The sequence below is a fragment of the Vibrio lamellibrachiae genome (genome assembly GCF_050337265.1).
Taxonomy (GTDB): Bacteria; Pseudomonadota; Gammaproteobacteria; order Enterobacterales; family Vibrionaceae; genus Vibrio; species Vibrio kyushuensis.
Genome location: NZ_JAKJSU010000004.1, coordinates 692,056 through 807,398, shown reverse-complemented (window position 1 = coordinate 807,398; position 115,343 = coordinate 692,056). Strand labels below are relative to the sequence as shown.

General features: G+C 40.5%; 101 protein-coding genes, 1 pseudogene and 1 riboswitch (2 of these 103 only partly in view). Of the genes and pseudogenes, 64 read left to right on the top strand and 38 right to left on the bottom strand.

Features of this window, described 5'->3' with window-relative positions; all coding sequences use genetic code 11:
* From L4C54_RS03845 to L4C54_RS03825, 5 genes are all read left to right on the top strand, one after another.
* Positions 1 to 582: the 3' portion of a hypothetical protein gene (locus L4C54_RS03845; protein WP_428807146.1), read on the top strand. It extends 165 nt beyond the left edge of the window; only the last 582 of its 747 coding nucleotides appear in the window; its start codon lies off the left edge, out of view; it ends in the stop codon at positions 580 to 582.
* Between the two features lie 2 nt (positions 583 to 584).
* Positions 585 to 2,585, top strand: coding sequence for a DEAD/DEAH box helicase family protein (locus tag L4C54_RS03840; protein ID WP_428807145.1), 2,001 nt, complete (start codon positions 585 to 587; stop codon positions 2,583 to 2,585).
* A gap of 175 nt (positions 2,586 to 2,760) precedes the next feature.
* The gene (locus L4C54_RS03835) at positions 2,761 to 4,797 is read left to right on the top strand and encodes an AAA family ATPase (protein WP_428807144.1); all 2,037 of its coding nucleotides are present in this window, start codon (positions 2,761 to 2,763) and stop codon (positions 4,795 to 4,797) included.
* The gene (locus L4C54_RS03830) at positions 4,797 to 5,234 is read left to right on the top strand and encodes a DNA phosphorothioation-associated protein 4 (RefSeq protein WP_428807143.1); all 438 of its coding nucleotides are present in this window, start codon (positions 4,797 to 4,799) and stop codon (positions 5,232 to 5,234) included. Before L4C54_RS03835 ends, L4C54_RS03830 begins: the two co-directional genes overlap by 1 nt.
* 93 nt (positions 5,235 to 5,327) lie before the next feature.
* Positions 5,328 to 7,112, top strand: a complete 1,785-nt coding sequence (locus L4C54_RS03825; protein ID WP_428807142.1) for an ATP-binding protein — start codon at positions 5,328 to 5,330, stop codon at positions 7,110 to 7,112.
* Positions 7,113 to 7,190: 78 nt separating this feature from the next.
* On the opposite strand, the gene L4C54_RS03820 is transcribed toward L4C54_RS03825, so the two are convergent.
* The 10 genes from L4C54_RS03820 to L4C54_RS03775 all read right to left on the bottom strand — a co-directional run bounded on the left by L4C54_RS03820 (position 7,191) and on the right by L4C54_RS03775 (position 19,603).
* Positions 7,191 to 8,099: a RelA/SpoT domain-containing protein gene (locus L4C54_RS03820; RefSeq protein ID WP_428807141.1), complete on the bottom strand. Its 909-nt coding sequence runs from the start codon at positions 8,097 to 8,099 to the stop codon at positions 7,191 to 7,193.
* 5 nt (positions 8,100 to 8,104) lie between these two features.
* Positions 8,105 to 9,772, bottom strand: coding sequence for a DNA sulfur modification protein DndB (locus tag L4C54_RS03815; protein ID WP_428807140.1), 1,668 nt, complete (start codon positions 9,770 to 9,772; stop codon positions 8,105 to 8,107).
* A complete protein-coding gene (locus L4C54_RS03810) occupies positions 9,756 to 10,112 on the bottom strand; it encodes a GIY-YIG nuclease family protein (RefSeq protein WP_428807139.1) in 357 nt (118 codons plus the stop codon). The genes L4C54_RS03815 and L4C54_RS03810 overlap by 17 nt, the downstream gene beginning before the upstream one ends.
* 294 nt (positions 10,113 to 10,406) lie before the next feature.
* The gene (gene dndE, locus L4C54_RS03805; RefSeq protein WP_428807138.1) at positions 10,407 to 10,754 is read right to left on the bottom strand and encodes a DNA sulfur modification protein DndE; all 348 of its coding nucleotides are present in this window, start codon (positions 10,752 to 10,754) and stop codon (positions 10,407 to 10,409) included.
* Entirely contained in the window at positions 10,754 to 12,772 is a 2,019-nt protein-coding gene (dndD, locus tag L4C54_RS03800) for a DNA sulfur modification protein DndD (RefSeq protein WP_428807137.1), read from the bottom strand. Before dndD ends, dndE begins: the two co-directional genes overlap by 1 nt.
* A gap of 7 nt (positions 12,773 to 12,779) precedes the next feature.
* Entirely contained in the window at positions 12,780 to 14,585 is a 1,806-nt protein-coding gene (locus L4C54_RS03795; RefSeq protein WP_428807136.1) for a DNA phosphorothioation system sulfurtransferase DndC, read from the bottom strand.
* Entirely contained in the window at positions 14,582 to 15,661 is a 1,080-nt protein-coding gene (gene dndB, locus L4C54_RS03790) for a DNA sulfur modification protein DndB (protein ID WP_428807135.1), read from the bottom strand. Before dndB ends, L4C54_RS03795 begins: the two co-directional genes overlap by 4 nt.
* Before the next feature lie 210 nt (positions 15,662 to 15,871).
* Positions 15,872 to 16,750 (bottom strand): HNH endonuclease domain-containing protein, encoded by an 879-nt coding sequence (locus L4C54_RS03785; protein WP_428807134.1) that lies wholly within the window; start codon positions 16,748 to 16,750, stop codon positions 15,872 to 15,874.
* Positions 16,751 to 17,026: 276 nt separating this feature from the next.
* Entirely contained in the window at positions 17,027 to 19,048 is a 2,022-nt protein-coding gene (locus tag L4C54_RS03780) for a DNA phosphorothioation-associated putative methyltransferase (protein WP_428807133.1), read from the bottom strand.
* A 27-nt stretch (positions 19,049 to 19,075) separates the two neighbouring features.
* Entirely contained in the window at positions 19,076 to 19,603 is a 528-nt protein-coding gene (locus tag L4C54_RS03775) for a hypothetical protein (protein WP_428807132.1), read from the bottom strand.
* Between the two features lie 189 nt (positions 19,604 to 19,792).
* On the opposite strand from L4C54_RS03775, the gene L4C54_RS03770 reads away from it, so the two are divergent.
* Both L4C54_RS03770 and L4C54_RS03765 read left to right on the top strand, forming a co-directional pair.
* Complete coding sequence (locus L4C54_RS03770; RefSeq protein ID WP_428807396.1) at positions 19,793 to 20,599, top strand: YeeE/YedE thiosulfate transporter family protein; 807 nt, start codon at positions 19,793 to 19,795, stop codon at positions 20,597 to 20,599.
* 1,019 nt (positions 20,600 to 21,618) lie between these two features.
* Entirely contained in the window at positions 21,619 to 22,917 is a 1,299-nt protein-coding gene (locus tag L4C54_RS03765; RefSeq protein ID WP_428807131.1) for a hypothetical protein, read from the top strand.
* Positions 22,918 to 23,309: 392 nt separating this feature from the next.
* Here L4C54_RS03765 and L4C54_RS03760 read toward each other — a convergent pair whose 3' ends face one another.
* From L4C54_RS03760 to L4C54_RS03750, 3 genes are all read right to left on the bottom strand, one after another.
* Positions 23,310 to 24,059 (bottom strand): hypothetical protein, encoded by a 750-nt coding sequence (locus L4C54_RS03760; protein WP_428807130.1) that lies wholly within the window; start codon positions 24,057 to 24,059, stop codon positions 23,310 to 23,312.
* Between the two features lie 640 nt (positions 24,060 to 24,699).
* Positions 24,700 to 24,966 carry a hypothetical protein gene (locus tag L4C54_RS03755; protein WP_428807129.1) on the bottom strand — a complete coding sequence of 89 codons (267 nt, stop codon included), beginning with the start codon at positions 24,964 to 24,966 and terminating at the stop codon, positions 24,700 to 24,702.
* Positions 24,967 to 25,225: 259 nt separating this feature from the next.
* Entirely contained in the window at positions 25,226 to 25,558 is a 333-nt protein-coding gene (locus L4C54_RS03750) for a hypothetical protein (RefSeq protein ID WP_428807128.1), read from the bottom strand.
* A gap of 177 nt (positions 25,559 to 25,735) precedes the next feature.
* Between L4C54_RS03750 and L4C54_RS03745 the strand changes: the two genes are divergently transcribed.
* The 8 genes from L4C54_RS03745 (at position 25,736) to L4C54_RS03710 (ending at position 33,285) form a co-directional block, all read left to right on the top strand.
* Entirely contained in the window at positions 25,736 to 26,242 is a 507-nt protein-coding gene (locus L4C54_RS03745) for a hypothetical protein (RefSeq protein ID WP_428807127.1), read from the top strand.
* Positions 26,243 to 26,581: 339 nt separating this feature from the next.
* Positions 26,582 to 26,980, top strand: coding sequence for a hypothetical protein (locus tag L4C54_RS03740; protein WP_428807126.1), 399 nt, complete (start codon positions 26,582 to 26,584; stop codon positions 26,978 to 26,980).
* A 40-nt stretch (positions 26,981 to 27,020) separates the two neighbouring features.
* Entirely contained in the window at positions 27,021 to 27,611 is a 591-nt protein-coding gene (locus tag L4C54_RS03735; protein ID WP_428807125.1) for a hypothetical protein, read from the top strand.
* A 461-nt stretch (positions 27,612 to 28,072) separates the two neighbouring features.
* Positions 28,073 to 28,687, top strand: coding sequence for a hypothetical protein (locus tag L4C54_RS03730; RefSeq protein WP_428807124.1), 615 nt, complete (start codon positions 28,073 to 28,075; stop codon positions 28,685 to 28,687).
* Positions 28,688 to 28,876: 189 nt separating this feature from the next.
* A complete protein-coding gene (locus L4C54_RS03725) occupies positions 28,877 to 29,509 on the top strand; it encodes a hypothetical protein (protein ID WP_428807123.1) in 633 nt (210 codons plus the stop codon).
* Positions 29,510 to 29,789: 280 nt separating this feature from the next.
* Positions 29,790 to 30,113, top strand: a complete 324-nt coding sequence (locus tag L4C54_RS03720; protein WP_428807122.1) for a hypothetical protein — start codon at positions 29,790 to 29,792, stop codon at positions 30,111 to 30,113.
* 199 nt (positions 30,114 to 30,312) lie between these two features.
* On the top strand, positions 30,313 to 30,441 hold the full coding sequence (locus tag L4C54_RS03715; protein ID WP_428807395.1) for a recombinase family protein: 129 nt from the start codon (positions 30,313 to 30,315) through the stop codon (positions 30,439 to 30,441).
* A 153-nt stretch (positions 30,442 to 30,594) separates the two neighbouring features.
* Positions 30,595 to 33,285, top strand: coding sequence for an ATP-binding domain-containing protein (locus L4C54_RS03710; protein WP_428807121.1), 2,691 nt, complete (start codon positions 30,595 to 30,597; stop codon positions 33,283 to 33,285).
* A 300-nt stretch (positions 33,286 to 33,585) separates the two neighbouring features.
* Here the strand turns inward: L4C54_RS03710 and L4C54_RS03705 are convergent, their stop codons facing one another.
* The gene (locus L4C54_RS03705; RefSeq protein WP_428801432.1) at positions 33,586 to 33,885 is read right to left on the bottom strand and encodes a hypothetical protein; all 300 of its coding nucleotides are present in this window, start codon (positions 33,883 to 33,885) and stop codon (positions 33,586 to 33,588) included.
* Positions 33,886 to 34,097: 212 nt separating this feature from the next.
* Between L4C54_RS03705 and L4C54_RS03700 the strand changes: the two genes are divergently transcribed.
* A complete protein-coding gene (locus L4C54_RS03700; protein ID WP_428801733.1) occupies positions 34,098 to 34,313 on the top strand; it encodes a helix-turn-helix domain-containing protein in 216 nt (71 codons plus the stop codon).
* 61 nt (positions 34,314 to 34,374) lie between these two features.
* Here the strand turns inward: L4C54_RS03700 and L4C54_RS03695 are convergent, their stop codons facing one another.
* On the bottom strand, positions 34,375 to 35,661 hold the full coding sequence (locus L4C54_RS03695; RefSeq protein WP_428801433.1) for a tyrosine-type recombinase/integrase: 1,287 nt from the start codon (positions 35,659 to 35,661) through the stop codon (positions 34,375 to 34,377).
* 557 nt (positions 35,662 to 36,218) lie between these two features.
* Between L4C54_RS03695 and L4C54_RS03690 the strand changes: the two genes are divergently transcribed.
* From L4C54_RS03690 to L4C54_RS03665, 6 genes and pseudogenes are all read left to right on the top strand, one after another.
* The gene (locus L4C54_RS03690; protein WP_428807120.1) at positions 36,219 to 37,052 is read left to right on the top strand and encodes a phosphate/phosphite/phosphonate ABC transporter substrate-binding protein; all 834 of its coding nucleotides are present in this window, start codon (positions 36,219 to 36,221) and stop codon (positions 37,050 to 37,052) included.
* Positions 37,049 to 38,731, top strand: a complete 1,683-nt coding sequence (locus L4C54_RS03685; protein ID WP_428807119.1) for an ATP-binding protein — start codon at positions 37,049 to 37,051, stop codon at positions 38,729 to 38,731. Before L4C54_RS03690 ends, L4C54_RS03685 begins: the two co-directional genes overlap by 4 nt.
* Before the next feature lie 350 nt (positions 38,732 to 39,081).
* A complete protein-coding gene (locus L4C54_RS03680; RefSeq protein WP_428807118.1) occupies positions 39,082 to 39,552 on the top strand; it encodes a hypothetical protein in 471 nt (156 codons plus the stop codon).
* Between the two features lie 287 nt (positions 39,553 to 39,839).
* Positions 39,840 to 40,096, top strand: a pseudogene (locus L4C54_RS03675) (PTS sugar transporter subunit IIB).
* Positions 40,097 to 40,106: 10 nt separating this feature from the next.
* On the top strand, positions 40,107 to 41,363 hold the full coding sequence (ulaA, locus tag L4C54_RS03670; RefSeq protein ID WP_428807117.1) for a PTS ascorbate transporter subunit IIC: 1,257 nt from the start codon (positions 40,107 to 40,109) through the stop codon (positions 41,361 to 41,363).
* Complete coding sequence (locus L4C54_RS03665) at positions 41,360 to 41,809, top strand: PTS sugar transporter subunit IIA (RefSeq protein WP_428807116.1); 450 nt, start codon at positions 41,360 to 41,362, stop codon at positions 41,807 to 41,809. Before ulaA ends, L4C54_RS03665 begins: the two co-directional genes overlap by 4 nt.
* 91 nt (positions 41,810 to 41,900) lie before the next feature.
* Here the strand turns inward: L4C54_RS03665 and L4C54_RS03660 are convergent, their stop codons facing one another.
* The 4 genes from L4C54_RS03660 to L4C54_RS03645 form a co-directional block, all read right to left on the bottom strand.
* Positions 41,901 to 42,638 carry a hypothetical protein gene (locus tag L4C54_RS03660; RefSeq protein ID WP_428807115.1) on the bottom strand — a complete coding sequence of 246 codons (738 nt, stop codon included), beginning with the start codon at positions 42,636 to 42,638 and terminating at the stop codon, positions 41,901 to 41,903.
* Positions 42,631 to 43,722: a plasmid segregation protein ParM domain-containing protein gene (gene parM, locus L4C54_RS03655; protein ID WP_428807114.1), complete on the bottom strand. Its 1,092-nt coding sequence runs from the start codon at positions 43,720 to 43,722 to the stop codon at positions 42,631 to 42,633. The genes L4C54_RS03660 and parM overlap by 8 nt, the downstream gene beginning before the upstream one ends.
* Positions 43,723 to 44,237: 515 nt before the next feature.
* Complete coding sequence (locus L4C54_RS03650) at positions 44,238 to 47,432, bottom strand: response regulator (RefSeq protein WP_428807113.1); 3,195 nt, start codon at positions 47,430 to 47,432, stop codon at positions 44,238 to 44,240.
* A gap of 3 nt (positions 47,433 to 47,435) precedes the next feature.
* Positions 47,436 to 48,368: an ABC transporter substrate-binding protein gene (locus tag L4C54_RS03645; RefSeq protein ID WP_428807112.1), complete on the bottom strand. Its 933-nt coding sequence runs from the start codon at positions 48,366 to 48,368 to the stop codon at positions 47,436 to 47,438.
* 306 nt (positions 48,369 to 48,674) lie between these two features.
* Here L4C54_RS03645 and L4C54_RS03640 point away from each other — a divergent pair, with 306 nt between their 5' ends.
* The 9 genes from L4C54_RS03640 to L4C54_RS03600 all read left to right on the top strand — a co-directional run bounded on the left by L4C54_RS03640 (position 48,675) and on the right by L4C54_RS03600 (position 59,584).
* Positions 48,675 to 49,400: a response regulator gene (locus L4C54_RS03640; RefSeq protein ID WP_428807111.1), complete on the top strand. Its 726-nt coding sequence runs from the start codon at positions 48,675 to 48,677 to the stop codon at positions 49,398 to 49,400.
* Positions 49,401 to 49,514: 114 nt separating this feature from the next.
* Positions 49,515 to 50,960: an ATP-binding protein gene (locus L4C54_RS03635; RefSeq protein ID WP_428807110.1), complete on the top strand. Its 1,446-nt coding sequence runs from the start codon at positions 49,515 to 49,517 to the stop codon at positions 50,958 to 50,960.
* 174 nt (positions 50,961 to 51,134) lie between these two features.
* Positions 51,135 to 52,382 (top strand): ABC transporter substrate-binding protein, encoded by a 1,248-nt coding sequence (locus L4C54_RS03630; protein ID WP_428807109.1) that lies wholly within the window; start codon positions 51,135 to 51,137, stop codon positions 52,380 to 52,382.
* Positions 52,383 to 52,548: 166 nt separating this feature from the next.
* The gene (locus L4C54_RS03625; protein ID WP_428801446.1) at positions 52,549 to 53,472 is read left to right on the top strand and encodes a carbohydrate ABC transporter permease; all 924 of its coding nucleotides are present in this window, start codon (positions 52,549 to 52,551) and stop codon (positions 53,470 to 53,472) included.
* Positions 53,469 to 54,326 carry a carbohydrate ABC transporter permease gene (locus L4C54_RS03620; protein WP_428801447.1) on the top strand — a complete coding sequence of 286 codons (858 nt, stop codon included), beginning with the start codon at positions 53,469 to 53,471 and terminating at the stop codon, positions 54,324 to 54,326. The genes L4C54_RS03625 and L4C54_RS03620 overlap by 4 nt, the downstream gene beginning before the upstream one ends.
* Before the next feature lie 5 nt (positions 54,327 to 54,331).
* Positions 54,332 to 55,444, top strand: coding sequence for an ABC transporter ATP-binding protein (locus L4C54_RS03615; protein WP_428807108.1), 1,113 nt, complete (start codon positions 54,332 to 54,334; stop codon positions 55,442 to 55,444).
* Between the two features lie 977 nt (positions 55,445 to 56,421).
* Positions 56,422 to 57,417 carry a DctP family TRAP transporter solute-binding subunit gene (locus L4C54_RS03610; protein ID WP_428807107.1) on the top strand — a complete coding sequence of 332 codons (996 nt, stop codon included), beginning with the start codon at positions 56,422 to 56,424 and terminating at the stop codon, positions 57,415 to 57,417.
* A 94-nt stretch (positions 57,418 to 57,511) separates the two neighbouring features.
* On the top strand, positions 57,512 to 58,219 hold the full coding sequence (locus L4C54_RS03605) for a TRAP transporter small permease (RefSeq protein WP_428807106.1): 708 nt from the start codon (positions 57,512 to 57,514) through the stop codon (positions 58,217 to 58,219).
* A gap of 3 nt (positions 58,220 to 58,222) precedes the next feature.
* On the top strand, positions 58,223 to 59,584 hold the full coding sequence (locus tag L4C54_RS03600) for a TRAP transporter large permease (RefSeq protein ID WP_428807105.1): 1,362 nt from the start codon (positions 58,223 to 58,225) through the stop codon (positions 59,582 to 59,584).
* Positions 59,585 to 59,647: 63 nt separating this feature from the next.
* Here L4C54_RS03600 and L4C54_RS03595 read toward each other — a convergent pair whose 3' ends face one another.
* Positions 59,648 to 60,091, bottom strand: coding sequence for a hypothetical protein (locus L4C54_RS03595; protein WP_428801452.1), 444 nt, complete (start codon positions 60,089 to 60,091; stop codon positions 59,648 to 59,650).
* 282 nt (positions 60,092 to 60,373) lie between these two features.
* Between L4C54_RS03595 and L4C54_RS03590 the strand changes: the two genes are divergently transcribed.
* Positions 60,374 to 60,607 (top strand): DUF2789 family protein, encoded by a 234-nt coding sequence (locus tag L4C54_RS03590; protein WP_428801453.1) that lies wholly within the window; start codon positions 60,374 to 60,376, stop codon positions 60,605 to 60,607.
* Between the two features lie 79 nt (positions 60,608 to 60,686).
* On the opposite strand, the gene L4C54_RS03585 is transcribed toward L4C54_RS03590, so the two are convergent.
* Together L4C54_RS03585 and L4C54_RS03580 are read right to left on the bottom strand one after the other, a co-directional pair.
* Entirely contained in the window at positions 60,687 to 62,030 is a 1,344-nt protein-coding gene (locus tag L4C54_RS03585) for a sigma-54-dependent transcriptional regulator (protein WP_428807104.1), read from the bottom strand.
* Between the two features lie 25 nt (positions 62,031 to 62,055).
* A complete protein-coding gene (locus tag L4C54_RS03580; protein WP_428807103.1) occupies positions 62,056 to 63,840 on the bottom strand; it encodes a sensor histidine kinase in 1,785 nt (594 codons plus the stop codon).
* Between the two features lie 544 nt (positions 63,841 to 64,384).
* Here L4C54_RS03580 and tig point away from each other — a divergent pair.
* The 13 genes from tig (at position 64,385) to pyrF (ending at position 78,628) form a co-directional block, all read left to right on the top strand.
* Positions 64,385 to 65,692, top strand: coding sequence for a trigger factor (tig, locus tag L4C54_RS03575; protein WP_428801456.1), 1,308 nt, complete (start codon positions 64,385 to 64,387; stop codon positions 65,690 to 65,692).
* A 102-nt stretch (positions 65,693 to 65,794) separates the two neighbouring features.
* Entirely contained in the window at positions 65,795 to 66,421 is a 627-nt protein-coding gene (gene clpP / locus L4C54_RS03570) for an ATP-dependent Clp endopeptidase proteolytic subunit ClpP (RefSeq protein ID WP_428801457.1), read from the top strand.
* Positions 66,422 to 66,502: 81 nt separating this feature from the next.
* Entirely contained in the window at positions 66,503 to 67,783 is a 1,281-nt protein-coding gene (gene clpX / locus L4C54_RS03565) for an ATP-dependent protease ATP-binding subunit ClpX (protein ID WP_428801458.1), read from the top strand.
* 140 nt (positions 67,784 to 67,923) lie between these two features.
* Positions 67,924 to 70,269, top strand: a complete 2,346-nt coding sequence (gene lon / locus L4C54_RS03560) for an endopeptidase La (protein ID WP_428801459.1) — start codon at positions 67,924 to 67,926, stop codon at positions 70,267 to 70,269.
* A 195-nt stretch (positions 70,270 to 70,464) separates the two neighbouring features.
* Positions 70,465 to 70,737 (top strand): HU family DNA-binding protein, encoded by a 273-nt coding sequence (locus L4C54_RS03555; protein WP_102404411.1) that lies wholly within the window; start codon positions 70,465 to 70,467, stop codon positions 70,735 to 70,737.
* A gap of 170 nt (positions 70,738 to 70,907) precedes the next feature.
* The gene (gene ppiD / locus L4C54_RS03550; protein ID WP_428807102.1) at positions 70,908 to 72,764 is read left to right on the top strand and encodes a peptidylprolyl isomerase; all 1,857 of its coding nucleotides are present in this window, start codon (positions 70,908 to 70,910) and stop codon (positions 72,762 to 72,764) included.
* A 196-nt stretch (positions 72,765 to 72,960) separates the two neighbouring features.
* Positions 72,961 to 73,221, top strand: coding sequence for a ComEA family DNA-binding protein (locus L4C54_RS03545; RefSeq protein WP_428801735.1), 261 nt, complete (start codon positions 72,961 to 72,963; stop codon positions 73,219 to 73,221).
* A 170-nt stretch (positions 73,222 to 73,391) separates the two neighbouring features.
* Positions 73,392 to 74,072 carry a (d)CMP kinase gene (gene cmk / locus L4C54_RS03540; protein ID WP_428801461.1) on the top strand — a complete coding sequence of 227 codons (681 nt, stop codon included), beginning with the start codon at positions 73,392 to 73,394 and terminating at the stop codon, positions 74,070 to 74,072.
* A 109-nt stretch (positions 74,073 to 74,181) separates the two neighbouring features.
* Entirely contained in the window at positions 74,182 to 75,852 is a 1,671-nt protein-coding gene (gene rpsA, locus L4C54_RS03535) for a 30S ribosomal protein S1 (RefSeq protein WP_428801462.1), read from the top strand.
* Between the two features lie 122 nt (positions 75,853 to 75,974).
* Entirely contained in the window at positions 75,975 to 76,256 is a 282-nt protein-coding gene (ihfB, locus tag L4C54_RS03530) for an integration host factor subunit beta (protein ID WP_428801463.1), read from the top strand.
* Between the two features lie 142 nt (positions 76,257 to 76,398).
* Positions 76,399 to 76,674: a LapA family protein gene (locus L4C54_RS03525; RefSeq protein ID WP_428801464.1), complete on the top strand. Its 276-nt coding sequence runs from the start codon at positions 76,399 to 76,401 to the stop codon at positions 76,672 to 76,674.
* Positions 76,675 to 76,693: 19 nt separating this feature from the next.
* A complete protein-coding gene (gene lapB, locus L4C54_RS03520) occupies positions 76,694 to 77,863 on the top strand; it encodes a lipopolysaccharide assembly protein LapB (RefSeq protein WP_428801465.1) in 1,170 nt (389 codons plus the stop codon).
* Positions 77,864 to 77,932: 69 nt separating this feature from the next.
* On the top strand, positions 77,933 to 78,628 hold the full coding sequence (gene pyrF / locus L4C54_RS03515) for an orotidine-5'-phosphate decarboxylase (protein ID WP_428807101.1): 696 nt from the start codon (positions 77,933 to 77,935) through the stop codon (positions 78,626 to 78,628).
* A gap of 91 nt (positions 78,629 to 78,719) precedes the next feature.
* Here pyrF and miaE read toward each other — a convergent pair whose 3' ends face one another.
* Positions 78,720 to 79,478 (bottom strand): tRNA isopentenyl-2-thiomethyl-A-37 hydroxylase MiaE, encoded by a 759-nt coding sequence (miaE, locus tag L4C54_RS03510; protein WP_428807100.1) that lies wholly within the window; start codon positions 79,476 to 79,478, stop codon positions 78,720 to 78,722.
* 72 nt (positions 79,479 to 79,550) lie between these two features.
* On the bottom strand, positions 79,551 to 80,315 hold the full coding sequence (locus L4C54_RS03505) for a DNA repair protein (RefSeq protein WP_428807099.1): 765 nt from the start codon (positions 80,313 to 80,315) through the stop codon (positions 79,551 to 79,553).
* 303 nt (positions 80,316 to 80,618) lie between these two features.
* On the opposite strand from L4C54_RS03505, the gene cysB reads away from it, so the two are divergent.
* The 6 genes from cysB (at position 80,619) to L4C54_RS03475 (ending at position 87,364) form a co-directional block, all read left to right on the top strand.
* The gene (gene cysB / locus L4C54_RS03500; RefSeq protein WP_428801469.1) at positions 80,619 to 81,593 is read left to right on the top strand and encodes an HTH-type transcriptional regulator CysB; all 975 of its coding nucleotides are present in this window, start codon (positions 80,619 to 80,621) and stop codon (positions 81,591 to 81,593) included.
* 52 nt (positions 81,594 to 81,645) lie between these two features.
* Positions 81,646 to 82,839, top strand: a complete 1,194-nt coding sequence (locus L4C54_RS03495; RefSeq protein WP_428807098.1) for a methyltransferase — start codon at positions 81,646 to 81,648, stop codon at positions 82,837 to 82,839.
* A 159-nt stretch (positions 82,840 to 82,998) separates the two neighbouring features.
* A complete protein-coding gene (locus tag L4C54_RS03490) occupies positions 82,999 to 83,964 on the top strand; it encodes an ABC transporter substrate-binding protein (protein WP_428801471.1) in 966 nt (321 codons plus the stop codon).
* Between the two features lie 55 nt (positions 83,965 to 84,019).
* On the top strand, positions 84,020 to 84,976 hold the full coding sequence (locus L4C54_RS03485) for an ABC transporter permease (RefSeq protein WP_428801472.1): 957 nt from the start codon (positions 84,020 to 84,022) through the stop codon (positions 84,974 to 84,976).
* Positions 84,973 to 85,767 carry an ABC transporter ATP-binding protein gene (locus tag L4C54_RS03480; RefSeq protein WP_428807097.1) on the top strand — a complete coding sequence of 265 codons (795 nt, stop codon included), beginning with the start codon at positions 84,973 to 84,975 and terminating at the stop codon, positions 85,765 to 85,767. The genes L4C54_RS03485 and L4C54_RS03480 overlap by 4 nt, the downstream gene beginning before the upstream one ends.
* 136 nt (positions 85,768 to 85,903) lie before the next feature.
* The gene (locus L4C54_RS03475) at positions 85,904 to 87,364 is read left to right on the top strand and encodes a sensor domain-containing diguanylate cyclase (protein ID WP_428807096.1); all 1,461 of its coding nucleotides are present in this window, start codon (positions 85,904 to 85,906) and stop codon (positions 87,362 to 87,364) included.
* 1 nt (position 87,365) lies between these two features.
* Here the strand turns inward: L4C54_RS03475 and dusC are convergent, their stop codons facing one another.
* Entirely contained in the window at positions 87,366 to 88,325 is a 960-nt protein-coding gene (gene dusC, locus L4C54_RS03470) for a tRNA dihydrouridine(16) synthase DusC (RefSeq protein ID WP_428807095.1), read from the bottom strand.
* Between the two features lie 129 nt (positions 88,326 to 88,454).
* Here dusC and L4C54_RS03465 point away from each other — a divergent pair, with 129 nt between their 5' ends.
* The 4 genes from L4C54_RS03465 to serS all read left to right on the top strand — a co-directional run bounded on the left by L4C54_RS03465 (position 88,455) and on the right by serS (position 92,554).
* Positions 88,455 to 89,069 carry an SEC-C metal-binding domain-containing protein gene (locus L4C54_RS03465; RefSeq protein ID WP_428807094.1) on the top strand — a complete coding sequence of 205 codons (615 nt, stop codon included), beginning with the start codon at positions 88,455 to 88,457 and terminating at the stop codon, positions 89,067 to 89,069.
* Positions 89,070 to 89,178: 109 nt separating this feature from the next.
* Entirely contained in the window at positions 89,179 to 89,793 is a 615-nt protein-coding gene (lolA, locus tag L4C54_RS03460) for an outer membrane lipoprotein periplasmic chaperone LolA (RefSeq protein ID WP_428807093.1), read from the top strand.
* A 2-nt stretch (positions 89,794 to 89,795) separates the two neighbouring features.
* Positions 89,796 to 91,142 carry a replication-associated recombination protein A gene (locus L4C54_RS03455; RefSeq protein WP_428807092.1) on the top strand — a complete coding sequence of 449 codons (1,347 nt, stop codon included), beginning with the start codon at positions 89,796 to 89,798 and terminating at the stop codon, positions 91,140 to 91,142.
* 104 nt (positions 91,143 to 91,246) lie between these two features.
* A complete protein-coding gene (serS, locus tag L4C54_RS03450; protein WP_428807091.1) occupies positions 91,247 to 92,554 on the top strand; it encodes a serine--tRNA ligase in 1,308 nt (435 codons plus the stop codon).
* A 106-nt stretch (positions 92,555 to 92,660) separates the two neighbouring features.
* Here serS and L4C54_RS03445 read toward each other — a convergent pair whose 3' ends face one another.
* The 4 genes from L4C54_RS03445 to L4C54_RS03430 all read right to left on the bottom strand — a co-directional run bounded on the left by L4C54_RS03445 (position 92,661) and on the right by L4C54_RS03430 (position 95,814).
* Positions 92,661 to 93,137 carry a YchJ family metal-binding protein gene (locus tag L4C54_RS03445; RefSeq protein ID WP_428807090.1) on the bottom strand — a complete coding sequence of 159 codons (477 nt, stop codon included), beginning with the start codon at positions 93,135 to 93,137 and terminating at the stop codon, positions 92,661 to 92,663.
* A gap of 118 nt (positions 93,138 to 93,255) precedes the next feature.
* Positions 93,256 to 94,467 carry an EAL and HDOD domain-containing protein gene (locus L4C54_RS03440; RefSeq protein ID WP_428801481.1) on the bottom strand — a complete coding sequence of 404 codons (1,212 nt, stop codon included), beginning with the start codon at positions 94,465 to 94,467 and terminating at the stop codon, positions 93,256 to 93,258.
* An 86-nt stretch (positions 94,468 to 94,553) separates the two neighbouring features.
* Positions 94,554 to 95,279: a UDP-2,3-diacylglucosamine diphosphatase gene (lpxH, locus tag L4C54_RS03435; protein ID WP_428807089.1), complete on the bottom strand. Its 726-nt coding sequence runs from the start codon at positions 95,277 to 95,279 to the stop codon at positions 94,554 to 94,556.
* A 40-nt stretch (positions 95,280 to 95,319) separates the two neighbouring features.
* The gene (locus tag L4C54_RS03430; RefSeq protein ID WP_428801483.1) at positions 95,320 to 95,814 is read right to left on the bottom strand and encodes a peptidylprolyl isomerase; all 495 of its coding nucleotides are present in this window, start codon (positions 95,812 to 95,814) and stop codon (positions 95,320 to 95,322) included.
* 200 nt (positions 95,815 to 96,014) lie between these two features.
* Between L4C54_RS03430 and cysS the strand changes: the two genes are divergently transcribed.
* A complete protein-coding gene (cysS, locus tag L4C54_RS03425; protein WP_428801484.1) occupies positions 96,015 to 97,403 on the top strand; it encodes a cysteine--tRNA ligase in 1,389 nt (462 codons plus the stop codon).
* A gap of 88 nt (positions 97,404 to 97,491) precedes the next feature.
* Entirely contained in the window at positions 97,492 to 98,070 is a 579-nt protein-coding gene (locus L4C54_RS03420; RefSeq protein WP_428801485.1) for a thymidine kinase, read from the top strand.
* Positions 98,071 to 98,166: 96 nt separating this feature from the next.
* Here L4C54_RS03420 and infA read toward each other — a convergent pair whose 3' ends face one another.
* The 3 genes from infA to aat form a co-directional block, all read right to left on the bottom strand.
* Entirely contained in the window at positions 98,167 to 98,385 is a 219-nt protein-coding gene (infA, locus tag L4C54_RS03415; protein ID WP_001040192.1) for a translation initiation factor IF-1, read from the bottom strand.
* Between the two features lie 81 nt (positions 98,386 to 98,466).
* Positions 98,467 to 99,165, bottom strand: a complete 699-nt coding sequence (locus tag L4C54_RS03410; RefSeq protein WP_428807088.1) for an arginyltransferase — start codon at positions 99,163 to 99,165, stop codon at positions 98,467 to 98,469.
* Positions 99,162 to 99,884, bottom strand: a complete 723-nt coding sequence (gene aat / locus L4C54_RS03405) for a leucyl/phenylalanyl-tRNA--protein transferase (protein ID WP_428807087.1) — start codon at positions 99,882 to 99,884, stop codon at positions 99,162 to 99,164. The genes L4C54_RS03410 and aat overlap by 4 nt, the downstream gene beginning before the upstream one ends.
* Positions 99,885 to 100,153: 269 nt before the next feature.
* On the opposite strand from aat, the gene aroA reads away from it, so the two are divergent.
* Entirely contained in the window at positions 100,154 to 101,446 is a 1,293-nt protein-coding gene (gene aroA / locus L4C54_RS03400; protein ID WP_428807086.1) for a 3-phosphoshikimate 1-carboxyvinyltransferase, read from the top strand.
* Between the two features lie 46 nt (positions 101,447 to 101,492).
* Here aroA and L4C54_RS03395 read toward each other — a convergent pair whose 3' ends face one another.
* On the bottom strand, positions 101,493 to 101,741 hold the full coding sequence (locus L4C54_RS03395; protein ID WP_428807085.1) for a YciN family protein: 249 nt from the start codon (positions 101,739 to 101,741) through the stop codon (positions 101,493 to 101,495).
* A gap of 350 nt (positions 101,742 to 102,091) precedes the next feature.
* On the opposite strand from L4C54_RS03395, the gene topA reads away from it, so the two are divergent.
* From topA to L4C54_RS03375, 4 genes are all read left to right on the top strand, one after another.
* Positions 102,092 to 104,734 carry a type I DNA topoisomerase gene (gene topA / locus L4C54_RS03390; protein ID WP_428807084.1) on the top strand — a complete coding sequence of 881 codons (2,643 nt, stop codon included), beginning with the start codon at positions 102,092 to 102,094 and terminating at the stop codon, positions 104,732 to 104,734.
* A gap of 627 nt (positions 104,735 to 105,361) precedes the next feature.
* On the top strand, positions 105,362 to 106,579 hold the full coding sequence (gene glgC / locus L4C54_RS03385; RefSeq protein ID WP_428801490.1) for a glucose-1-phosphate adenylyltransferase: 1,218 nt from the start codon (positions 105,362 to 105,364) through the stop codon (positions 106,577 to 106,579).
* Positions 106,569 to 108,023, top strand: a complete 1,455-nt coding sequence (gene glgA / locus L4C54_RS03380) for a glycogen synthase GlgA (protein WP_428807083.1) — start codon at positions 106,569 to 106,571, stop codon at positions 108,021 to 108,023. Before glgC ends, glgA begins: the two co-directional genes overlap by 11 nt.
* 249 nt (positions 108,024 to 108,272) lie before the next feature.
* The gene (locus L4C54_RS03375; protein WP_428801492.1) at positions 108,273 to 109,070 is read left to right on the top strand and encodes an alpha/beta fold hydrolase; all 798 of its coding nucleotides are present in this window, start codon (positions 108,273 to 108,275) and stop codon (positions 109,068 to 109,070) included.
* A gap of 114 nt (positions 109,071 to 109,184) precedes the next feature.
* On the opposite strand, the gene L4C54_RS03370 is transcribed toward L4C54_RS03375, so the two are convergent.
* The 4 genes from L4C54_RS03370 to torD all read right to left on the bottom strand — a co-directional run bounded on the left by L4C54_RS03370 (position 109,185) and on the right by torD (position 112,926).
* The gene (locus L4C54_RS03370; protein WP_428807082.1) at positions 109,185 to 109,877 is read right to left on the bottom strand and encodes a TVP38/TMEM64 family protein; all 693 of its coding nucleotides are present in this window, start codon (positions 109,875 to 109,877) and stop codon (positions 109,185 to 109,187) included.
* 161 nt (positions 109,878 to 110,038) lie between these two features.
* Positions 110,039 to 110,629 (bottom strand): TfoX/Sxy family DNA transformation protein, encoded by a 591-nt coding sequence (locus L4C54_RS03365; RefSeq protein ID WP_428801738.1) that lies wholly within the window; start codon positions 110,627 to 110,629, stop codon positions 110,039 to 110,041.
* A gap of 112 nt (positions 110,630 to 110,741) precedes the next feature.
* Positions 110,742 to 110,845, bottom strand: a riboswitch (cyclic di-GMP riboswitch).
* Positions 110,846 to 110,983: 138 nt separating this feature from the next.
* Positions 110,984 to 111,991 (bottom strand): HTH-type transcriptional repressor PurR, encoded by a 1,008-nt coding sequence (purR, locus tag L4C54_RS03360; RefSeq protein ID WP_428807081.1) that lies wholly within the window; start codon positions 111,989 to 111,991, stop codon positions 110,984 to 110,986.
* Between the two features lie 287 nt (positions 111,992 to 112,278).
* Positions 112,279 to 112,926, bottom strand: coding sequence for a molecular chaperone TorD (gene torD, locus L4C54_RS03355; RefSeq protein WP_428801495.1), 648 nt, complete (start codon positions 112,924 to 112,926; stop codon positions 112,279 to 112,281).
* A 239-nt stretch (positions 112,927 to 113,165) separates the two neighbouring features.
* Here torD and torR point away from each other — a divergent pair, with 239 nt between their 5' ends.
* On the top strand, positions 113,166 to 113,879 hold the full coding sequence (gene torR / locus L4C54_RS03350; RefSeq protein WP_428801496.1) for a two-component system response regulator TorR: 714 nt from the start codon (positions 113,166 to 113,168) through the stop codon (positions 113,877 to 113,879).
* A gap of 131 nt (positions 113,880 to 114,010) precedes the next feature.
* Here torR and elyC read toward each other — a convergent pair whose 3' ends face one another.
* The gene (gene elyC, locus L4C54_RS03345; protein WP_428807080.1) at positions 114,011 to 114,814 is read right to left on the bottom strand and encodes an envelope biogenesis factor ElyC; all 804 of its coding nucleotides are present in this window, start codon (positions 114,812 to 114,814) and stop codon (positions 114,011 to 114,013) included.
* Between the two features lie 381 nt (positions 114,815 to 115,195).
* Between elyC and mukF the strand changes: the two genes are divergently transcribed.
* Positions 115,196 to 115,343, top strand: the 5' end (the start) of a protein-coding gene (gene mukF, locus L4C54_RS03340) for a chromosome partition protein MukF (protein ID WP_428801498.1). 1,190 nt of this gene lie beyond the right edge of the window; the window shows 148 of its 1,338 coding nt (coding positions 1–148); its start codon is at positions 115,196 to 115,198; the stop codon falls past the right edge of the window.

The following is a 115,343-nucleotide window of genomic DNA, read 5'->3' as shown; positions in this document are numbered from 1 at the left end:
GTTAATGGTTCAGTAGCTAATCTTGAACGCAGTATTTTGGGTATACCAATAGTTTTTTATCACAGAAGACCTGCTATTGATAGGCATACATCACGCGTCAGGTATGCTTTGTTGGTTGGGCGGATATCTGCAGTGCTAGCTAAAGTTGATGGAGAAGTTGACCCGCTAGAAGTTACTAAAATAAAATCAAAAATATACGACTTCAGTTTTCTAACAGAAAGTGAAAAATACGACGTCTTTGTTCGCAGTATCTATTCTTTATATCTGAATTCCTCTAAAGACCGATTATTGCATGAATTCGCGAAACTAAACGAGAGCGAAAAGCTTCAGGTGATATCTATAATAAAGTCAATAATTATAGCTGATAAGCAAGTTCACCGAAGTGAAAGGTTGATTCTAGCTGAGTTTTATAGGCTTACCGGAATTCCTACAAATACAGTAGCAAAAGATCTACGAGAATTTGCTAAAGAGCGAAAGATAGAGTTGGCTAATAACAATACTATTGTAACTCAAGATGAGGATGTTGTTATTAATTGCGATAATACTCTTGATGAAATGCTAAGCGAATTTGAGGTTTTTTGATTATGTTTAGTGAATTAACTATTCCGTTAAGCCTGACAACAGGTTACCAGGACCCAAATGATGACTTTTTCTCGCCAGTGTTGTCCTGCGCCAAAACATTCGATGTTGCTGTAGGCTATTTTTCCTCAGCATGGATTGAAGATGTAAAAAGTGGGATTCATAATTTTGCAATGAATGGCGGGAGGAGCCGTTGGATAGTTTCACCTAACTTAAATGAATCTGATGCAAAAGCTATTAATGATGGCATTGAACTAAAGTCCAGCGAGCAAGAACATTCAAAAATTGAAAGCTTAATACTGGATGAGCTAGCATTAATGGATATTGACAGTCGCACTCTGTTAAGCAACCTAATCGTTGCAGGAGTTTTAGACTTTAAAATATCTTACCCAAGAAAAATTGGAAATAACCTATTTCATGCAAAGATCGGAGTTGCTCAAGATAGTAAAGATCGTCTACTCGCGTTTAATGGCTCGTTTAATTTAACAGGAAATGCCAAAGGTAACTGGGAACACATTGATGTGTTCACTGATGAAACGCTTAGAGAAAAACAAAGAATTAGTTCAATACAAGATCGATTTGAAACACTCTGGGCAGGGCAAGATGTATATTACGAAGTATTTACTCCTTCGAAAAAACTATTAGTAGGTATCGAAGGGTTTTCCAATGAAAATAAAAATAGATATCCAAAACAAACCGTTACTGAACATATAAACCTACGCCCATATCAGCAAGAAGCTATTAAAAATTGGGGAGCTAACAAAGGGCATGGAATGTATGTTATGGCTACAGGGTCAGGGAAAACGATAACAGCATTAGCCACTGTTAAAAAACTAATAAGTAGGCTAGACGAGCAAAAAAAGCCTTTATTCATAATTTTTGTTTTACCTTTAAAACACTTACTTGATCAATGGTACGAAGAAGCCGCTGAATTTGGTTTTGATGCAGTAAAATGTTATGAAAACAGTCTAGATTGGCGTGAGCCACTCGCTGAAAAGCTATCACTGCAAGCAATTCAAAATCAGGGTGTGGTAAAAGCGATGATTACGAATGCTTCGCTTGCCAGCGAAAACTTCCAGAGAATTGTACGAAGTGTGACTGTGCCAATTATGGTTGTTGCTGACGAAGCACATAACCTGGGCTCTCCAACATACTTAAATGCGCTACCTAAAAATGCAACCTATAGATTGGGACTAACAGCGACCCCATTAAGGCATAATGATGAAGAAGGTACAGAAGCTTTATTTGATTACTTTGGTGATGCGGTATTCGAGTTCTCTTTAGATGATGCAATTAAGGCGGGGTATTTGACTAAGTATCAATACCTTCCTTTTGTCTGTGAATTCAATTATGACGAATATCAGGATTACAAAGCGATAACAGCAAAATTACAAAATGAAGAGCAAAGTAAATTTGATGCTGATAATGAGCTGGAAGAGCTATTAGGTGGAGCCTCTAATAAGCTCATAATTTTAAGAAAGGAACTCCAAAAGTTAAAGGATAATAATAAGCTACAACATACTTTAGTTTATTGTGGTTCTCATACTGATGATGAAGGCAGTAGGCAGATAGAGAAAGTACTGGGTATGCTAGGGCATGAGCTTAAGGTAAAAACACGAAAATTCACAGCAACGGAAAGTTTAGAGGAAAGAAGAAAGATACTTGATGAGTTTGCTAGCTGTGAACTTGATGCAATTGTGGCTATAAAATGCTTAGATGAAGGAGTAGACGTCCCTGCTACAAAACAAGCCTTTGTTATATCATCAACTTCAAATCCTCGCGAATTTATTCAACGCAGAGGGCGCGTCCTGAGGCGTTCTCCTGGGAAAGAGATGGCTATAATTTATGATTTTATAGTTGTTCCACCCGCTGGTGAAGAAGTTAACCCTGCACTTATTGAAAAGGAAGTAAAGCGTGGGCTGGAGTATAATTCTCTAGCGGAAAATAAAGAAGAAAATGAGTCTATCCTATTAAACCTAGCTGAACTTCACGGAGTGGATTTATAATGAAAACACATAAAGAAATAATGGAATCCTTGTCAAAAGAAGAAGCCATAATATTACAGAATATAATGACGTTGGAACAGAGTAACCTATATATAAATGATCTGGAAAAAAATAAATCCAAAGAGAAAGAAACTGTCAATAGTGTTGTCAGTTTAATTAAAAAGGCGGTGATTAAATGAAAATTAGTAAAATCACCATTACAAATTTTAGACAATTTTGGAAAACAGAGTCGATTAAATTTTCAACATCAAATGAAAAAAATGTTACCGTTATTCATGGCTCTAACGGTAGTGGTAAAACCTCATTATTAAATGCATTCAAATGGTGTTTTTATGGGGAAACTGATTTTGATACTGGCACAGAAAATATATTAAATGAAGCGGCAATTCAACACGCTACCACAGGTCAAACAATTGAGCTGAATATAACAGTTATGTTTGAGCAAGATGGTTGTTTCTATGATGTGGTGCGGAAGGCAAAGTACAGGAAATTGCCAGACAATAAAGTCGAAGATTTGAAAGCCATTGAATTTAAAATTCAAAAAACAACGAGTAAAGGTGAAACTAAAACTAGTGATACGCCAAAATCAGACATCAATAAAGTATTACCAGAAAGTTTACACCCCTACTTTTTCTTTAATGGTGAGCGAATTGAAAAGTTAGCTGGTGTTAATGAAAGTGGACAGATCAAAGAAGCTATCAAACGTCTAATGGGGTTAAAACAAATAGAGCGTGCTGAGAGGCACCTTAAGAAAGCATCAGCTATTTTTCGGAAAGAGAATGCACAATCTTCAGATCAACATTACCAAACTTTATCGGAAAGTGTTGCAGATCTAAATGAAGAGCTTGAACAGTCTAAAAAAAATCTCGAGCAACTAAAATTGGAACATGAAACCAATAGGAAAAGAAAAGAAGATGTTGAAAAAAAATTAGCGACATTTAACGAATCGAAATTACTACAAGAGCAACGCAACTTATTAAACGACATGAATGAAAAGTTGGAGTTTGCTATTAGTGATAATGAGCGAAAACGTAAAGCACTAATTGATAAAAATAGGGCAGTTGTTTTATCTCAAAGTTTAATAAAAAAATGTGAAAAGTTGGTTGATTTAAATAGGAAAAAAGGACTTTTACCATATAGGGTGCGAGCTCCATTTATAGATGATCTAATTGAGCAAGATATGTGTATATGTGGTCGTAGCATCCATAGTAATGAAGAAGCGTTATCATCATTAACTCAAGCAAAAAAAACAGCCGGAAATGATGAGCTAGACGAAGTTTATTCTGGTGTTTCGTTCTTTTTAAAAAATCAAAGTGAGAGCTATCAGGAATATAGTTTGTCACTGCAAGAACTAAGTGATGAACAGAAAAATAATAGACAAGAAATGGAGTCCAACAAGGGACAAATATCCGAGATTAGCTTAAAAATAGGCTCAATAAAAAATAGTGAAGTCGCTACACTTGAAGAGCGAAGAGATCGCCTAGAAGGTGAATTAGGTGAGTCGAGCTTTAACATTCGTAAGCTTGAATGTGATATTCCAGAAGTGGCAGCCAAACTAAAAAAAGAAAGCAAAGAACTTGAAAAGCTTGAGAAGAAACAAAAAGAGCACTCTCTTATTGTTAACCGAATTACAGCTACTAATAATGTAGCTAGAGCATTCAACGAATTGAATGAGTGTTTTACTGATCAAGTAAGAAACAGCCTGTCTTCGAAAGTAAATGATACATTTGGGAGTATTATTAGAAAAAATGCAAGAGCATATATAGATGATGACTTTAAATTAATAGTTGAAAAACAGTCAAAGCATGGGGAAATCGAAGCCAAAGAGCAATCAACTGGAGAAAAACAAGTTACCAGCCTATCATTTATTTCAAGTATAATTTCGCTAGCAAAAGAGAAGCATGAACAAAATGGCAAGTTCTTTAAAGGGGGGTTATACCCTCTTGTCATGGACTCTCCTTTTGGTGCGCTAGATGATGACTATCGTTTTAAAGTGGCCGAAAGTGTTGCTAACCTTGCAGATCAAGTCATTATTTTTGTTTCAAACTCCCAATGGAACGGTAATGTGAAAAAGGCATGTGAAGAGCGGGTAGGAAACTCTTACCGCTTAATTCATCATTCAACAACAGATTTAGCAAAGAATATTGAAAATAATGAGTACCTAAGATATTCAAATGAAGGTGTCGAGTTTTCGACTCTGGAGGAAGCCTAGTGAGCACGGAAAATAAAAGATTGGACGATATAAGAATACGTCGCCCCAAGGAACATGACGATTTACTAGAACTTTTAAAAAAAGAAAAGATTTTTTCATCGAATAAAAATGCACTAGTCTTTGCTGCTTCCTTGGGTTTTAAAAAGCAACAACGACGGTCATTTGATGAGACTAGTGAGCCAATCATGTTGCGTATATTTGATGATAATACAGATATACCTTTCATTTACGCACTAGCATTGGCGGAGACGGATGACATCTCAATGATGACTAAAGCAAAATTCAAAGAAGCTGTGAAAATTTTCGAAGAGTACGCAAATGGCGGTCTTTCATATATAAAGTCAGTGGTGGACCCTGAAACGGCACTTGTATCAATCGAAGCTATTATCGCCGAGTCAGAACAGAGCGAAGCTGAGGATATATTTGAAGGTTGGTAGTCATACTTACGACTAGATTCTTCATATCTACTTGGGAAGTAGAGTTACAGACATTGATGTTAATAATACTAATGAATAAAACTTGGAAATATAATGTCACATAACATCATACCCGCATCACTAGCGATAAAATCTATGCGTGATAACGGTTATAAAACAGCCGCTCACGCTATTGCGGAGCTAATTGATAACAGTATTCAAGCTAAAGCGAAAAAAGTACAACTTATCTGTATAGATGGCTATACCGTGAATACAAAGAGAAAACTTCAGCAATTGGAAGAGATCGCTATCTTAGATGATGGCATTGGTATGAGCCCTAAAATTTTACAAGAAGCATTACAGTTTGGTGGCTCAAGTCATCGTGATGATCCTAATGGTATAGGTAAATTTGGAATGGGTTTACCTAATGCATCGATTTCTCAATGTAGACGTGTGGATGTGTGGAGTTGGAAAAATGGGAAAACATACAAAACATTTTTAGATGTTGATTTGATTGAGTCAAAAGGGCAAGAATTTGTGCCCGAGCCTGTTGAGGAAGCTTTACCAGAGAGATGGTTGGACGCTAGTAAAGCTCCACAGTCTGAATCTGGAACATTAATCGTTTGGTCTAAATTAGACCGTGTAAATTGGAAGACCAGTAAATCAATTTATACACACTCAGAGCGATTAGTCGGCCGAATGTATAGACACTTTATACAAGAAAATAAGTGTGAAATATTGTTCAAATCTTATGTAGAAAAGGTTGCATTAGCTATAACGCTAGACAAGACGTTCAAGGCTAATGATCCACTTTACTTATTGCAAAATACGTCGTTAAAAAAACTACCTAGCCCGTATGAAGGTCATTCCTTTTTCAAACCGATGTCTAATAAACCACAAGAGATCGAAGTGGATTTAGGAGAAGGAAAATCATCAGTTGTGAGCATCACCTACTCATATGTAGATAAAGAGTGTCATGGAAGTATTCGAGAGCTCGATGATATAAATACAGAAGTAGGTGGAACTGAATGGGGCAAACACTGTGCTGACAACATTGGTATTTCGATAGTACGTGCAAAGAGAGAGTTGGAGCTGACTAAGATATTAACAAATGGTAAGCCCCAAGAGCGGTGGTGGGGCGTTGAAGTCGCTTTTGACCCTGCGTTAGATGAATTTTTTGGTGTAACGAATAATAAACAAGCAGCTGTAAATTTCGAAGATATTGATCTTAAAAAAGAAGCAATATTAAACGGGTATGAAGATAAAGAGGTTGAGTTTATAAAGGTTTTTAAACAAGAAGATCCTTATCGTTGGTTTATGCATAAGATAGTTTCAGAAATAAAGACAAATATTAAACACTTACGTAAAGAAACACCAAACGACAAACGCATAGCCAGTAGTAAAAATGGAAATAAAGAGTTGTCTTATGCTGAAAAAATATCCGACACTGTTATTAAGTCTCGTGTAAATGAAGGGTATAAAACAAAATCAGAAAAAGAAGTTACGAAAATTAGCAAGATAGATCAGATCAGTGAACTTGCTAAAGAGTTTGAGTTTACAACTAGTATTTCAAAAAAAGAAGCAGAAACAAAGGCATTGGAAACTATTGATAATGGTCAAAAGTTAAAGTTTTTAGAGGCTAGGTTAGATAGTAGAGCTTTTTTCGATGTAGTCGTAAAAGCCGGGATAACTTTAGTAACGATTAATGAAGATCACGAATTTTACGAATTTTATGACAAATTACCAGAATCAGATAGGGAATTATTAAAATTATTACTTTCTTCATGGGCTCGCTGTGAAAGTGAAGCGATGGATCGTGTAAGAAGAGATATGCAAGATATTCGTGGTAACTGGGGAAGAATGCTATCTGAGTTTTTCTTTGACTTGAAACCTTCATAAATCTAGTTAGTTTCATTATAAGAAGTAATAGACAACATCAAAAATTGATATTGTCTATTACTTAATGTTAATTATATTCTATCTAATCAGGCCTTTAGGGAAGTATCTCGAATGAGTTACATAAAGAGCATCATCTGATTTAGAGTTGAATAATAAAATATCATACCGGTTTTCATCTAATACTTTTGTAATTCTTTTATATTCTTTTACTGACTCCTGACGTTGATCGCTCCAGAATTTATCTTTATCGATTAAAGATGCAGTTTTAGTATCATATGTAATCAAGTAGCTATAATCTGAAATAGATTTCAACGAGTTCTTTAAAGCGTGATCATAGGCCGTTAATAAATAAGGATAAATTAATTTTATAGGTTTTCTTGAGTTAAATAACTCATGCTTTAAGGCCTTAATGGGCTCATCATTGTCGATACTTTTACAGACTGTCGAAAGTTCAGATAGGTACAACTTAATATTTTGGGTACCATTTCCTTCTTTTGTTTTTTCACCAAAGCTTTCTGATTCTTCAGCCCAAAGATGTTGAGCACAAGTTCTTATTTGCAGCTCTACTAATTTATTATTTTCCTCTAAGACTACGTGTATTGCTCTATATGGTTTTTCACCTTCTCTATAGTCGGTGATTTTTTTTACATAAGATAACTGTCTGATTAAATCGAGCGCTTTTTCTTGTAGCTTTAGATCGCGAACTATAAGCCTTAGCCCCACAATATCATCAACTCTAGATAGATCCATCCCCTTATTATTAGGTCTGCATAGCTTTCTAATTAGTGACTTACTTCGTTTAGACCTGCCAGATAATATTATTCGTGTGTCGTTATCTGAAAAGTGCCTAAATAAAATAGAATTAAGGCTAAATAACACCTCATCAAAGCTCGCTTTATAATTGGCGAGCATTGACATATCATCCTCTGAACGGCTGCCTTTTCTAATTCGCTTTCCTAAGTTCTTTAATTGATTATTTGAGTACATTATTACTACTTAACTGGACTAGGTAATTCGATCTCAGAAAATTTTATTGTCTTAATGTGACCATCGAAGTCAATCCAACTTTCATCTTCACGCACTCTGAGAGTAACTATTTTATCAATCAATTTCTTTCTTTCATCACTATCCCCTCCTACTAACATATATTTTAGTAAATAGGGTGCTAGGCTCTCTTGATGAGTCATAATCATTTTCTTTTTGGTAGGGTCATATGTAACTTCATACCAAATACTATTTGGATTAATTACCTCAAAACCACCTGAGTGATCTAATTTTGAAACTAGTTCAAAGATATCTTCCAGCTGGTACCCATCAGAAAGTAGCATAGCGACAGTTCTAGTTAAGATAACTTGCCCTATAGGTCGTAACAGTAAGTGTCCTTTACCTTCTACTGTTTCTTTTCCTAATTTGTATGAAAACTCTCTAACTCTCTCAATATCTTTATCTTTTGAATTATTTAGCCCTTGGAATACTGGTAAAGTGGCTACAGCATTGAAAAAATCGGACAGCTCTTCAGTTGCATCTATTATCTCTGATTCATCAGGTCTAACGGGAGCTGAACCTTTAATAATGGGGTCCCATTTTTTACTTCTAGCGCCCCCTTGGCTCATATCGAGTGCGCGAAGGTAAATTTTTGACATTTGAAATAACTGCTGCAAGGTTGTATAAACTGTAGACCTCTTTGAAATAGATGTATTTTTCCAGTTTATCCGATCTCCTGCTTGTTCCCTTTTGAAAAAACCATTTTTTAGTCCAACTTTTCTAGCAACAATAGCGTAACCATCAGATTCATTGAGCAATATTTGTTCACCTTTATCAGGGGTTTTAGCATATTTATTAATACTGTAGAAAATATCCCTTATTCTTCTTGATGCTTCCTCTCGTGTTTCCCCAATAATGACCGACGGAATATATTCAACCGTTAACTTTTCAGCTAACACTTTAGATACAAAATTTAAATCTAGATCATAATTTTCAGCGATATGATCAGATGTTAATGAGAAACCTTTTGTTGGTTCGCCATTTTTGCCTTTTAAAAATAATGGCCCATCACTTAATGCTTGCAAGCCTCTGATTCCCATGACTCGATGCTGGCCATCGAGTGCGAATACTGTATGGCCATTCAGGTTAAGCATTCCGATATTTCCTGATGTATCCAATGCGTGATACTCAAATGCGTTGCGAAGCGCTCTACCATCAATCCCCCAGTTGTCATGGGATGGGTCATCGACCCAGTTTGGAGATATAACAGCTAATATGGAGCCAAATTTCCTATTTTTATCCGTAGATAAATAGATGGTTAAGGGAACTTGCCTACTAAAGTCTGGAGCCCTCTGCTTTATTTCTTCAGCATTTGCTTCATCAATAATCAGTCTACCAGTTGCAGGGTCGAGACTATTTTTCATTAGAGGCATCTCTGACCCCATCTTTATGTGTCGGCCTATCCAGTCTAAATCATGGACAACCGAATAGGAGGACGCGCTAATTACTTTCCCCATATTCGTGTTGATTTCGCCCATCTCTCCCTTTAAAGAAATGAAAGTATTTCTTTCCTGCTGTAAATCATCAAGCACTGATTTCAATATGCGTTTTTTGCTACGTTCTGCTTTTTCAATCTCAGCCTGAATTTCTTCCATGTTCTCAATCTGATCTGTCACGATTATATTCCTTGTATTTAATTTTGTTCATTGGTGTATTGAAGTCATGAATAAATAGCCTTTCAACTCGGTCTAGATCGTGAGATGAAACTTTAGTGTACCAAAACTCGACTTGATTGTTCATTATGCGCTCGCCAACTAACTCATTATGTACTTTTTGGGGATTAGAATAATCATTAAATCTTCTTCTTAGATTTTCGGTTTTTCCCACATATAGAGCTCTATTGTTTAGAGGCAATCCATTTACTATTTGGTTTTCTATAAGCACATATACACCAGGCTCCGTTGGAATGTTGAACCTAGCAGATTGGTTTAATCTATATTGGTGCCATCTAAACATGACAGTTCCCTTTTTGTTTTTCAAACATTAGCTATATTTCTGCACTCTTACAATTGGTTTTAAAAAACAATAGCTGTGTTTTTTAATTTTTAGTACTTTCGTCACATGGAAAAAGCATTTGTTGCATTGAGCAAGTGTATTTATGAGCATTAGCTGAACAGATAAAAGGGATGAAGATAATTAATTAGGAGGGTTGATATTAAAGTCAGATGAGTAAAGAGGCTTGCTGAGGTTATTAGTATCGATGTTTTATTTGACCAGTGCGGTCTGTTAACCGCACCTATCAGAAAAGTATTACAGTTTTTGAGCTAAGCTAAGACAGCTTTTATGGTTTCTCAGTGAAGCAATCCCATCTTCTATATGCGCGGCCCAGGCTTGCTGATACCCTTTTGTATCTAGCTCTGGGTAGTGCATTTTCAATACTAATTCAGTGACATCACTGGTTTCTCCAAGCCAAGTGTATTTGTCTAATACAAGAGAGCCATCTAATTTAGCTTCTTGACCTTGATAACGAAAATCACTTTCTATAGACCGAAAGAAGGCAATACGAGCGGAGACGTTAGGTGTTATACCCGTGTAACCTTTTAACTTCTTAAGCTGTTCTTCGGTAGAGCGGGTCAGGTTCATGCGGTTAGGCAGCATTATACAGCCTCCTTAGTAGGCTCTTTCCAGAAGTAACCTTGTTTCAGTGATGAAGACTTGGTTGCGCCATCAAAGCAGATTTCATAAGTACGAGCGATATCATCTTGAATCATGCTTGTGTAGTTCTTATCAATCTCGGTATCCGTCGACAATATAACCACTTGGTGACTTGCGGTAGGGAAGTAGTTTTCTACTAGCTTATCTCTGTGGTGTGAATCCAAACGTCCAAGCGGCGTATCAATAATAATTGGTAATTTGCGGCCTGATGTTTTACCGAGTGCTTCGAGGATTGATATAGCGTAAATTTGCTTTTCACCTGCAGACATCGCTTTTCGGTTTATTTTAATACTATGCTCATCGATTAACTCAACATCAAATGTTGCAGGGTTAATGGATGCAGAAATTTTTAAGTCTTCTTTACGAGCAAGTTTTTTATACGAAGCAACAAACTCAGATTCTAGTTGCTTTACGCGAGCTTTAGTTAACTGTTCCGCAAATTTGTCTAGAAGTAGCATTGCATTTTGGGCATTGGCGACGCTGCTGTCTTTACTTGTCTGATCTTTGTTTTTGTCATGAAGCTTTTGAATCTGCCTTGCTGTTTCAAGCGCTAAACGAAGTTCACGTTTTGCTTTTTCTAATAAGTCATGATACTTAATAATCAGTTTTTCTTTCTTCTTATCTAGCTCACGCACATTAGAAAACAGGCCTTGAACTTGTTCTTGTTCTGGCGCACGTGCAATGTTGTTAGACGCATTATCGATTTCATCTTCAACTACTTTTAAGCGAGTTCTAGCTTCGTCAAACCGGCTGAATGAGAGCGAAGACTGCTGGTTCACTTGGTAGTCTATGGTAGCCGCTTGACGGTCGGATATATCAAGTAACAAATTTTGCTGTGAAACATCACCTAAGTGATCTGTGAGGCTATCTGTTATTGCATCCATTGCAGCTGGAGCCGAGCTACTCAGGTTGAATGATAGTTTAGCTCGTAGCGTCTCAAGAAATGAGTCTAATTCTTGACCAAAGTTTTGCTTTTGCTTAATGCTCTGCTCTTGTTTGATTTTTTCAAGCAGTACAAGCATCGTATTTGATGCAAGAGAAAACGGTAAACTGGTTTCCATTTCCATACGGATTTGTTTTTCTAATTCGACTTTCTCTTTTAATAACTCATCAACTTTTAACGTTTCAGCCTCACGGGTTTTTGCCCATGCCCCGCCACTTTGCGAAAGCTTGTTTTCTAGAGTTAGAATATCAGTCGATGTGAGCTTTATTTGAGTAATTACGATATCCGCTTCGCCACGTAGTTTCTCTGAATTTCGTTCATGCTCAATACGCTTTGCATCAAGTGAATCCATTTCTTCGCGGATAGATTGAATAAGCGTTGATGAGCCTTGTTTTTTTAGATAAATACCCAAATCACTTTTTAGCTTACCGATTACATCTAACCCAAGCAGGCGACGTACAGCTGTCTTCAGTACTGTTCCAGATTCATCCTCGGCTAGGTCTGCTATTTTCTCACCATCAAAAAAGAAAAGATCTGCGATACCTGTGGGAATTAATTCATTCAAAAAGCCTTGGCATTGTTCGTAGTTAAGCTCTGGTATTTGACGGCCATCTTTTTCTAGGCAGAGGTTATCTTTCTTGTCTTTCTTCCATCCTCGGATGATCTTGTAAGTGCTTTCTTCTCCGTTTTGGCTGTACTTGAATTCTAACTCAATTGAGGCATTATCTTGAACACCACCGTGGCCAATGCCTTTATGAATGAGCTCATTGAGAGCTTCAACATACTCACCATTAGAGAGGATTTGCCCAAAAGACTGGCGTCCAAACAGAGCTAAACGTACAGCGGTAAGGATAGAGGTTTTACCGGCACCATTTAGCCCACCAAAGAGAATGATTGGGCGCTCTGTCCCTTCAATAGGGCCTAATTTACTTAGTCTTGCTGGAGCTGGACGCAAATCAATCTCATGCACTCCACGGAAAACACGAAAATTATTCAATGTTAATTTTGTAATCAGCATAATTTACTTAAAACTCTTTCTGTAGCTGCTTGTCGATATCGGTCAGTTGTTGGTTGTATCGTTCAATTTCTTGTTGATGAATATCAAACTCGGCTTTGTTTTGAAGCAATTCGTGCTTTTGTTTGATTTCTTCTAGGCTTCCCCAGTCTCTTTTAAGAAGTGAAGCAATTTTATTGCTAATACCACTACGACGGCTTAGGCCTTCCATAGAAATTTCGAGCTCTATAAGCTTCATGATCATCTCAGGCGTGACGTCAAAATCTTCACTTAACTCTGTGATTAGCTGTGCATCACCCTTGCCGAAACTTGCATTATCATCATATACCCAATCGAGGTCATAGCCGTAAACATCTCTGAAAATAGTAGGTAATGAGTCGTCCCAGTCAGGCTCGTTTGGATCGTGAATCCATTCTTGGCGAATAGCATGGAGTTCAGGCACTGTGATCAGCTCAATTTCACGACCTTCAGCTTTATATTTTTTATCAAGCTCAAGTAATTCACGTAACCATTGGCGACGATATTTTAGCCAATATGGGCCAGGAATAAATCGGATTAAATGCCAAGCAATTTCGGTTGGATTAGGGTGAGCAGCGGTACTCTTGACTAGCTGATATGAATAATGTTCAAGTAAGTGACCATCTTGATACAGCTGAACTTGGGTTTCATCATCAGAAACGTCAAGGTGTTGCCCTTCATCTAGAGTAATACTGTTTTTTACGTCTTCTAGAGTTTTTAGCTTTCCACCTTTATAGGACGCTTGGTTTGCAACTCTCCCTGTTCGACGCTTAAAGTTCCTGTATTCATCTTTATTTTCTGGAATACCAGTTTTAGCAAGCTCATCTCTGAACGTTAACAAGGGTAACATCCAGTCTTCACCATTTTGGATAAGGCTTTCCATTGCTCTATCTTTGGTTACTACCGTACAAGTCCAGCAGCCAAAGCGAGAGTTACCGCATGAAGGTGTTGTTTCGTCGATGACTAAAGGACACTCGCCTTGTCCTGAAGAATCTTTATATAGATTCCAAAGAATTAAGTTCTTGCCACCCCAAGGGTTTTCCCATTCTAAATCGTATTCGTTTTTCCAAATGTTTTTAATGCCAAGGGCTGTTTTTTTTGTTTCTAAACGGCAAAGACGTAAAATTTTCCAAACGTCATCAACACCCCATGTATCAATAGGTGTAAAGATAAACGCGTTTGAAAGCGTTGTATGACGGGCCAAACGTGACCCCTCTATTTTATGCTTTGCAATAACCTGAGCACGGGAGGCACTTTCGTCACTACGTGAGCCTAATACCACGATCACTTCGTCAAATTGAGAAACTTTAGATTTGATGAAATCACTCACAGGGTTAATTTTCATTCTCTCAGTGCACCAGCGGAAAGAACGTGTTGGTGCAGGGTAACCTTTCCCCAATAGGCTAGACCAAAATGTTTGATCTGATTCAGGTACTACTTTGTGGCAAGTAATCGGGAGATTATCGCGCTTGGCGCCTTTGCTAATGGCATCTAAAGAATTGTTTATATGGTTAACAACAACTGGAGTTTCCACTAATGTATCAGAGGTCACGACAAAGACAGGTTTAATGCGATCTTTCTCTTCAAGTCCCAGGAGCGCCATATAGACAAGGCTCATGATTGCTGAGGAGTCTTTACCCCCGCTGTAACCTATAACCCATGGCCTTTTGTCTGCACAATAGACGCGCTGAACATCTGCGACGTAATGGCTCAATTTGTTGTTTGCGAAATCTTCAGAATTAATGAATTCTTGATATTCATCGGCGAGATCTTCCGCCATTTGTAGCTCGTGTATCATGATAGTTGCTTCTCTAGAGCTTTTTCTTCTGGGGTTAATGGTAACCCGAGTTCAATTTTTAAAGCGTTGGCGGTTAACTGAATATTCATAGTAGATTTACTCAATTTTCCGAGGTTCATGCTACGCTTTATCCATTCCGGATTGGTTTTTAGCCAGTTTACTTCTGATAACTTTTCCAGCTTCCCTTTCCAGTTATTAGGTTCTTGGCATAGCAGGTGTTTGCCTAATACACCTATTGCATGCAAACCTACACCGTGTGCATGTATGTATTCTTGGCGCAGTTGAGCGGGTGACACTTCTTTGCTTATTACCAACTGCCAGTCCTTGATGTAGCGTGTAACTTCTTCCCAAAATTCAGCTGCTAGCTTTTTCTCTTCTTCCGTAAAACCTTCTTTTGGCCCTTTACTTAAAAGGGCTCGAGTTGATTGTTTAATACTACTAAGCGTGAAGAGTTTATTGGACTTAGGACTGATATTAGATTTTTCCATTTCAGTTAAGCCAATAAATGGTTTAACGCTTTTCGCCAACTCACGTGCTAATTCTGAACTTTCATCACGGTGATCGTATAAAGTGCCTAATGATGGACTCGGTTTGACCGCATATTTGTTTAGGTCAGCGAACATTTGCTGGCTGCGACCTAAGCCTTCATCGATGAAGAAAAGAACTGGAATATTGTCTTGTCCTAAGTCTGGATTCTCTCGTAGAGCTTCTTCTATTGCCTTACGTCGATGCTGACCGTCATTAATCAAGATTTGAGCATCCATAGGAATTTTGAGAGTTCCTAAATTGGGAGCACCTTCATAATCATCAAATGATATATCAACGCCGACAGATGCGGTTAACGCTGAAAATACGTATTCTTTGGGGTTATCTAATAAGTATTTAACCATCTCAGGAATACGAGTTTTGTTGAGAGTCCTTTGCGCTCGTAATTCTGGCGGAACATCATCTTCGTTATAGCTGAAAATCTTAGGGATGATACGCAATGGACAAGTCGCAATGTAAAAAGGGCGTCCCGCTTGAATCCCTCTTACTGCAGGAAATGAATAGCAGTATCCCGAATCTTGGTTTTGCATAACATACCTTATTAGTTTGTTAAGATGATATGACATAATTTTAGTTGGTATGTCATTTTTGTAAAGTCTGGTATGCCATAAATGACAAACTATTCAATTTGGTATGTTATGTAGTGGCTGGAGATTACAGAAAACCATATGGGTATGCCAAATTAATCTGGCTATTTTACACAAAGCTATCAGTAATATCTATCGTTAGCTAATCAAAAATCAGTGTGGTTTCCAGTCGCTATCAAACCCTTGTATTTCTGCCATGTCGATAAGTGATTCAATTGTTTTTAGGAAGCGAGTTTCTAATTGATGAGAGTATTTTTTTAGCTCAACTTCTGTACATTTTAAGCCAATTAAGTGGTCTTCAATGACTGATTTTTTGTTGTTTGTTATCGCATATTGGATAGCGTTTTTTTGTATTTCTACAAACTTGTTTAGATATTGCTTAGAAGGCAGGTTATTACTCTTAGCTAGATTGGTTGAAGGTATAATTGGTATGAGGTTCCAATGTTGGTCGTGACCGACATAGCTCCAAGGTATAAAGTGGTCTAGTTGGAAGTTATCCGGTGTGATGGGGGTATCAGTGAAAATACAATTCAAACCATTATGCAGTATGTAGTCGTTCCAAAACTTCCTCTGTTTAGTTAGAGTTTCTCGATTTAGCGGCGGGGATATTTTACTTGTTATTGCTGGTGTGTTGGGGTTTCTACGTTGTAAGAACTGAATCCAATTTAACTCAGCCCAGCTTTCTACTATTTTGTAGTTCTCCTTAAAGTATCCTATCCATAATGGGTGAACTTCTAATTCTACGTTTTTAGATGTGCTTTCAGTGAAACGATAAATAGGTATATTTAGGTCAAAGTTTTGGTTAGCAAGCTCAATGGTAAGCTGATTTTTTTTGTTATCGGCTTTACCTTTTAGGCCTTGTGAAAAGAAAGGTTGTAGGAGACGGTATGGTACATACTTCTTTAACTCGATGGCACTAGAGTTTTTAAAGTTTTGCTTAATCAGCTGTTTAGCCTTGGAGAGTACTTTGTCGTTGACTAAAGATGTGTCCAAGTCTTCTAAACCAACTGATTGAAGATGTTGCGACATCATATCTTGTGGTCCGAAACTTAACTTAAAGTAATGGTTAGGATACAGAGATAAAAACAGCATCCGTTCACACAATGATTCTACAGTTATAGTTTGTCTGGGTTTGAACTCTGTTTCTTTGAGTGTTTCTATTAGAGCTCTAAAAAATAACAACTTATATGAATTAGTTGTTGTGTCAAAAAGTCTTGCTAATGCGGTTATATTTAACTGTGGGTTTATTGGTAGCATAGTTAATAATTACTTATAGCTCAATGGGTTGGTGTACTACTTTAACGCAGTTCAGTTAACACTGACAATCTTATAGCCTTTTACTCTCTTCTCCTCTTTTCCTAGCAATACATGATATTCCATCGCTGTAAGTAAACTCTCTTTATCAAAGTTATGTTCGAGCAGTTTGGCTAATCGCTTATCAAAGCTCTGTTGTTTTTTATAGCTTTCGTGCTTGATTGGCATGTAAAGGTGCTTATTGAGTAGTGGGGGTCTACGAGCTTCATTTACATAATCGAAGAAGTCTATGTCCTGATCGGCCATCTTGATTTTGATTCGCTCAACTAAAAAGGGTACAGACTTTTCAAAATCATCATAAGCGGTCAAGGTGAGTTTTCCTGATGTGATGTGTATTTTGATTAAATCTATCTCTTCATCTAGCTCACCATACATTTGCAAGCCAGAACCAACATAAACTCTGAGTAACAGTGGCAAGTCATCGATGTAGTCTTTATGGAAAACTAAGGAGTGACCTTCGTTCATTAAGCTAGCATCTAGTTGTTGATTAGCTTTCTGGCATTGCTGAAGGATGAGCTCTGTGTCGGCTATAGCAAATAATAAATCTGTAGCGAGGTTCAATGCTGTGTTGTACTCACCAAATAGTGCTTTGATATCTCTTTTGAGTGCTTCAGGTTGTTGTGTGTAAGGCTTGCGCTTTTCAAATAGGCCCATCGTGAAATACAGTAATAGATCTTCCTTACGGTTTTTCTCAGCCTGCTCAAACTCTTGGGTACTGTACATTTCTTGTAGCAAGCTAAACACTTTTTTATGTGAACCAATCAGTTCACGTACCACTTCCGAATGATCAAATTCTTCATTAGCAGGAATACGCCCAAGCTCAAGGGTCTTACTCCAAAAGTCATTGAAGAGATCCTGATGCTTAGTGATGAGTAACTTCGCTTTGTCTTTTGCCTCTATTGGTTCAGGAGAGGTGAGCTGATTCCACTTATGATAACGCTTGTATTTTTTTTGTAGGTATTGCTGTTCTTCGAGTTTATCTTTGAAAATGTAAAAGATACCCGGAGCAACAGTAATCGCGTCTTCTTGCAGGCTTCTTTCTATGTACGCTTTTATCTCTGATTGAGCATAGTATTTTTGGAAGGTGTTACGCGAGGTGATCACTCCATCTTTATAAGATTTGAATTGTGCAATGTAGCTCTCGTTCGCAAGCATTACAGATACGACTAATAATTTGTCTGCTAGCTCCCAAGCGCCAAGCAGGGCATCAAGGCGTTCGTCTTGCTCTTCTATGACATTAAGCACAAAACCAATATTAACGATGTCGGATTTTACTTTGTCGTTATCGGGTTGAAAGTTTGGGTCCCATCCCAACGCATCGAGGCCATGAGCTTCGAGTTCTCTTAGATCATCTCCACGCCCACACCCATAATCGAAAATAGAATGTTCGCCTTCAAGGTAGCCATATTTCACAAGAGCTTTCATCGGCGCCGATAGTTCATGTCTCACAATTGCTGTCTTGTGCCTGTCGATACCATTTTCTTCTTTACAAATAACAGCAGAGCTGCGAAATAAGCGTCCATCCACCAGCTCATACCCATGGTGACCAATTAAGTTCTCCCATGATCGCTTAAACCCAATCAGGCGGCTGTTCTCATAAAGCCCGGCACTTTCTCCTTCTTGTGTTAGTGAGATAAAGTGTTCGTAATATTCACTACTCGGTAAAATCATGGTTTCTTTTCTATGTAGAATCGGTGGGTTTTCAGATTCTCCGTAGTCTGTGACTTTATGACTGAGTTTAGAAAGGTCGACGTTTAAACTCTGCTTTAAAGCAGGGTAAGAGTCGGTGTAGAAATCAGGGTAGTTCAGTAGGGATAGACGGAAATCTTTTTTGAATAGCTTTACGAGGTTCCAGTTGCTGTCATTTAAACTAACGGCTTTTGCGACAGCAGGGATGAATTGAGCGAGGACGTCTGGAAGAGCACTAAAGGCATCTCTATGAAGGTAAACTGCATCAGGCAGTTGTTTCCCCACTGTAATTTGTGCAACTAACTCTGCAAACAGTTCGTCGTTCATTCCTTGTCCTCTCTGATGTTTTTTCGATTATATGTCATCGAAGAAGGTCTGTGTGGCGTTCCCTTTTGCACTTTTTGTATTGATGCGAACTCCATCGCTTCGAGTTTTTCGAATCAGTGCATATTTTGAATTATCAGATCCGATACTGATATGGATAGGTTTATCCTTGGCATAGAAATACAGACGGTCGAACTCTAAGTTTTTACAGATAAATTGTGCCACTTCATCCATACGTTGCTCATAACCTTCAACATAAAAATCACACGCTGCACCATTACGTTTGCAAATACGATTACCACGTGAGTTGAGTTCCATTGATGCATGTTGGTCAATGTTGGGCGCCATATCACCTGGGCTATTTTTTAAAATCCACGTTAACAGAGAGTGGCTTGTATACCCGTAGGTTACCTGTATTTCTCCAAAGAATTGAGCGACAGGTTGCAACACTCGAGTAGCTAAAGATTGCAGTTCAATCTCAGAATGTACGTTAACTGCATTCGTTCCCGAATAAGAAGGGTGTCGAAATTGATACCAATCAACCACTTTTCCTTTCATATTTCCGCCCTTAAAGTTTTTCTTATTACTATATTTAACGAACGATAACCGCAAAATCAACTTTGATATTGGAGTTAATTTATAGTGTTCATTCTAGCCTTAATCTGCATTTTTATATTGGGGTACCTTGCTCAAACTAGCGGTCTCTGCATGGTTAGAGGGGTAAAAGAAGCAGAGAAAGGATCGCCAATGTTTATTGTCGCGATTGTTTTCAGCGGTTCGCTAGTTTGGGTTTCCATGACAATCGGATGGATAGTTGAGGGCCGAACTATAGTTGCTGCTTTTTGGCCTAGTTTATTTTCACTTGTCGGAGGCTTTTTATTTGGCCTAGGGGCGGCGATTAATAGTGGATGTGGAGTCTCAACAGTAAGTCGTTTGGCTCGAGGTGAGTTGGTTATGCTCGCAACGGTAATAGGGTGGTTTGTTGCATGGCTGTTTTTTGCGCCAGCTTTGCCTAACGAGCTTAAAGGTGGTGAGTTGGTAATATCCGACTTTTCAAGATATGTGTTCCTCAGTTTTCTAACTATCATCATTGTGGTCAGTTGTTGTTTTATGAGTGCGACTAATCGAAGACTATGGATTTCAATGTTAGGTATAGGGTTGATGGCTGGTTTTGTTTTTTTGTATGAGCCACATTGGACACCAAGTGGATTATTAAAATCAATGGGGGGCTCATTATGGCAAGGACAACCAGAAGAGTGGCCCAGAATCGAGCGTTTTATATTAGTAGCCTTACTTACGTTGGGAATGGTCAGTGCAGCTCTTGTTACTAAATCATTTGTGCTTAGGACTAGCTCTTTGACACGGATATGGAAGCACTTAATCGCAGGTGTACTTATGGGCTTAGGGGCAGTAATGGCTGGTGGAGGAAATGATACTCAGCTGCTAGTCGCGATGCCGGTTCTCTCACTGGCCGGGCTATCAACGGTGGTATGTATAATCCTAGGCATTTACGTAGGAATTCTTCTCTTACGATCTAAGAATGCAAAGTCATAATAACTCCTTTTTCAAATGTTTGATTAATACCGTTATGCATGGGTAGTGTGAACAATACGATGAATTCTGTGCTGCTTTAACTGATTGATATTTGGAACTGTTCCATCGCATATTGAGCTAGGCGCTGAGGTCATTTAGACCTTCATTAAGGGAAAGTTAAGCACTACATCTGGAAATCATCCAATAACCGAGGCATATCGTGAAGGCAGTATGTCTATAAGCATGACGTTCTGTTACAGCATACACACGCTGATACAATTCCAGTTCGGAAGTAGAAATACCAACGCATATTAAGCTAGGCGCTGAGGTCTTCTAGACATTCTTTAGGTGACAGATAAGCTTTACTCCTGCAGCCATCCAATAACCCAAGTCATATCGTGAAGCAGACGATTACGTTCTGCGTAAGCATATGCAGCACTCTGAGATCAGTTCTAGTCCAGAAGTAGAAATACCAGAGAATATTAAGCTAGGCGCTGAAGTATTAAAGACGTTCTTTAGCTGACATATAAGCTTTACTCCAGCAACCATCCAATAACCTAAACCATATCGTGAAGCACACGATGACGTTCTGCGTAAGCATATGCAACACGCTTATACAGCTCTAGTTCGAAAGTAGAAATATCAAAGCATATTGAGCTAGGCGCTGAGGTCTTCTAGACACTCTTTAGGGGAAAGATAAGCTTTACTCCTGCACCATTCAATAACCCAAGTCATATCGAGAAGCACACGATGACGTTTTGCGTAAGCATATGCAGCACTCAGAGATCAGTTCTAGTCCGGAAGTAGAAATACCAGAGCATATTAAGCTAGGCGTTGGCTTTAAAAATGTCGTAACAATAGGTCCTGAGTAAGAAGTTAGGGTGTTAATTTGATGAATCCCCATGTGTTAGTAAAATTAATTATCAATGAAATAGAACATCCTGAAACACCATGGTACAGCATGAATTAAACTTCACAAGCGGTTGATTTAGAATTGATTTTTCAGGGTTTACAATGTGCGAATTCATTTGGTATCGTAAATGAAAGAGCAGGATTTCATCATGAAACGTTATGTATCAAGCACAATGAAGGGTTTTAAAAAAAGTCAGCGTTCAATTCTGAGAAAGCACAATACAAGAGAGATAACAGATGATAAAAATGTCTACCCAATTTTCAGTTCTGGGAATATATACACTTCAAAAGAGCTGACTTTTTTTAATTGTGAAGTGGCAATGAAGAAAGCAAAACTAGGTGCAGGTAAGCGGGCTTGCAATATTAACTTTTCTAAGAATGCCGATGTGATCGTGGATAACGTTGTCGTACTTTCACGAGATCAAGTTATGGTTGTGCAGTCGGAATATTCATCTAACTGGAAAGACAAAATCATCGAATGCTGTGAGGAACTCGCAAGCAGTATTAATAAACATTTCGGGTTACTTTTGATGTCAATTGATTTTCATACTGATGAAGGCTATTTCAGAGGTAAGGAATTTATTGAAAACTTTCATTTGCATATGACTTTTTTCAATTTTGATTTTGAAAAATTGGTGCATCCATTTCGTATGATGGGAAAGGAAAAAATGCAAAAGCTTCAAGATATTACAGGGGAAGCTTTTGCTGCACTAGGTTTTGAACGTGGAATATCCAAGGAAATTACTGGCAGGGAGCATAAGCAGAAAGCCGAGTTCTTAGCTACTCGTGTAGAAGAATTAGAGGCTGAATGTAAACGAAAGCAGATGGAAATGGAATTTCTTAACATTTCTTATAATGAAGCGTTGGAGCGGTTCAATACGTTGAGAGATAAAGTGAGCAAGATTGAAAGCAAGGTTATCCAAGTAGAAGAGGAGCTAGGAGAGAAATTTACTAAGAACTTAATGTTAGAGCTTGATTTGGAAAAAAAGAATAAAGAATTGAAGGTCAAAGAATCGAACTCGAAACAAGAGACTGAAAAAGTAAATCTACTTAGACTGCAATTAACGAAACTTAAAGGTGAGTTGAGCCAGGTACTAACCGATAGTGAGCAAGAGATCCGGGTATTAAATAACACTAAATCAGAGTTAATCGTTACCAATGAAAAACTAGTGCGTTGCGGTAATGAATTAACAATAGTTGAAGGTGATCTGTCAAAGTTGAGCGGTAAATTAGATGATGCAAGGCAATGTGCTAACCCTAGAGAGATAGCTTTAATGATTGAAATTGAACGTATGGATGAGGAAATTAGCGATTTGCATAATAAATTGTTCCGCTATGAGTGCTCGGTTAATTCTAAGCTAAACGAAGAGCCGCGGCTGGTGGAGCGCAACAAGGTTAAACCAAAAGAACCAGACGGTAATAAATAATACATTATTCAGTCATTAATGTATTTTACTAGCTCTAGAATCAAGGACCTTGGTCTTGTGACTGAATAGTTTTAGTCGGCTTTATTTAGCTCGATAATGCCCCGAAAGGATTAATACCTTATACGAGACTAAAAATGGGGTATTACAAAAATTTAGCCATAAACCTGCTGGCAACTAAGAATGAATTCTGATCGGTTGCCTAAACCACTTTTGCTCCATAGTGTGCCAGAGCTAATTGAGCTTGTACTTGGTTGGTTTGTCACATGACTTAGTTCGACTAATACGTGTAGCGTAGCTATCCCAAGGTAACCTCAAGTTTCTATGGGATAATGAGAGAAGGCAGTCAGGAAACCCCCGTATTGTTTTCTCTGACATTTGTTTCTGAATCAGTCTTATAAATATTGGCCTTCGCAGAACTCAATAACTTCGCCAAGAGGGCAACCAGCATGTGCATCTGGTACGTACCAGTTTGCGAGTAGTTTTAGCATCTCAGACCTTGTAATCCCTTCCACCATCAGCTCTGCTAATATCTCGGGGTAATTATTGAGTAGATCGCCAGCGAAAAAATATTCATGACATTCTTCTTGAGCAACGACCTCAAAGGCAGAGACAATGATGTATAGCTGAGAATCCTCGTCAATTTGGGGGGCATCGATAAGTGCCGTGTTTGCAGCAGTGACAAAGTTGCTCCACGCCTCGCGGCTGAGCATACCTGCAGGAGCAATTTCTATAAATCGACTACCAGGGAAATATTGCCCCTGACCAAAATCTACATGTGGAGTGCCGTCTACCCAGCACCCATCTGAGCCTAAGTTAGATATCTCAACCTGCAGAGTGCCACCAGAATTAATGACGAGGTATGGCTGGTCCGCAAAAAGTTCATTGTGAATGCCTCTCTGAATGCTACCTTCATAAGGGAATTTGTTAGCTATTGATTTTCTGAGATATTCTAATTCGACGATGATATTGTCATTGAGTTTCAGAGTTTGGTAGGAACTAAAACCCAGGGATTTAGCTAATTGCTGTTGCAACTGAGATAGCGAGAACGAGCTAGAAATAATGTCAAATCTGTTCCGTAAGTTACGGCATACCTTTTTGAATTGTGCAGGTGTTATAATAATTGCGTCATCAGATAATTCCATGAGTAAACCCTCGAAACACAATGCAGCGCGAATAACTATCGGTGCTATTTATAATGAGTGGCGAGATTGTGCTCGTTGTTTAAGCAGTCTATTCACAATTAGAAAATTTTTACGTTGCACCGAAAATGTTGGTATTCTAAACCACTGAAAACAATAGCTTATAATAGCCCCGAATTCAATGCCGAACCACGACATTTTCAATATTCAACCAACAGGCATCATTTCTTTTAAAATGAGAGTAGTCTGCTTGAATCCTAAACACTTTCTCGGACTGTAGTTGATCTGTTGTTTTGTACTTTCTATATCCTCGTCACTGACCGTTCCGAGGTCTGTCCCATTTTTTTTCGTATAGTATTAATAAGCCATTGGCACTTTCAAACGAGTTTTACCCTCTAAAATAGTGATAATGGCACCAATACCATGCTTCCCTAAAACGGTATCATTCCCCAAGCTAATCCGACTCTATATCTTTGTCTGTAAAACCAAACTCAAAAATGTCCAGAAGTGTGTAGAACCAGAGACGTGGTCGCTTTGGGACAAAAGCGCCTTAGAATACACCCTCTAAAACTACTACTGATAAACAAGTATCCCCATATCAAAAATCTGATTTTCTTGGAGACCATGGACGTTTGCTAGGTGGTTAGTCAACTTGAATGTTCAGATCTTGGATCATTTGATCAAGCGTGATGCCCTGACTCTTCAATTTACTTAGTGTCGCTATGTCCTCACAGTAGGGAAGCACCGCATCGTTTAACTGGTGATACTTGTTGTGGTATTCCTCTCTTTGGGCAGCTATCACTTGCGTGCTCTCAACTGCATCGGTCAGAGTCTCTGCCATATCTAGAGCGGTGATCGCAGTGTTACGCCACTCTTGGATTGTGCGGCCATCTAGTTTCTTGTTAAACATGCTCTGCATTCCTCTTTGGCCAGTTTTGTGTAACTGGGGGTTAGGGTGGGGTGTTTGATGTGTGCATTATAAGGGCTTTGGGAGAAAGTAATTACCATTACGCGCCACTAGCGATTGTGAAATGTTTAGATAACGAAGATTAGCTGGACAGTGGAAATCGAGAGGTGGTTTAGTTTTATGCTACGTATGCCTGCGTGAGGCCTTTTGGGAATAGTTCTGGGACAAAGCGAGCGGGTTGTGAACTGCAACGTTACTTAAGCTACTGAGAACGTTTCAACTTTGTGTTCTTTTTACGTTTTTTGGAGTCAACTCCCCATGGCTGCCAATGTTGCTTACCAATAGCTTGTGCACTGTATCCATGGGTAACCTTTAGACCTAGGGCCGTATTAATTGCCCATAACTGGAAGTTAGTTGAACCATCGCTTTTAGGAGATACCATCATTCTAGTAAATGATTGTTTTACAACGCCCAATTTTTTCTCAGCATGCTCCTCTGGGGAATCGAAAGCACTTAATACACTGCCGCGCCATACATCCATTAGGTGGTGTTTTTCAATCGCTTCGTAAAGTGGGGCTAAATCTATATTCTTCATAGTTGTTTTTACTCAGAGAATGATTTTGGGACAAAAGAGCCTTAGTTTCCCATTGAGAATCTAACATCAAGTTCTTAAATGAATTATAAACTCTATTTGGTGGCGTAAAATGGTAAGTAATTAGAAAAGTAGATATGTACACTATTTGGAAATTACCTGCCTCATTAGGAGCTGTTTGTGAAGTTTAAACTGTTGAGTGTTTGGGGGATATCAACAGGAGCCTCCATATTAGATATTTCGGAAGAATACAGGAAATTAGCCTTAGCAGAGGCAAAATCCCTTGGGCACTATAAATGCCCCGATAACTTATGGGAGCGGCTTCATACTGAGTTTCCAATATTAACTTACGCTGAATGTAAAAAGAAAAAACACTATAAAGATAAATTTTTCAATCAGTTAAAGAATGATATTGAGGAGGAAATATCCCGTTTATCCAAGTTGTATGGCTCTGAAGTTAAAGCGCAGCAAAGAAAAAAGAACGAACTTAAGCCGGGATCGAAAGGTATTGCGAGAGCCGTAAGTCATAGACCTCGTATCGGGCTTGGTTTGGAGCCTCAAGTAGTCATTCCAAAGGTAAGAGCTAAGGACGTTGTAGTAGATAAACATACAAACGCTGAAATGGCAAAAGATAAGCATATTTTGTATGCCGCTGGTTGGAGTTTAGAGGGCGCATTTACTAAGTAAAGCTTCGGTTTGTAGTCAATTCGAAATCGAATCTATATGGGGCAAGGCAAGTTGAAGCATTACTGCTACATCAGGCGTGTAATAATTCAGACAAAAGTTGAACATGTTATTTTTTTCACTCTGATACACCTCAGAAAACGGCATGAGTTTCACAACAACGAGAGCCGTCATTCGGCACTCGACACGAAAACGCCAACTGAAATGTGTGAGTTAGTGGCTTAAGTTATTTAAATTCGGCTGAGTCATTATAAACCTACTTTGACGAGGTTACAAAACCCCTCAACTAGCTTGAAATCAATAATTAGGTACTATATTAAACTATGTGGTTGGAATATAACGATGAGCATTGAGCTGCCGAAAGTATTTTTTGACAACGCTATTTCTAAGTTTAGCGATGCGACTAAAGGGTATGTAGAGTTAAAGACATCTCAAATTGAGTTTAAAAATGAGTTCATTGTTAAATGCAAGCTGAAGAGTGACTTGGTTGCAGGATATGAATTAGATGTTGTTGAGTTTAAGTATGGAATTTCGATGTATCCTGTTACCGTATGTATCTTTGATAATGCCATAGCCCAAGAGGTTGGAGTACAAAATTTTGAGAGTGTATTTCACTCTAGGTTAACATGTGGAAGTAAAGATGAATTCTTCAATTTAATAGAGTCACTGTTTTTGTGTGACACATTCATAAAAACAGTAAGTCAACTTGTCAATTTAGCTCAAATTAAGAGAGCAAGATAATCTGCATTCAAACTTTTGTGTTACAGCGATAGCGATTGGAATGAAACATAAAATTAAGTGGCCCGATCTATTCGAATTACTTTGCAACCAATCACACCTTGCTGCTGATGAGGGTATTTATGTGATCAATTGGCCAATTTTTGTAGACCCAGCCACTTTAATTAGTAGCAGTCATTCTCTCGGTAGAGACCACCATGTAATCGTGTGGCCTGACTTTTTTAAGGTTGCACCTGACATCATAAAGTGTCAAGGCTACATAATTGATTGGCCTTATTTCTTCAAGATAATAGAAGAAGATGATGCAACTAATTATTCATCAGAAGAATACAGATATTGCATTGAGTGGCAAAGTTTAGATTCACTAGTTTCATATGAACCAAAGAATAGTGTCCAGTATGCGTCTAGTGAAAGACCAAAAGAAAAAAACACTCTTGTGACTAAAAAATTAACCTTGGTCAAAGACTTTCCTTTTGAAGAATCGGTCAAATATAAAGGCTTTGATGAGCAAGAATGCTCTTACTACGATAACAGCGATAATCTTACCGGATTACAGTATGTGTCTGGCCATTATCGTCGACTAAAAAATGGCACCTTAGTTTATGTCAGGCCTCATAAGAGAATTAGATATTAATTCAAACCTGAAGCAAGCTTATTATGTAATGACATCGCTATTCGGGACAGAAGCGCCTTAGCATAATTGCCCTAAAACGTTTGTGTCACAATGTGTGCTAGTGAGGGATTGAATTTGATTTCAACTTCCGAAATTAGACTTACTTTTCCTTATATCTTGAACTCGAACTATGTGACCCAATTCACTATGCCACTACACTAACTGGAATAAGCAATATTCCATAACTAAGAGTGAACTTATTTAAAATTGCCTGATATTAGATATTTTCCTGACCTTGGATAAACATGAAGTCATTAACCATCGTTTCACTAGTACTACTTACAGCATTTGGTGGTGCTGATTCAACAGACGGAGCAACAGGTGGTGACTGAACTGAGAACCCTGAATAGTGTGAGTCTGAGTGTTATGAAACCACTAACTAATGCCGACACCCTAGAATAATAGCCCCCGGAGTTTCAGTTATGAGCAAACTGACCAGTCAGTTAATTGATACCATAGTGTTCTACAAAGAATACGTGTTCGTCAATGACGTTGCGAAATCCATTATTTATGGCGACATAAGCAGAGTAAGTGCATATCTAAATGTCGACTATGAATGCGTAAGTAAATATATCGATTTTATACCAATAAAGAAGCAAAAAAGAGAGTGTGGACTTGAGCTGTGGGTATATGATAGAGATAAATCACAAAAGATAATGGAAGATTATCAACTTAACTACCAAAGCAGGGAATCTCTAGAAAAAACCATCAAAATATTAATTAAAACCAATCAAGAAATAGACCCCAAAATGGTAACTATTGTCAAAGATATTATTCAGCCATATTTAGATACAGAGTCACCGTATTGCCACTTGAGCTTAGGTAAGTGCCGCTGCGCGGCCATCGAAAGAGATAGTACACGGAGTGGCGTTCTTGAGGTGCTAAAGCAAGATATTATCACAGACAGTGATATCAAAGACTATGTGACGAAGAACCCGGAAACACCAGAAAAGAAGCCATTTGGAGAGCCACAATCCAAGTTCCGCAATGGTACTTATGGCCTTCACGGTATGGAAATCAATAGCTGGCATCGATAGTAGTTATTGGCTCAGCTTGGGGGCAAAAGCGCCTTAGATTAAATATATCTACAACGCCCAAACCTTGCTAGGTTATTATTTTAGAAAAATAACGAGCGGCTTATCATGGTCAGTAAATCCCGTTCAGTGTCGACATATTGCAATTGTATACTGTTGACTTAGTTGATCGTTAAGTTCTTAGGGGGAACATTGGCTCATATCATAGATACAATTCGCAACCAGACAATTTATGGCGCAGTAGAACAGCTATTGGAAGCTCACTGTGATCTGCTATCAGCAATAAATAACTCTGATACTTTTACAAATTCTACTTTGCATTGGGGGATACAAACTAAAAGATTATCAGTTGATCTCACCAGTGTATCTAGCCCGCTAATTAAAAAAGAGTCTGAAAAATTTGTTGAGTTGATCAATATTCTCGCAACTGTCGAACGAACTATAGATGCTTTAAATTGGTGTGCAAGAAGTTATCCCGTTTTACAGGTTGATCAATGCCACCCGGCAACCAGTGACGATCCTGAGGGGAATGATATAGTTCTAGTTGATAATGATGGAGCTACCAAAGTACGTATAGAAGTTTGTGATGTAGCATCTAGCCGAGCGGGTCAAAATGGAAAGGAAAAAAGTGATTTAAGTAATCTAGGTTGTAGCGTCTCTGTTCCCAACGATGGGGTAGAACGTTTCATAGCAACTTCAGAGGAGTTTGCTTCTGCTTTGAACTCAGTCAAACGCAAGTGGAAGAATTTACATTACCGTTATGAGTTCTACTCCGTAGCAGATACGACAACAATAATGCTTCAGGTTCAAGTTAACAACATTTAGTAAGCAGTTAGTTTTCAGGTTCGTTCTTTGCTTTTCCTCAGCCTTTATGACTTGGTTAGGTGATTAGGTAGAATACAGTAGAGGCTCATTGGGATAAAAGTGCCTTAGTGTACGTAGTCTATACAGTCATCTATAGATACGCGGAAATGCAACATGATTTGAATTAATGGAGTACATTAGTCACTTCTGAACATTGTCTCTGGTGAGCGTTGTGAGCTTCCCAGCTTGTTCCCTAGCTCAATGGTAGTTGAGCAGCATTGTAATTATTTGATGGTTAATTATGGTCACAGCAAATACAAGTCTAGCGAAGCGCAGGCATAATGAAAAAAAATCGTCTTTTGCATCATTCGAATCGCAGAATAAAAAAATGTCAAAACAGACATTACGAAATAACCGTCTTGCTGAGTTTATCGTTGCTTTGATGAAGGGAGGCTGGAGCAGGGTAGACGCATTGAAAGCTACTGCAACTAAATTTGAATTATCCGGCAATCAAGTCCGCAGTGGACTGCATGAGTATATAAATCGTGCAGGTACGCTCCATGGGAACGCCACAAATCCAAATGAGGTTGAGGCTCTTATAGGCAATATGGAAAAAACAAGTTGAACAAGCATGTATAGTTATAGACAAATAATCCTCTGTTAGTTCAATCGAGAGTGCTGTGGGACAAGAGTGCCTTAGTGCTAATACTCTAAATGGCTTTTCTCCAAAACGTGCCAGAGAAAGATTTGACTTGGTTTTAGCTCCTTCGATGAAAATTGGATATGCACGAGTTAGCCTAGAAGATCAGAAATAAGATTAACAAATCAATTCTTTAGAGTCTGCAGGTTGTGAACGAATCTATATCGAGAAATGTAGCGGTAAGTCAAAGCAACGTCCTGAATTAGAACGTATGATTGATGCCCTACGGGAAGGTGATATTGTCGTTGTATAGCGCTTAGATAGGCTAGGACGAAGCCCTTGATGGATTTAAAGTACAAGCGATGCTACTCGATGTATCAGTGACCAAAACGGAAGCTGCTAAGCACTTTAGTGTAAGCCATCCGACTCTCAACAAAGTACTAGCTAATTATATAGAGAATAAATAATGGATAATGCACAACAAATAAAGCTAATTGCTAGTGAGGTTGTCGATGTACTGGAAAATGTGTCCAATACTGCTGAGGAGTTTGCAAACAGATCAAAAACTTCTAATGGGCAGCCTCAACTAGCAAGTATCAACACGTTCACTGACACGCACGCTGTTAATAAGATGCGTAAGATTTCTAGCTCTAATCAGGCGGGGTATAGTGCTCTTCAGAATGAGCCAGCTATTGCAAGAGTCCTGTATCATGATGGGGTTGACTCTAAAATACTCTACATCGCGCGTAAGAGTGCTCTCAAATTAGGTGGAGACATAGCACTAGCTAGTTATGATTCCCCACTCGGTCATTTAGCTTCACTACAAGTTGGTGATGAGGAAAGATTAAATATTGGTGGTAAATCAGTATTATTAGAAGTGTTAGAAACTTTGACACTTAAACCTCAAAAAAGCACTAATGGTTGGGATTCTTCATTTTCTATTTTTACATCAGAAGATGAGGAATGTAGAACGTATGAGCCTTCTTTACGTCGATTATTCGAAGAAGAAAAAGATCTATCCGATACGTCTTTTTTAGATTCGCTGCTTAGTGGTGGTGATTCTTCAACTGATTTTACGATGGGTGTTAAGCACCAAGTTCGTACAGCAATGAGCCTTAGAGACCAACCAGTCTTAGATAAATTTCAGTCAGAAATTTTTCGCTTACCTTTAGACAGTCAATTAATCATTCTAGGACCGCCTGGAACGGGTAAAACGACCACACTAATTAAGCGCCTAGGTCAAAAACTCAATGTTGAATATTTAGCACCTGACGAACAAACCAAAATCAAGAACTCAACTGGTGGAGAAGCTCAACATAAAACTAGTTGGATCATGTTCACACCGACAGATCTATTAAAACACTACTTGAAAGAAGCTTTTGCTAAAGAGCAAGTACCTGCATCGTCTGAACAAATCAAAACTTGGGGAACTTACAGTAACTATCTAGGGCGAAATGTTCTTTCCATTTTACAATCGACAGGTAGTGGTGGTTTCGTCAAAAAGGATGATAGTTACCTCAACTCTAAAGCATGTTCTAATCTGCCTCAGTTTTATGAAGATTTTATTGATTTCCATAAAACAGCCGTCACGAAAGAGTTATTAGCTAGCGTCGAGCTTCTTAACAAGCTTGAAAGTGCAGATCTAAGGAGCATACAGTCCGCAATAGAATCGGTAGTAAAGTATTTGGAACAGGGCAAGCTAATTGCTTTCTATGAAAGTCTTGATAAGTTTCAAGATGATATTCAAGTACTCTTAAAAAAACAGAAAGATAGTTCTGAATCATTACTACGAGGGGCTTTAGCCTATCAAGTAAATACAGATAAAGGCTTTATTTCTGATTTGATTGATGTGATTAATGATTGGAAAAAGAACAAACTGTCTGAGTTAATCATCGATGATGAAGATGATGAAGATGATGAAGATGAGCAAATTTCCACTCCGCAACAACAAGCTTTTAGCGAATATAAGAAAGCTATTAATGCATTAGCGCGAGCTAAATACCTAAAACGAAGCCTTCCAAAAAGTGGGCTACCTAACACGATCATACAGTGGCTAGGTTCTCGACTACCTGAGACCAATAAACTTCAAAATCTTGGCTCATTAGCCATTCAAATGCGTGAGTTAAGGAAGTTCAAAAGTGCTGAGTTGAAGTATTTAAAAAATACATCAAAACACTATAAAGCCTTTAGGAAATCTGAAGAAGTTTCTCAAATTTGGTTTGATAATCCACCTGTAAAACCTAATCATATCGAGCAAGCAGAGTTGGATGTGATTATTTTAAGTAAGCTAAAAATCGCAAGAGAACTGCTTAATGAAAACTTCGTTCGCCAAAGAGTTGAGTCAAGTTCTTACAGTCAACTTCAATTGATTAACGAAACATTTAGAAACCAAGTATTAGTTGATGAAGCGACTGATTTTTCACCTATTCAATTAGCATGTATGGAATCGCTAACAACGCTTTCTATAGGTTCTTTCTTTGCGTGTGGCGATTTTAACCAAAGAATAACTCAGTTGGGAACTAAGTCCTCGGAACAGCTCAGTTGGGTATCGTCAAAACTAAGAACTGAACCGATCAACATTGTTTACCGCCAAAGCAAATGCCTAAACGAGTTCGCCAAGACGCTTCTTCAGGAAATGGGCGGCAATGTTGAATATAGCGGGAATTTACCAGATAAATCGAACCATCAAGGTGTTAGCCCTGTCTTGTTGGAGAATGAGCGTGATATTTATAAGCTTGTGCGCTGGTTAAAAGATAGAATATCTGAAGTTGAACAGACAGCAGATACGCTACCTAGTATTGCAATTTTGGTGAACCATGAAAATGAAGTTAAACCATTAGCAGAAGCTTTAACTGAAGAATTAGAAGACTTAAATATTAGAGCGGTAGCTTGTAGTGATGGGCAGTCCTTAGGGGAAGGTAATGACGTTCGAGTTTTTGATGTTCAGCACATTAAAGGGCTTGAGTTTGAAGCTGTATTCTTTGTAGGTGCGGATGTATTAGCTGAAAGTCAGCCTGAACTCTTTGATAAATACCTTTACGTTGGTGCAACTCGTGCAGCAACTTTTTTTGGGATTACTTGTGAAGGTTCGACCCCAGTATTAATAGATAAATTACGTTCTTCTTTCCAAGAAAATTGGGGTTACTCGGTAGTGTGATAGATAAGGGAATTTGGCCTGCCATATTTAGGCTGGTCGCATGATTACGATACTAGAAGTCATCCGGAAAATCAGTGTGCTCTATAGTTCGCAACTCGCCTTTGTCCAGAACCGTCATAGACTGAATTTTTACACGTTGTGATTTAACTTGATGTTAGTTCTCTCTATTCGCTTTAAAGTACCTAATCCCTAGCACTTTAACTAAATGGCCGAACTTACCAACTCACTACAATGGTATGAACTAGACTGTTGTTGTCGGTAGAAAAAAGCCACCAGCAACACTGGTGGCTTTAAAGCAAATCAATGAAGATAAGTTTGCTTTTTCTTTGATGATATTTGTTCAATAATCCACCCTGCGTCGAGCAGGGGGGCGCCCCGTCGGAAATGCAATAGAATATCAATCGCACGTTCAGATAAGTGATTAACATACCCTTCCGTTAAATGGCAATTGAGATGTGTCTCATGCTCCCAAATCTTGCTTCGGATTGATGGTAGGTATTCTCGGACCTCTTCCTCGGTTAATCGGTCGAAGCTTTCAAATGCAGTAATATCTAGGCAAATACTGGCGGTTTGAATCTCTATAGGTGTCACGTTCATCATATTCTCCAATAGCTAATTGAGTATATGTGGATCTTTCCACACTCGAGACTAGGATCACGGTTAACTAATGAAGAGCAATTTATACTCAAAGAAATGCAATCTAGTCTGGAAGTAAAAAATATACCTTCCTATAGATTAATATTAGTAGGTAGCTGTATATTCGCAAATTAATTTAACCTATAGGAGATTATAATTTGATTTTTAGGACTAAAGTGATTTGCCACTTATCTAGGATTATGGGTGAGAAGCGCTTAAAGATATCAATAGTCTCTAGGGACACTGGAATTAACCGAGGAACGATTACTAGACTTTATTACGATGAAGCTGAAAGAGTAGAGTTGGATGTGATCGGTAAGCTGTGTACCTATTTAGATGTCCCCATTGAGGAGCTCCTAGAAGTACAGACTTCTGATGAGGGTAATATTTAACTAGTCTACAAATTAGGCTTTATTGGGTATGACTGAGCTTTTGTTCTAGCCATTTATTTGGTTACAGTCGCTGCTGTCGATGTTCTTCAAGCCTATTATTCAAGACTTGCTCCCACAGTTTGAGCCCGTCCCGTTTCTCGTCTAAATACTCATAGCGGTCGTAGTGCTTACCGGATACATCGCTGATAGCGTGACCTTGAATTCTGTCACGAATCTCCTTGCTGATTTTGAATTGACCACCCAGTGTTTTAAATGTGCGTCTGAAGTCTCGACCGATGAAGTTCTCTATCTCTGTATTCCGTTTATAGGTCAATATAGCTTGAGCTAACGTATTACTGGGCATAGCTTCGGTTGGTTTGGTTTTTTTATGGAAAACGAAAGGACTATTAAATGCATTGTCTGCTTGGCATTCCTGAAGTATCCCCATCGCCGTTTCCGTGAGAGGAATTACGTGTGGCTGGTTTGTTTTAAAGACTTCAGCTCGAATCGTTAAGGTTCTATCTCTAAAGTTAATATCGCTCCATTTAGTATTCGCTAACTCGTAGGGGCGCTGTCCACCCAAGTAAAAGCAAAGTCTGATAAAACGTCGAGTAGAAGGCGCGAGTTTTAAGTCGTGGTAGCGGTTGTTCATGTCATAGAGAAGCTGAATAAGCTCTTCTATGCTGAGAAAACGATCTCCGGCTTTGTCTGCATAAGTTTGCTTAGGAATAGCAGAGATAGGATTGTACTTAAGAGAAAATTTCACATTTGAATTATTGCTGGCGGGATCGTTGTCGTTCTTTAATCCAAATTCAAAGGCGGCGTGCAAATAGGAACGAAGCTTATTACTTTTAGGGGCATAGCCTTCTTGGATAGGAATGCTGAGTGCTTCCATGAAATCACTGGGCTCAAACTCCTTCGCCCTACGTGTCTTATCTACATATGGGTAGATATTGCTGATGATTTTCTGCTTATCATCTTCATAGTTTCTTTTGCCACGTTTGCACTTGTCTAGTGTATACAGCTCGATTAATTGCTCGAATGAACCTGAACGCTGTAATTCTTGCGCTAAGTACTCTTGTTCTGACTCTTTTTCTTTCAAGTAATCAAGAGGGTTTATACCTTGTGATAGTAATTCGCTATATGACTCAGCCGTTTTTCTAGCTCTAGCTAAAGTGACCCCTGGAAATCGCCCGATAGGAATAAAAACAGCTTTTGAATCTTTGAAGTAGCGAAATTTGAAGGACTTTGCTCCGGTCGGTGCTACTTGAATACCTAAACGACCTTTTCCACGCTCAGCTGTTTTATCCCAGACGTAGTAGGGATTTTTCTTTGCTGGTAGGGCATTGATCTCTACAACTGTCAGCATCACTTATCTCCGGTATTGGTGGTTGAGTGAGAATTGCATGGTCACTTAATAATCGAATATTGGCGGTTTATAGTCAAGTAACTAGTCAAGTAAGGATGGAATAATATGGAATAGGGTGAAACATCATGAATCTTGACTTATGTCATGATGCTATCTATCTTGTTGTAATTGTGGTGTAAATTCGAGTTTTAATAGTTCGTGATGTTTCACTGTGTTCGCGACAATCATCTCTTCTAAGGATGTGGTCAGAGGTTCGAATCCTCTAGGGCGTGCCATATTCTAAAGGCCAGATAATTCAATGAATTATCTGGCCTTTTTCGTTTCTGAGGCCAAAGACAAAGTAGTCAGTTGATTACTACTAAATCAATTGAGTTTGACTGACATAGTAAGTAAATCTACCTCGCCTATACCTACAACGGCAAACTGCTTCCCCAGCATAACTCCAGCGTTTTCTCGACTATACTAAAGTCATCATAAATTGATGTGTTGGTGTACTCGTGAAAAGGTGCCTTGTCTTTATCAGCTTTCTGATGATTAGCGCTTGTAGCCCGGAGCCTGTGAGTTATAACCCGACCTATTCGAAAACATCGGTACGTACCGATACTGTCTATATTGTCGGCGTTCATCCTCTGCATAACCCGCAGCGCTTGCATGAGGTATTTTCTCCCCTTATGAAGTACCTCAACGACAATAGTGATGGTGTTACGTTCAGATTAGAGGCTTCGAGAAACTATGCTTCATTTGATAAAAAGCTAGCGGATAAAAAATTCCATTTCTCTTTACCTAATCCGTTTCAGACCATCAATGCAATCGACGATGGATACCGTGTTTTTGCCAAAATGGGAGATGATCAAAACTTTCGTGGCATTATTCTTATCCGCAAGGATAGCGATATAAATACCCCCGCCGACTTAATAGGCAAGCCCGTTAGTTATCCTGCACCCACCGCGTTGGCCGCCACGATGATGCCTCAGCTTTACCTTCAACAAAATGGTGTCGAGGTGATGGAAGAGCTCGATAATCATTACGTTGGCTCACAAGAATCCTCCATTATGAATGTTTATCTAGGGACAACGGTCGCTGCTTCTACTTGGCCGCCACCGTGGAGAGCCCTTAGTAAGGAACGCCCTGAACTCGCAGAAGAATTAATAGTGAAATGGAAAACAGAACCCTTGATTAATAATAGCTTTGTAGTCAGAAAGGATATTCCTAAAGCAATGGTCGAGCAAGTTGCTGAGTTATTGATTGGTTTGCACGAGGACAGTGAAGGACAAAAAATCTTACAGCGCATTGAGCTGTCAAAATTTGAGTTGGCGACGGACGAAACTTATCAAGTGATTCGCGATTTTATAAAGACGTACGATAAGCAGGTTAAAAAGATAGAGCAATGAACATAGCGCTGAATGACGGCAATAGGCTTACTTGGTGGCAAACGGTATTTACCAAGACAGTATCTCGCCAGCTTTTCTGGGGGGTAGCGTTAACTCATGCCATTTTGATGACTATCTTTGTGATTGATTTAGTCGATAAGCAGCAGCAGTTTTTATACGAGCAAAGTAAAGAGCAATCTATTGCCTTAGTAAAAACGTTGGCGGCAAATGGGACATCATGGATCTTGGCAGACGATTACATTGGAATGGAGGAGGTGATCAACTCCCAGTCGCTTTTTCCAAACTTAAACTTTGCTCTATTTACAGATAACGACAACAAGGTGTTAGCCCATAGTCAAAGAGAGCATGTTGGTCTTTTCCTATCCGATGAGACAAGTGTAAGAATGTTAGAGGGTTCACTCAGTACGCTCATTCTATTTGAGAGTAATAATCAGATAGATATTGCGACTGCTGTTTTTGTTAATGGAGAAAAAATCGGTTGGGCGAGAGTGAGTTTAAACCGAGAACATATCGTTGATAACCTGCAAGTCATTAATAGGAATGGCTACTTTTATATGCTTCTAGCGGTAGCGGTAGGGAGCCTTTTTGCAATATTGCTGGCACGTGGTCTAACTAAAGCAATACGTGTCATGACTGTTGCGGCAAATGAGGTTCGAGAAGGGGGTAGAGAGGTTGATTTTGATGTTCAACGCATCGATGAGCTTGGGGAGCTGGGTCAAGGATTTAACGACACAGTCAAAGCTTTGGCTCAAAATGAAGCTGCGTTAAAGCGTTACCAAGAAGGGTTAGAAGAGACTGTTCGTGAGCGTACTTTAGAGCTAGAAGAGAGCAATTGTGAATTATCTAACGCCAATGAACTTATTCTGGAAAACAACGAGCAAATCAAAACCTCGTACAAAAAACTGAAAGAGATGCAGAAGCAGCTTGTTGAAACAGAAAAAATGTCTGCACTTGCTTACCTTGTCCGGGGGATTGCACATGAAATGAATACGCCTTTGGGTATCGCTTATACGGCGAATACATGTGTGGGAGATAAGATTGCCGAAATAGAAAGCTACTTATCCCACGATGAGGTATCAAAAGATCAATTATTGGAGTACTTAGAAGAAGCAACGGAAGCGGTTCAATTTATAACTAAGAACATTGAACGTTCTACTTTACTCGTTGGGCGATTCAAGGAGTTAGATTCCCAGCAATATGATACCCAGCCTGAGCGATTAAACATAAAAGAGTATGTCGAAGCAGCTCAAATAAACCTCCACGTTGAAGAGCTAGAACCAGCTATAAATGTAAATGTCGATATTGCTAGTGAGCTCTTTGTAATGGGAAATGGAAAGCAACTTGAGCAGCTTTTTTATCATCTTTTTGAAAATTCAATTACTCATGCCTTCGATCAGGTAGACGACAGGAAGATCAATATCAGTGTTCATCACAAGGGAAGTAAAGTTGAGTTATTGTATCGGGACAATGGAAATGGAATGGCAGCAGAGCAGGTGGAGCAGGTATTTAATCCGTTTTATACCAGTAAGCTGGGTAAGGGCAGTAGTGGCTTAGGTATGAGTGTTGTCTATAACATAGTTAAATATGGCTTTAATGGTGAGATTACTTGCCACTCAAAACTTGGTACAGGTGTAGAGATTAAAGTAGTGTTTGATGTAAACAGCGATACTGACCAATGAACATAGTAAATTGTGTAGGGTGTTTGTCCTAATTATGGGTAGGTCAATCTATTGATTATCGTAAAGGCACCTCACTAATGTTTGAGGAGTACAATAGTCAAAAGCGTGAATATAAGCATATGAAATGGTTTTTTACGTTTTGGTAACGATCTAAGTCATGGATTATTTATCGATAGGATATTAACGAAAACTAAGTCTGTTTTCTGTCAATCATTACGTTTTATCGATTCATCTTGGGCTTGTATGGGTATATAATTTACTCGATCTAATAATTATATCATCACGAAGATAAAAATATAGCTACTGAGATATTAAGTTAAAGTGATTAAGAGAGTATGTACGTGAAGAAAATGGAAGCTCCACATGATATGAAAATAGGGGCTAGATTCAAAACAAATAGGCATGGCTATGTGACAGTGGTTGAGTATTATAACACGCATACTGTTATCGTAACGTTTGATAATACCGGGAATATACGCTCAATCAGCGCTGCTAAATTACGAATAGGGCAACTTACCGATCGCGATGTTGCACCAGAATCTATTATGATTGGCGAACAGGTTGAATCAGTAAAGCATGGGCTGTTAACGATTACGCAAGTGGAATCAGACAATATTGTTGTCCTTGTTAATCGTGAAAATGTAGAAATTCGCATGCTACTTCCTGCGGTGCAGAAAATGAAAGATAAAGTTGAAGATGAAGTCAGCGAATCAGTTATCACTCCGTTACCGACCTCTTTAAGCCAATTAACTAAAAGAAATAAAAAGACGAAGGATGTTAATAGCATGCTTAAAAAGATGCTTACAGATTACGGAAAGTAATAATCGTTAACCTTCTATTCGCTATTCATAAAACTCTCTCCGTTTAGATAGCTCCCCAAGGCGGTCTAATTCCCATTGTGAACAAAGTTTCATATTTTTGTTAAAAACCTAAGTTTGATCAAGATCTCAATCTGAAATTTACTCACTAGATTTGGTGATCTTCATCACAATCCCATCCTGGGTTTGTGATTGAAGTCGCGCTTGGTGGGTGGTGTTTCGCTTATTATGCTCTCACACAATAAGAGAATGAAATTTCTCAAACATTAAATCCAATTGAGACAAATATTATGAAAAAGATTCTTGTAGTTTGCGGTAACGGCCTTGGTACTTCACTAATGATGGAAATGGCAGTTAAAGAGGTGGCTAAAAAAATTGGCTTCGAAGCTGAGATTGATCATCAGCAGCATCAAGTACTGCGGATATTTGGGTAGCCGCAACAGACGTGGCTAACCAGTTAAAAGAATCAGGAAAAGAGAATATTATTAGCCTTAAGAATATCTTTGACAAGGCATCGATTGAAGAACAACTGAAATCTTTCATGTAGGGTTATAATTATGCAAAACTTTTTCGAGTTCATGCTTGGTTTATTAAAAGAGCCAGCAATTATGGTCGGCTTAATTGCGTTTATTGGATTGATTGCGCAGAAAGCAGATGTATCTACAATATTGAAAGGCACAATTAAAACCGTAATGGGTTTCCTAATATTAGGGTTTGGTGCGGGTGCTCTAGTTGGAGCACTAAATAACTTTTCAATTGTATTTTCTGAGGCGTTTGGAGTAAGTGGTGTTATTCCTAATAATGAGGCAATTGTCGCACTTGCCCAAGAAGCATTCGGCTATGAAATGGCCTTAATTATGTTCTTCGCGTTTATCGTTAATATTATTTGGGCTCGTTTGACGCCACTAAAATATATTTTCTTAACTGGTCACCACACCATGTTTATGTCTATGCTGGTAGCCGTTATTTTATCTACATCAGGCATTACAGGCACCGCTCTCGTCGCCATTGGCTCTATCTTAGTTGGTACGCTAATGGTTGTGATGCCAGCTCTAGGCCAAAAATACACTGAGAAAGTGATGGGTACCGACCAGCTTGCTATCGGGCACTTCTCAACTCTTTCTTACATAGTTTCAGGTTTCGTTGGTAGTAAATTTGGCGACACGTCGAAAACAACGGAAGATATTCAAGTACCAAAGAGCTTAATGTTCTTGCGTGATACGCCAGTCGCTGTTGCAACTACGATGTCTATTTTCTTTATGCTTGCGTCTGTGATCGCGGGTGGCGAATTTGTAGAAACAGTTTCAAGTGGCCAGAACTGGGTCGTATTTACAGTCATGCAGTCACTTATCTTTGCTGGTGGCGTTTATATCGTACTGCAAGGTGTAAATATGTTGATTGCTGAAATTGTTCCTGCGTTTAAGGGAATATCGGACAAACTGGTTCCTGGTGCTAAACCGGCGCTCGATTGCCCTATGGTATTCCCAGTTGCACCAAACGCGGTTCTAATCGGTTTCCTATGTTCTTTTGCCGCAGGTTTACTCGCAATGGCTGTTCAAGGCGCTCTTGGCTGGACCATCATTGTCGCAGGCGTTGTACCTCACTTCTTCGTAGGTGGAGCAGCAGGGGTTTACGGTAACGCTACTGGCGGCCTACGTGGCGCGGTGCTAGGTTCGTTTGCTCAAGGTCTGTGTATCTCTTTCTTACCAATGTTGCTACTTCCTGTACTTGGTGGTTTAGGGCTTGAAGCAACAACGTTTGCTGATTTTGACTTTGGTGTAGTTGGCTTAATTCTAGGGTGGATTGTTTCATGAGCCTATTTGATTTGATTGGTAACGAAGGTGTAGTGATCAACTCTGAGAAGGACTTAACGGTTGATGCCGCACTGGAAGTGACATGCTCTTCACTGCTTGCAAACAATAAGATTCAATCTAGTTACCTAGATGCAATCAAACAGAAGCACAAAGATATTGGCGCTTACTATGTTCTAGCACCAAAGATTGCCATGCCTCATGCTCGCCCTGAAGATGGTGTAAATGAAGCTGCTCTGCAAGTAACGGTATTTAAAGAAGGGGTCGATTTAGAGTCGGAAGACAACGGTGATGTCTACCTCTCTATTACACTTGCTGCAATGGACTCTGACAGTCACATTAATACAATTATGGCGTTATCAGAATTGTTCCAAAACGATGACGATATTGACGCCATCATCGCAGCAGATAACAAACAAGATATCGTTGATATTCTCAAAAAATATTAGTCCCCCAATATTTTGTTCACCTTTCTCCTGAATAAGGCGATAGCTTAGGCTATCGCCTTTCTTGTTATCAAAAATAAGAGAATCTGTAGGCTTAAAATAATCCCTTCTTTTTGACTCTCTGAACATGCGCCAATCGTTCATTGAGATCAATCACGGGAAAGCTCTCTTCTTCTACTGTCTTTTTAAGGCTTTGAGTCTGGTCTGAGCCTATTGATTTTGTTAATGAACGAATCAGTTGGTGTTGGTCTGATGCCATTTTTTTTAACTCAGTTAACTCTTTTGCCTGCGCGTTAACCATATCAATCAAATGATCATTTTGGCCTTTAGTCGCCATAATAATGTCTGAATCAATATTGCTGATGTTATCTACATTGCCCTTTGTAGATGATTCAGGGATGGAGGCGACGTGCTCACGGGTTAAGGCTGCTTCTTTCGCTACGCGATTACAGATCGTCGTCGCTAAAGTTTCAAATCGCTCCGCATTTAATGCGTCATGACTTTCTAGATCTTGATTTGAAAGATTATACCCGAGACCTTGTAACGTTTTTTCCAAAGTAAACCCTGTGATTTGCTGCTCTGTCAGTTGAGCACTTAAACGTTGAGACAACTCAGGGTTGAGCAAATGTAAAAACAAGCCACTTAAATATATGTTTTTATGAATGTTTTTAGCTTCGTGTAGGGCTAGTCCACTATCTTCAATTGAATCAGAACATAGCTTTTTCTGTTTATCCGCAAGCTGATGGAGAACCTTACTTGCGTACAGATCGGCGGGGTTATTTAGCGGGTCGAGGTGTATTGAATAGCTTATTCGCTTTAGTCGATCAGACATTAACGACCTCTTTAACTGGCACGTCATGAGCTGGGAATTCTTGCTCTGTTAGTTCGTTTGTTGACAGTTCGTTAGTTGATAGTGAAACGGCTTCTCCATCTGCATGGTAAAGGCACAGCTCGCGCGCAAGTGCTTCTTGTGGGTTATCGACTAAGATGACTTTATCACCTAAGGTGCCATACGCATCTTTGATTGCAGGGTAGATTAAGCTTGCGCCACCACCTACAAGATAAACCCGATTAGGGTTTTTAGAGAACTTATTCGCTTCATGAGCCACCTGTTTACCAAGCTCTTCAATTTTGGTTTCAATTTTACTAATGATAAGAGATATTTGGCTTTCATCGTTGACGACTTCACGCACAAAATCAAGATTATCTCTTTGTTTGATTAGCTCATTGGCTACCAGATAGCTTGAATCACTGTCAGCGGCGGCAAGGTATTTACGAGCAACATCGGTGACCATTGATACACCGATTTCATTGTTACCATAAATGGCCGACACATCATCAAATTCACCGACAATCACTCCCATATCAAGTGTAGTTCCGCCAATATCAATAACCAGTGAGCGGTTAAACTGACTGACAGATTGCATCAACAAAGTGGATAGAACTGCAGGTAGACTTTCTGGCATCACTTCGACATCGACAATATCAAAAAGCTGGCCCTTATTGAGCTCAATTTCACGCATAAGGTTGTCACGTTTACGAGCAATCTTATCTTCATTTTTTTGGCAATCTTCAGCGTCGTAATATTCTGTGATAGGTAGGGTGACAACCAGTTTTACAGGGCCGGGTTTAATGCCAGTTTGAAGTAGCGCATGATGAACAGAAAGAAGGTTCAAATCGTCATATTGATAGTCAACATGGGTAGTTTCTAGTGCTTTGTCAGACGTCATGTCGTAAGTGTATTTGGTGGCGTTTATCGTGTAGTTGAATACTTTTTTGTCTTTTCTTAATGCCGCACTTTTCCAACTTTTACGGAACGAGTTTGGTGAGATAACTGTGCGAATTTCACCATTTTCAATCCAGCTAATTTTTACATTGGTTGAGCCGTCATCAACAGCAAACTTTAAAGGGGTCATGAGGTTCCTACTTCTATTTTCAATAAGGATTTTTCAGCTTTCAAGGAGTAGATAAAAATCTTAAGGCAATGGCAAATCTATCAAGCAGCATTTGAAGAAGAACGACATAACATGCAAGTTTTCAATTTAATTTTTAAGTTACTAAGATAGCTGGTCGTAACGGCCTGCGGAAGAAGTGAGAGGAAGATTATAAATAGTAGAACTAATTTAGGCACTGTAATAAAAAGTTAATCTTAATGTGGTTGAGAAAGTTTCGGAAATTCATCATATTGTAATGACACTGTCACAGAAACTCGGAGCGTATATGGAACAACATCAAGAAATGATTCAACCTTCAAATTTCGGCGTCGTTAGCCGCACTTGCTTATTTTCACTTTTTTCAGTACTCACTATTCTTTTTGCTATTGGTTAGCAAGATAACACCGTCTAGAAAGCAGATAAGGAGAAGCCTATTATGAATGCATTGTCATTATAGGTATCTTCTCTCTAAACCTAATTAATAAACGTATTTCCCTTTAGTTTTCAGATCTCATAGATGCCATTTGCGACGTTTGAGCTTGTTCGCGCTGCTTAGTCCATTCGTATATTTTCTGTTTAACGAGTAACTTATTAACCGGCTTCGTTAGAAAATCATCCATACCAGCCGCTAAACATTTTTGCTTATCACTGACCATGGCATTTGCTGTCATCGCAAGTATGGCTATATCTTTATGATTCTCACCAGCGTCACCATCTCGAATGTGTTTTGTTGCCGCGTATCCATCCATTTCTGGCATCTGACAATCCATTAGAACTAGATCAATATCAGGACGTTCTAATAAAATCTCTATCGCTTCTTTTCCGTGTTCAGCGATAGTCGCTTCGAGGTTAAATTGATGAAGTATTCCTTTGATGACGATTTGATTGACTCGGTTGTCTTCAACAATAAGTATTTGAAGATTCGGGTTAATCGGTAGGCTCTCTTCTTCTGCGGTCTCTAAACTAGAGAGGTAGTTGTGTGTAACTAGCGCATGATTTCGATCGAAGTTATCGGTCGCGATGACATTGAGTGCGTTGAACAGATCTGAAGTGGTCGCGGGTTTAGTAAAGTAGCCGGTAAAACCGCGTTCTCTATATTCATTTTGGTCGGCAACAGCATCCATTGAGGTCATCATGATCAACTTGATGGATTGATAATCGGGATGTGCTTTTAAAGCCTGACAAAGCTCGAGTCCATCTTTACCCGGCATTTGCATATCAAGAAACGCGATGTCAAACATGTTCCTATTAGAACGTTTTGCTCCATGGCATCGGTCTAGTGCTTGATCGTAACCATCTGCTTCTAAAACATGTGCTCCCCAATGTTGAAGCTGCTTTTTCAACACTTCACGGTTGATGGCGTTGTCGTCCACGACTAATATTGATAGCTGGCTTATATCCGCTTTTGGTAGCACCTGAGCTGAGCGTGAAGATTTACCGATAACAAGGTTAAAATCAAACCTGCTCCCTTTACCTATTTCACTGTGGGCGCACACGTTGCCCTCCATCAGAGTACATAATTTGCTCACAATCGCTAATCCAAGCCCAGTGCCGCCGTATTTTCGAGTCGTCGAAGCGTCTACTTGACTAAACTTATCAAATAGACTGGAAATTTGATCTTGAGGAATACCGATACCAGTATCCGAGATTGAACCATATAGACGCCATGTTGAGTCAGACTCTTCAACCAATTTTGCCTCAACAACAATCTCTCCTTCTTCTGTAAATTTGATGGCGTTGCCGAGCAGGTTAGCAAATACCTGCCTAACTCTTGTACTGTCGCCCATGACTAAACTTTCATTGACTTCAATGGTGTTTAAAATAATTTCAATACGGGGTTTATTTGCGTTAGCGGCCATTGATTCGCAAAAATCACCCAATAGGCGTCGTAAGTCAAAATGGTGTTCGTCAAGTTCAAGTTTGTCCGCTTCGATTTTGGAAAAATCTAGAATATCGTTGATGAGGTGAAGAAGAGAAACTGCGCTTGTGTGAGCCAAATAGGCTTGATGGTGTTGCGTTGTACTGAGATCGTTATCAAGTAATAAATCCAGCATCCCGATAACTCCATTCATTGGTGTTCGGATCTCGTGACTCATCACAGCTAGGAATTCACTCTTGAGTTTTGCAGCTTGTTCAGCTTCATTTTTTGCTTTGATTAACGCGATTTCAGATCGTTTAAACTCGGTGATATCTTTAATAATACCTGAGAAAATAGTGCCTTTCTCAGTCTCAACTCTTGCGACAGATAAGGTTATTGGAAAAAGGTCACCGTTTTTTCTTTTTGCAATGAGCTCTCTTCCTGACATTCCTTTTTTATTTTTATAGTCAATAATTTTAGATTCACCCGTATGCATGTAGTGATTCATATAACTTTGATGCTTCATTGCATGATCATCATCCATCAGCATATTAACGGGATGGTTTAACACGTCGCTCTCTTCGTAGCCAAACATGGCTTTAGCCGATTGATTGAATGTAAGCATTTGTCCTTGTCGATCGATGGTTATAATGCCGTCAGCAGCAGTATCGAGTATCGATGTCAATCGAGTACTCGTTTCCACTTCCTTTGCCATTATTTTTTCTTTTTCAGCTATCTCTTCATCAAGGCGGGACATTGATGTGGTGGTATTATCAAGTTGCTGAGCTAAATCATTGATTGATTTTGCAATTAGGGATATTTCCGTACTACCTGAATTGGGTATTTTGTAACCTAGTCCTTCCCGAGTTAGCTTTTCTATGTGAGAGATCAAACGGGTAATCGGGTGGATGACGAGATAACGAATAGAGGCAAACATGGTCAATGCTAGGAAGCAAGCACCTATCACCAGTATATAACTCATTCCGTCACGTATTGTTGTCATCTCCCTTAAGGCTTCTTTTCTATCAAATGAAATACTCAGAATGTAGGGGCTGTCATCCAGTGTGAGAATCTTTTCTGCTTCAAATATGTCAACCTCTTCAACCTCTTCTCCTACGACTAACGTATGGGTGTTAATTGTTCCACTTGTTAGTGAGATAGAGAGAATAGGGTAGTAAGCACTTTGAAGCCGCTCGATTGAGTTATTGAGTAAGTCGCGATAGCTGCTGTTCCAGTTAGTAGAGATGATAACCCAGCCGACTAAGACATTATGCTGTCTAATTGGGCTAGCGACCCATTGAGATATTTTCGGAGTGGGCTTAGTTGATTGTGATGTATCTTGTTGTTGAAGTGAGCCAAGAAATGGATCAGGGCCAGGCAAACTTATATACGAACGATCTTTCAGCAAGCTTTGAAAAACTTCATGTTGTTCGACATTTTCAAGCAGTAAGTCTTCGCCAAAAAATTTTTCTTTGGCACTTGTTGAAGTAGAAGATGAAAACACGTAGCCATCATAATCGACGACTAACAGGTAGTTGATGTTGCTATAGGATTTAGCCGTATCATTTAGAGTTTGAGCAACGCCTCGGTTGATCCCTAAATCGAGCGCTTTTTTAATGTTTCTATTACGTGCTGTGATTTCTACGATAGATTGTAAGTTCTTATTATTCTTTTCAATGACATTGGTGACGAGTTCTAATGTTCCATTTAACTGGTTAAATGTATTCTTTTCCATTGCATTTTGAGATATTGAAAATGCGGTAAAGCCCATCCCCAGCATGACACAAAGTGTCAGGCCAACAACAATGATTGTGAGCTTTTGTATTAAATTCATGTGTTACTCGTTTTCATACCACTGGTATTTATCGGAACTGTTTTTATCTATTTCTAGCCCTAATAATGAAGCGCTCTGGCTATTGATTAAAAACGTTGGTTGTTCTTGTAGATCCGATTCGATGTGACTTGGTCTTGTTCCATTGAGTAGTATTTCAGCGGCTTTATGCCCGGACATTTTGCCTAAAACATAGAGGTCGGCTACAGGGCCAAAAGTCGAACCACTAAGAATACCTGCTTTGTTTGAACTGAGAATAGGCACTTTGTTCTCCAGTGAAATTTTGATGAGTGCTGTTTCTCCACCATTTTGCAGTAGGGTATCTGTCGTGGTTATAAAAAGGTCAACTTGGCCGGCAACCTGATTAGCTTGCTCTGTGAGGTCGTTGATGTCTACCGCTTCAATATTCAGAGCCATAATGTTTTTTCGCTTGAGTAGGCGAATAAGGTTAGTGGTTTGGATATTAGAATTCGGTTCACCTTTTCTATGAAAAATTGCGACGGATTTGGTATTGGGTGCGAGTTCCGAAATTAACGCCACATAATGTTGAAGCGGAACGTAGTTACTGGTCCCTACCAAGTTGTTGGCTGAGTATTCAAACGATTCAATTAACCCTGAATCAGCGGGATAGGTAACAATGGAAAATACGATAGGTGTACTTTCTGGAAGAGTTTCTTTGATGATAACTGTACCAGGCGTTGTGAGTGAATAAACCAGATCGACGTTGCTCTCTTTGATCTTTTCGGCAGCTCGTTTTTGAATTGCTTTATCACTAGAAATAACCCCTTCTACGAATTCGACTTGGTTATCTATGTCTATGCCTTTTTCAGCAAGCCCATCTTTAAATCCTCGTACGTTTTCAGGATAGCCTGTCCAAAGCGCCATGCCGATTTTATAGCGAGGTGAGTCGGCATTTACTGAGAGAGAAATAGTGCTCATGATGAGAGCTAAAAGGGCAAATTTCAGGGTTATAAACTTGTGGCACAGAGAAGAGCGCAAAAAATCCATTTTTCGATTGAAAAACATGGCCTAGCCTTATTATTTCTTAGTATTAATAGAGTGTAGACTCATTCATTTGAGTTGCCACTCTGTTCACCTATTTAACAGTAGCTTGGAGGCTAGTGTAGGTTTAACGAGATGTGATCGGGGTCTGTGACGCAATCAAATTTTATAAAAATATCAATAAGTGGCATCTTGTCTAATCTATACACTATGTAAGATATTTGTTGAATTTAGGTAACAAAGATGAAGACCAAAACACATATTCTAGTGGTTGACGATGATTTGGAGATTCGAGAATTACTTGATGAGTATCTGAATAAGTCAGGATTCAGTGTTTCCACGGTTGAAGATGGTGAAAGCTTACATACCTATATCGATCAAAAGGGCTTCCCTGATTTGATTTTATTGGATGTCATGCTGCCGGGAGATGATGGTTTTAGTTTGTGCCAACAGCTACGTAAAACCTCGACGGTTCCGATTATTATGCTGACAGCGGTATCTGATGAAACAGATCAAATTATTGGATTAGAAATCGGCGCAGATGACTACATAGCCAAGCCGTTTAATCCAAGGCAGTTGATTGCTCGAATTAAGGCGGTTCTCAGAAGAGTTCACATTAACGAACCTGTTCAAGAAGGGGTGTCTAAAGCGATAGTGTTTGGTGATTGGGTATTGGATACCTTGGCTCACCGCATTGAAAACGGTGAAACCAATCAATCTCACGACTTATCGGGCAGTGACTTTTCATTATTGATGCTTTTTCTCAGTAGACCGAATGAAGTTTTGGACCGAGATACGATTTCAATTGCTACGAAAGGAAGGGAATCACTGCCTTTTGAGAGGGGAATCGATGTTCAATTAAGCCGCTTGAGAAATCGATTAGGTGACAGTGCAAAGTTTCCACACTATATAAAAACCATGCGTGGCAATGGGTACATATTGGCTGTGCCCGTTACTTATGAGAACTAACAGTCATGAGAGCTGATTAGTCATTAGAACTAATTAGTCATGAATGCTAACGACTCATAAGATCGAGTAATAACATCCCACCAAAGTAAATACTAAACAAAACGAGAGTGAATTATGGGCTTAGAGCTACGTTTAAAACCAAACTCTTTGGTGGCGCGAACGTTATTGCTGACTCTACTTGCAGTGGTTATTGCGCAAGGGATTGCTACGTCAATTTGGTATGTGGAGTCGAAACAAAAAGAAATAGAGGGGATACATTCCGCCTCTTCGAGCATGGCTACTATGTTTGCTTCGACGGTGACCTTTTTCCAGTCTCTTCCTGTCAATTATCGGCACATCGTCCTTGATCAAATTCGCAATATGGGCGGGACACGTTTTTTTGTTTCGTTCAACAAAGAGAAACTGTTGGTTGAGCCAATTCCTGATACTCGATTGAAAGTTACCTCCGTCAATGCGGTTACTGAAGTGCTAGAGCAGAAGCTTAATAAGGTGTCATCGGTCTCGGTTGATTTTTCTAAGCCTGAGCATTTAAGGCTTTTGAAAAATGATATTTACTTGAGTGATCTTCCTAAGTCGTGGGCACACCATACCTTAACGTTAGGCAATATTGCCCCACCGATTTTGGTTGTTCAGATAGAGTTAGCCACTAACGAATGGCTTTATATCGCAGCACTTCTTCCTGCCCCATATGTCACCTTAGATGACACTATTTTAGGTCGAGAACAGGTCATTTTCTTAGTGCTCTCGACCATGCTGTTACTTTTGTTGACTTATCTGTTAGTGAAGAGACAGGTGAAACCTTTAAAGCGCCTCGCGAAAGCTGCGAATGAGATGAGCATGGATATCGACCAACCGCCACTTAGAGAAGAGGGCGCGAGTGAATTAGTGACGGCAACACGTGCTTTTAACCGCATGCAGAGTCGAATTCGGCATTATGTTTCAGATCGAGAGCATCTATTTTCTTCGATTTCACACGACTTGAAAACACCAATTACTCGGTTACGTTTACGAGCAGAGCTATTAGAGAGTGATGTAAAAAGAGGTAAGTTTAATAAAGACTTGGATGAATTAGAGATCATGGTAAAAGGTGCATTACAGTGTGTTCGAGATACAGACCTTCATGAAAATAACGCTCAAATTGATATCGCAGAAGTCATTCAGTCTGTCATTGAGTCGCATAATCAATATGAAGAGAAGGTTAAGTTTTACCCAATTGAACTTGTACCAATAGTGGCTAAGCCATTAGCGATCAAGAGGGTTATAACTAATATTATTGATAATGCAGTAAAGTATGGTGAGCGGGCTGAGGTTGTCACTACTCAGACCCAAGAGTGGATTAAAATCACCGTAACAGATCATGGACAAGGCATACCCAAAGCGAAACTTGAAGCGGTATTTGAACCCTATTTTCGTATAGCAACAGATTCAGAAGGGCATGGTCTTGGGCTAGGAATATGTCGAAATATACTGCATGGGCATGGTGGAGATCTCATTATTAACAATACTGAAAATCGCGGATTAAAGGCTCAAATCTATATACCGCGAGGCCTTGAAGCTTAATGTAACGTAGTTGTTACGTTGCGGTTACGGTTTGTTTCAGAACTATGGAAATACTTGGATAGACTCAATGGTGTTCGAGCATGAACGCTCGATGGTTTGTTTAGTTAAGCAAGGTGTTTAGCTAAGTAACGCTCTTCATGGAGCGTCGTCTAATCCAATACATGGAAGATAATAATGAAAATTAATAAAACCCTACTTACCTTATCGCTTTTATCTGCTGCCTCATTTACTCATGCTGGTGAAGTTGAAGTACTTCACTGGTGGACTGCGGGCGGAGAAGCAAAATCGGCTGCTGTTCTAAAAGAGATGCTTGAAGAGCAAGGCCATAACTGGAAAGACTTTGCGGTTGCTGGTGGCGGCGGTGAAAGTGCCATGACTGTATTAAAAACACGTGCAGTATCGGGAAACCCACCATCGGCAGCACAAATTAAAGGTCATGATATTCAGGAGTGGGGTGGTTTAGGCTTCTTAACGACTTTGGAAAAAACAGCTCAAAAAGAGCAGTGGGACACCATTCTTCCGTCTGTTGTCACTAACGTGATGAAATGGGATGGCGAATACGTTGCAGTACCTGTGAATGTTCACCGTGTTAACTGGCTATGGGCAAACCCTGAAGTTTTAGAAAAATCAGGCGTATCAGTTCCAACAACTTTAGATGAGTTCTTTGCTGCCGCTGAGAAAATTAAAGCAGCGGGTTATATTCCTCTTGCGCATGGTGGTCAGCCTTGGCAAGACGCTACAGTATTTGAAGCGGTCGCTTTGGAAGTACTGGGTAGCGAAGATTACAACAAGGCATTTGTTGAGCTAGATATGGATGTTCTGTCTGGTGATAAAATGACTCAAGTGTTCACTAAGTTCCAGAAAATCCGTGACTACATCGATTCAAACTCGCCGGGCCGTGATTGGAACGTAGCGACCTCAATGGTTATCAATGGTGAAGCGGCGATGCAAATCATGGGTGATTGGGCGAAAGGTGAGTTTACAGCGGCAGGTAAAGTGCCGGGTAAAGATTACATCTGTGCACCAGCACCAGGTACAAGCGGTCAGTTTACCTTCAATATCGATAGCTTCGCATTCTTTGAGTTAGGTGATAGCGCGAATCAAAAAGCGCAACAAGACTTAGCGAAAACGATTCTAACCAAAGACTTCCAAGAAGTATTCAACCTAAATAAAGGCTCGATTCCTGTTCGTTTAGATATGGATATGTCTAAGTTTGACCAATGTGCATTAGATTCAATGTCTACATTTAAAGCAAGTGCAGATACAGGCGACCTAGTGCCTAGTATGGCGCATGGTCTATCGACGACGAGTTATGCACAGGGTGCAATCTACGATGTTGTTACTAACTTCTTCAATGACCCGAAAGCAGATCCTAAAGAAGCAGCTGGCAAACTGGCTAAAGCAGTGAAAGCAGCGATCTAACGTTTATCTTCCTTACCTCAGTGATGACTAGGTATAGGTAAAGACCCCCAAGTATGGATAGGTTGTAGTGACCTATTCATACTTTCACCAAAGCAAGTTCAGTTGGCATTATTTGTCCCTATTTGAGCTCAACTCGCTTTGGTCGGTTATATAACAAGGAAACGTTATGGAGCATGTTTTGACTCAGTCAAAGAAAAAGCCAGCAGTAAAGCAAAGCTTTGCCGATAGGCTACAAAACTGGCTACCAAAGATTGTACTTGCCCCAACTATGCTCATGACCGTGGTGTGCATATATGGCTACATTTTTTGGACCGCAACTCTCTCTTTCACTAATTCTCGATTCTTACCCAGCTTCAACTTTGTTGGTTGGACACAATATGAAAAGCTATTAGAGAACGACCGTTGGATTACATCCATTACTAACTTAGGCCTCTTCGGCGGTCTGTTTATGTTGGTTGCGATCTTACTTGGTGTCGGTCTAGCCATATTTTTGGATCAGAATATTCGTAACGAAGGTGCAATTCGTACTATCTACCTTTATCCGATGGCACTGTCGTTCATCGTTACAGGTACGGCGTGGAAATGGATTCTGAACCCAGGTCTAGGTATCGAAAAAATGATGCACGATTGGGGATTCACCGGATTTCAATTTGATTGGCTCGTGAATTCGGAAATGTCTGTCTACACCTTAGTTATTGCTGCGGTTTGGCAATCGTCTGGGTTTGTAATGGCTATGTTTTTAGCGGGTTTACGTGGCATCGATTCATCTATTATTAAAGCCGCACAGATTGATGGCGCTGGGCTACCAGCGATCTACTTAAAGATTGTTCTTCCTTGCCTTCGTCCGGTATTTTTCAGTGCAATTATCATTACTTCACACATTGCGATAAAGAGCTTTGACTTGGTTACCGCGATGACAGCTGGTGGTCCGGGTTACTCTTCTGATTTACCTGCTCTGTTTATGTACGCACACTCATTTACACGTGGTCAAATTGGGTTAGGTGCTGCAAGTGCAATGATGATGCTTGCGGGAATACTTGCGATTTTAGTGCCTTATCTCTACTCCGAACTTAGGGAGAAAAAATCATGAGTAGTCAGCTAAATATGGGTCGATTGTTTATCTATTCGACACTGATTTTCTTCTGTTTGGTTTACCTAATGCCACTGTTTGTCATGGTGATTACATCATTTAAAACCTTGCCTGATATTAAAGCAGGTAACTTGATGAGTTTACCAAAGGAGTGGGTATTTGACGCATGGTATAAAGCGTGGGACAGCGCTTGTACTGGGGTGAAGTGTGAAGGTGTGAAAGGGTATTTTTGGAACTCTTTCCAAATGGTTATTCCAGCCGTTGCCATTTCAACATTGCTGGGCGCTTTTAACGGTTACGTTGTGACCAAATGGCAGTTCAGAGGATCAAATCTGTTTTTTAGCCTGTTACTGTTTGGGTGCTTTATTCCCTTTCAAGTGGTGTTACTGCCAATGGCGGCAGTACTTGGTAAGTTGGGCTTAGCCAATACCAATACAGGGCTAGTTTTCGTTCATGTGGTTTATGGCATGGCTTTCACAACCCTATTTTTCCGTAACTTTTATTTAGGTATACCGGATGAATTAGTCAAAGCGGCAAAACTGGATGGCGCAGGTTTCTTTACCATTTTCTTTAAAATTTTATTACCTCTTTCTACGCCAATAATCATGGTGACGGTGATCTGGCAGTTTACGGCAATTTGGAACGATTTCTTATTTGGGGTGGTTTATTCCGGCTCAGAAACTCAACCCATTACCGTTGCATTAAATAATTTGGTTAACACCAGTACAGGTATTAAAGAGTACAACGTTGATATGGCAGCGGCCATTATTGCGGCTCTTCCAACCTTAGTGGTTTATGTCTTAGCAGGAAAATACTTTGTTCGCGGCCTAACAGCAGGATCGGTAAAAGGATAATTATTATGGCGACACTAGAACTTAAACAGATCCGTAAAACCTACCCAAAAGCGGACCAGGAAACCTTAAAAGGGATCGACATTAGTATCGATTCAGGTGAATTTTTGATTTTGGTTGGCCCTTCGGGCTGCGGTAAATCAACATTAATGAATACCATTGCAGGGCTTGAAGGGATCAATGCGGGTGAAATCGTGATTGATGGCACCGATGTAGCGAGTGTAGAGCCAAAAGATCGCGATATCGCCATGGTTTTTCAGTCTTACGCTTTGTACCCAAATATGACGGTAAGAGGGAATATTGCATTTGGATTGAAGATTAGAAAAATGCCGCAAGTGAAAATCGATGCAGAAGTAAATCGAGTGGCTGAGATGCTGCAAATTAATGACTTGCTCGACCGAAAGCCTTCTCAACTTTCAGGTGGGCAACGTCAGCGTGTTGCAATGGGGCGAGCACTCGCGCGTCGACCAAAACTGTTTCTATTTGATGAACCGTTATCAAACCTAGATGCGAAACTTCGTGTTGAAATGCGCCATCAAATCAAACGATTACATCAAAAACTGAATACAACCATTGTATACGTTACTCATGATCAAATCGAAGCGATGACACTGGCTGACCGAATAGCCGTAATGAAAGACGGAGAGCTGCAACAGTTAGGCACACCAAAAGAGATCTACAACAAACCGAGTAATATGTTTGTGGCTGGCTTTATGGGGTCTCCTTCGATGAACTTCATTAAAACGGTGGTTGATCTTGATGCTGATGATAAACCAGTGATTCGCGTGACGGGTTCAAATAACCAAGAACATCACATTAAACTGCCGAAATCGATGCGAGAGCAAGATGGAAAGGAGGTTGTGATTGGACTAAGGCCCGAGCATATTAGCGACTCTCCAGCGGAAGACACTACCGCGTCAACGAAACTAGACCTAAAACTGGAGGTACTTGAGCCGACAGGGCCCGATACTATCGCGATGATCAAAGTTAATGATCAAGAGATAGCGTGTCGTCTTTCACCTGAGCTTGAAGTGACGGTAGGTCAGACTGCGCCACTGCACTTTGATTTGTCAAAGGCGGTGTTCTTTGATGCACAAACAGAGAATAGAATTGAATTCTAACCAATAATCTTCATTTCATTGCCAGTTGATCAGGCTGATTTTCTGGCGACCTTTCTGAAGTGCACCTTCAATTTGGGTTATGGTTTATTCCTCAATAAGCCATAGCCAAATATTCGGGGGAGTGTTCAAGTCATTTTATACTTGAATGGAGGTGCACTTTTTTTATTCAGTATCCTTACTGAGCATGCATTCATTAATCTCTTCACATCATCGATGACCAAATAATCCTAATGATAAAACTGTAGATAGTGCTATTACTATATAGTGCGTATGAAAAATAGTACGTATGAAAGATCAGTAGAAATGAAACATCAGTACAAATGAAAAAAGAGTGCGCAGGTAAAAGAGTACATAGGTAAAACAGCGCGCTGGTAAAAAAACACACGGTTCAAATTTAGCGGGGCTAAGAGTGGAGCTTCGTTATTCGTAGATATTGTATTTAACAACAAAAAGTCACAAGGAGGGAAGGTGGTTATATTGCCAATCTTGGGACATTATTATGGGCTTGAAGATGAAGTTTGAACTTGATGGTTAAGTTTAATAATTGAGGAACAGCTTGGACTTGAAGAAAAACACATTGTTTGCCAAGAGATGACAACTAGTTTGAAAAAAACGACTGTAGAACAAATTATTAATTATCAAAACTAGGTGAAAGCTGATACTCCTTCCCAGCTTTCACCTTTTTTGTTTTCAAACCGCTTTTATATTCAAAGCCCTCGTTTATCTCAATATAGCCTAAGGTCAACAGCCCCAATCAGTTGTGTGTCATTATTCGCCGATACCATGAATTTGAATGGGTCATTTTCCGCTCATTTGACTCCTGGTTTATTTGCTATTAGCACCGTTTTTTAACATCCCCTTCTCCTGAACCTATACATATCGGTAATTGTAACAAAATATCAACACTTGGCGTGGTACTTGCTCTATAGGAACTATCAGCCCATAGACGGCGCTGTTTATAACCAAGGAGAATAATAATGTTTAAACCTCTTACTCTACTGTCTGTATCTGTTCTGGCGATGACAAGTTTTAATGCTGCTGCGAATTGTGACCCAGGCGAACTCGTGATTAAGTTCAGTCACGTAACCAATACAGACAAGCACCCGAAAGGGATTGCTGCTTCACTGCTAGAAGAGCGTGTAAACACGGAAATGAATGGTAAAGCTTGTATGCAGGTTTTCCCTAACTCGACTTTATATGATGATAATAAAGTACTGGAAGCAATGCTAAATGGTGACGTTCAACTTGCAGCTCCATCACTGTCTAAGTTTGAAAAATTCACTAAAAAGTTCCGTATCTTTGATTTACCATTCCTTTTTGAAGACGTAGAAGCGGTTGATCGTTTTCAGAACTCTGAGTCGGGCGATAAGCTTAAAAACGCGATGCAACGTCGTGGGCTGCAAGGTCTAGCGTTTTGGCATAATGGTATGAAGCAGATGTCAGCGAATAAACCGTTGATGTCACCTCAGGATGCGGAAGGTCTTAAGTTCCGTGTGCAAGCTTCTGACGTATTAGTTGCTCAATTTGAACAGTTAGGTGCTAACCCTCAAAAGATGTCGTTTAAAGAGGTTTATGGCGGTCTACAGACTAAAGTTATTGATGGTCAAGAGAACACATGGTCAAACATCTACGGTAAAAAGTTCTTTGAAGTACAAGATGGTGTAACTGAAACCAACCACGGTATTTTAGATTACCTTGTAGTGACATCGAACGATTTCTGGAAAGAACTACCTGATGATGTTCGTGATCAACTAGGTACGATTATTCAAGAAGTGACGGCGACGCGTAATGCAAAATCTTCTGAAGTTAACCTAGCGAACAAGAACAACATTATCGAAGCGGGTGGCGAAGTTCGCACATTGACGGATAGTCAGCGCCAAGAGTGGGTGACTGCCTTGAAACCTGTTTGGAATAAGTTCGAAAAAGATATTGGTTCAGATCTAATTGAAGCGGCTCTAGCTTCTAATAATTAGACTCAAGCGCCCGCAAACTTTTTGTGGGCGCTTTTTTAATGTCGCTATTTAGCGGCAAGTGAATGTCCTCATCTCATGGAACAGACCTTATCTCATGGAACAGACAACATTTGAAAAAATCGGCAAAGTGACCGATATCATTGAAGAGTCCTTGATTGCCTTCTTTTTAGGTTCGATGACTCTAATTACCTTTGCCAATGTCGTTTTTCGATATGTCTTTAACGGCAATATATTGTGGGCTCTAGAGCTTACGGTATTTCTTTTTGCTTGGATGGTTTTAGTCGGCGCATCCTATGGTGTTAAAAAACATTTTCATATTGGGGTGGATGTCATCATCAATATGGCACCTGATAAGTTAAGAAAGGCCTATGCGTTATTCGCAGTTGGCTGTTGCCTTACTTTCTCGGTTCTATTACTCATTGGCTCTTGGAATTACTGGTATCCCTTCATTAGTGAAAGAGCTTGGTATGAAACTGACGATATTCCCATGCCGGAGATTCTGCAGTTTTTATCTGATTGGTTAAATGAAGGGGAGCGATACGAAAAGTTACCCCGTTTCATTCCTTACATGGCTCTCCCTATCGGTATGGCACTGCTGACGTTCAGATTCACGCAGATCGCTTATCAAGTCCTAACCGGCAAGCTAGATCGTATGATCGCAGGGCACGAAGCTGAAGAAGAGCTCGAAGCATTGAAAGCAGATGTGTTGGCGGGTAGCGATGAGGACGCAATGTCACCATTAGGGTCAACTTCGCGTGAAAATTCGGATTCAGATGTGAAATCAAACGGCAAGGAAGATTAGAAAATGGCCATGTTATTTCTATTTTTAATGGTAATTGCGTTCATGTTGGTCGGAGTACCCATCGCGATTTCTTTAGGTCTATCGAGCGTCCTATTTTTGTTAATGCACTCAGATGCATCACTCGCATCCGTCGCTCAAACACTGTTTAATGCGTTTGCTGGACATTACACATTACTTGCTATCCCATTCTTCATACTTGCGTCGAGCTTTATGTCTACAGGTGGTGTGGCGAAGCGAATTATACGATTTGCTATCGCAATGGTCGGCTGGTTCCGTGGCGGACTTGCTATGGCTTCGGTTGTTGCATGTATGATGTTTGCCGCGCTATCGGGGTCTTCCCCAGCAACGGTTGTGGCTATTGGTAGTATCGTGATAGCTGGTATGGTTAAAAATGGCTATACCAAAGAGTTTGCTGCAGGTGTTATTTGTAATGCGGGAACGCTTGGGATTTTGATTCCACCATCGATTGTTATGGTGGTATATGCCGCGGCGACCGATGTCTCTGTTGGTCGAATGTTCCTTGGTGGTGTCATCCCAGGTCTATTGGCTGGTGTTATGTTGATGATTGCCATCTACATTACTGCTCGGATTAAGAAAATACCGGCTCAGCCATTTGTAGGGTGGGGTGAAACCTTCAGCGCTGCAAAAGATGCAAGTTGGGGTTTGCTACTGATTGTCATTATTCTTGGTGGTATCTACGGAGGTATTTTTACACCGACTGAAGCTGCTGCGGTTGCCGCTGTGTATGCGTTCTTCATTGCGAACTTCATCTATAAAGATATGGGTCCGTTTGCGGACAAGAACAACACCAAGCCAGCGCTAGTCAAAGTGTTTGAAACGTTTGTCCATAAAGACACGAAGCATACCCTGTTTGAAGCGGGTAAGTTGACCATCATGTTGCTGTTTATCATAGCGAATGCACTGATATTGAAGCATGTATTAACTGAAGAACGTATACCACAGATGATCACAGAATCAATGTTATCTGCTGGGCTTGGACCGATTGCCTTCTTGATTGTTGTGAACGTCCTATTGTTGATTGGTGGGCAATTCATGGAGCCATCTGGGCTACTGATTATCGTCGCGCCGCTCGTTTTTCCAATTGCTATTGCATTGGGTATTGATCCAATTCACTTGGGCATCATGATGGTGGTGAATATGGAGATAGGGATGATCACGCCGCCGGTGGGATTAAACCTATTTGTGACCGCAGGGGTTGCAAAAATGTCGATGATGAATGTGGTGAAAGCCGCACTACCGTGGGTAGGCGTCATGTTCTTGTTCTTGATCATCGTAACGTATGTGCCGTGGGTATCGACATGGTTACCAACTACCCTCATGGGGCCAGAGATCATTACCAAGTAGAAGGAGGGGTCTAGGTGCACAGAAGTTTATTATTTATATCTTTATGCACCTAGATAGCCATTCTTAAATATTGTTACAGCTGTAATAGTTCGCTTTAACAAATTGCGGTGTCCAGTCAATTGAGAATGTTGTCGTGGTGCCTTTTGTAATTAGCCCATAGGTATCAACTGTTGAGATGTTCATAGAAGGAGAGAACTTCTCAATGGTGGTTACTTCGATGTAATTAGCATCGTACTTGCTTGAAGTGTTCGAAAATTTTTCTGCATTAACCACATATTGGTCATACTCTAGCTGAGATTGGTCTTCAAACAGGCCAGCTCTCGGTTTAGGCGTTTTAAAGTATTGAGTCTCGTGGACCATCTCACAATCAAGTTTGTCATCAGGAGAGAACTGGCTGTAAGTAACCTGATTTCCCTCTGGTGTTAGGTAAACATTTTGATCCATTGAGGCGCATGCTGATAGTAGAATCGCTGAGCCTAATATGGCTGTTATTTGTGTGATTTTCATTTCGATACTCTATGTTTAATAACTGCTGTTATGGGGGTAAGGTATTTCAGAGCATGAATATACCAGTTATTTTTATAGCCCCAATAAGTCATTTGGAATATCGATTATTCCTTGTATTGATGAGTTCTTACATTTCACCTCAAGGTTTGTACCATTTTTTAACTAGCTGGCAACGCAGTGCTTTGCCGTAACGTGTCTTTTTTATGAGTGATTAGGAAGATGTTGGTTTTATGGTGTCCTATAGTTACCTGTAGAAGTACATAATCACCAAGAGGTGGGAATATGGAAATGCATCAGCATTCAATCTCGGACTTATTTGAGCAATTGGGGCTTGGAAGTTCAAGTGATGAGATTGAATCATTTATTGCGGCTCACAATGGAATGACTGCGGGGCAAGTTATACACGAAGCGACGTTCTGGTCTAAGTCCCAAGCTGATTTTTTGAAAGTTGCTGTTGAGGAAGACGCAGATTGGGCTGAGGTTGTTGGTCAGCTTGATGCTTTGTTGCACCATTAGCCTTTATTAGGTCGATTATTATAATTGAAAAGCACGGTCAGTTGACGGTGCTTTTCCTTGAATTATATATTTTTTCAATTTAGTTGTCTTTGTACTCTTCCTTAACAAGCTGATAACGCTGCATTTTGTCATAGAGTGTCTTTCTTGGTAGCGCCAGTAGTGCCATCGTCTCTTTGATACTGCCATTTGTTTGCATTAAGGTTTGCTCTATAACCCCCTTCTCAAACTCATTCACTTGTTGTGTAAGAGAAGATATTTGACTGATTTTAACGACCTCTTCACCAAGTTGCCCAAGTTGTCCTAATAAAACAAATCGCTCAGCGGCATTTCTTAGCTCTCTAACATTCCCCGGCCAATCATGACTAAGGATTTTTGCTAACTCAACGTTAGGCAGAGATGTTGCAGCTTTACCATAGCGAGAAGCGGCAACTAAAAGAAAGTGGTGGAATAGGGTTGGAATATCTTCCTTGCGCTCTCTCAGAGGGGGTAAATCGAGTGTAACGACATTCAATCGGTAATAGAGATCTTCGCGAAACGAACCTTTCCTTGCCGCTTGTTTCAGATCGATTTTAGTTGCCGCAATAACACGAATATTCAATGCATGAAGCTTATTAGAACCTACTCGTTCGAATTGCCTCTCTTGTAATACTCTCAGAAGCTTTATTTGAGCTTGCATCGGCATTGATTCAATCTCATCAAGAAAAAGAGTGCCATTTTGAGCGTGTTCTAACTTGCCCACTCGATGACTATCGGCACCGGTAAAAGCGCCTTTCTCATGCCCATACAATTCACTTTCAATGAGGTTTTCCGGAACAGCACCGCAATTTATTGCAACAAAGTTCTCTTCCCTTCGATCGCTTTGCTCATGTAAAGAGCGGGCTATCAATTCTTTACCTGTCCCTGTTTCACCAAAGAGCAAAATATCGGCTTGAGTGTTAGCTACGTGACTTATGGTTTCTCTGAGCCTTTTTATTGCAGGCGTGTCGCCAATGACCCTTGGACCAAGAGTTTGGCTTGCTTTAAGTGTTCGTTTTAAGTCTTCGTTTTCTAATGTGAGATTACGTTTATCAATGGCTCTGTTTACTGTCTCGATAAGTCTCCCTGGTGAGAATGGCTTTTCAATAAAGTCGTAAGCCCCATTTTGTATTGCAGTCACGGCCATTGAGATATCACCATGACCAGTAATGAGGATCACGGGAACATCAGAATGCTGTTTTAGAATCGTCGACAGTAGATTTTCACCAGAGATACCCGGCAAGCAAATATCGCTAATGATGACTTTTGGCGCGCCGTCTGATTTTATGGCGAGCAAAGCATCTTCAGCTGATGCGAAAAATCGAGCATCGATCTCTTCTAGCTCAAAACTTTGCTCTATGGCGATACGAATATCGAGTTCGTCATCGATAAAATACACGTCACTCATATGAGTTCCTTACGTTTGACATTGTCTATATGGATATATCGGGAAGAGGAATCGTTATTGTGAAGCATGCCCCGCCTAGATTCGATTCGCAGTAGCTTAGATTACCTCCCATGGCTTCAATGATTTGGTGAGAAATAGAGAGGCCAAGACCAAGACCATTCTTCTTAGTGGTATAAAACGGTTCAAAGAGTTTTTGAGCTTGCTGCGCTTTAATGCCCAGTCCGTTGTCATCGATACTTATCGTCAGGCACTCTTCGTTTACATTAGTGCTCATGTTAATCGCCTTATTCGCGATACCTTCTAATGCTTGAATAGCATTGGTTATTAAGTTGACGATCACCTGCTCTAACTGAATATGGTTGATGACGACTTTGGGTAACTCAGGCGATGATTCGTTTGAAAAGTGAATCAAGTTTGATTTTATTTGAGGCGCCATCAACTCAATTGAGGCTTCAATAACAGGGCGAATTGACACCAGTGATTGCTCATTTTGATCACTCTTACGAGCAAATGAACGTAACTGGTCACTTATCTTGGCCATTCGCTCTGTTAATGCTGATATCCGAGACAGGTTGTCATCGACTCTTTCTAGTTTTTGTTTGCCTAAAAAGCGTCGGCCATTATCAGCAAAGCTTCGTATAGCCGCGAGTGGATTATTAAGTTCGTGACTAATGCTAGCGGACATTTGCCCTAAAACAGCTAACTTAGCGGCTTGAATAAGCTCTTCTTGAGTGTGTCTAAGCACTTTTTCTGTTTTTACTCTTTCAGCGATTTCGGCGTGCAATTCAGCGGTTCGATTCATAACTTGAAATTCAAGCTTCTGCTTCGCTTCGCTTTGAAGCTGTTCAAGCTGGCGGTGTTTAAGACGCCGATTATGAATCAATAAAATTGCGAGGTAGATAACACTAAAAACCAAACCTAGAATGAGAATGAACGCAATGGAATTCCAGAATAAATTAGTTTGAGGCGTTAGGACTCGGATAGTGAGTGGCAGCTGAGGAAGAGGTCTTGATGAGTACAAATAATTGCCGAGGAAGCCGTTTTTATGCGGGCTGACTAGTTTCCCATGCCCAAGAGTTAGGCTATTTTTAAAACCCAAAGAGCGAATGTTGGTATCGAGATATTGCTGACTGTTTTTAATTCGATTACGCTGTGAATCGCTCAATGTAGTTAAGCTCTTAAACAGCCACTCTGGTTGATTTGACATGAAAACAACGTTATCGCTGTCTGTGACAATAAAGAAATTATCTTTACCACTCCAACTCTCTTCTATAAGCGATAAGTCCATCTTTACTACCGTAACACCAATGACTTCGGCTGCAACGGTAATAGGGTATGAGTAGTAATAACCTCTTAGACCAGACGTTGACCCTAATGCAAAGTATTGACTTGTCTCGCCCTCCATCGCTTCTTGAAAATAGGGACGCCATGCGAAATTGCGGCCGATAAACGATCTTGAAATATTCCAGTTACTCGAGGCGATGGTTGTACCATTGTTGTCCAGAAGGTAAGTGTCAGCGGCTTGAATGACAGAATTTACCTGTTCCAAATAACGGTTGGTGATTTCTATCTGCGCGCTGTTATTAGGTGCGAGTAGCGCATCTTGCAGTTCTTGGTCTTTGGACAGTAGTTGAGGAATATGATTGTACTTATCGAGTTTTGACGAAATGTACTCAGAAAAGCGGTCAAGCTGTGCTTGATGCGCAATGTAAATATCTTGTTGCTGTATATCCCAGACGAGTTTTACACCTATTGATGCGCATAAAGCAAAAACAGTGATAAAACTAATGTTAATGTGCCTAATTCTCAACGCGTTAATCCTTTTCCGCTGTATCGATAGAGTAATTGCAGATAAAACGACTGACTCAAAAAGATATCGAATATGAGCGATAAAACCGGAGCAAGATCTCTTTTTGAATTTTTTGCTAAAAAATTATTGAGACTCTCTTGAAAACCTCTTCATAGACCCCACTTTATTCAGAGATGGATTTCCAATGGTGGAAATTAAAGCAGTCAGTCAAGAAATTAGACTTATGCATCATCCTACGATGGTGAACGCCTCGACAGTGTGGCTATTGCCCGTTAGAATGCTGCGTCTAAAATTTTGTCCTGAGACTAATAGGAGATACCTTCGCTTGTGTTTTCGAATGTGCCGATAGTTTTTAATGGTTGCAGTCGTTGGTTATGGCAATAAGAAGATATCACTGATTAGTCCAATGCTAGAAAACTCTAGTGTTGATGCTCAATTTAATTAAGTACGGTTAATTGCCGTGAAAGATGCAGCCACTTATAGACTATCTATGTAGTTGGCTCACCTGCTCAGATTTCTGAGCCATTTTTGAGGTTTAAAAATAATGGAAGTTACTGTTGAAACGCTAGAAGGCCTAGAGCGCCGTCTAAATATTACTGTTCCTGCTGCGAACATCGAAGATGCTGTTACAGCTGAACTACGTAACATCGCTAAAAATCGTCGTTTCGATGGTTTCCGTAAAGGCAAAGTGCCTATGAAAATGGTAGCGAAAATGTACGGTCAAGCAGTACGTCAAGATGTACTTGGTGAAGTGATGCAGCGTCACTTTATCGAAGCTATCGTTAAAGAGAAAACAAACCCAGCAGGCGCACCAACATTTGCTCCAGTAGAAAACAAAGCAGGTTCTGACCTGGTTTTCACTGCAACTTTTGAAGTTTACCCAGAAGTAGAGCTTAAAGGCCTAGATAGCATCACTGTTGAAAAACCAGCAGTTGAAGTTAACGACAGCGACGTAGAAGAGATGATCGATACTCTACGTAAGCAACAAGCAACTTGGGCTGAAGTAGATGCAGCAGCTGAAGAAGGTTCTCGTGCAACAATCGACTTCGTTGGTTCTATCGACGGTGAAGAGTTTGAAGGCGGTAAAGCTGAAAACTTCCCTCTAGAAATGGGCGCAGGTCGTATGATTCCTGGTTTTGAAGACGGTATCACTGGTAAAACAGCAGGTATGGAATTTGAAATCGACGTAAACTTCCCAGAAGATTACCACGCAGAAAACCTAAAAGGTAAAGCGGCTAAGTTTGCTATCAAAGTAAACAAAGTTGAAGCACGTGAACTACCAGAAATCAACGACGAGTTCGTTTCTAAGTTCGGCGTAGCTGAAGGTGGCGTTGACGCTCTTAAGACTGAAGTTCGCAAGAATATGGAACGTGAGCTTAAGCAAGCTGTTAAAAACCGCATCAAAGAGCAAGCAATTGACGGCCTTGTTGAGCAAAACGACATCGACGTACCAGTTGCACTTATTGACCAAGAGATCGTTACTCTACGTCAACAAGCTGCTCAACGCTTTGGTGGTAACCCTGAAGCAGCTGAACAGCTTCCACGTGAATTGTTCGAAGAACAAGCTAAGCGTCGCGTAGTTGTTGGTCTTCTTCTTGGTGAAGTAATCAAGACTGAAGAGCTAAAAGCTGACGATGAGAAAGTTAAAGCAATCATCCAAGAGATGGCAACTGCTTACGAAGATCCATCTGAAGTAGTTTCTTACTATGAGCAGAACGAGCAAATGATGAACAACATGCGTAACGTAGCTCTAGAAGAGCAAGCGATCGACGCAATCATCTCTAAAGCTCAGGTTACTGAAAAAGAAGTTGGCTTTAACGAGCTAATGAACCAGCAGCAACCAGCTCAGTAAGCATAATGTAGCGTAGGTGGTTGACTTTACGTGAACTATTCTGCTAACAATGGTCCGTATGATACTTGTCATTCGGACCATTTATTTTAGGGACATAATAATATGAGCTTACAAGAACAAAATGCAATGTCACCGATTCTAAACGCTTTAGTACCAATGGTTGTTGAACAAACTTCCCGTGGCGAGCGCTCTTACGATATATATTCTCGCTTATTAAAAGAACGTATTATCTTTTTGACTGGTCAAGTTGAAGATCAAATGGCAAACCTTGTGGTTGCTCAACTTCTGTTCCTTGAATCAGAAAATCCAGATAAAGATATTTTCCTATACATCAACTCGCCAGGCGGCAGTGTTACAGCAGGTATGTCTATTTACGACACGATGCAGTACATCAAGCCAAACGTGAGTACCGTATGTATGGGGCAGGCATGTTCTATGGGCGCATTCCTACTTGCTGGTGGTGCACCAGGCAAGCGTCACGTATTACCAAACTCTCGCGTTATGATTCATCAGCCATTAGGCGGCTTCCAAGGCCAGGCTTCTGATATTCAAATTCACGCGCAAGAAATTCTAACAATTAAGCAAAAACTGAATAAACTACTTGCAGACCATACTGGCCAACCGCTAGAAGTGGTTGAAGGTGACACTGATCGTGATAACTTCATGTCAGCAGATCAAGCAGTAGAATACGGCTTAGTTGATTCAGTATTAACTCGAAATGCTGAGTGATTTAATACAAATTGTTTCACGCATTTCGAATAGATTTGATATACACTCAAACATAAAGAGTAAAGGCTAAGAGGTTAGCGAATGACAGACAAAAGCAAAGAGAGTGGTAGCAGTAAACTGCTTTACTGTTCTTTCTGTGGCAAAAGCCAGCACGAAGTTCGCAAGCTAATCGCAGGCCCTTCCGTTTACATCTGTGATGAATGTGTCGATTTATGTAATGACATTATTCGTGAAGAGATCAAGGACGTTCTTCCTAAGAAGCAATCTGAAGCGTTACCGACGCCAAAAGAGATTCGTGAACACCTTGATGACTATGTAATTGGCCAAGATTACGCGAAAAAAGTGCTAGCAGTAGCGGTATATAACCACTACAAGCGTTTACGCAACGGCGATACAACGAGTGAAGGTGTTGAACTAGGTAAGAGTAATATTCTACTTATCGGCCCAACGGGCAGTGGTAAAACACTATTAGCAGAAACTTTAGCTCGTTTCTTAGATGTGCCGTTTACAATGGCTGATGCGACAACCCTAACCGAAGCTGGTTATGTGGGCGAAGATGTAGAAAACATCATCCAAAAGCTTCTGCAAAAATGTGACTACGATGTTGCAAAAGCAGAGCGTGGAATTGTTTACATCGATGAAATTGATAAAATTTCTCGTAAAGCTGAAAACCCATCGATTACACGAGATGTATCAGGTGAAGGTGTACAGCAAGCATTACTTAAGTTGGTTGAAGGTACAGTAGCTTCAGTACCGCCTCAAGGTGGTCGTAAGCACCCACAACAAGAATTCCTACAAGTTGATACTTCAAAAATCCTATTTATCTGTGGCGGCGCATTTTCTGGCCTAGATAAAGTGATTGAGCAGCGAGTTGACACCGGTAGTGGTATTGGTTTTGGTGCAGACGTTCGTTCGAAAGACGAAACACGAACCGTTGGTGAGCTATTCAAGAAAGTTGAACCTGAAGATCTCGTGAAGTATGGTTTGATTCCAGAATTCATTGGTCGACTTCCTGTTACCACAACATTGACTGAATTAGACGAAGAAGCACTGATTCAAATTCTATGTGAACCGAAAAATGCATTAACTAAGCAGTACAGTGCATTGTTTGATTTAGAAAACGTAGAGTTAGAATTTAGAGAAGATGCACTGCGAGCTATTGCTAAAAAAGCGATGAATCGTAAGACGGGCGCTCGTGGTCTACGTTCTATTTTAGAAGGTGTTCTTCTAGAGACAATGTATGAACTACCATCGGTAAGTGATGTTAGTAAAGTTGTTATCGACGAAACCGTTATTAATGGCGAATCTGAACCATTACTGATTTACAGTAATACAGATAACCAAGCGGCTGGCGCAGATTAAGTCAACTTGAGTAGGCATTTGTTTTAAAAGGAGGTAATCAATTACCTCCTTTTTTATTTCTGTTATTGAATCCAAATTATTAGCCCCCATATACTCATAATCAGTCATACGTTTAATATGAAAGCGGAAGAGAGAATAATATGAACTTGGAACGTTCCGAGCGTATCGAGATCCCCGTCCTACCTCTACGTGATGTAGTGGTTTACCCTCATATGGTTATTCCTTTATTTGTTGGCCGTGAAAAATCAATCAGCTGCTTAGAAGCGGCGATGGACAACAATAAACAAGTACTGTTAGTTGCACAAAAACAAGCAGATACAGATGAGCCAGAACAAGAAGACTTGTTTACAGTTGGTACTGTTGCGACGATTTTGCAGCTATTGAAGCTACCAGACGGTACGGTTAAGGTTCTTGTTGAAGGTCAGCAGCGAGCGAAAATTACTGAATTTAAAGAAAATGAGTTTTTCTTAGCGGATGCAGAATTTCTAACAACGCCTGAGCTGGATGAAAAAGAGCAAGAAGTTGTAGTACGTAGTGCTATTAATCAATTTGAAGGCTTCATTAAGCTCAATAAAAAAATCCCACCAGAAGTATTAACATCTTTAAATGGCATCGAAGAAGCGGCACGTTTAGCCGACACTATTGCTGCGCATATGCCACTTAAGTTAGATGACAAACAACAAGTTCTTGAGTTATTAGATGTTATTCAACGTCTAGAGTTCTTAATGGGGCAAATGGAATCAGAAATCGACATTCTTCAAGTCGAGAAACGTATCCGTGGCCGCGTTAAAAAGCAGATGGAAAAATCTCAGCGCGAATACTATTTGAATGAGCAGATGAAAGCGATTCAAAAAGAGCTGGGTGAAACAGAAGACGGCGTAGATGAATTCGAAGTTCTAAAGCAGAAAATCGAAGATTCTAAGATGCCGCAAGAAGCCAAAGAAAAAACAGAACAAGAGCTGCAAAAGCTTAAGATGATGTCTCCGATGTCTGCTGAAGCAACTGTGGTTCGTAGCTATATTGATTGGATGGTTGGCGTTCCTTGGGCTAAGCGTTCTAAAGTGAAAAAGAACCTAGCAAAAGCAGAAGAAACACTGAACGAAGACCACTATGGTTTAGAGCGCGTTAAAGAACGTATTTTAGAGTACCTCGCCGTTCAAAACCGCATCAACAAACTGAAAGGTCCAATCCTATGTTTGGTCGGCCCTCCAGGTGTTGGTAAAACCTCATTAGGCCGCTCAATCGCAGCTGCAACAGGTCGAAAATACACTCGTATGGCACTGGGTGGCGTGCGTGACGAAGCGGAGATCCGCGGTCACCGTCGTACTTATATCGGCTCATTGCCAGGTAAACTAATCCAGAAGATGTCAAAAGTGGGTGTTAAAAACCCGTTGTTCCTTTTGGATGAAATCGACAAAATGTCATCGGACATGCGTGGTGATCCTTCATCAGCACTGCTCGAGGTATTGGATCCAGAGCAGAACAACGCATTTAACGATCATTACCTAGAAGTTGATTACGATCTTTCAGATGTAATGTTTGTTGCTACATCTAACTCGATGAACATTCCAGGTCCACTTTTAGACCGTATGGAAGTGATTCGTCTTTCGGGTTATACCGAAGATGAAAAGCTGAACATTGCTAAGAGTCACTTGTTAGATAAGCAAGTGCAGCGTAACGGATTAAAGCCACACGAGATCACGATCGAAGACTCGGCAATTATCGGTATTATTCGTTACTACACGAGAGAGGCTGGTGTTCGTAGTCTAGAACGTGAAATTTCGAAGATCTGCCGTAAAGCAGTGAAGAATATCCTGCTGGATAAAGAGTTGAAATCTGTCGTAGTCAACATGGATAACCTTAAAGACTACTTAGGTGTTCAGCGTTGTGACTTTGGTAAGGCAGACGATAGTAACCGAGTCGGTCAAGTTACCGGTCTAGCATGGACAGAAGTTGGTGGTGATCTCTTAACTATCGAAACTGAATCGATGCCAGGTAAGGGCAAGCTAGCTCAAACCGGTTCTTTAGGCGATGTCATGCAAGAATCTATTCAAGCAGCGATGACGGTTGTTAGAGCACGTGCTGAGAAACTAGGTATTAACTCCGATTTCTATGAAAAGCGTGATATTCACGTGCACGTTCCTGAAGGCGCGACGCCTAAAGATGGTCCGAGTGCTGGTATTGCAATGTGCACAGCGTTAGTTTCAAGCTTGACTGGAAACCCTGTAAAAGCTGAAGTTGCGATGACGGGTGAGATTACCCTTCGTGGTGAAGTATTACCTATTGGTGGTCTAAAAGAGAAGCTGCTTGCAGCCCATCGTGGTGGCATAACTACAGTATTGATTCCTAAAGATAATGAACGTGATTTGGAAGAAATTCCGGACAACGTAATCGCTGATCTGAAGGTGATTCCGGTTCAATGGATCGATGAAGTTCTTAAAGTTGCACTTGAGCGTGACCCGTCTGGGGTCGAAATTAACGCCTAAAAGAGTGATGTGTAGCAAAAATAAGTAAAAGATTACGCTGATTAGCCTAAAAATGCTTGTCAGCGTTTTTTTTGGACGCTAACTTACCAACTAAGGCTTAAGCCAGTTGTATCAAGGCTTGGGCTAAATTCAAAAACGTAAATGGAACGATAGCTACCTACACAATAATAACAGGTAGCACAAAGGGGAATCACAGTGAATAAGACACAACTAGTAGAACAGATTGCAGAGAACGCTGACCTTTCTAAAGCATCAGCTGGCCGTGCATTAGATGCATTTATTGAAGCAGTAGGTGGTACATTGCAGTCTGGCGATCAGGTTGCTTTAGTAGGCTTTGGTACATTCAGTGTACGTACTCGTGCTGCACGTACAGGCCGTAACCCTAAAACGGGTGAAGAGATTCAAATTGCAGAAGCAAAAGTACCAGCATTCAAAGCTGGTAAAGCACTTAAAGACGCTTGTAACTAAGCATCGAACAAGTCTTTTGTAAAGTTAGCTTCTGTAAAAACAAGTACTGGCTTTATAGACCATGATATTTATGCGCATCCTACTGATGCGCATTTCTTTTTCTGGTATCATCACGCAAATAATTTTTTATGTCGAAGTTTGATGCTTCGTCTTCAGAGAGCAATTAAATTATGATGGAACGGTTTCGCGAAGGCGTGAATGGCCCTTTTGTTAAAATAGTCCTTGGACTTATCATCCTTTCATTTGTTTTTGCTGGTGTAGGTAGCTATATCATCGGTGGAAACGCAAACTCGGCGGCTACTGTTGGCAGTGCTGAAATCAGTCGTGGTGATTTCGAACAAGCTTACCAAAACGAACGCAATCGCATGCAGTCTCAACTAGGCGATTATTTCGCTAGCATGCTTGCTGACCCTACTTATGTAGAGTCGTTTCGTAAATCTGTCTTAGACAGAATGGTTAACGATTTATTATTAGAGCAACACGCTGAGTCTCTAGGACTACGTGTGAGTGATGCTCAAATCAGAACAATGATTTTAGAAATGCCACAATTTCTGAATAATGGTCAATTTGATCAAGAGATTTATCAAGCAGCGCTTCGTCGTGCCGGCTTCTCGGCCGAGAGTTTTGCTCTTTATCTACGTCGTGATCTAATTCGCAACCAATTACTAACGGCATTACAAAACAGCGACTTCTCTCTTGACGGTGAAGTTAAAGCGCAAAGTGAACTTATCATGCAAAGTCGTGAAGTTCGTACTGTAACGCTACCAGTGGCTGAAATGGCGAACTCTATCGAGTTGAGTGATGCAGAGATTGAAACTTTCTACAACGAAAATTCTGTGCGCTACACGCGTCCAGAACAAGTGAAAGTAGGTTATATCGAGCTGTCTGCTGAACAACTTAAGCAAACTATTCAGGTTTCTGATCGAGATATCGAACAGTACTATCAAGATAACCTTGATAAGTACTCGACAGAAGAACAGCGTCGAGTTAGCCATATCCTAGTTCAGGGTGATTCAGAGGTTGCAGATAATATCTTAGCTGAGCTTAACTCAGGTGCAGATTTCGCGGAACTTGCTCAAAAACAATCACAAGACTTTGGCAGTGCTGAAGAGGGTGGTTCATTAGGTTGGATCGAACGTGATGTAATGGACCCTACATTTGAAGATGCTGCTTTCGCTTTAACTGAAATCGGTGATATCTCAGGTGTTGTAAAATCGAACTTTGGTTACCACATCATTAAACTTGATGAATTAAAGGATTCGATTGCTCAACCGTTCAACGACGTTAAAGAAGAGATTGCATCGGAACTTGCGGATCAAAAAGCTGTTGATGAATTTTACGAGCTTCAAAGCGAACTTGAGAAAATTGCATTTGAGTATCCAGATTCTCTAGACGACGCAGCAGGCGCAATCGACCAGCCAATCCAAGCAACTGATTTTATCTCAGCTCAAGACGCGCCAGAAGTGTTGCGCTCTCAAGCGGTTATGCAAGCAATTTTAAGTCCTGAAGTTAAAGAAGACGGCTTGAACTCTGAAGTAATTGAAGTCGCTCCAGAGCATATCATTGTGGTTCGTGTTGACGACCTTCGTGATGAGGCTGTACTGCCACTTTCTGAAGTGTCAGAGCAAGTAAATTCTGCGCTTAAGCAAGTTAAAGGCGAACAGCTTGCAATCGAGCTGGCTGAAACAGTACTTGAGTCGTTATCAAACGGTGATGAGGCTGTCTTAGCGGAACATGATTTACAATTTGGTGAGACAGAAAATATTGATCGCCGTGCTCCATTAGCCGAAACTGTCTTTGCTATGGCGAAGCCAACTGAAGGTCAGTCTGTTTACGGGCAAGCTAAGGACTTTGAAGGCAATATCGTTATAGTGGCACTGGATAAAGTTGAAGTGAACGTGGACACTCAGTTTGTTTCGCAAGTTGACGCTCAACTAACCCAGCTAAATAATCAGCAAGACCTTTCTGGTATTCTAAGTATCTTGAGAGCAAATACTGAAATTGATTACTACATCGTTAATCAATAATCTTATGATTCAATGAATCGTGAACAATTAAATGATTAAAATGTAATTGATATTTATATTAAAACGGGTCGCTTATGCGGCCCGTTTTGTTATCTGAAATATTCACGCGTAATGCAAAATTAGATGGGTAGGCTAACGACTTTAAACCAACAGTGAGATGACCTATATGTTAATCAAATCCATTATTTTAAGCCTAATGTTGTTTATTTTACCCAGCACACATTCATTTGCCGCAGACTCATCCAAATATGAGGGCATTGAAATTACCGTTAATATCAATCAAGCGACTGCGGAAGAGTTAGCTGCGCTACTCACAGGCATAGGTATTAAAAAAGCTCAAGCAATCGTTGATTACCGAGAAGAGCTTGGAAAGTTTGAAACAGCAGAAGACCTAGTCAATGTCAAAGGCATTGGTGAGTCTATATTAGAGAAAAATAGGACTAGAATCCTACTGTAAAATACTTCTTCGCTTGTCTGATCAGGCAAGCGTCCAATTTTTATTCTATTTTATCTGTTTCTTTACGAAAACCTGAATCGAAACTAGCACCGAACTCTCATTCGCATTATAATTTTTCGCCGACAAAGCTAACACTAGACTTTTAGCGATCAACTTACGTGGAGTGAAACATGGCACTTGAAACACCAGTGATTACTGTAGATGGACCAAGTGGTGCCGGAAAAGGTACCCTTTGTATGCTATTGGCCGAAAAATTAGGTTATCAACTTCTCGACTCTGGTGCTATTTATCGAGTCCTCGCGTTAGCTGCAATTCATCATGGTTTGGATACTGAATCAGAAGATGTTTTAGTCCCTCTTGCAACTCACTTAGACGTGCAATTTATTGCCGAAGGTGATTTAGTTAAAGTTATTTTAGAAGGTGAGGACGTATCACACGAGCTGCGTAAAGAAGAGACTGGAATGGCAGCTTCAAAAGTGGCTGCATTACCTCGCGTAAGAGAAGCATTATTACGTCGCCAGAGAGCGTTTTCTGATGGCAATGGTCTCGTTGCTGACGGTAGAGATATGGGTACCGTCGTTTTCCCCCAAGCAACAGCCAAAATTTTTCTGGATGCCAGTGCTGACGAGAGGGCGAATAGACGCCTTAAACAGTTGCAAGATAAAGGTTTAGATGTTAAATTTGGCGACCTTTTGAGCGAGATTCAAGAGCGTGACGATCGCGATCGCAACCGTGCTGTTGCTCCTTTACGTCCTGCTGTTGATGCGCTATTGCTGGATTCGACCTCGATGAATATCGATGAAGTTGTCGAAACAGCCATGAAGTTTATAGAATCTAAATTGGCTGAGTAGTCTATACTCAGTCAACTGAGAACGTCGGTCGCAAGGATGATGACTGGCGAATTTATCAACCCCATGCGGTAGGATACCCATGGACGTTTAATTAATTGAAGATTAAATAATGACTGAATCTTTTGCTCAACTCTTTGAAGAGTTTCTATCTGAAACTGAATTTAAACAAGGCAGTATCGTTAAGGGTACTGTAGTAGCTATCGAGAACGGTTACGTTCTTGTTGACGCTGGTCTTAAGTCTGAATCTGCTATCCCTGCTGAACAATTCAAGAACGCTGCTGGCGAACTTGAAGTTGAAGTTGGTGCTGAAGTAGACGTAGCTCTAGACGCTGTTGAAGATGGTTTCGGTGAAACTCAACTTTCTCGCGAGAAAGCGAAGCGTCACGAAGCTTGGATCGTTCTTGAGAAAGCTTACGAAGAAGCTGAAACTGTTGTTGGTATCATCAACGGTAAAGTTAAAGGCGGTTTCACTGTTGAACTAAACGGTATCCGTGCTTTCCTTCCTGGTTCTCTTGTAGACGTGCGTCCTATCCGTGACACTGCTCACCTAGAAAACAAAGAGCTAGAGTTCAAAGTTATTAAACTTGACCAGAAGCGTAACAACGTAGTTGTGTCTCGCCGTGCTGTTATCGAATCTGAAAACAGTGTTGAGCGTGATGAGCTTCTTGAAACTCTACAAGAAGGCAGCGAAGTTAAAGGTATCGTTAAGAACCTTACTGACTACGGTGCATTCGTTGATCTTGGCGGTGTTGACGGTCTACTACATATCACTGATATGGCGTGGAAACGTGTTAAGCACCCATCAGAGATCGTTAACGTAGGTGACGAGATCCAAGTTAAAGTTCTTAAGTTTGACCGTGAGCGTACTCGCGTATCACTAGGTCTTAAGCAACTTGGCGAAGATCCATGGGTAGCAATCGCTAAGCGTTACCCAGAAGGTCACAAGCTTTCTGGTCGTGTTACTAACCTAACTGACTACGGCTGCTTCGTTGAAATCGAAGAAGGCGTTGAAGGTCTAGTACACGTTTCTGAAATGGATTGGACTAACAAGAACATCCACCCTTCTAAAGTTGTTAATGTTGGCGACGAAGTTGAGGTTATGGTTCTTGAGATTGACGAAGAACGTCGTCGTATCTCTCTAGGTCTGAAACAGTGTAAAGCTAACCCTTGGCAGTCATTCGCTGAAGCGCAAGCTAAAGGCGATAAAGTTACTGGTAAGATCAAGTCTATTACTGACTTTGGTATCTTCATCGGTCTTGACGGCGGCATCGACGGTCTAGTACACCTATCTGATATTTCTTGGAACGCAACTGGCGAAGACGCTGTTCGCGAATACAAGAAAGGCGACGAAATCTCTGCAGTAGTTCTTGCAGTAGATGCAGAGCGTGAGCGTATTTCTCTTGGCGTTAAGCAAATGGAAAATGACCCGTTCAATGCATACGTTGCTGATAACAAGAAAGGTACTCTTGTAAACGGTAAAGTAACTGCAGTTGACGCTAAAGGCGCTACTGTTGAGCTTGAAGAAGGCGTAGAAGGTTACATCCGCGCTTCTGAAGTTTCACGCGACCGTATCGAAGATGCATCTCTAATCCTAAGCGTTGGTGACAGCGTTGAAACTAAGTTCACTGGTGTAGACCGTAAGAACCGCGTAATCAACCTATCTATCAAAGCTAAAGATGAAGCTGAAGAGCAAGAAGCAATGGCTTCACTGAACAAGTCTGAAGACGGCGGGTTCGGTAATGCTATGGCTGACGCATTTAAAGCTGCGAAAGGCGAATAATAGCTTCTCGTAAGAGAATATTAGCTATATAGCTAAGAAAGGAGCCGAAAGGCTCCTTTTTTTTTTGCTTAATTTCTCGATAGGTCTATAATTTCTAAAAAGAAAAGCGAACGAGGAAAACTATGACTAAGTCTGAACTGATTGAAAGACTCTGTTCTGAGCAAACACATTTGTCTGCAAAAGAAATAGAAGATGCTGTAAAAGATATATTAGAACATATGGCAACTACTCTAGAGAGTGGTGACAGAATAGAGATCCGTGGTTTTGGCAGCTTCTCGTTGCACTTTAGAGAGCCACGTGTTGGACGTAATCCTAAGACTGGTGATAAGGTTGAATTAGAGGGTAAATATGTGCCTCATTTCAAGCCAGGCAAAGAATTACGCGAACGCGTTAACTTATCTTAATTAGTTAATTATAAGATTGTTAAGAAACGGCTAACTGTAATGTTAGCCGTTTTTTTATCATTAGAATGTTCATAATAGCCATGGTTTGTGAGGTGATTTTCCTGCATAATCGTACCTGCTATCAATATCAGGGTAACGGATTATGAAAATTATAAAAATCATTGTAGTACTTGCTCTTTTCCTTATTGCACTTGCTTTAGGATCTCAAAACCAAGCTGTCGTTACTTTTAACTACTTGCTTGCGCAAGGAGACTTTCACCTTTCAACCTTGCTTGGTGTCGTTTTTGTTGCTGGTTTCTCTTTAGCTTGGGTCATATTTGGTAGTCTTCATTTTAAATCTCAGCTTCAAGTTCGTAAGTTAAATAAAAAGTTAAAAAAAACGACCGCTGAAAAAATGCCAATCCAACCCAAAGTATAGATGCGGTAGACTTTCCTAAATGTTAGAAATTCTCTTCTTGTTATTACCAATTGCTGCTGCCTATGGGTGGTACATGGGTAATCGTAGTGCTCAACAAGATAAACAGAAACATTCTAATCAAATGTCTCGTCAATATGTGACTGGTTTGAACCTGCTCTTGTCTGATCAATCAGACAAAGCCGTCGATCACTTTATTGAATTGCTTCAAGTTGACGACAACACAATAGATACGCACCTAGCTCTTGGTAACCTATTTCGTTCTAGAGGAGAGGTTGATCGTGCTATTCGGATTCACCAAAATCTAATCTCTCGATCTGGTTTAACTATCGATCAGAAAAACATTGCACTCCAACAGCTTGCCAAAGATTACATGGCTTCAGGATTCTTAGATCGAGCAGAGAAAATATTTGAACAACTTATCGAAGAGCCAGATCACAGAGAAGGCGCACTGCAACAGTTAGTCGCGATTTACCAGCAAACACGAGAGTGGGCCAAGGCGATTCATTTGGCTGGACTGTTAGTTAAACTCGGTAAACCTCGGATTAGAAGCTCAATTGCTCATTTTTGGTGTGAGCTCGCCATCCAAGAGAAGCAAGATGGCAATATTAATAAATCTATTCAGTATTACCAACGCGCATTAAGTGAAGATCCTAAGTGCGTTCGTGCAAGTATATTGTTGGGTAAGCAATTCTTAGAGTCAGAGGACTATCAGCAAACGATTGAGCACCTAGAAAACGTACTTGATCAAGACAGTGATTTTGTAGGAGAAGTCCTACCTATATTAGCTGATTGCTACTACCACCTTGGTAATGAGAGTGGTCTTGTTGAATTTTTGAGGCGTTGTATTTCCAAGAAAACAGGCGTATCTGCCGAGTTAATGCTGGCTCATCTTGTTGCTCAACATGAGGGTACCGGTGAGGCACAGAATTTACTTACTCGCCAGCTAGTTAAGAACCCAACAATGAAGGGCTTTTACCGTTTGATGGATTATCATTTAGCGAACGCTGAAGAAGGCCCGGCTAAAAACAGCTTAAGTACACTTCAAAAGCTCGTTGGTGAGCAGCTTAAACTCAAGCCACATTATCGCTGCCGGAAATGTGGTTTCTCTACGCACTCAATGTATTGGCATTGTCCATCCTGTAAGGGGTGGGGCGTTATTAAGCCGATTAGAGGCTTAGACGGCGAATAGTTAGCTTTTTAAGTAATACTTTTAGTAAGAACCAGTTGATAAGAACAATTTTAATACTTAGGAGATAAAATGAACGACCAAAAAGTGATCGTTGCTCTAGATTATGACAAGCAAGCAGATGCTCTAGCATTTGTGGATAGAATTGACCCAACATCTTGTCGTCTTAAAGTTGGCAAAGAAATGTTCACTTTGTTTGGACCAGACTTCGTTCGGGAACTCCATAAACGCGGTTTTTCAGTATTCCTCGATCTAAAGTTTCATGATATTCCAAATACTTGCTCGAAGGCTGTCAGAGCTGCCGCTGAACTTGGTGTTTGGATGGTCAACGTCCACGCTAGCGGCGGTGAACGAATGATGACGGCTTCACGAGAAATTCTAGAGCCGTATGGAAAAGATCGCCCGATGCTTATCGGTGTTACTGTGCTAACGAGCATGGAACAAAGTGACTTGGCGGGTATCGGTTTGAATTTAGCACCCCAAGAACAAGTTATTCGTTTAGCAACACTAACGAAAAACTCAGGTCTTGATGGCGTTGTATGCTCTGCACAAGAGGCTTCGATGTTAAAAGGTGAACTAGGAAGTGAGTTTAAGCTTGTAACCCCTGGTATTCGTCCTGTAGGAGCATCTGTAGGCGATCAGAAGCGTATCATGACTCCGGTTGATGCTATTCAAGCGGGTTCTGACTATCTTGTCATTGGGCGACCAATCACTCAAGCAACGGATCCGGCGTTTGTGTTAAGCGAAATCAATAAGACACTTGTTTAAATTATATTTGAGCAAGTGTTTATATGTAAAAAAGGTCAGCTTGTGCTGGCCTTTTTTGTATCAGATGACTTATTAAAACAAGTTTGGCTATCTAATGAGGGCATCCACTGTGAAATTTGAAGTCTTTGTCTTTGCGAGTAATTAATTCAGCTTCAATTTTACCAAAATATTGAATTCTGTCTGTTATATCTTTCCCCGCAATGTTGGCAGCAAGTGTTAAATAATCTTGGTAGTGGCGAGCTTCTGAACGAAGTAGAGATACGTAAAATCGTTCCATCTCTTTATCTAAATGAGGTGCTAGTAATGCAAATCGTTCACATGAACGAGCTTCAATGTATGCACCAATAATTAATTTATCAACGAGTGCCTGAGGTTCGTAAGTGGCTACGTTTGTCAGCATTCCTTTTGCATAACGACCTGCAGGTATAGGACGATAAGCTATTTCTCTTTCTTCCATTATTTCTAATACTTGATAGAAGTGATGAAGTTCTTCTTTGATTAGGAGTACCATCTTATCGATCAAATCTTGATTGTATGGCGAGTTATCCTTTGCTGACAGGTTTTTGGTTATCTGACTTTTCCCCTTCAAGCTTTGTGTCGATCCTTGCTTTCGATATGCAAACTCTTCAAATGGTTTGAACCAATCTAATAGTAGCTGAGCGCTAGATTGGTCTACGGCATACTTTCGAAGAAGATACATCGCAGATTGACCTGCTTTTAATTCACAGAGCAGGTGATCAATTAAGATGATCTCTAGATTATCAGGGCGCTTGGCTTGCTCAATCCATTCTGGAGGCGTTGAACAGTGTAGAAAGTCAAGAATAGGGGCAAGTAAGGTTTGGTTATCCATAGTTCTCTATTAATTGTGTATCGCTAAAAATAAAAAAGGCCGCAACAAGCGGCCTTAGGGCAGAAATTCTTGTTACCATTTTTTCTTTTGACCAAACAGTGCGTCCATATCGTCTTCTTTTTCTTTTTCTTCGATCTGTTGTAAATCTTCCGCACTTTTGTTTTGGCGCTTTTGCTCTAACTCATCAAACATAGTTTGCAGCTTGTTACGAGCTTGATTCGAGTAGTCATCATTTTTCGAGCTAAGGGCATCAATGCCTTTTCTCAACAATTGAATTGCGGTGCCGGGTTGACCGCGAACAATAGCATCGTTGGCACGCTTGATAACATTTTCAATATTGATACGAACTTGAATAGATTCTAGTCTCGCATTTTCAGCCACATAAGCTTGGGTTTCGAAACGGCCCTTATTGTGCTCAGTGCGAATAGTATCTCGAAGTCTTTTAACCAGTTTAAGCATTACAATCGCTTGCTTATCGCTACTCGGAACTTTAAATGTCGTGCTATCACCACCTTGATAATTGTCTCGAAGTTGAGTGATCTGCTGCTTCATATTCTCTAGACGTTGTGCTAATTGTTTATTCTTTGGATCTAGCTCATGCATATTATTTAGAGCATCAAGGATACGAGAATTGAGGCAGACAAGCAGCTCTTTACTAAACGGCATATGGTGAGCATTACCGATGAGATCTTCAGTAGCATCGATAATGGCGATATAGCGGGCTGACTCTTGTTTCTTTGCCGTCTCTACCTTTACTTTGTATTGCAGCATGATGTTATAACCAAGCACCAACACTAATAAGACAGCTACTAGAGCGATAATTAATCCAATATTCATAAATTCCATATCTTTGTGTTAGATGGTTAGCGTTTTAGGATACACGATCCGAATAAGTTACGGCACCTATATATCAACACTTTTATTATTACTGTTTGTCATTTGATTATTAACCAAAAGTTTGAATTAGCACAGTAATATGAGGGTTAGCTTGCAAAATTACCGTTTGTTCTGAGTGACAAATGAACGAACCGAACGCATGCTCCCAATTTCTCTACCAATTGTAGCTCAATAGCGTTATAACTAATAATTATAAACTATTAGTGCCTACTAGACCGTCGGCAAGGATTTCGAGGTCATATAATGAAACTACAGCAGCTAAAATATATAGTTGAAGTTGTAAACCATAACCTAAACGTATCTGCAACAGCAGAAAGCTTGTATACATCTCAACCAGGTATTAGTAAGCAAGTTCGTTTACTCGAAGATGAATTGGGTATTGAAATATTCGAGCGTAGTGGAAAACACTTAACACAGGTGACTCCAGCTGGCATCGATATCATTCGTATATCTCAAGAAATCCTTTCCCGCGTTGAAAGTATTAAGGCAGTTGCTGGAGAGCATACTCATCCGGAAAAAGGCACGCTCAATATATCGACCACTCATACACAAGCTCGTTATGCTCTGCCTGATGTGATTAAAGGTTTTACGTCGCGATACCCTAAAGTTTCGCTGCACATGCATCAAGGAACGCCGAGTCAGATGTCTGAGGCTATAGCTAAAGGTACGGCTAACTTTGCTATCGCGACCGAAGCGCTTCATCTTTATCAAGATGCGATTATGTTGCCGTGTTATCACTGGAATCGCTCAATTGTTGTGACCAAAGATCATCCATTGGCAAATAAAAAAGACGTCACTATCCATGATTTAGCCAGTTATTCACTTGTTACATATGTATTTGGTTTTACTGGACGTTCCGAATTAGACACTGCGTTTAATAAAGAGGGGCTAACACCACGAGTTGTCTTTACCGCCACAGATGCAGATGTCATTAAAACCTATGTGCGGATGGGTATTGGCGTTGGTGTAATTGCGAGCATGGCCATTGACAAGGAAACAGATGGCGATTTAGTGGCGATTGATGCAAGCCACATCTTTGAGGCAAGTACTACGAGTATTGGTTTCCGCCGAGGCACATTCCTGCGTACATATATGTACGATTTTATGGAGAGATTCGCTCCTCATTTGACTCGCCCTGTAGTCGAGCGTGCGACATCATTAAAATCGAATGCAGAAATTGAGGAAATGTTTAGAGATATTGAACTTCCAGTTCGTTAAACCTTCCTAAAATTATGACTTCCTCTTACACTACGCTGATATGGGGGGAGTCATGCAAAATACCTTTAAAAAACTCAATCGGTTTATGCTGGATAATCAAGTGCTTTGGCGTTTTGAGCCTTTTCACGATAGTATAAACCCATCTAATCCTTGGGATGAAACCCATCCAGAGTTATCGGCTTGGTTAGAATCATTAGAGCAAGGTGATATTGAACAGTTCAAATCTGATTCGCTCAGTTTATCTCAACATATTCAGCGCTTTTGTCCTGAACTTGCAGAGATTAACACCCTTATTCAGTTACCTTTTCAAGACACTCAACCTTTGGCGTTTGATTCTCACCTGTTTAACGGCATCCCCGGACGAAAATTAGAACAGATTACCTCAATGGGCGAGCTTTCTGTTGAGCTGCACCGGGGTGAGGAGTGGTTAGAGTGGTGCTCAGGCAAAGGATACTTAGGTCGAATTCTAGCGGCTAGCACAAATCAACAAGTCACAAGCTTTGAGTTTCAACATTTACTATGTGAAGCAGGTCAAAATCAAGCTGAAGCTCTTGATCTTCCAATGACTTTTATTCAAGGTGATGCGTTAACCGATGAACCTTTAGCCTGTATGAATGACAAGCAGCACGCGGTGGCACTTCACGCTTGTGGTGATTTACATGTGAATTTGCTTTATAAGGCGACACAGAAATCCCTACCAGCAATGACGATTTCTCCTTGCTGTTATCATTTAATTAAATCTGATCAATATCAGCCAATGTCACGATTAGCCCAATCTTCAGAATTGGTACTGTCTAAGCAAGAGCTACGAATACCCCTGCAGGAAACGGTGACAGGCGGCGAACGTGTTAAGCGTCATCGTTTTCAAGAAATGTCGTATCGGCTTGGGTTTGATCTCATGTTGCGAGAACTTGGCATTTCAAAAGAGTATATCGCCATTCCAAGCATTAAAAAGTCTCAGCTAGCGCTAGGGTTTGAATCGTTCTGCATCTGGGCCGCTAATAAAAAGAGCTTGAATCTTCCATCAGTCAACTTTACTGAGTATCACAATAAAGGGATTGCGCGTTTTTGGCAGATGGAACGTATCAGTCTGATTCAGCAATTGTTTCGACGCCCACTGGAGTTATGGCTTGTTCTCGACAAAGCGCTATATCTGCAACAACAGGGCTATAACGTATCACTCTCTCAGTTTTGTTCACGAGAAGTCACGCCTCGAAATATACTGCTCCACGCTTATCTAGACTAATTTGTCTTTATGTCTCTTTTTTGTTGCCTTATTGTTAAAGGCTACTTCCTTTTTTTTTAAGTAACTGGTACTAATATTGTGTGTGTATATTAAATGCACAACTACAATAATAACCAAACACAACACTCACTACTAAGTTGCTTAAATCAAGGAGTTAAGATGAAGGCACATAAAATTCTAGCCACAGCTATCATTGCCGGCGCAGCATTACTCTCATCGACCAGTCTTATGGCTAAAACAGCCAAGGTCGCAGTATCACAGATTGTTGAACACCCTGCTTTGGATGCGACTCGACAAGGATTACTTGATGGCCTTAAAGCACAAGGTTATGAAGAAGGGCAAAATTTAGAGTTTGATTATAAGACCGCTCAGGGAAACCCCGCTATTGCCGTTCAAATAGCCCGTCAATTTATCGGTGAGAATCCGGATGTATTAGTTGGCATTGCAACACCTACGGCTCAAGCATTGGTGGCCGCTACTCGTAAGATTCCAGTTGTATTTACCGCGGTCACAGACCCTGTTGGTGCAAAATTAGTTAAGCAGCTTGAACAGCCAGGAAAGAACGTTACTGGGCTTTCTGATTTATCACCGGTTAGCCAACATGTTGAGCTAATCAAAGAGCTATTACCTGATGCTAAATCAATTGGTGTTGTTTATAACCCTGGTGAAGCCAATGCAGTAACACTAGTTGAGCTATTAAAAGAAAGTGCTAAAGCTCAAGGCTTTAAAGTCATTGAGGCGACGGCATTAAAAAGTGCTGATGTTATGTCAGCGACTCAAGCCATCGCAGCTAAGTCTGATGTTATTTATGCCCCGACAGATAATACCGTTGCAAGTGCAATTGAAGGTATGATTACCGCAGCTAATCAAGCGAATACACCAGTATTAGGCGGCGCCACTTCTTATGTAGATAAGGGTGCTATCGCGAGTCTTGGTTTTGATTACTATCAAGTTGGTTATCAAACAGCCGATTATGTTGTTGCTATTTTGGAAGGGAAGAAACCTGGTGATTTAGATGTGAAAGTCGCTAAAGGTTCAGATTTGGTTGTGAACTCTGGTGCAGCGAAAAAGCTCGGCGTTACGATACCTCAGGCCATTCTTGACCGCGCAACAAGCGTAAAATAAGTCAGTATTGAGCCAGTAATTGGATTACTGGCTTTCTAGCAGAAAGGGAGTTGTTATGTCTGCTTTTGCGTTTTTTGGTGCTCTAGAAATAGGGCTCTTATATGGTCTTGTGGCTTTAGGGGTATACCTTACCTTTAGAGTACTAGACTTCCCCGATCTTAGTGTTGATGGCAGTTTCCCTATGGGGGCAGCCGTCGCCGCGACAGCAATAGTCGCAGGCGTTAATCCTTGGCTTGCAACTGGAATGGCAATTTTAGCCGGTGCAACAACAGGGTGGGTCACTGCTTTTCTTGCTGTACGTTGCGGTATTCTTCATTTACTAGCTTCAATTCTTACAATGATCGCGGCGTTTTCTATCAATATTCGCATTATGGGTCGCCCAAATATGTCACTACTCGGTGAAGATACAATTCTTACACCATTTGAATCCTTGGGTGATGCAATGTACATCCGACCAATTGCAGTAGGGGTCTTAGTCCTTATCTCAGCATGGGGTGTGGTTCGGTTACTCAATAGTGACTTTGGATTAGGCTTACGAGCGACAGGTGTTAACTCTCGAATGGTATCAGCACAAGGTGGTAGCACATCGTTCTATACCTATTTTGGCTTGGCACTATCAAACGGATTCGTAGGGTTTGCAGGGGCGTTATTTGCACAAACGAATAGTTTTGCGGATGTTACCTCGGGTGTCGGTACTATTGTCGTTGGTTTAGCCGCTGTAATATTGGGACAAACTCTTATTCCTGGGCGTAAAATTTGGGTAGCAGTTACCGCCGTTATTGTTGGGTCTGTATTGTATCGTTTAGCGGTCGCATTCGCGTTAAGTAGTGGTATGTTCGGACTACAAGCATCAGATTTGAATTTAGTCACAGCTGTTCTCGTCGCTGTTGCGCTTATTGCGCCCAAAATAAAAGGGAACATGAAGGCAAAAAAGTCCGTTAGACCTGCTAAGAGCCTTGTGATTGAGCAAGGTATTTCAAAGCAGGTAAAAGAATCAGGAGACGCGGTATGATTCGCTTAGAAGATATTGAAGTAACATTTAACCCTGGAACAATATTAGAAAACCAAGCATTAAGAAGCGTGTGCTTAGAAGTTCCAGAGCACCAATTCTTAACGGTGATTGGTTCTAACGGAGCTGGGAAGTCAACGTTACTTGGTGCTGTTACAGGTGAAACCCCTATGATCGGCGGAAGCGTTATCATCGATGATCTCGATGTTACACGACTCACGGTTGATCAAAGAGCGAAGCAATGTGCTCGCGTATTCCAAGATCCTCTTGCGGGCACATGTGCAGATCTGACGATCGAAGAGAACATGGCGTTAGCTTACATGCGCGGTAAAAGACGAGGTTGGAGTTTATCCCTCTCTTCAAAAAGACGTCAGCTGTTTCAAGAGAGAATTAGTATTCTTGGTCTTGGGTTAGAGGATCGCTTAAGTGATAATATTGGATTATTATCTGGCGGTCAGAGACAAGCTGTGAGTCTTGTGATGGCGACGCTATCAGATAGTAAGCTCCTTTTATTAGATGAGCATACTGCTGCGCTTGACCCGAGGATGGCCGCATTTGTCATTGATTTAACCAAAACTATTGTACATGAGTTTAATCTAACGGTGATGATGGTTACTCACTCAATGAAGGACGCTCTCGCTTGCGGTGATAGAACCGTAATGTTGCATCAAGGCGAAATTGTATTAGATGTCTCTGGTGAGCAGCGTGCTAATATGAAAGTACCAGACTTACTTGAGATGTTCTCTAAAGTACGTGGTGAAGAGCTCGCTGATGATAGCTTGCTACTAAACTAGTTAGTCTTTGAATTGAGTTGTTATCGATATTTAATGACTTGTTCTTTGGCGCTTTGCACCGTAATAGATACCCACCCATAAGTCATGCATGAGGTGGGTTTATTTTTTGAATGCAGTTATTAGGTAGTTGTTATTAATGAAGTTACAACGACGATTTAGCCTCCGATTTGTCTTTCTTATACCACTATTAGTGTCAGTGGTACTGAGTAGTGTGGTGGTGAAAAGTCATTATGATCTCGTTAACCGTAGTATTTTGTTAGAATATGAGCGATTAAAAGAGTCCTTTTGGCGTTCGTCGAAAATTATTGCAGCACTTGATTACAGTTTTACCAACTATTATCGACATGGCGGTAAGCTATTTGTTGAACATAGCACCTTACTTGAAGATGGACTATGTAAAATTTGGCCTATTGAATCTGCATTAAGAACTAAAGGTAAATCAATCAGTATCTCGGCTGTCGATATTGACTATATGCTTGTTGGTAGCGAAGATCTTTGTGACTCCACAAGTGACGTTTACCAAAGAGCCTCTAGCCAAGTCTCCTTGGCGCCTATTCTCTCGTTTATGCATGATCTAGATAGTTATCTTATTGGTATCCATTACTCTGATAAAGAGGGATATATTGTCTCTTCTCCAGATACCATGGCGCAAGATGTAACGACAGAGTTTTTAGATACGATGAAGGTTAGACCCTACTGGAGAGAAACAGCGAAAAATCGAGGTGAAATAACAATTTCTGGTCCTATAAACTCAATCATACTTGGTAAAGAGGTGATGAGTATGACGGTTCCTGTCCATAGTGGTGATGAGTATGAAGGGCTGATTTCACTCGATATTGATATAGATTTTTTATTAAACAGTAGGGGAGAATTAAGTAGCCCAATTCGTATTATCAATAGAGATCGAGATAGTGTATCTGACTCTGCTTATTGGGTTAGAGAGTTAGTCTTTGAAGGGGTTGTTTTTAACCACTTAATTTTTTATGACTTTGACTTAAATGAAGAGATCAAACGGTTCTTTAGTCAAGAGAAGTACAGTCTACTTATTATTCTACTGGTCTATATATTTTCGGTCTTAGTTCTTTTTTACGTCAATACGAACGCTGAGAGAAGTCATTTCAGAGACTTGGCTGCTAGAGACCCTATGACGGGGCTATTAAATCGACGAGGCTTTGAGGCTTTTCTAGCTCGCACATCGCACCAGCATACATTTGCCTTAGCGGTGTTTGATATCGATAATTTTAAATCAATAAACGATACCTATGGCCATGATGTAGGGGATGATGTTATCTGTCATATCTCTGAACAGCTTGAAAAAAATATTAGAAGTGATGATGCGGTTGCACGCTTTGGTGGTGAAGAGTTCGTGGTTTACTTGAAAGGCTACGATGAAAAGCAGTTAGTTCAAATATTAGAGCGAGTTAGAGTAGCGATCAGTGAAAAATCGACGGAAGTTATAGAGCAAGGCTTTACCGTTTCAGGTGGCGCAGAGATCATGATCCCGACGTTCAATCTTGATTTCAATCAGTTGTTTAAATTGGCTGATGAAAAACTCTATCGAGCAAAAACGTCAGGTAAAAATAAGCTTATCTATTAAACTAAGAGATTGATTCTAAACACTTGGCTTGGTACAGCTTAATATGCTCAACAATCGGCTCTGCTGTCTTGAAGGTTCGAATTTCACGGAATAAATCGTTGGCTTGAGGATATTGCTGTTTTAGGTAGGCAAACCACTGCTTGACTCTATTTGGGTAATACATACCCTTATCGCCTTCCATTTCATATCGTGAATAAGCCAGTAGAAGATCAACCACCTCAGCCCAAGGCAGTGGTTTATGGTTATGTTTGACTACATTACCGAGATTCGGCACGTTAAACGCACCACGGCAAACCATTAATGAATCAATGCCAGTTGTCTCAATGCAATTTTGGCCATCTTCATAATTCCAAATCTCACCGTTTGCTATCAAAGGGATAGAAGAACTCTTACGAATCTGATTAATGTAATCCCATTTGATTTCACTCGCTTTATAGCCACCTGATTTCGTTCTCGCATGGACCGTCAATTCATCGGCCCCTGCTTTTTCAATCGCTTCAACAATGTTGAAACAATCGTCAGGGTTATCCCAACCTAAACGGATCTTGGCTGATACGGGAATATCACTTGGCACAGCTTCACGGCATGCTTGGATTACATCATGTATTAGTTCAGGGTGCTGTAACAAAGCTGCGCCACCTCGGCTTTTATTCACTAAGCGAGCAGGGCAACCAAAGTTCAGATCAATGCCTTTGGCACCAAGTTTTGCAGCTTGAATAGCATTTTTTGCCATCCATTTAGGGTGCTGACCAAGTAGTTGAACGTGGACTGGAACACCGGATTTTGTTTGTGATCCTGTTTTTAGTTCAGGGCAAAGTTTATGAAAGACATGCTCAGGAAGTTCTTGTTCACTTACTCGCACAAATTCAGTAACACAGAGGTCGTAATCATTAATCTCTGTCAGAATTTCTCGCATTAAGTGGTCTAGAACGCCCTCCATAGGGCCAAGAATGACACGCATATATTATTGCCTTTACACTGTTGTAGAATTATTTTCGCCGCGCGATTGTAGTGGCTCTCGATTAGATTGTCACTAAAGCCTTGCTTCAGGTTATAATAATCGCTGATTTAATTAACTTCACAAAATGACATGACCTATCAGCTTTTAAATTTAGACACCCTACCTTGTAACGAATCTGCTCAATATATTGAAGGCGCTATTTTAGCCGCTAACTTTGCGGTAAAGCCTATTGCTCCAGAAGCGTGGTTAGGAGAAGTGTTCTCTGAGGTGACTCCTGACGCGGTGGGTAAAGTAACGGAACAGATACATATTCAATTTAACCGATTGCAACGTAGTGAGTATGCACTGGCATCACTATTGGAATTGGATAGCACAACAGAAAAATTAGCTGATTTTGCCGAAGGATTTATGGAGGTTTGGCCAATTATAGAGGCCAACTGGCAAGTAATTCAGTTGAATGATGGGTCATTACGAATGCTGCAAGCGCTGATCACCACGTTTATGTTGGCAATTGACGAAGAGCAGACACAGCAGCAAATGAAAGATGCTGGAATTGAAACGCCTCCTGCACTCGGTGATTTTATCGATCAACTAGATCTCATGGTAGCTGAAGTTGCCTTAGCTGCTGATGAAGCAATGGCGGGTGGAAAAAGTCAAAGTGTGAATCCGTATAAAGAGATTGGCCGCAACGATTTATGCCCTTGTGAAAGCGGTAAAAAATTCAAGCAGTGCTGTGGAAAATAACCAATCTGAATATCGACCCTGTAAAGAATTAATGAAAACAGCGAACATTTCTCGAATCTGTTGTCTTAATACATCGTGTATTTGAGTTTAAGCAATCTGGAGTATTTTAATGAAAAAGTGGTGTCTTCTACTGTTAGTTAACTGTTCTGTACTAATGAGTTCTTCTGTATTTGCCTCACCTAAAGAAGAACTGAGTGCCCGTTTAGCTTTGAACGATGGATTTAGCGCAGACTTTAGTCAACAAATTGTTAGCCCTGACGGCGACATTGTTATGGAAGGTCAAGGTAGAGTTGAAATAGCACGACCAAGTAAATTCCGTTGGGAGACAACATACCCTGACGAAAATTCGTTAATCTCTGACGGTGAGACGCTTTGGTATTACAGCCCTTTTATCGAACAAGTGAGCTTATATTGGCAAGAGCAGGCTGTTGAGCAAACGCCTTTTGTACTACTTACTCGAAACGTTGAAAGTGATTGGAATAACTACAGTGTTTCTCAGCAAGATGATCGTTTTACACTAACACCGACATCGGTTGATTCAACTCAAGGTCAATTTCAAATCGATATCAATACGAAAGGCATTGTGAAAGGCTTTAACGTCATTGAGCAAGATGGACAGAGAGGCTTATTTAGCTTTAGCAATGTGAAATTAGATCTTCCTGCCACTGAACGATTTACGTTTGTTGTTCCAGAAGGTGTAGAGGTTGATGATCAAAGGAACTAGCCATGAGTAACTTGAGCTTAGATTTTTCTGGTGATGAGGATTTTCGCCCTTTAGCTGCTCGCATGAGACCAGAAACCATTGAACAGTATATTGGGCAGCAGCACATCCTTGGTCCTGGAAAACCGCTTCGTCGTGCTCTAGAGGCGGGGCATATACACTCAATGATTCTTTGGGGCCCTCCTGGCACCGGAAAAACGACTTTAGCTGAAGTTGCCGCCAATTACGCAGATGCAGAAGTTGAGCGTATTTCAGCGGTAACGTCTGGTATTAAAGATATTCGAGCTGCGGTAGAGAAGGCGAGAGAAAATCAACAAGTCGGTAAAAGAACCATTTTGTTTGTGGATGAGGTTCACCGTTTTAATAAGTCTCAGCAAGATGCGTTTTTGCCACACATAGAAGATGGAACAGTAACGTTTATTGGTGCAACGACAGAGAATCCGTCGTTTGAACTGAACAATGCACTGTTGTCACGTGCGCGTGTGTATAAGCTTACTTCGCTATCCAATAATGAGATTTTACAAGCGGTTCAACAAGCATTAGATGATAGCCCTAGAGGGCTTGGTGAGGTCAAAGCGCAGTTCCACGACAATGTGTTAGATCGACTGGCAGAGCTGGTTAATGGTGACGCTCGAATGTCGCTTAATTATCTTGAACTGTTGTTCGACATGGCAGAAGAAGAGCAGGGCATTAAACAAGTGACATTGCCGTTACTGGCGGAAGTCGCCGGTGAAAAAGTCTCTCGCTTTGATAACAAAGGAGATATTTGGTACGACCTTATTTCCGCAGTTCACAAGTCTATTCGAGGGTCAAACCCTGACGGAGCACTATATTGGTCTGCTCGAATGATTTCAGCTGGGTGTGATCCTCTTTATATCGCCAGACGTTTACTTGCAATCGCATCTGAAGATATTGGTAATGCCGATCCTAGAGCGATGCAAATAGCTATCTCAGCGTGGGACTGTTTCACTCGTGTCGGCCCTGCGGAAGGTGAAAGGGCTTTGGCCCAAGCCATTGTCTATCTAGCGTGCGCACCAAAAAGTAATGCAGTCTATACCGCATGGAAGAAAGCACTGTCTGATGCTCAAGAGTATCCGGAATATGAAGTGCCACATCATTTGCGAAATGCGCCTACAAGCTTAATGAAAGATATGGGGTATGGAGCTGAATATCGTTACGCGCATGATGAGCAAGGTGCTTATGCTGCCGGTGAGGTGTATCTACCTCCAGAAATGAGTCATATACGTTACTACCAACCGACAAATCGTGGCTTGGAGACAAAAATTGGCGAAAAGTTAGATTACTTGGCTAATTTAGACGCAAATAGCCCACAAAAGCGCTATGAAAAGTGACCATTTTTGGATACATTTGTTCGATTAAAATTTCTTTACGTATCACTCTTTTAATAAGAGCCATTTTGATGCGTTTTTCACAACTATAAGGCATAGGATTAGCAATGCTGGATTCTAAATTACTTCGCACTGAGCTGGATGAAACAGCTGCAAAATTAGCACGTCGCGGTTTTAAACTTGACGTAGAAACAATCGGTCAACTTGAAGAGCAACGTAAATCCATTCAAGTAGAAGTTGAAAATTTACAATCCACGCGTAATTCCATCTCCAAACAAATCGGCCAAAAAATGGCGAGCGGAGATAAAGAAGGCGCTGAAGAGATCAAAAAACAGATTGGTTCTTTAGGCAGCGATCTTGAAGCTAAGAAAGCAGAGCTGGTTGTTGTTCAAAATCAACTTGAAGAGATTACATTGTCGGTTCCTAACCTTCCTGATGATGAAGTTCCAAATGGTAAAGATGAGAGCGAAAACGTTGAAATTTCACGTTGGGGCGAACCAAAATCTTACGATTTTGAAGTCAAAGATCATGTGGACCTTGGTGAGCTAAGTGGTGGGCTAGATTTCGCTAGTGCGACTAAGATTACCGGTGCTCGTTTTATCGTAATGAAAGGAAAATTTGCTCGCCTACACCGCGCAATCGCTCAGTTCATGCTTGATCTACACACTGACGAGCATGATTACACTGAGATGTACGTACCGTACCTTGTTAACGCAGATAGTTTATTTGGTACAGGTCAGCTACCTAAATTTGGTAAAGATCTTTTCCATACAGAACCATTAGTAGAGAAAGTGAGTGATGAAGAGCCGCGTAAGCTTTCGTTAATTCCAACAGCAGAAGTACCAGTAACAAATATGGTTCGTGACACTATCACTGATGAAGCTGATCTTCCTCTTAAGATGACAGCTCATACACCATGTTTCCGTTCTGAAGCGGGTTCATACGGTCGTGATACTCGTGGTCTTATTCGTATGCACCAATTTGACAAAGTTGAACTTGTGCAAATTACTAAACCTGAAGATTCAATGAATGCGCTTGAAGAGTTAACGGGTCACGCTGAGAAAGTGCTTCAATTACTAGAGCTTCCTTACCGTAAAGTGATTCTTTGTACTGGCGACATGGGCTTTGGCTCGAGCAAAACTTATGACTTAGAAGTTTGGGTCCCAGCACAAAAGACTTACCGTGAAATCTCTTCTTGTTCGAACATGGGTGATTTCCAAGCTCGTCGTATGCAAGCCCGTTTCCGTCGTAAAGGTGAGAAGAAGCCTGAGCTTGTTCATACATTGAATGGCTCTGGTTTGGCTGTAGGTCGTACAATGGTTGCGATTCTTGAAAATAACCAAGAAGCAGACGGCCGTATCGCAATCCCGACAGTGCTACAGAAATACATGGGTGGCGTAACTCACATCGGTTAAGACTGATGTGTAGTAATACGACATTTGGTAATAGATAGCAAAAAGCCGACCAGTAGTCATATTGGTCGGCTTTTTTAGTTCTAATGATCGAGCTAATTGACGCCGTTTAACTACAGCATTTTTTAAACTTCTTTCCGCTTCCACATGGGCAAGGGTCGTTTCGTCCGACTTTAGATACTGAAGGAGCTTCTTCTTGCTCTACCATGACCCCATCGATGTAGTACCAAAGGTCGTCATGTTTGAGAAAACGGGATTTTTCTTGCATGCAGTACTGTTGACCTTCGTCGTTGAAGTAGGCCTTAAATGAAACAAACCCTTCATTTTCATCCTTACCGTCTTGTGTGTTAATCACCTCGAGCTTGCACCAGTCAGAGTGTATCGACTCTGTAATCGCTGCTCTAGACTCTTCAGCGAGGCAACTAGAGTGATAAGTTGCGATAACAAAATCTACCAGTTTTAGAACGTGTGCACTATAACGGGCACGCATTAGCTGTTCGGGACGTTTCGCTAGCGAATGATTTTGATGGATGGGTTTACAACATGTTTGATAACTCAACGAGCTATCACAAGGGCAAACAGACATATTAGATTCCAGAAGGCGTAATGAGCCGCTATTTTAGAGGTGACAGAAAGTGAAGTAAATCACTACAGCGAACTCGCTTTAGATGAGTACTTTTGCATTTAAAAAATAGTGAACAATGTCAGCTTGCAGAGAGAAGATCAGCTGTCCATTTTACGGATTCATCATAGCTTTTTGTGATGGCATCGTTAGTCAGGTTTAATTGACCAGATAGAACAGTAACATTGTCCCAATCTGCTTTTTCGTATGCTTTCACTAGAGCTAATGTCTGCCCTAGTACACCGGACTCATGACTTAAGGCTTCCTTCACTTCTTCTTCGATTGGCATTTCACTGACAAGGTCTTCAAGGGGTTGATCGAGTAAACTGTCAAGAAGTGAAAACATCCCAGTAAGGAAAGCGTTCCCTTCACTAATATTAGTTTGATGTTGAGTATAAATAAGCTCACAAAAACGGGCTCTTTGAACCGACAGTCCGTAAAGATAATCAGGCTTGGACTCTTGTGTTGAGGCGATTGCAACTAACGAGATAAACTTCCTTAACTTTTCCGCACCTAGGTAAACAAGCGCTTGCTTAAAGGAGCCAATCTTAGTGCTGACCGTTGACGAAGAGTTAACAAATGTCAGAAGTTTATAGGAGAGTGTTAGGTCAGTGCTCACTAACTCTTCTATAGATTTGTAATCAATATCCTCTTTTGCCACTTCCTTACAGAGCTGAATCAGGGTCATGAAAGAGGGCTCAAGCGCTTTTCTTTGGATAATCTCAGGTTTACTAAAGAAATACCCTTGGAAATAATCGAATCCTGCGTCTTTTGCTTCCTGAAATTCTTTGTGTGTTTCTACTTTTTCAGCTAGGAATTCAATTTTGCCTTTTGGGATTTTTTGAATAAATTGTTTTGATTTCTCAATAGAGATAACTCGAATATCAAACTTGATGATGGAAACATAAGGAAGAAACTGCTTCCACTCTTTGCTGGGAACAAAATCATCGAGTGCGATTTTGTAGCCTTGTTTGGCCATCTCTTTAACCGCTTCTAACAGTTCAGAACTTGGTTGGCAGTCCTCCAATATCTCCACAACGAGATTGTCTGCAGGAAACAATGAAGGAACTCGGTTGATGAGACTCTGATACGGGAAGTTAACAAATCCTAGATTATCGCCCAGCGTCGAATAATGCGTAGATAAGAAATGATCCGACAATAAGCGGCTAGTGGCTAGGTCGGGATCAATTTCTGGAAAGCTATTATTAAGCCCATCTCTAAACAGTAATTCATAACCAATGGTCTTTTTCTCACGATCCAAAATTGGTTGACGAGCGATATAGGAATATTTCAAATTATTCTCTTGATGTACATGTTTTTACAAAAATAGCAAATGAAACATATATATAGCACACGCTTCATTCATCTCAGCTGATTTGGCTATTGAAACGATTTTGTTTTTAAATCAAACCCATTTTCATCATAGACCAAAATTGAACCTTGGGTATACCAGTCACCCAATACAATACGAATGCCTTCACCGGATGACACGTTCAACCTATGAATATTTGGTCTGTGCGTGTGGCCGTGGATCATGAGGTCGACACTGTACTTATCCATAACTGAAACCACTTCGTCTGGAGTGACATCCATGATGTCCAGTGACTTAGTTTGTTTTACTTCTTTTATGTCGGTTTGAACCTTAGAGACAATCTTTTTCTTAATGACAAATGGGATATGATTAAACACCCATTGAAGCCAAGGTTGGTGGACTTTTTTACGATATTCTAAGTATTTAACATCCAAGGTACACAAGGTATCACCGTGTAAAATCACCGCTTTTCGTCCATAAAGATCGATAACGGTTTCATCTTCTAATAGGGTCATCCCTGTTTGTTTAGCAAAACGCTTCCCCACGAGAAAATCTCGATTACCCTGAGTGAAGTAACATTTGATCCCTAAGTCCGTTAAGCGTTTAAACTCTTGCTGAATCTGTATGGAAAAATCAGAATTGTCGTCATCACCGATCCAAAACTCAAACAAATCACCTAATACATAAAGAGTTTTTGCATGAATGGCTTCATTTCTCATGAAGTCGAGGAAGCATTGAGTAATGTCGGGACGAGAAGGGGATAAGTGTAGGTCTGAAATAAATAATGTAGTCATAATAAAAAAGGAGAGTACGAACCGTACCCTCCTAACTCTGTTACTCTTCGATTGTAGTACCAGTAATCAGTACTTCTTCTAGAGGTACGTCTTGGTGCATACCCATAGTGCCAGTGCTAACTTCTTTGATCTTGTTAACAACGTCCATACCTTCAACAACTTCTGCAAATACACAGTAACCCCAACCGTCCATGCTTTCAGAGCGGTGGTCTAGGAAGTTGTTGTTGTTTACGTTGATGAAAAACTGAGAGCTTGCTGAATGTGGTTCCATCGTACGAGCCATTGCCAATGTACCTACTTTGTTGCTTAGGCCATTGTTTGCTTCGTTTTTGATCGTTGCACGAGAAGGCTTTTCACGTAAGCCAGACTCCATGCCACCACCTTGAACCATGAAACCATCGATTACACGGTGGAATAATGTGTTGTCGTAGAAACCATCACGACAGTACTGTAAAAAGTTTGCACACGTTTCTGGTGCTTTTTCTTCATTTAGTTGGACTTTAACGTCGCCGAAATTAGTATGAAGAGTGATCATGATTATACCTTTGCTCATGTTTTTTGACATTAGTTCGAGATTCTATATCAAGTCCGATCATTTTAATACGCGGATTATCATAGAAACGGCTAATGAATTCACGTTTATCATGAGATTTTGGTCGTCGTGGGATTACCTAAAAAGCTATGACTTGATATACTGAGTCACTATTTTATTTCACCTAATATTAGATAGAGATCATGTTAAAGATATATAACACACTCACGAGACAGAAAGAGGAATTCAAACCAATCAATGCCGGAAAGATAGGCATGTATGTCTGTGGGGTAACCATATACGATCTCTGTCATATTGGTCATGGTCGTACTTTTGTCTCTTTCGATGTGGTTTCTCGTTACTTACGTTACTTAGGCTTTGATCTTAACTTCGTTCGTAACATTACCGACATCGACGATAAGATCATTAAGCGAGCAGCAGAAAACGGCGAGTCATGTGATTCTTTGACTGAGCGTTTAATCGCTGAAATGCATGAAGATTTTGATGCATTGAATATGAAGCGTCCAGATGTTGAACCACGTGCGACAGAGTACATCCAAGAAATCATTGAATTAGTTGAAAAGCTGATTGAACGTGGCTTTGCTTATGTTGCTAGTAATGGTGATGTGATGTTTGAAGTTAAAAAGTATGACGAATACGGCCGCCTTTCTGGTCAAGATCTTGAACAGTTACAAGCGGGTTCTCGCGTGACTATTGAAGAAGCCAGTGTAAAACGTAGCAGCATGGACTTTGTACTTTGGAAAATGTCGAAGCCGGGTGAACCAACATGGGAATCACCTTGGGGTCCTGGCCGCCCTGGTTGGCACATTGAATGTTCCGCGATGAACTCTTCTATTCTTGGTAACCACTTTGATATTCATGGTGGTGGTTCAGATTTACAATTCCCACACCATGAAAATGAAATTGCACAATCTTGCTGCGCACATGGCACTCAGTATGTGAATACTTGGATGCACAGCGGCATGGTGATGGTTGATAGAGAAAAGATGTCAAAGTCACTGGGTAACTTCTTTACTATTCGTGATGTGCTGACTCACTACGACGCAGAGACAGTTCGCTACTTCTTGATGTCAGGCCACTATCGCAGTCAGCTTAACTATAGCGAAGAGAACTTAAACCAAGCTCGCGCTTCATTAGAGCGACTATATACCTCTCTTAGAGGCCTAGACTTATCTGTTCCTGCTGCTGGTGGCGAACAGTACATTTCTCGATTCTCTGAAGCGATGAATGATGATTTCAATACGCCTGAAGCTTATTCAGTCCTGTTTGAAATGGCGCGTGATATTAACCGTATCAAAGCGGATAACATTCAAAAAGCGAGCGAGCTTGGCAGCCTAATGCGTGAACTTGCCGATGTTATCGGTATTTTGCATCAAGAGCCGGAAGCTTTTCTAAAGGGTGATTCAGCCGATAACGATGAAGTGGCTGAGATTGAAGCAATGATAAAGCTGCGTAATGACTCTAGAGCTTCAAAAGACTGGGCTAACGCAGACGTTGCAAGAGACAGGCTCAATGAAATGGGCATTGTTCTTGAAGACGGTGCAGATGGCACTACTTGGCGTCGTAAGTAATTGAAGAAAGGGCTAATTTATTAGTCCTTTCTTATTTGAATCTCTTTTTATATTTTCGATTTACACATTAGCACTGTAGGTACTTTCTGTGGCACAAATGTACTTCTATTACTCAGCAATGAATGCGGGTAAATCAACAACACTTTTACAATCATCGTTTAACTATCAAGAGCGTGGAATGACACCGGTTATTTTTACCGCAGCTCTTGATGACCGTTATGGTATTGGTAAGGTGAGCTCACGTATCGGTCTTCAATCGGAAGCTCAGCTTTTTAGACGTGAAACAAACCTTTATGAAGAAATCTCACACCTTAACGAGATTGAAAAGCGTCACTGCATTTTAGTCGATGAATGCCAGTTCTTATCAAAGGAACAAGTGTATCAACTTACTGAAGTTGTCGATAAATTGAATATACCGGTGCTTTGCTACGGTTTAAGAACCGACTTTCTAGGTGAGTTGTTTGAAGGTAGTCAATATCTTCTATCTTGGGCTGACAAGCTTGTAGAGCTTAAAACGATTTGTCACTGTGGCCGTAAAGCGAACATGGTGATCAGAACAGATGAAGCAGGTAACGCGATAGCCGAGGGTGATCAGGTCGCGATTGGTGGCAATGATCGCTACGTTTCAGCTTGCCGTCGTCACTACAAAGAAGCACTAGGCAAGTAATAAACAGCAACTAAATAGCAGACAACAAAAAGCGGAGCATAGTGCTCCGCTTTTTGTTGTATTCGATTAATTCAGATTGCGCTAGGCAGTCAGAGATTAACGAGCACGGAAGACGATACGGCCTTTAGATAGGTCGTATGGAGTCATCTCTACAGTTACTTTGTCACCAGTAAGAATACGAATGTAGTTCTTACGCATTTTACCAGAGATGTGAGCTGTAACTACGTGACCGTTTTCTAGCTCAACACGGAACATTGTGTTTGGAAGAGTATCAAGGACAGTGCCTTGCATCTCAATTACGTCTTCTTTAGCCATTTAATCCTCTTTAGAAATTTGGCAATCTTAACGGGTCATACTCGCCGCTAAAATGGGAATTATGTAAAGTTGGAGCGTATTCTACCCTTGCCAACGTTGATTTACTAGCCTTTGATGACGATGAAACCGGACTTTATAGTTCATTGCTGCACATTCATCTATCTGGTAACCCAAATAGAGCCACTGTTTGCCTTGTTCAAGGCAGTATTCTAGCTGACAGAGAACGCCGAGCGTTCCAAGTGAAATAGTTACATCAGGGTCAAAAAACGTATAAAAAGCACTCGCACTATTACTCATAACGTCAGTAACGGCGATGGCAACCAACTTATCTTCCAGATAGATATGTAAGAACTTGGTGTTTAGCCATGCGCAATTTGAGAATTTTGCAAACTCCTCACATTTAGGGGGAAACATACTGCCTTTCTGATGGCGAGTGTTTATGTAGTGGGAGTAAAGCTCAAACCAACTTTGATCCATCTCTTCTTTCAATTCCCAACGATAATTGTTTGCCTTGTTTTTAAGGCGCCGTTGGCTCTTAGAAAGAACAAACTCAGGAACAGATACACGCAATGCATTACAAGATTGGCAATTATCACAATGCGGTTTATAGATGGTGTCCCCACTACGACGAAACCCATTCGCCAGTAATACCTCATAGCTTGAAGGTGAGTGCATTTGTGTATCAAGAGCCACAGCCACACGTTCATCTCTATCTTCAAGATAACTACAAGGGTGGCTATCGGTTAAGCCGATTCTGATCTGTTGAATATCAGAGCTCATTTATGTTCCTCTAACGGAGATGCTAACCATTGGGCACTAAAGCAATTCATACTGACTTGTTGGTGTTTTAATAATAGCAATGATTCTAAAAATTCGTCACGTGGTAGTTCGCTCGCCCCTAATGATTCTAGGTGGGCATTCATCACTTGGCAGTCTATCAATTGCCCACCATGTTTTTGAAAATGATGACAAAAATACCAAAGAGCAATTTTTGACGCATTATCTTTTAAACTAAACATCGACTCACCACAAAATAATGTGCCGACCTGTATTCCATATAGACCACCAATAAGGTGCTCTTCTTGCCAAACCTCCACAGAGTGGCAGTGGCCTTGTTTGGATAACTCAATATAGGCGTTTTGCATTTCGTCGTTGAGCCATGTCTCTTCAGCCGGGCGAACTTGACCGCACAACTGTATAACCTGTTCCGTAGCCTGATTGATACTGATCTGGTATTGCTGCTTTTTTTGAAACTTCTTTACACTCTTTGATGGCGTATAGGTTATGGGCTCAAATACCGCCCTCGGGGCCGGGCTCCACCATAGAATGGGCTCACCCGGGCCATACCAAGGGAAAATACCGTGCTGATAGGCGGCGTAGATTCGCTTGGCCGAGAGATCACCGCCAAAAGCAAGCAAACCATTGGGCTCTGGCAACGCTTCATAAGGAGAGGGGAAATCAAATTTAGTGGGGGATAACTCGGTTAAATAGATAGCCATATAAGAGTGTTAAATATTGAAAGCTAGAGTGTTCATTAATGGTATTCACTTTTTCACCATTTGTCAGTATATGTTGGCAATCTAGCGCTATTTTGATTGTCAATAGGTTGGCGATCAAAACATAAATTCAGAGCGTAAAATTTTTATAACGAATCATGGATTAGCTCTGGAGTTCACCAATAATTTTAGTTAGTCTGCAAGTACGAAGAATTTTCATCACTGCTTAGCTCAAGGAAGTGCGGCGGTGATACCGAGGATATGAAATTTTAATGGAAAGCCTTACGTTACAACCAATAGAAAAAGTAAATGGCGTTGTGAACTTGCCCGGTTCAAAAAGCGTCTCTAACCGTGCGTTACTACTAGCGGCTCTTGCTAAAGGTACGACACGTTTAACCAACTTGCTTGATAGTGATGATATTCGTCACATGCTCAATGCCTTAACTCAACTGGGTGTGACCTATCAATTGTCGCAAGATAAGACAGTATGTGAAGTGGTTGGTCTTGGTGAAGCGTTTAACGTAGAGCACGCTCAAGAGCTCTTTTTAGGTAATGCAGGAACAGCAATGCGTCCACTAGCGGCTGCTTTGTGTTTAGGTTCAGGTGAATTCGTATTGACGGGTGAACCTCGTATGAAAGAGCGTCCTATTGGTCACTTGGTTAACGCATTGCGCCAAGCAGGGGCGAATATCGAATATCTAGAGAACGAAAATTATCCGCCACTGAAAATTAAGGCGACTGGATTAGAATCTGGTTCAGTATCCATTGATGGTTCAATCTCTAGTCAGTTTTTAACAGCGTTCTTGATGTCAGCGCCATTGGCAAAAGGCGATGTAACGATCAATATCGAAGGCGAGTTAGTCTCTAAGCCTTATATCGATATCACTCTTCATATAATGAAGCAGTTTGGCGTCGAAGTTATTAATAACAACTATCAATCCTTTATCATTAAAGCAGGTCAAAGTTACGTGGCGCCGGGAGATTTTCTTGTTGAAGGAGATGCATCTTCCGCCTCTTATTTCCTAGCGGCTGCTGCCATTAAAGGCGGTGAAATTAAAGTGACGGGAATTGGTAAAAATAGCATTCAAGGTGACATTCAATTCGCTGACGCACTTGAAAAAATGGGCGCTGAAATTGAGTGGGGAGACGATTATGTTATCTCTCGTTGTGGTGAGCTCAATGCCATCGATATGGACTATAACCATATTCCAGATGCGGCGATGACTATTGCTACAACGGCGTTATTTGCTAAAGGTACCACCGCTATTCGTAACGTATACAACTGGCGAGTAAAAGAGACGGACCGCCTTGCTGCCATGGCTACTGAATTACGTAAAGTAGGTGCGGAAGTTGAAGAAGGTGAAGATTACATTATCATCAAACCGACATCTGAATTGAAGCACGCAGCCATTGATACTTATGACGATCACCGTATGGCCATGTGTTTCTCATTAGTTGCACTTAGTGATACTGCAGTTACCATCAATGATCCTAAGTGCACATCTAAAACGTTCCCAGGATATTTTGAAAAGTTATCTGAACTAAGCGCTAAATCTACCTTATAGATAAACTGTAGTTTGAAGCTAAAAGCTTGCCAAATGGCAAGCTTTTTTAATGTTGGATAGTGAACTCTTTAGAAAGGTGAAGAGCTAAATATTTGAACATATTGAATACGGCTGTTGTGTTTGCAGTAGGTAAGCCATTTTCATCTAAAAAATACTCACCTTTAAAGACCAATACTTCTTCTTTTTCTTCAACTGATGTTGCTCTCATTCCTTCGATATAATCGTCATGTTCTTGAATGATTTGATTAGCAATCAGTAGTAGGTCGAACTGGGCAATCGGTTTTTTTACACTCATTATTGAAATCTTTTTAGCTAATTCGTTATTTGGCTCTAGTGTATGTGAGAAAAAAGGAATTTCAATTAGAATCGTGACATCGGATTATGTGATTTACGACTAAGTTTTATGTGAAGTACTAGAAACACAACGACTTGGGCGTTTAGTATGTGCCAACTTATTGAGGCGTGATTCATTTCTTTCTTCGACACTTTATCGGTGAATTTGCTGAATTGTCGACCAATTGAATTTATTTTTTTAAAAAAGATATTGATCTTCTTGTAATCTCGCTCAATAGTAAAAAAAGAATAAGCATTTAAGTATGTCATGCGATAAATTTTCGCGCAGCGATTAAGGACATTTGAGTCAATATGGGTAAATCACTCGTTATAGTGGAATCACCAGCCAAGGCAAAAACTATTAATAAGTACCTTGGTAAAGATTTCATCGTTAAATCTAGCGTCGGTCATGTCCGTGATCTTCCGACTGCTGGTCAAAGCACCGGCAAAAAAGCTGCAGCTATTTCTACTAAAGGGATGAGTGTTGAAGAGAAAGCACGCATCAAGAAAGAGAAAGACCGCAAAGCTCTCATTAAAAAAATGGGCATCAATCCGTTTAAAGATTGGGAAGCAAACTACCAAGTCCTTCCCGGTAAAGAGAAGGTTGTAGCTGAACTACAAAAACTGGCTAAAGACGCAGATTATGTCTATCTCGCAACCGATTTGGATCGCGAGGGAGAAGCTATCGCATGGCACCTTCGTGAGATCATCGGTGGCGATGAAGAGCGATATAAGCGAGTTGTATTTAACGAAATCACTAAAAATGCAATCCAACAGGCATTTGAAACACCTGGTGAGTTGAATATGGATGGTGTCAATGCTCAACAAGCGCGTCGTTTTATGGATCGCGTTGTTGGGTTTATGGTGTCACCACTACTTTGGAAAAAAGTAGCACGTGGTCTGTCGGCTGGCCGCGTACAGTCAGTAGCCGTGAAATTACTTGTTGAGCGTGAGCGTGAAATTAAAGCGTTTATTCCAGAAGAGTTCTGGGATATCCATGCAGATACGCTGACCAGTACAGAAACAAATTTCCGTTTACAAGTTGCTCAAAAAAATGGCGTGGCGTTTAAGCCGACCAATGAGCAAGAAACTCAAGCTGCGGTTAGCGTATTAGAACACGCCGCTTACGAAGTATGTAAACGTGAAGATAGACCAACATCAAGCAAACCTTCAGCGCCATATATCACGTCGACACTGCAGCAAGCTGCGAGTACACGTCTAGGTTATGGTGTGAAAAAGACCATGATGCTCGCTCAAAGGCTCTATGAGGGTGGTTACATCACTTATATGCGTACTGACTCAACTAACTTGAGTTCAGAGGCTGTAGAGACGGTTAGAGAGTTTATCAACAGCGAATATGGTGAGAGCTACCTCCCTGCGAAACCGCTAGTGTACGGAAGCAAAGAAGGGGCTCAAGAGGCTCACGAAGCGATTCGTCCGTCTAGCGTTGAAGTGAAAACAGAAGATTTGCAAGGAATGGAGCCAGACGCTCAGAAAGTTTACACTCTGATCTGGAATCAATTTGTTGCGTGTCAAATGACCAAAGCCAAATACGATTCAACCACAGTAAGTGTTAAAGCTGATGAGTATACGCTGAAAGCGAAGGGCCGAATTCTAAAGTTTGACGGTTGGACACGCGTTCAGCGTCCCCTTGGTAAAAATGAAGATCAAATTCTACCTGCTGTTCAGGTAGGCGATACACTGAAGCTTGAAACTCTAGACCCTAAGCAGCACTTTACCAAGCCGCCAGCACGATTTACGGAAGCTGCATTGGTTAAAGAGCTTGAGAAGCGTGGTATTGGTCGTCCTTCAACGTATGCGTCTATTATTTCAACGATTCAAGATCGTGGTTATGTGAAAGTAGATCAGCGCCGTTTTTATGCTGAGAAAATGGGTGAAATCGTTACCGATCGTCTAGACAACAGTTTTGATGATTTAATGAACTTCGATTTCACAGCAAGAATGGAAGCTAAGCTTGACCAAGTAGCAGAAGGTCATACTGATTGGAAAGGCGTATTAGATAACTTCTTTACTGACTTTACCGGTGATCTAGAGAAAGCCGACCTTGATGAGTTAGAAGGCGGAATGAAGCCAAACAATATCGTTGAAACTGATATTGAATGTCCGACTTGTTCACGCACTATGGGTATCCGTACCGCTTCAACAGGCGTATTCTTAGGCTGTTCTGGTTACGCGTTATCCCCTAAAGAGCGTTGCAAAACAACAATCAACTTAGGTGATGAAGATGGCGTCATCAATGTTTTAGAAGAAGACGTTGAGACTGAAGCGCTTCGTGCGAAAAAACGTTGCCCTATCTGTGAAACCGCGATGGATGCGTATCTTATCGATGAAAAGCGTAAGATGCATGTGTGTGGTAACAACCCTAACTGTGATGGCTATGTTGTCGAGTTTGGTGAGTTTAAAGTCAAAGGCTATGACGGCCCGCTGGTAGAGTGTGATAAATGTTCTGCAGATATGGTGCTTAAAAACGGTCGCTTTGGCAAATACATGGACTGCACAAGCGAGACATGTAAGAACACGCGTAAGATCTTACGAAATGGCGAAGTCGCGCCACCGAAGGAAGACCCGGTTCATTTACCTGAATTACCCTGTGAAAACTCAGACGCGTACTTCGTGTTACGAGACGGTGCTTCTGGTCTGTTTATGGCCGCGAGTAACTTCCCTAAATCTCGTGAAACAAGAGCGCCATTAGTGTCTGAATTGGCTCGATTCAAAGAGAGACTGTCGCCGAAGTTCATTTATTTAGCCGACGCTCCAACGGAAGATCCGGATGGTAGGCCAACGGTTGTTCGCTTTAGTCGTAAGTCGAAAGAGAACTATGTTCGCTCTGAAATAGACGGCAAACCGTCAGGTTGGACCGGTCTTTATATTGACGGCAAATGGGAAATTACCGATAAGCGGAAAAAGCCCAAGAAAACTGAAACGAAGAAATAAAGGAAAAGCAGCTCATTGAGCTGCTTTTTTTGTTCCAGAATAGAGACAAAGGACGAGAGCTTTGCGCTATTTAATGATATTCCGCAAGATGGTTGTAACATAATGTGTCTACGATTGTTGAGTGACAATTTTACTACAGTCTAGCTATCCAAGTTTTAGTTCTGGTTTCTAAGTGAAGCCAGTGCCGAAACGAAGTAGTTACACATATTCATTATCAGCTAATTATTATTCACGAAAATTAACATTTTTTGCCTCAATATCGTACATAGTAAATGTTATAACAATTGTGATATTCACTCGATTACTAAGTGTTTTGTCAGTTATAACTCAGTTGGCGCAAGGGCTGGTCGTACCTTAATGGCTTGTTTTATAATTGTTGCTAACTTGTTTTTGTGCTCGAAATATATGTGAGCTAGGCAAGACTGTCAGAATGTAGTTTGCGATTAGCTAACGTAATTGCATATTTAAAATTGTAATTATTTGGGAAGCAGTTAACGTATATGCGCCTGTTTGTGCAAATTGTGCGATAGACACATGCTTTACATAGGTTATGGACAATAGCGCCGCCCCCAATACTAATAAAAATGGCGCGAAAAAATAAATAATATAATAAATATGGAGAAAAAAATGGCTGGTGTTTTAGGAATGATTCTTGCGGGAGGCGAAGGTTCTCGCCTTAGACCTCTCACTGAATCTCGCAGTAAGCCTGCGGTTCCTTTTGGTGGAAGCTATCGATTAATCGATTTTGCACTGAATAACTTTGTAAATGCAGACTTGATGCGTATCTACGTATTGACTCAATTCAAATCCCAATCTCTGTTCCACCACATGAAAAAAGGTTGGAACATTAGCGGAATTACAGATCGTTTCATCGATCCGATTCCAGCTCAAATGAGAACAGGTAAACGATGGTACGAAGGTACTGCAGATGCGATCTACCAAAACCTTAGGTTTATTGAGCTTGCTGAACCAGAACATGTATGTATTTTTGGTTCGGATCATATATATAAAATGGACATTAAGCAGATGCTTGATTTCCACAAAGAAAAAGAAGCAGCACTGACTGTTTCTGCACTCCGTATGCCACTAGCTGAAGCGTCACAGTTTGGTGTTATCGAAGTTGATATTGAAGGTCGTATGGTTGGCTTTGAAGAGAAACCAACGAACCCTAAAGCTATCCCAGGTGATCCAGAGAATGCGCTAGTTTCTATGGGTAATTACATCTTTGAAGCAAACAGCCTTTACGCTGAGCTTATCGAAGATGCAGATAAAGAAGACTCTTCGCACGATTTCGGTAACGACATCATTCCAAATATGTACCCACGTGGTGACGTATTTGTTTATGACTTCAGCACCAACAAAATCACAGGCGAAAAAGAAGAAGTATATTGGCGTGATGTAGGTACGATTGATGCGTACTGGCAAGCTCATATGGACTTATTGAAGAAAGATGCTCCTTTCTCTCTATACAACCGTAAGTGGCCTCTACATACGTTCTATCCAGCACTTCCGCCAGCAACGTTTACCGATTCAGATAACGGTCGAGTTCAGATCATCGATAGCTTGGTTTGTAATGGTAGCTACGTACGCGGTTCAAGAATTGAAAAATCGGTACTTGGGTTTAGAAGTAACATTGCATCAGCGTGTGACATTAGCGAAAGTATCTTGCTAGGTGATGTTAAGATCGGTGAAGGCTGTGTATTACGTCGCGTTATTGTTGATAAGAATGCAGATATCGCTCCGGGCACTCAAATTGGTGTGAACTTGCAAGAAGATAAGAAGCGCTATCACGTTTCAGAAGATGGTGTTGTAGTCATTGGAAAGAGTGCAAAAATTGGCTACTAAAAAACTTTCAATCTTATTTGTTGCTTCTGAAGTTGAAGGATTGATCAAAAGTGGTGGCTTAGCGGATGTTGCTAAGGCACTGCCCGAATCCTTGTTAAATTTGAAACAAGATGTTCGTCTCGCCATTCCTGCTTATAGTCAGATACCTGATATTGAAAAAGCAGAAGTGTTGCTTGATACTCAGCTAGAAACGTCACCGCATACTCAGTATCAAGTGGTTCAAACTGAAGTTGCAGGCGTACCTGTTTATGCTATTCGTTGTGAGAAATATTTTTCTCGCAACGAAATGTATGCAGAAAACAATCAAGCTTATGCTGATAACGCTGAACGTTTCGCATTTTTTAGTGCGGCGAGTTTAGATATGTTACCTAAACTTGGTTTTCAGCCAGACATTATTCATGCAAACGACTGGCATACAGGTCTTGTACCTTATTTTCTTAAGGTTCGTCACCAGGCTGATTCTTTTTATAGCTCGATGCGCAGCGTTATATCTATTCATAATGCCGTATTTAAAGGTGTATTTAGCTATGATGAATTGCAGGCTGTGCCGGAGTTTAGTACCAGGCATGTTCCAGAAGCCGCAGTGAGTGAAACACATATTACGATGCTTAAGGCAGGCGTAATATGTGCTGATAAAATAAATGCAGTGAGTCCTACCTACGCAGAAGAGCTAAAAACTGAGCTCGGTAGCCATGGTATGGCGCATGAATTTAATCTACGTAAAGACGATTTAGTCGGCATCCTCAATGGCTGTGATTACTCATCTTGGAATCCTGAAACTGATGCTTATTTGCCTAAAAAATACCGTGCAACAAAGCAGAGTATGATTCGTGGTAAAAAAGCGACTCGTCAGGCTCTTCAAGAAGAAGTGGGGTTACCAGTCAAAGATGTTGCTGTCTACGGTATGGTTTGTCGCTTAACGCAACAAAAAGGTGTTCATTATTTGTTGCCTATTTTGCATGAGTTCTTGAAGCATGATGTACAGCTTGTGATTGTGGGTACCGGTGACCCTATACTCGCAAGTAAGCTTAAAGATATCGCTGCACAATTCGGTGATAAGTTTGCATTTGTTGAAGCTTATAATAATAAGCTTGCCCATTGGGTAGAAGCGGGTTCTGATTTCTTTTTAATGCCGTCAGAGTTCGAGCCTTGTGGTCTAAATCAAATCTATAGCATGGCTTATGGTACGCTTCCTATTGTTCGTGGTGTTGGCGGGCTTAAAGACAGTGTAACAGATTATGATGATGAGCCTGATAAGGGGACTGGTTTTGTCTTTACTAAGCCAACTCCAGAAGCATTGTTGATCACGTTACTTCGCTCTTTACTGCTTTATGCACAAAATACCGCAGAAATTCGTAGATTGCAGCTCGATGCAATGAAGCAGAATTTCTGTTGGGAAAAAGCAGCGAAACATTACTTAGAGATGTACCGTAGTACTCGATAGTCTGCGCGAATACTTAGTTTTATTTGCTATCAGAAAGCGCCTTAGGGCGCTTTTTTTGTGGTCAGATCTGAAGCAATCTTCGCATAAATACGGTTGTTTAGGCCCAATCATGTTACTAATTATTGCTTAGGGCGACAGCTGGTCCACCATTTCACGTACCTTTAGCGGTCGAAGAATAGTAATTGCATGGTAATGTGGTAGTCTTCTACGCTCAGGATAATAATTATTTCACTTAGGTTTTATTGAATAATGTCACAAACTTTACTTTTCCATAAGACATATGAACACCCTACGAGTAACGAGTGGGTTGTTTTTGTGCATGGTGCGGGAGGGAGCTCGTCGATATGGTTCAAACAAATCAAAGCTTATAAAGAACACTTCAATATTCTGTTGCTTGATCTGCGTGGCCACGGTAAATCCAATCACTTCATCAAAGATATTATTTCTAACCGCTACACATTTAAAGAAGTAACCTTAGATATCTTAAAAGTACTGGATCATGTGAAAATTCGTTCGGCACATTTTGTCGGAATGTCTTTAGGCACCATTATTGTTCAGAATATTGCAGAAATTGCTTCAGAACGTGTTCATAGCATGGTGTTAGGCGGAGCGGTAACTCGTCTCAACACGCGATCGCAAATACTAATTAAACTTGGTGACTTAAGTAAGCACATTATCCCTTATATGTGGTTATATCGCCTATTTGCTTATGTCGTTATGCCACAGCGTAATCAAAAAGAGTCGCGACATATGTTTGTGCGCGAAGCTAAAAAATTGTGCCAAAAAGAGTTTAAACGTTGGTTTATTCTAACGGCGGAAGTAAACCCATTAATGCGATACTTTAAGCATAGAGCAATGCCAATTCCTACTCTGTATCTAATGGGAGAGCAAGACTATATGTTTATTCAACCTGCAAAAGAGATGGTAGCGGCGCACCATGACAGTCAGCTTCTTGAAATTCCTGATTGTGGACATGTATGTAATGTCGAACGCCCTGAAGAGTTTAATCGTCACTCTATCGAGTTTATTAAAAACTGTAGTCGTTAAAGTTTAAGGCTCTTCAAATAATACACAGGCTTGCATTTTGCAGGCCTGTATTCGTTTAGATGTACTTTCACATTCACTCTTTTTCATGCACTCGGTTTAGGTCGATCGATGAGTCTATGCTTCATTGTGTTTTTTTACTGAGGCATTTTTTAATAGACCCATGACTTTTTTAGTGATGATAGGAAAAAGACCAAGTAGGACAAAGGATAAAATGACGGGGAGTGAAACAATACCGGATAAACTTTCAATCTTCGCAAGTTGGGTACCAGCGTTAAGATACACTGCCGTGCCCGGTAGCATGCCCAATTGACTTACAAGATAAAATCGAGCGGCTGAGATAGGTGTTAAGCCCATCAGCAAATTGATTAGAAAGAAGGGTACGACTGGAATAAGCCTTAATGTAAATAGATAGAAAGCCCCATCTTTTTTAACACCTTCATTAATTGTAGAGAGCTTATCTCCAAATTTGTTTTGTACCCATTCTTTAAGTAGAAAGCGGCTGCTAAGAAATGCAAGAGTCGCCCCAATCGTGCTGGCGAAAGATACAAGCAAAAGACTGGTCCAAAAACCAAATAACGCAGCGCCTAGTAGTGTCACAACAGCTGCGCCAGGTATAGATAATGCGGTAACAACAATATAAATCCCAAAGTAACTTAATGCAGCAACTAAGAAATTAGACTCAATGAATTGTGCTAGAGACTCTTGTTGTGCTTTTGCATTATCTAACGTTAGTAGCTGCCCATAATTAAGAGTAAGGAAGATAATGATGCCGATAAGTAAGAGGCCGAGGAAAAGTTTTTTGTTCATAAATATAGAGCCGATGAGTTTTGGGTGTGCCTATTAAGAACAGCATTAAGACGTAAAAATTTCAATAACAACGAACAATTATTCGATATAGGAACAGAAGGCATTAAAAAAGCCAACGTATTGACGTTGGCTTTAGCTGAGTAATCCGATTAAAAGTGGGATTACCTTAATCGACCTGAAAGTTCATCTCTTCGGTTTTGAGGTACGACAGACCAGTGAGTGCCTTTAATCGCTCCCTCTAGTGCCCATAACAGCTCTAATCCCACATCTGAAGCATGTGATTGCTGAATGGCTTTATAAGCCTCTACAGCGCCTCTCTGTTCTAAAGTTGTAACCGAATCAATGCCCGCTTTCTTGAGCATTCTTTCGGTTGCAAGCCTCAGGTTTGGCAGATCCTTAAGACGGTCTGGCTTTGCTGCTGCTTGGCTCTCTTTCTCTTTCTTAGCAATATCGAGTGAATTTTTTGCTTCTGATAGAGTGGATGTCGGATTCGCTAACCAGTCATTAGGCAAAGCATAATACTTTGTAACGACAGGGTGACCGCGTTTTTTATAGACGTACGGTTCATAGCCTTGTTGTTTGAATTTTTTGACTGTATTGCTATCGGCTCTTATATGAAGCTTATCGTTTACAACAAGTGCAAACATTGTCTCTTCGATAAAAATGCCGAAGCCGCCAAACATTGAACGAGACTTTACTCGTCCAAGCTGTTCAAACAGCCTCATTGAGTCTTTTAGTACTGGTTTATCCATGCTGTATGTTCTCGGTGTATGTAAAATACGCCACCAAATCAGGTCCGAGAGATTAGCAAAACATGCAGAAACTGTGTCATTCGTAAGTAAACTTGTGTTTGCATTGTTTGCCATCGGCAACCCCGCTACCTATCAAAAACTCTGTTAAGACAGAAAATCTGGTTTAGGCCGGAGGCTTTGCGTCCCACTTTTTCAAATGGTTTGCCCTGTGCGTGACTTCTATTAAAGACGACCAATTAGGAATGAACTTCACATTTGGATTCTATTACTGTGATGTTTATTCAATAAATTTGTCTCAATAATGAGTCTAAACTATATCACAAAATACGCAAGTTTCGATAAATGACATAACTATTATTTAGTTAGATCGCGAACTGTATTACGTTCTACGATCTCTGGATGCATTTCGAACACACGTTTTTCATGATCTTTGTCTTTAATTCGCTCAAGTAAGATCTCAAAAGCATTTTTACCCACACGTCGTTTAGGTTGGTGAACTGTTGTGAGAGGAGGAGAGAAGTACTCAGCCAATTCAATATTGTCGTAACCGATCACTGAAATGTCATTTGGTACATTGACGCCTTTTTGCCCTAGACGACTAATAAGGCCTAAAGCCATCGTATCGTTGAAACAAAAAACGGCAGTAGGCTTGTTATCCATAGCAACAATTTTGTCAGCGGCTAATACGGCTGTATCGCACTCAAAGTTACCTTCTAAAATCCAATCTTCATCGATTTTAAGGTTGGCTTCGGTTAAAGCGCGTTTAAATCCTGCGATACGTTCTTGGCAAGCTGCTTTTTCAAAATGGCCACTTAGGCATGCAATATCGGTATGACCTTTATCAATGAGGTATCTCGTCGCTAAATAACCGCCTTCTTCTGAATTATCGATGATCTTATCGGCTTGAGACGTTTCAGGGCCCCAATCCATAACAACCTTAGGGATGTCAGCATGACGATCAAGCATCTCTCGAAGTTCTTCAGTTAAATCTGAACACATCACTAAAATACCATCGACACGTTTTTCAGCTAGCATGCGAATATAGTCGCGTTGTTTCTCGTATATTCCACCAGTGTTACACAAGATAAGCGTATAGCCTTGACGGTAACAGTAGCTCTCAACACCATCGATCACTTCAGAAAAGAACAAATTGGTTGATTGCGTGACGAGCATACCGATGGTGCGTGTGGTATTGCACTTTAAACTACGAGCAACGGCACTTGGTGCGTAGTTTAATTCGTCTACTGCTTTATTTACTTTTTCTTGGGTGGTTTCAGCCACAAATCGAGTCTTATTTATAACGTGAGATACGGTGGTTGTTGATACGCCGGCTAAGCGAGCAACATCTTTAATTGTGGCCATAATTCCTGTCCTATTAAGTGGCGAAGTAAATAATTTGCGCTTATAAACGGGTAACATCTACAAATCGCTAGTATCTACAAACAAATCAAGTGTCCAAGTGCCTAAAACACAAAAACCGCCTGTAATAGCGGTTTATTATTCAATATAATTGTCATTATCGGTGCTAATTTTAGACGTCATACGTAGTACAAGCAACGAAAACAGACTACTTTGACGTGATCTAAAACCACAATTAGACAATATCATGGCAATTTTTTGAAACTTTGTTACTTTCTGAAGCAGATTGTTTATTCGCCAACCAAATAACGACAATCAAGCTCTAAGAAAGCGCACAATAACTCAGAAACTGATGCGTAGAAGCCGAACTCATCGAGCTTCTGACACTTTTCATTGAACTGCGGTGTCCATGTAAGAATATGTGTGCTGATAAACTGTTCTTGCTCTGCAAGTGCTTCGTCTAAATGCTTTTCTTGTTCTAACTCGTTCGAACGAATAATAAGATTACCTAAGAAATCGAGTTCAACGGCCAGATGGTCAGCGGGCTCATTAAGAGTTTCGTCAACAGTTACACCATGCTGTGCCATTAGCTCTGCCACTTCTTTTGCAGGGACGTCATTGAGAAGGCCCGATTTACCAATGTACATCGACGCATAAGGCAGCGCAGAGTCTTTGTCTGACTTTAAAAAAAGGTCACAGAAGTCAGCAGACAATTCAAGTTGTGCGTCTTCACGGTCGAGTAATCGGTTGAGTGCGTCTACGAGTCTATCGATTGAAGGCTTTAATGTTTCATTTTCACCTAACCCAGTAAGAAACGAACGGATCTGAGGAGTTTGATATTGTGCTAAATCTTGAACAGTCAGTTCTTTTGCAAATAAGCTTGATAACCACCAATAGATCTCAGCACGTTTTTCGTTAAATGTTTTTATTTCTTGCATGTTGGTTTGCCTTTACAAAAATTCTTCTTTTAGTTTAACGAATAAAAGTGAATAGCGGTAACTACGACTATGATAAAAATTGAGTAAATATTTAGATTTGTTAACAGAATGGCTAGGTTGTTTTGAATCAATAAACACTCATTAATTGTTCATTTCAATCTTGTAGAGCTAGAATTGTGAGTAATTATGAATAGAATGATATGAGTTTAATCATTCCAACTAAAAAACAAGTGGTATAAATGACTTATCATGTACTGGTCGTTGAAGACGACGCGGTAACACGTAGCAAGCTCGTGGGTTACTTCCAAAACGAAGGCTATGCAGTTAGCGAAGCTGAAAATGGCGAAGAAATGCGTGAAGTATTACAAAAAAAGCCCATTGATTTAGTCATGCTTGATATTAACTTGCCAGGCTCTGATGGTCTTATGTTGACACGGGAGCTTCGTGGACAGTCAGATATAGGCATCATCCTTGTGACTGGGCGTACAGACAATATAGACAAGATTGTTGGCTTGGAGATGGGCGCAGATGATTATGTGACCAAGCCTTTCGAATTACGAGAGCTGTTGGTTCGTGTAAAGAATCTTCTATGGCGAATCTCAACAGCTAAAAACGCAACGTCTGTTGCAGTTAAGAAAAACGAAGACGAAAAAGTAATTCACTTTAGCGAGTGGACATTTGATATCCAGCGTCGTGCACTTAGCCGAGAGGGAGTCCCAGTCAAATTGACTAAGGCTGAATATGAGTTACTGGTTGCGCTGTCTTCCTACCCGAATCAGGTGCTAAGCCGAGAACGAATTCTAAATATGATCAGCCATCGTGTCGATGCACCCAATGATCGTACTATAGATGTGTTAATACGTCGTATGAGATCAAAGATGGAGTATGACCCTAAGAACCCACAAATCTTTGTTACCGTCCATGGTGAAGGGTACATGTTTGCTGGTGATTGATTTATAAATCGATTCTAGTGCTATTGGAGTGGTAAATAGATGAAAAGCCCGAGGTAAGTGCATTACCTCGGGCTTTATAATATTTAGCTGTTATCTATCAATCGTGATATCACTATCGATGATTAGAAACGTTAAAGCTCGCTGCTTGAAGTGTCTAAAGCGCCTTCTTCATAGTTGGCGGCTTTATCTCGCAATGATTGCCAAATGGTCCCTAATGTTTCATGCCAATAACGCTCAGTTTGTTCAAGATAACGGGCTCTTGGCGTGTACTTTTCCCATGGCTGAACAATATTTTGGTGAGCTAAGTAGTTCGTCGGAGCAGGAATTGGTTTAATACCTGCAGAGTGAAATTCATTTAAAGAGCGCTGCATATGGCTTGCAGACGTAACTAAGACAAGTTTTTTCTGTCCTACGAAAGCAGCGGCTTGACGTGCTTCTTCCCACGTATCTTGCGCAGTTTCAAGTAAGATAATATCTGACTTTGAGACACCTAATGCGAGTGCAACTTTTGCCATCATTCTCGCATTACTAAACTCTGAGCCACCGGCGTAGCCAGAAAGAATGAGTTTTGCGCCGGGGTACATGCGGGAAACACGAATACCTTCACTAAGCCTCATCAAAGCAGTTCGACTTAACTCTGATGTCGGTGGGATTTGGTCATCAACGACATGGCCGCTACCAAGAACCATGACATAGTCAACAGACTCATCAACGGGTAAGAAAGCGGAGTAGGTACGCTCCATTGGCATAAGAAGACGGGTTGAAACGGGTTGGAAAGCGATCAGGAAAATACCACAAAGAGAGAACAATACGACAAAACATCCAGTTTTTCGCTTAGCGGTAAACATAATAAGCATCAAGCCTAAAAAACCAACGATTAGTAGCGCAGGCAAAGGCATCAATAACGAAGAAACAATCTTTTTCAGCTCAAACATACAAAAATAGTCCGAAAAAACACCACTTGATAATAAAAATAAGAGAATCCTTCTCTATTCCTACCATTCCTATGACAGAATAGCGGGACAATTTATTATGATAACCCAACTACCGTGGCGAAGGTCTGTAAATTGGACGATATTGCCCACAAATTTGTAAAAAAATCTTATGGGTTAGGTAAAAATTAGTTTCGCCAAGTCATTGTTTGGGAAGAGCTTCAAGTTTTTGCGCCTAATTTTAGGCCGTCATGGAATGATGAACTTTACGTAGATTCTCTCTGAAAAGGGGCCTCAACACGTTAAGCCTGAAAGCGTGATTTCAATCAGGCTTAAATCATCACTATCAGAATTAGTAAGAAAGAAACAATAAGCAGGAAATATATGAGTGAGATGACTCTCAATGTTGCAGAGCAGCCAATTGATGAATTGGTTGGCTGGGTGAAGCAGCACGATTTCTCATTAAACTTGTCAAATGAACGACTCGCATTTTTGATTGCGTTAGCCGTATTAAGTGACAATAGGTTTGAGG

Excerpts from the sequence above, each read along its gene's own strand:
- L4C54_RS03625 (WP_428801446.1), top strand. The coding sequence starts at position 52,549 with ATGGAGCATGTTTTGACTCAGTCAAAGAAAAAGCCAGCAGTAAAGCAA.
- L4C54_RS03605 (WP_428807106.1), top strand. The coding sequence starts at position 57,512 with ATGGAACAGACAACATTTGAAAAAATCGGCAAAGTGACCGATATCATT.
- elyC (WP_428807080.1), bottom strand. The coding sequence starts at position 114,814 with ATGTTTGAGCTGAAAAAGATTGTTTCTTCGTTATTGATGCCTTTGCCT.
- clpX (WP_428801458.1), top strand. The coding sequence starts at position 66,503 with ATGACAGACAAAAGCAAAGAGAGTGGTAGCAGTAAACTGCTTTACTGT.
- L4C54_RS03765 (WP_428807131.1), top strand. The coding sequence starts at position 21,619 with ATGAAAGAGCAGGATTTCATCATGAAACGTTATGTATCAAGCACAATG.
- L4C54_RS03820 (WP_428807141.1), bottom strand. The coding sequence starts at position 8,099 with ATGTACTCAAATAATCAATTAAAGAACTTAGGAAAGCGAATTAGAAAA.
- purR (WP_428807081.1), bottom strand. The coding sequence starts at position 111,991 with ATGGCCACAATTAAAGATGTTGCTCGCTTAGCCGGCGTATCAACAACC.
- L4C54_RS03370 (WP_428807082.1), bottom strand. The coding sequence starts at position 109,877 with ATGAACAAAAAACTTTTCCTCGGCCTCTTACTTATCGGCATCATTATC.
- L4C54_RS03630 (WP_428807109.1), top strand. The coding sequence starts at position 51,135 with ATGAAAATTAATAAAACCCTACTTACCTTATCGCTTTTATCTGCTGCC.
- L4C54_RS03740 (WP_428807126.1), top strand. The coding sequence starts at position 26,582 with ATGAGCATTGAGCTGCCGAAAGTATTTTTTGACAACGCTATTTCTAAG.
- miaE (WP_428807100.1), bottom strand. The coding sequence starts at position 79,478 with ATGGATAACCAAACCTTACTTGCCCCTATTCTTGACTTTCTACACTGT.
- L4C54_RS03735 (WP_428807125.1), top strand. The coding sequence starts at position 27,021 with ATGAAACATAAAATTAAGTGGCCCGATCTATTCGAATTACTTTGCAAC.
- tig (WP_428801456.1), top strand. The coding sequence starts at position 64,385 with ATGGAAGTTACTGTTGAAACGCTAGAAGGCCTAGAGCGCCGTCTAAAT.
- L4C54_RS03395 (WP_428807085.1), bottom strand. The coding sequence starts at position 101,741 with ATGAGTGTAAAAAAACCGATTGCCCAGTTCGACCTACTACTGATTGCT.
- dndB (WP_428807135.1), bottom strand. The coding sequence starts at position 15,661 with ATGCAAAACCAAGATTCGGGATACTGCTATTCATTTCCTGCAGTAAGA.
- cmk (WP_428801461.1), top strand. The coding sequence starts at position 73,392 with ATGGCACTTGAAACACCAGTGATTACTGTAGATGGACCAAGTGGTGCC.
- L4C54_RS03365 (WP_428801738.1), bottom strand. The coding sequence starts at position 110,629 with ATGGATAAACCAGTACTAAAAGACTCAATGAGGCTGTTTGAACAGCTT.
- L4C54_RS03825 (WP_428807142.1), top strand. The coding sequence starts at position 5,328 with ATGTCACATAACATCATACCCGCATCACTAGCGATAAAATCTATGCGT.
- L4C54_RS03375 (WP_428801492.1), top strand. The coding sequence starts at position 108,273 with ATGTCACAAACTTTACTTTTCCATAAGACATATGAACACCCTACGAGT.
- aroA (WP_428807086.1), top strand. The coding sequence starts at position 100,154 with ATGGAAAGCCTTACGTTACAACCAATAGAAAAAGTAAATGGCGTTGTG.
- L4C54_RS03835 (WP_428807144.1), top strand. The coding sequence starts at position 2,761 with ATGAAAATTAGTAAAATCACCATTACAAATTTTAGACAATTTTGGAAA.
- aat (WP_428807087.1), bottom strand. The coding sequence starts at position 99,884 with ATGGCTATCTATTTAACCGAGTTATCCCCCACTAAATTTGATTTCCCC.
- ihfB (WP_428801463.1), top strand. The coding sequence starts at position 75,975 with ATGACTAAGTCTGAACTGATTGAAAGACTCTGTTCTGAGCAAACACAT.
- torD (WP_428801495.1), bottom strand. The coding sequence starts at position 112,926 with ATGCAAGAAATAAAAACATTTAACGAAAAACGTGCTGAGATCTATTGG.
- L4C54_RS03780 (WP_428807133.1), bottom strand. The coding sequence starts at position 19,048 with ATGAACGACGAACTGTTTGCAGAGTTAGTTGCACAAATTACAGTGGGG.
- L4C54_RS03505 (WP_428807099.1), bottom strand. The coding sequence starts at position 80,315 with ATGAATATTGGATTAATTATCGCTCTAGTAGCTGTCTTATTAGTGTTG.
- dndE (WP_428807138.1), bottom strand. The coding sequence starts at position 10,754 with ATGCTGCCTAACCGCATGAACCTGACCCGCTCTACCGAAGAACAGCTT.
- L4C54_RS03445 (WP_428807090.1), bottom strand. The coding sequence starts at position 93,137 with ATGTCTGTTTGCCCTTGTGATAGCTCGTTGAGTTATCAAACATGTTGT.
- L4C54_RS03685 (WP_428807119.1), top strand. The coding sequence starts at position 37,049 with ATGAACATAGCGCTGAATGACGGCAATAGGCTTACTTGGTGGCAAACG.
- topA (WP_428807084.1), top strand. The coding sequence starts at position 102,092 with ATGGGTAAATCACTCGTTATAGTGGAATCACCAGCCAAGGCAAAAACT.
- serS (WP_428807091.1), top strand. The coding sequence starts at position 91,247 with ATGCTGGATTCTAAATTACTTCGCACTGAGCTGGATGAAACAGCTGCA.
- L4C54_RS03410 (WP_428807088.1), bottom strand. The coding sequence starts at position 99,165 with ATGAGCTCTGATATTCAACAGATCAGAATCGGCTTAACCGATAGCCAC.
- L4C54_RS03525 (WP_428801464.1), top strand. The coding sequence starts at position 76,399 with ATGAAAATTATAAAAATCATTGTAGTACTTGCTCTTTTCCTTATTGCA.
- lon (WP_428801459.1), top strand. The coding sequence starts at position 67,924 with ATGAACTTGGAACGTTCCGAGCGTATCGAGATCCCCGTCCTACCTCTA.
- L4C54_RS03650 (WP_428807113.1), bottom strand. The coding sequence starts at position 47,432 with ATGAATTTAATACAAAAGCTCACAATCATTGTTGTTGGCCTGACACTT.
- L4C54_RS03730 (WP_428807124.1), top strand. The coding sequence starts at position 28,073 with ATGAGCAAACTGACCAGTCAGTTAATTGATACCATAGTGTTCTACAAA.
- L4C54_RS03455 (WP_428807092.1), top strand. The coding sequence starts at position 89,796 with ATGAGTAACTTGAGCTTAGATTTTTCTGGTGATGAGGATTTTCGCCCT.
- L4C54_RS03720 (WP_428807122.1), top strand. The coding sequence starts at position 29,790 with ATGGTCACAGCAAATACAAGTCTAGCGAAGCGCAGGCATAATGAAAAA.
- L4C54_RS03635 (WP_428807110.1), top strand. The coding sequence starts at position 49,515 with ATGGGCTTAGAGCTACGTTTAAAACCAAACTCTTTGGTGGCGCGAACG.
- L4C54_RS03585 (WP_428807104.1), bottom strand. The coding sequence starts at position 62,030 with ATGAGTGACGTGTATTTTATCGATGACGAACTCGATATTCGTATCGCC.
- L4C54_RS03610 (WP_428807107.1), top strand. The coding sequence starts at position 56,422 with ATGTTTAAACCTCTTACTCTACTGTCTGTATCTGTTCTGGCGATGACA.
- L4C54_RS03665 (WP_428807116.1), top strand. The coding sequence starts at position 41,360 with ATGAGCCTATTTGATTTGATTGGTAACGAAGGTGTAGTGATCAACTCT.
- L4C54_RS03485 (WP_428801472.1), top strand. The coding sequence starts at position 84,020 with ATGTCTGCTTTTGCGTTTTTTGGTGCTCTAGAAATAGGGCTCTTATAT.
- L4C54_RS03770 (WP_428807396.1), top strand. The coding sequence starts at position 19,793 with ATGTTTATTGTCGCGATTGTTTTCAGCGGTTCGCTAGTTTGGGTTTCC.
- L4C54_RS03615 (WP_428807108.1), top strand. The coding sequence starts at position 54,332 with ATGGCGACACTAGAACTTAAACAGATCCGTAAAACCTACCCAAAAGCG.
- L4C54_RS03840 (WP_428807145.1), top strand. The coding sequence starts at position 585 with ATGTTTAGTGAATTAACTATTCCGTTAAGCCTGACAACAGGTTACCAG.
- L4C54_RS03595 (WP_428801452.1), bottom strand. The coding sequence starts at position 60,091 with ATGAAAATCACACAAATAACAGCCATATTAGGCTCAGCGATTCTACTA.
- L4C54_RS03490 (WP_428801471.1), top strand. The coding sequence starts at position 82,999 with ATGAAGGCACATAAAATTCTAGCCACAGCTATCATTGCCGGCGCAGCA.
- ulaA (WP_428807117.1), top strand. The coding sequence starts at position 40,107 with ATGCAAAACTTTTTCGAGTTCATGCTTGGTTTATTAAAAGAGCCAGCA.
- L4C54_RS03680 (WP_428807118.1), top strand. The coding sequence starts at position 39,082 with ATGGAAGCTCCACATGATATGAAAATAGGGGCTAGATTCAAAACAAAT.
- rpsA (WP_428801462.1), top strand. The coding sequence starts at position 74,182 with ATGACTGAATCTTTTGCTCAACTCTTTGAAGAGTTTCTATCTGAAACT.
- L4C54_RS03785 (WP_428807134.1), bottom strand. The coding sequence starts at position 16,750 with ATGATGTCGCAACATCTTCAATCAGTTGGTTTAGAAGACTTGGACACA.
- L4C54_RS03645 (WP_428807112.1), bottom strand. The coding sequence starts at position 48,368 with ATGAGCACTATTTCTCTCTCAGTAAATGCCGACTCACCTCGCTATAAA.
- pyrF (WP_428807101.1), top strand. The coding sequence starts at position 77,933 with ATGAACGACCAAAAAGTGATCGTTGCTCTAGATTATGACAAGCAAGCA.
- L4C54_RS03480 (WP_428807097.1), top strand. The coding sequence starts at position 84,973 with ATGATTCGCTTAGAAGATATTGAAGTAACATTTAACCCTGGAACAATA.
- L4C54_RS03475 (WP_428807096.1), top strand. The coding sequence starts at position 85,904 with ATGAAGTTACAACGACGATTTAGCCTCCGATTTGTCTTTCTTATACCA.
- cysB (WP_428801469.1), top strand. The coding sequence starts at position 80,619 with ATGAAACTACAGCAGCTAAAATATATAGTTGAAGTTGTAAACCATAAC.
- L4C54_RS03660 (WP_428807115.1), bottom strand. The coding sequence starts at position 42,638 with ATGTCTGATCGACTAAAGCGAATAAGCTATTCAATACACCTCGACCCG.
- L4C54_RS03775 (WP_428807132.1), bottom strand. The coding sequence starts at position 19,603 with ATGAAAGGAAAAGTGGTTGATTGGTATCAATTTCGACACCCTTCTTAT.
- dusC (WP_428807095.1), bottom strand. The coding sequence starts at position 88,325 with ATGCGTGTCATTCTTGGCCCTATGGAGGGCGTTCTAGACCACTTAATG.
- L4C54_RS03705 (WP_428801432.1), bottom strand. The coding sequence starts at position 33,885 with ATGATGAACGTGACACCTATAGAGATTCAAACCGCCAGTATTTGCCTA.
- L4C54_RS03430 (WP_428801483.1), bottom strand. The coding sequence starts at position 95,814 with ATGATCACTCTTCATACTAATTTCGGCGACGTTAAAGTCCAACTAAAT.
- L4C54_RS03545 (WP_428801735.1), top strand. The coding sequence starts at position 72,961 with ATGTTGTTTATTTTACCCAGCACACATTCATTTGCCGCAGACTCATCC.
- L4C54_RS03710 (WP_428807121.1), top strand. The coding sequence starts at position 30,595 with ATGGATAATGCACAACAAATAAAGCTAATTGCTAGTGAGGTTGTCGAT.
- L4C54_RS03795 (WP_428807136.1), bottom strand. The coding sequence starts at position 14,585 with ATGATACACGAGCTACAAATGGCGGAAGATCTCGCCGATGAATATCAA.
- L4C54_RS03695 (WP_428801433.1), bottom strand. The coding sequence starts at position 35,661 with ATGCTGACAGTTGTAGAGATCAATGCCCTACCAGCAAAGAAAAATCCC.
- L4C54_RS03465 (WP_428807094.1), top strand. The coding sequence starts at position 88,455 with ATGACCTATCAGCTTTTAAATTTAGACACCCTACCTTGTAACGAATCT.
- L4C54_RS03810 (WP_428807139.1), bottom strand. The coding sequence starts at position 10,112 with ATGTTTAGATGGCACCAATATAGATTAAACCAATCTGCTAGGTTCAAC.
- L4C54_RS03600 (WP_428807105.1), top strand. The coding sequence starts at position 58,223 with ATGGCCATGTTATTTCTATTTTTAATGGTAATTGCGTTCATGTTGGTC.
- L4C54_RS03640 (WP_428807111.1), top strand. The coding sequence starts at position 48,675 with ATGAAGACCAAAACACATATTCTAGTGGTTGACGATGATTTGGAGATT.
- lpxH (WP_428807089.1), bottom strand. The coding sequence starts at position 95,279 with ATGACTACATTATTTATTTCAGACCTACACTTATCCCCTTCTCGTCCC.
- glgC (WP_428801490.1), top strand. The coding sequence starts at position 105,362 with ATGGCTGGTGTTTTAGGAATGATTCTTGCGGGAGGCGAAGGTTCTCGC.
- dndD (WP_428807137.1), bottom strand. The coding sequence starts at position 12,772 with ATGCTGATTACAAAATTAACATTGAATAATTTTCGTGTTTTCCGTGGA.
- L4C54_RS03760 (WP_428807130.1), bottom strand. The coding sequence starts at position 24,059 with ATGGAATTATCTGATGACGCAATTATTATAACACCTGCACAATTCAAA.
- infA (WP_001040192.1), bottom strand. The coding sequence starts at position 98,385 with ATGGCTAAAGAAGACGTAATTGAGATGCAAGGCACTGTCCTTGATACT.
- parM (WP_428807114.1), bottom strand. The coding sequence starts at position 43,722 with ATGACCCCTTTAAAGTTTGCTGTTGATGACGGCTCAACCAATGTAAAA.
- L4C54_RS03590 (WP_428801453.1), top strand. The coding sequence starts at position 60,374 with ATGGAAATGCATCAGCATTCAATCTCGGACTTATTTGAGCAATTGGGG.
- lolA (WP_428807093.1), top strand. The coding sequence starts at position 89,179 with ATGAAAAAGTGGTGTCTTCTACTGTTAGTTAACTGTTCTGTACTAATG.
- torR (WP_428801496.1), top strand. The coding sequence starts at position 113,166 with ATGACTTATCATGTACTGGTCGTTGAAGACGACGCGGTAACACGTAGC.
- ppiD (WP_428807102.1), top strand. The coding sequence starts at position 70,908 with ATGATGGAACGGTTTCGCGAAGGCGTGAATGGCCCTTTTGTTAAAATA.
- cysS (WP_428801484.1), top strand. The coding sequence starts at position 96,015 with ATGTTAAAGATATATAACACACTCACGAGACAGAAAGAGGAATTCAAA.
- L4C54_RS03495 (WP_428807098.1), top strand. The coding sequence starts at position 81,646 with ATGCAAAATACCTTTAAAAAACTCAATCGGTTTATGCTGGATAATCAA.
- clpP (WP_428801457.1), top strand. The coding sequence starts at position 65,795 with ATGAGCTTACAAGAACAAAATGCAATGTCACCGATTCTAAACGCTTTA.
- lapB (WP_428801465.1), top strand. The coding sequence starts at position 76,694 with ATGTTAGAAATTCTCTTCTTGTTATTACCAATTGCTGCTGCCTATGGG.
- L4C54_RS03755 (WP_428807129.1), bottom strand. The coding sequence starts at position 24,966 with ATGTTTAACAAGAAACTAGATGGCCGCACAATCCAAGAGTGGCGTAAC.
- L4C54_RS03750 (WP_428807128.1), bottom strand. The coding sequence starts at position 25,558 with ATGAAGAATATAGATTTAGCCCCACTTTACGAAGCGATTGAAAAACAC.
- L4C54_RS03620 (WP_428801447.1), top strand. The coding sequence starts at position 53,469 with ATGAGTAGTCAGCTAAATATGGGTCGATTGTTTATCTATTCGACACTG.